Source organism: Qipengyuania citrea (assembly GCF_009828015.1).
Taxonomy (GTDB): domain Bacteria; phylum Pseudomonadota; class Alphaproteobacteria; order Sphingomonadales; family Sphingomonadaceae; genus Qipengyuania; species Qipengyuania citrea.
Genome location: NZ_WTYG01000001.1, coordinates 903,601 through 1,014,222 on the forward strand (window position 1 = coordinate 903,601; position 110,622 = coordinate 1,014,222).

A 110,622-nucleotide genomic window follows, 5' to 3' on the forward strand; every position below is an offset into this window, starting at 1 on the left:
GTTCCGTGGGGCGGACACGCGGCGACCTGGGCGGTGCCGCAGCTCTACGAACAGATCCGCGCCAACCGCACGACGCTGATCTTCACCAACACGCGGTTCCTCGCCGAGTATATTTTTCAGAACCTGTGGGATGTGAACGACGACAACCTGCCGATCGGCGTTCATCACGGCTCGCTGAGCAAGGAGGCGCGCCGCAAGGTGGAAGGCGCGATGGCAAGGGGCGAGTTACGCGCGTTGGTGGCGACCGCCAGTCTCGACCTGGGCGTCGACTGGGGGGATATCGACCTGGTGGTCCAGATGGGGGCCCCCAAGGGCTCCTCGCGGCTGCTGCAGCGCATTGGGCGTGCCAATCACCGTCTCGATCAACCGAGCCGGGCCTTGCTGGTACCAGGCAACCGGTTCGAATTCCTCGAAGCCACCGCTGCGAAGGAGGCGGTCGACGAAGGCAAGCGGGACGGCGAAACCTTCCGTCCGGGCGGGCTCGATGTGCTCGCCCAGCACGTAATGGCCTGCGCCTGTGCCGCGCCGTTCGACGAAGCGGGCCTGCTGGCCGAAATCCGGGCCAGCCTGTCCTATACCTGGGTCGACGAAGCGGTGTGGCAGCGGGTGCTCTCATTCGTTGAAACGGGTGGCTATGCCCTCAAGGCCTATGACAAGTTCAAGCGGATCCAGCGCGACGGGGACGGCATCTGGCGGCTGGCCCATCCGCAGCAGGCACAGCGACACCGCATGAACGCGGGCATCATCATCGATTCCGAAATGCTCGAAGTGCGCATCAGCTCGGGTCGCGGGCGCGGGGGACGTAGCCTTGGCAAGGTCGAGGAACGGTTTGCCGCCTCGCTCAGTCCCGGGGACACCTTCGCCTTTGCGGGGATGAGCCTCGAGGTGGTCAAACTGCAGGATATGGAGGTGTTCGTCCGGGCGGCGAAAGCCAGTGCGATGATACCCAGTTACGGCGGCGCGCGCTTGCCGCTGACGACGCACCTGGCAGACCGGGTGCGCGCCATGCTGGTCGACCGGGCGGGGTGGGCCCGCTTCCCTGATGATGTACGCGAATGGCTCGAGGTGCAGGATTGGCGCTCGCAGATGCCTGGTCCCGGGCAGTTGCTGGTTGAAAGCTTCCCGCATGCGAAGCGGCATTACAGCGTCTACTATACCTTCGAAGGCTGGAACGCGAACCAAAGCCTGGGGATGCTCATCACGCGGCGAATGGAAGATCGCGGGCTAATGCCCGGCGGCTTCGTCGCCAACGACTATTCGCTGGCTGTATGGGGGCTCAAACCGGTCAGTGAGCCGGGGCCGCTGCTGTCACCCGATATACTGCAGGACGAATTCGTCGAATGGGTGCAGAATTCGCATCTCCTGCGCCGCGCGTTTCGCGAGGTTGCGGTTATCGGGGGCCTGGTCGAACGCCAGCATCCGGGCAAGCGAAAGACCGGCAAGCAGGTGACCTTCTCGACCGACCTCATCTACGACGTGCTGCGCAAGTACGAACCCGATCATGTGCTGATCGAAGCCGCCTGGGCCGATGCGCGGACGCGGATGACCGATGTCGGGCGGCTTGGCGATTTGCTCGATCGCTCGGCCGAGCAATTGGTCCACGTTGAACTCGACCGCGTGAGTCCGCTCGCCGTGCCGGTCATGGTGATGATCGGGCGTGAGGCGACGCCGCAAGGGACGGTCGATGACGAATTGTTGCTTGAAGCGGAAAGCCTGGCCGGATCGGCCATGCGCGTCGACGACCCACTTGCGGGGGACTGACGCGCAAAGAAAAAGGGGCGGATCGCTCCGCCCCTTTCCCGGTTTTTCGAGGTCTCGAAATCTCAGCTCTTGCCGAATGTCCGATACTGTTCGTTGCCGACGAAGCCGAACTTGGTGACTCCGCTAGCCTTGATCAGCTGCAGCACCTTGGCCGCGAGATCGTAGCTGGCCTGGGCTTCCGGTTCGAACTGGAGTTCGGGTTCCGGATTGATGTTCTTCGATTCTTCCAGCAGCGTACGCAGCTGGCCCATATCGATCGCATTACCGTTCCACAGGATCTCGTTCTGCGCTGAAAGCACCAGCTTGTTCTTTTCCGGCTCGACGGTGATGTCTTGCGGAACGTTATTGGGTGCGGGCAGGTCGATATCGACCGAGTGCGTCGCGACCGGGATGGTGATGATGAACATGATGAGGAGAACGAGCAGGACGTCGATCAACGGCGTCATGTTCATTTCCATCATCGGCGCGCCATCATCCTTGCCGCCTGACATTGCCATAGTGGGTTACTCCCTAATCTGCTTTGTCGAACCGCGCGATCACGCGTTGGGATCAACCGGGTTCGAAATGAAGCCGACGGTGGGATAACCCGCCGCCTGGACGTTGTAGATCGCGCCGGCCACGCAGGACCACGGAGCGTTCACGTCACCGCGAATGTGTACCTGCGGGATCTTCTCCGGATCGTCCATGATGGCGTCGGGACCACCGGCACGCTGTACGATGGCATCGAGGCGTTCGAATGCCTGGTCATAGAGCTCTTCCGAGGTGACCGGGGTAACATTGCCGAAATAGACGCGGCATTGGCCGTTCCGCGAAGCGCCGGCGAAGCCGGGTTCGCCCGCGCTGACACCGTTCTCGTCGGTCGTGCTGACGGTCAGGAGAAGGTTTTCCACCTTGTCCTTCGATTCAGTCGATTCGAAAACCGGGATTTCCAGCTTTTCGATGGTCTGGATCGCGACCGGAACCGCGATGAGGAAGATGATCAGAAGCACCAGCATCACGTCCACGAGCGGAGTGGTGTTGATGTCCGACATCGGCGTGTCGGCGCCACCTCCTGTCGAAATCGCCATGGTTCAGTTCCTAACGTTCGAAATTCTTGGGTTCGATGCGGTGGGCGGGGGCGGCAGGAGGCCGCCCCCGGTCCGATCGATTACTTCTTGACCGTGGTGGTCGTCGCAGCGGGCTTGGCAGCCGGAGCGGTGCGGGCGGCCTTGCCGGCAGCCTGCGTCGACGTCGCGGTCATGTAGGTCGGCTTGACGCTGCCGGCCGAGTTGATGTTCGCAAGCAGATCGGTCGAGAACGCGTGGAGCAGTTCGGCGATGCGCTTGTTGCGGCTCTGGAGCCAGTTGTAGGCGAACACGGCGGGAACCGCGACGAGCAGGCCGATGGCGGTCATGATCAGCGCTTCACCGACGGGGCCGGCGACCTTGTCGATCGATGCCGAACCGGCGATGCCGATGTTGATCAGGGCGCGGTAGATACCGATAACCGTACCGAGCAGGCCGACGAAGGGAGCGGTTGCACCGACCGTCGCGAGGAACGACAGGCCGCCCGCGAGCTTCGAGTTGATCGTGTCTTCCGAGCGCTGGAGCGAACCGTGCATCCAGTCGTGGGCTTCGAGCTTGTCGGTCATCTTGGCGTGCTGGTCTTCGGCCAGGATGGCGTCGTCGACGAGCTGGCGCCATGCGCTGTTCTTGTCGAGCTTGGTCGCGCCGTCGCGCAGCGAGCCGGTCTTCCAGAACTGCGTGCGGACGGCCTTGTACTGCGCCAGCACCTTGCGCTGTTCGAACAGCTTGGTGAACAGGATGTAGAACGAACCGACCGACATGATCACCATCACGCCGAGAATGAACCAGGCAACGAAACCGCCCTGTTCCATGGCTTCAAGAAAACCGAAGGAGTTCTCCGGTGCCGCATCAGCGGCAGCTGCAAGAAGTTCGAAGGTCATAACGAATGGTCCTTTTGAGAGTGTCTTTTGCGCCGGGTACCCTGACCCTGGGCAGAAACGAGGTTAGTTAAGCCGATAAACGATCGTCGTGGACACGGTGTCCTGGATCGGGTTGCCCGCAGCATTCAGCGCCGGTTCGTAACGCGCATAGCGGGTCATGCCGTCGCAAGCAGCCTGGTCGAGATCGCTCGACCCGCTGGAATTGCTCACGCGGCAGGATGCTACGCGCCCGTCGGTTCCGACCGTGATGGTCACGCCAACGTTACCCTCGATGCCTTCACGTTCGGCACGGCGGGGATAGTTGCTCTGGATGCGACGTGCCCAGCCGGCCTGACCCTTGGGCGATGCGCCACGTGCCTGCGAAGGCGGCGGCGGCGGTGCCGGGGGCGCAGGCGGCGGAATGACGAGCTGCGGCGGAGCCGGCGGCGGGATCGTCGTCTGCGTACGGATCGGAGGCGGTGCCGGCGCGATGTTGATCGGCGGCGGCGGTGCAACCGGCGGCGGAGGCGTGTCGGGCACGTTCTCCGGCGGCGGCGGCGGCTCTTCCTCGGGCGGCGGGGGCTCCTCGATATCGATCGTCGTTACGCGCTCGACCACCTGCTGGACCGCATTATATGCGAGACCGGTGATGAGAGCGTAACCGAGAGCGACATGGATGAGGGCAACAATGATGATCGCGACGATGCGATTGCCGCTCATCTGTTGGTCAGCATAAGCCATTCGGTTGCTTCACTCCATCGGTCACCCCGGAAATCCCGGGGCAATTGAAAACCCCTTTGCGACCCGCCGGATTGGCGCGACTTGGGGAATCGTTAACGCGTTCGCGCCGCTCGAGACCCTGAAGACTCTCGCGACGAAGGCAGACCGAAATTCTCACTAAGAACCCGGACGCCTCTCCCCAAGCAATAAAGTGTCATCCACTCGGGTCCGGTCCGACCCTTTAGCTACGATGCGAAGCGTCCGCAAACCCTTTATCGGTTAACCGCCAATTCAGTAGCTTGGCTGGAGGAACCGACCTTAACGCCGGTGGGTTCAGTGATTCGAAACCGTACCGCAAAATCGAAAGCTGCTCTTATGTCGATCTTACGCACCCCCGGCCCGTTCCTGCTTCTCGGTGCAGCGCTCGCGGCAGTGCCCGTGACGGCCATGGCGCAGGACGGTGCGCGCACGGCGGAACTGACCTATGCCGACATGGTCGATCTGGCTGACGAGGCGCCGCTGGTGGTGCGCGCGCAGATCCGCCGGCAGGCAACCGTCGAACCGGAACGTTCGCCAGGTCTGCAGCCCGGCTTCGTCCGGCTGTATATCGAGGCCCGCACCTCGGCGCTGATTGCGGGCAATGCGCCGCTGGGCGAAGCGCTGCGCTATCTGGTCGATGTGCCGCTCGATGCGAAGGGCAAGCCGCCCAAGCTGAAGAAACAGGAAGTCATCCTGTTCGCAAGGCCCGTCGCCGGCAGCCCGGCGCAGCTCCAGCTGGTCGATCCGCGCGCGCAGTTCGCCTATAGCGAGGCGTTCGAGGCGCGCCTGCGTCCGGTGCTGGCCGAATTGCTGGCGCAGGATGCACCGCCGCGAGTTACCGGGATTCGCGATGCGCTCGCGGTCGAGGGTACGCTGGTCGGCGAATCGGAAACACAGCTGTTCCTCGATACCGAAAACGACGGCCCGGTATCGGTAACGGTCGTGCGCCGGCCGGGGCAGGCGCCGCGCTGGGGGGTCTCGTGGACCGAGATCGTCGACCAGGCGGCGCGTGCGCCGCAACCGGGGACGCTCGAATGGTATCGTCTGGCCTGTTCGCTGCCCGAGACGCTGCCCGAAACCGCGATTCTCTCGCGTGACGCCAACGCCCGCGCACTGGCGGCAGACGATTATGCCTTGGTGCGTGAAGACCTCGGGACCTGCACGCGAACGCGCGAGTGAAGGCGGGGCTTCACCGCGGCCAAGACAAATTGTTTCCAACCCGCCGTATCGCTGCGCTAGGCGGCGGATATGGCAGAACCCCTTCGCATCGCCCTCGCCGGTCTCGGCACCGTCGGTACCGGCGTCATCGAACTACTCGCAGCCAACCGTTCGACCATCGAACGCCGTGCGGGACGCCCGCTCGAAATCGTAGCGGTGAACGCCCGCGACCGGGCGCGTAACCGCGGCGTCGACCTTTCGCCCTATGCCTGGGTCGACGATATGCAGGCGATGGCGCAGCGCGGTGATGTGGACGTCGTGCTCGAACTGGTCGGCGGATCCGATGGTCCTGCGCTCACGCTGGCGCGGGCAGCGCTCGATGCCGGCAAGGCTTTCGTCACCGCCAACAAGGCGATGATCGCGCACCACGGCCTAGCACTCGCCGAACAGGCGGCGCTGCGCGGCGTCCCGCTCAAGTTCGAAGCTGCGGTCGCGGGCGGCATCCCGGTAGTGAAGGGTCTGCGCGAAGGTGCGGCAGCAAACCGCATCGAACGAATCTACGGGATACTCAACGGGACCTGCAATTACATCCTTTCCGAAATGGAGCATACCGGCGCGGATTTCGGCGAGATGCTCAAGGCGGCGCAGGAGAAGGGCTATGCCGAAGCCGACCCCACCTTCGACATCGAAGGCGTCGATGCGGCGCACAAGCTCGCGATACTGGCCGCGATCGGATTCGGCGCGCGGGTCGACTTCGCCAATGTCGAAGCGACCGGTATCGGCGAAGTGCGCGCGGCCGATATCACGCAGGCGGGTGCCCTGGGCTATGTCATCCGGCTGGTCGGTATTGCTTCGCTCGACGAAAGCGCCGACGAGGCGCGATTGCTCCAGCGCGTGCGGCCCTGCCTTGTCGCGCGCGGCCACCCGCTGGCCGCGGTGACTGGGCCGACCAATGCAGTTGTCGCCGAAGGCAATTTTTCAGGCCAGCTGCTGTTCCAGGGAGCCGGGGCCGGTGCAGGGCCGACCGCGAGCGCAGTGGTCGCCGATCTCATCGACATCGCCCGCGGCGACAGCGGCGCGCCGTTCTCGGTCCCGGTCGAACAACTCGAGCAGTTCTCTCCGGCGGATCCCGGCAACCGCATGGGGCGCGACTACATCCGCTTCACTGTGAACGACCGCCCCGGCGTACTGGCGGAAATCACTGCCGCGATGCGCGATGCCGAAGTCTCGATCGAGAGCCTAATCCAGCGCGGGCGCGATCATGCAGGCGGGGAAGTGCTGGTGGCCATGGTCACGCACGAAGGACCCGAACGCTGCGTGACCAAGGCGCTCGATTTGCTCAATGGCTCGCCTAGCCTGACGGCTGCGCCGCTGGTGATGCCGATCCTGGCCGACTGATTTCGTCCTCTTCGCCGGCCCTGTCGGGCGGGGGAGGTAGGCCGAGGTGGGCTTCGCGCGGGGACACTTCCGGCGCAGCGTTTTCGCCGCGCGGTGCAAGACCGCGGGAGACGCGGTCCGCATCCGAACCGGCCGGCGCTTCGGGCAGTGCCTCGATATCGATGATGAGCGCGGGCGGCGGCGGCTGGCCGAAGCCGATGCAGGCGCCCTTTTCAGGGTTCTTCTTGCATGATTCGCCAAAGTCGGGCGCTCGGGGATCGCCCCTGTTCATGGTCTCCGCCGCGTAACGCTGTAGCGCACGCTCTTCGTCATAGCCGAATTCGCGCTGGTCGCGCCGTGTACGGCAAACGATGATTTCACCCGAGATCGAGGCGGCTTCCTGCTCGTCGCTGCAGTCTTCGAGCGGCGCGTCGTAATCCTGCTGCGGGATCAATATGTCGATCCGTTCGGGCGGGGCTGCGGCATCCTGTGCCGATCCGGGAAACGGCAGACCCGCCGCCGCCATTGCCACGCAGGCCGCCCACCAGCGTCTCGACAATGTCAGGCTCCCTGTCTATCCGCCGCACGACCGCAAACCGTGTGGCCAACGTCATGCGCCACACACACGTGAGGGACTGAACCGACTATGAACTCGCCCGCCGAAAATCCGCTCGACCGCGTCCTTGTCCTCGAAATGGTTCGTGTGACCGAAGCTGCGGCAGTGGCCGCATCCAAGCTGATCGGGCGCGGCGACGAGAAGGCTGCCGATGCGGCTGCCGTCGAAGCCATGCGCAAGGCGTTCGATACGCTTGCTATCGATGGCACCGTGGTGATCGGCGAAGGCGAGCGGGACGAGGCGCCCATGCTGTTCATCGGCGAAAAGGTCGGCGGCGCGCCGGGTGAAGGCCCCAAGATCGATATCGCGCTGGACCCGCTCGAGGGAACGACCATCACCGCGAAAGCGGGGCCCAATGCCTTGGCAGTGCTCGCGGCGGCGGCAGAGGGCTGCCTGCTCAACGCTCCCGATGTCTATATGGACAAGCTGGCGGTGGGCCCGGGCTATCCCGATGGCATCATCGACCTGGCCAAGAGCCCGACCGAAAACGTGCAGGCGGTGGCGAAGGCCAAGGGCGTGGCGCCTTCCGACATCATCGTCTGCGTGCTCGACCGCCCACGTCATGCCGAACTGATCGCCGAACTGCGCGGCCTGGGCTGCGGGGTTGTGCTGATCGGCGATGGCGATGTCGCCGGCGTGATCGCGGTGACCGACGAGGACACGACGATCGATATGTACATGGGTCAGGGCGGTGCGCCCGAGGGCGTCCTGGCGGCGGCGGCGCTGCGCTGCGTCGGGGGCCAGTTCAACGGCCGGCTGGTGTTCCGCAACGATGACGAACGCGGCCGCGCGGCGAAATGGGGCATCGATGATCTCGACCGCATCTATACCCGCGACGATCTGGTGAAGGGCGATTGCATCTTCGCCGCGACCGGAGTCACGCCGGGTTCGCTGCTCGACGGGGTAAAGTATCTACGCGGCGGACGCATGACGACCGAAAGCGTGGTCATGCGCTCGAGCAGCGGCACGGTGCGCTGGATCAAGGGCGAACACCGCGAGGGCTAGGCGTGGTCGGGGCGGGGAAACGCGCCCGTCGGTTGTTGCATATCCGTGACGCTCGGCTAGGCGGGGCGCACATCCAGTTTGCCCGGGGATTCTCCGCATGAAAATCATGGCCGCCAACTCGAACCTGCCGCTTGCACGGGCCATTGCAGGTTATCTCGAAATGCCGCTGGTGGATGCGCAGGTGCGCCGCTTTGCCGACGAGGAGATCTTCGTCGAGATCCACGAGAACGTGCGCGGCGAAGACGTGTTCGTCGTCCAGTCGACCAGCTATCCGGCCAACGACAATCTGATGGAACTGCTGATCTGCATCGACGCGCTCAAGCGCGCTTCGGCGCGGCGCATCACAGCAGTCGTGCCCTATTTCGGCTATGCCCGCCAAGACCGCAAACCCGGCCCGCGGACTCCGATTTCGGCCAAGCTGGTAGCCAATCTGATTACCGAGGCAGGGGCCGAGCGCGTGCTCGCGGTCGATCTCCACGCGGGACAGATCCAGGGCTTCTTCGACATCCCGACCGACAATCTGTTCGCCGCCCCGGTGATGGCGGCAGATATCCAGGCGCGCTACGGCGACGAGGACCTGATGGTCGTCAGCCCCGATGTCGGCGGCGTCGTGCGTGCGCGTGCACTGGCCAAGCGGCTCGACAACGCACCGCTGGCGATCGTCGACAAGCGGCGCGATCGCCCCGGCGAAAGCGAAGTGATGAATATCATCGGCGACGTGTCGGGCCGGCACTGCATCCTGATCGACGACATCGTCGATTCGGGCGGGACCCTGTGCAACGCGGCGCAGGCGCTGCTCGATCAGGGTGCGGCTTCGGTCGCGGCCTATATCACGCATGGCGTCCTTTCGGGCGGGGCCGTGGCACGGGTCGACAAATCCGCGCTCAAGGAACTGGTCATCACCGATTCGATCCGGCCGACCGATGCCGCCAAGGATTCCGAACGGATCCGCATTCTGACGATCGCACCGCTGGTCGGCGAAGCGGTCCGCCGCATTGCCGACGAAAGCTCGGTCAGCTCGCTGTTCGATTGAGCATGGCGACCGCTGCCGATCTTGCGCTCGCCAATCGCCTCGCCGAAGCGGCGGGTGAAGCGATCCGTCCGCTGTTCCGCGGCGAATGGTCGCAGGAACAGAAGGCGGACCGCAGCTTCGTGACCGAGGCCGACCGCGTCGCCGAGGCGGCGATGCGCGCGATTCTCGAGAGCGAGCGTACGGATGACGGAATTATCGGGGAGGAATACGGCACACGCAACGAGGGTGCGGGGCGGCAATGGGTGCTCGACCCGATCGACGGCACCACCAGCTTCATCGCCGGTCGCCCCATTTTCGGTACGCTGATCGCGCTGATGCAGGATGGTTGGCCGGTGCTCGGCGTGATCGACCAGCCCATCGCGCGTGAACGGTGGGTCGGACGGATCGGCGAGGGCACCACCTTCAACGGCAGTCCGGTGCGCGCGGTTGCGTGCAAGGAGCTGTCCGACGCGGTTCTCGGCACGACCACGCCGCACCAGTTCTCCGGCGACGACGTCGACGCCTTCATGGGTGTCGCCAAAGCGGTGGCCGAGCGCAAGATCATCTATGGCGGTGATTGCTACAATTACGGGCTCGTCGCCTCCGGCCATGTCGACATCGTCGTCGAAGCCGGTCTCAAGCTTTATGATTTTGCAGCACTGGTGCCCGTGGTCGAAGGCGCGGGCGGGGTCATGAGCGACTGGCAAGGCAATCCGCTCGATGCCGAAAGCGATGGCCGGGTCATCGCGCTGGGCGATGCCGCACGGCTCGAAGACGTGCTCGAGGCGATGGGCGGGCTAGCCCACGACCATGGGCACTGATCGGCGCCAGGCCCGTTAGCCCGGCATGCAAACCATCTTGATAACCGGCGCCGCAAACGGGATCGGGCGCGCAACCGCAATGCATTTTCATGGCCTCGGCTGGCAGGTGATCGGTCTCGACACGGATACCGAAGCGCTGGCCGAATTGCGCGGCGCGCTACCGCGGGAAAGCGCGCTCTTCCTGAGCTGCGATGTCGGCCGCGAGAGCGAGGTAAGGAACGCGTTCGAGGGGATCGGCGAATGGCTGGGGGAGTGCCCGCTCGATTGCCTCGTCAACAACGCCGGTATCGCCGATCCCGTAGCTGGCCCGCTGGAGGAGCTCGAGCTGGCTGAATGGCAGACGTGGATCGATGCCAGCCTGACCGGCGCCTTTCTGGTTACGCGCGCTTCGCTGGCGTTCCTGCGGCGCAGCGCCTGCGCGAGTATCGCGAATATCTCATCCACCCGTGCGGTGATGAGCGAGCCTGATACCTTTGCCTATGCGGCGGCGAAGGGCGGGCTCGATGCACTCACCCATTCGCTCGCGGTCTCGCTTGGGCCCAGGATCCGCGCGAATGCGATACGTCCGGGCTGGATCGAAACCGGGCCGTGGCAGAAAGAGGGCAAACGGAGCCATCCCGAGCATCGACCCAAGGACCGCGAGCAGCATCCGGTCGGGCGCATCGGGCGGCCGGAGGATATTGCCGAGGCAGTCGCCTATCTGCACGCAGCGGGGTTCGTGACCGGGCAGCACCTCAATATCGACGGTGGCATGACGGCGAAGATGATCTACGAGCGCTGACATGACAGTGGAGGGATCGCTTGCCGGGCGCATCGCGCTCGTTACCGGCGCGTCGCGCGGGCTCGGTTTCGAGATCGCCCGGCGCATGGCAGAACAGGGCGCGCGCGTCTGGCTCAACGGGCGTGGGGCCAGCGCAGTCGAAGCCGCCGCCGAACGGATCGGCCCTAACGCCCGGGCCTTGCCCTTCGATATCGGGGATGACCAGGCGAGCGCGGCGGCATTCGCGCGTCTTGCCGAAGATGGCCTCGATATTCTCGTCAACAATGTCGGGCAACGCGACCGGCGGCCGCTGGAGCAATTGCGACGGGCCGATATGGCGGCGATGCTCTCGACCAACCTCGTCGCGCCTTTCGATCTTGCGCGCCGCGCGGCGCCGCTGATGCAGGCGCGCGAATACGGGCGGATCATCAACATCACCTCGATCGCGGCCGATATCGCCCGGGGCGATGTGCTCTACACTGCCAGCAAGGGCGGCCTGGCCGCGCTGACCCGTGCGCTGGCGGCTGAACTGGGCGCCATCGGGATTACGGTCAACGCCATCGCCCCGGGCTATTTCGCAACCGAAGCGAATGGCGAAATGACCGCCGATCCGGAAATCGCACGGCACCTTGCCCGCCGGACCTCGCTGGGCCGTTGGGGCGAACCGGGCGAGATCGCCGGGGCAGTCGCTTTCCTTGCCGCGCCCGAGGCGAGCTATATCACCGGCCATACGCTGGCGGTCGATGGCGGTTATCTGACCCACTTCTGACTTGCTTTACCGCGCACAATCGCTATCAGCGCGCCCTTCACCGACACGTGATTCATCTGCCGGTCTGGCCGTAAGGGCTGCCAGGGCTGGTTGGACGTGTCTCTGTCAAGGAGATGAAAATGCCCAAGCTTAAGACCAAAAGCGGTGTGAAGAAGCGCTTCAAGATCACTGCGACCGGCAAGGTCAAGCATGGTGTCGCCGGCAAGCGCCACCGCCTGATCAGCCACAATGCGAAGTATATTCGCCAGAACCGCGGCACCACTGTCCTGTCGGAAGCCGACAGCAGAACGGTGAAAAAGTGGGCCCCCTACGGCCTCGACTGAGCGCGAATTAAGGAGAATACGAAATGCCTCGCATCAAACGCGGCGTCACCACGCGCCAGAAGCACAAGCGTCTACTGGATCAGGCGAAGGGCTATCGCGGCCGTCGCAAGAACACGATCCGCGTCGCCCGTCAGGCTGTCGAAAAGGCCGGCCAGTACGCCTATCGCGACCGCAAGGTTAAGAAGCGCAGCTTCCGCGCCCTGTGGATCCAGCGCATCAATGCCGCGGTCCGCGCCGAAGGTCTTACCTACTCGCAGTTCATGCACGGCACCAAGCTCGCCGGCATTGAACTCGACCGCAAGGTCATGGCCGACCTGGCGATGAACGAATCGGCCGCCTTCAAGGCGATCATCGATCAGGCGAAGAAGGCGCTGCCCGCCTAAGTCGCGGTCCGTGCCCGGAATTGCGAAGGGCGCTCCGTATGGGGCGCCCTTTTGCGTTGGGCCGCTTGCCGCCGTCCGCCAAGGCGTTATGAGCTTTTGGCAGGGGAAACGGGGGGCGCGTGGCCGAGGGTGATGTGATCGATGTGCGCTTCTTCGCACCGCCGGCCGATCTGGCGCATTGCTTCACGACATTCTACCGGCTGGAAGTGAATGTTCCGCCAGACGAAAAGCTTGAGGACTGGCTACAGCCCGAATGGGGCAACCTTCGCTTCTTCACCGATGATCCTCCGACTGCGCAAGCGCTCAAGGGTCCGCGCGTCGATGGCGCCCGTTTCCAGGCGACCGGTCCCAGTTCCTGCATGACCCACTTCACGCTCGGCCGTACCCGCATGTGGGGCATCGGCCTGCGCCCGCTCGGCTGGGCACGATTCGTCGCCGACGATGCCAGCGCACATGCCAACACGGTGGTCGATGGCGAAGCGGCACCGCCGTTCGCGCGCTTTGCCCCGCTATGCGATGTCCTGTGCACGCGGGCCCGGTCCGATGAAGAGCAGTTCGATGCGCTGGCCAGCTTCTTTCGCCAGCTTGCCGAACCTCCGCGCGACCAGCCGCGGATCCAGCGGGTGCACGAGGTCATGGTCGACCCGCGGCTGCTGCAGGTCGAGGAGTTCGCCCGGCGCAGCGGCTTGTCCAAGCGAACGCTGGAGCGCGTGTGCGCCCGCCATTTCGGGTTCGCACCGCGTCTGCTGCTGCGTCGGCAACGGTTGATGCGCAGTCTTGCGGCATTCATGCTCGAACCGCGCGCCAGCTGGTCCGCAGTGATCGACCGCCATTACCACGACCAGTCGCATTTCGTGCACGAGTTCCACGCTTTCATGGGCTGCACACCGAGCGACTACGCCGCGCAGCCGCATCCCGTCCTGAGTGCGTTCATGGCCGAGCGCAAGCGGATATGGGGATCACCCGTACAGACGCTCGATCCGCCGACATAGCGGTCGATCAACGGATGCTTTTTTGCTAGCCGGGATGCCAAGGGCGTTTTTACGATGATTTCGACGCATCAGGGCCGGTCATATTCTTGCGCGGAGAACCCGCGATGAGCACGGGGGAAGCGCCGGCGGGTGTCGCGCTGCGGTTCTTCCTGCCGCCCCGCCGATTGCGTCCCTTCATCACCACCCTCTACCATATGGAAATCTCAGGTGCCGAGGACGAACCGGTGGTCGACTGGCTCCACCCCGAATGGGCCAATTTGCGCATCATTCCCGAACGCACAGTCGCAGCCGGGATGCGCGGCCAGCCGCTCGAGCGCATGCCACGGGCAGTGATGGCCGGGCCGACCAGTTTCGCCACGCATTTCAGCGCATACACCGGCCGGTCGTGGGGTATCGGCCTGATGCCGCGGGGGTGGGCGCGGCTGACCGATACGCCCGCCAGCGCCTACGCCGATCGGTACAGCGACGTCGAGAAAGACCCGGCGTTCGATCATCTGCGGAGCCTGTGCGCCTGTGTCCCCGCAGCGGACGGAAATCTCCTTGCCGAACGCGACGCCCTGGTGCGCGGACTGGACCGTCTGCTGGCGCAGCCCGTCGCGCGCGAAGAGGACATTCTGCGTCTGGAGGAGGCGCTGAGCGATCCAAGGTTCCACACCGTGGCCGAACTGGCTGAAGCGCTGGGGATGAGCCCGCGGACGATGGAACGGTTCTGCAGCCGGGTATTCGGGTTCTCGCCCCAATTGCTGCTGCGCCGCCAGCGCTTCGTGCGCAGCCTGGCCAAGTTCATGCTCGATCCCTCGCTTAAATGGATCGACACACTCGACGGACATTATCACGATCAGGCGCACTTCGTCCGCGACTTCAAGCGCTTCATGTTGATGTCGCCGAGCGAATACGCCAGCCGGCCCCACCCGGTGCTGGCTGCAGCAGCGCATGCGCGTCTGGCCGTAGCGGGTCAGGCGATGCAGGTCCTGCACGAACCCAGCGCCGATTGAGCACAGCGGATCGTGCGGGCCGATCACCAAACTGGGCTTTAGCATTGGGGCACTTGGCGCTAGGGCCAGCGGGTAGTCCCATCCGACAGTTCCAAGCCAGGCAGAATGACCGACCTCGACCAACTCAAGACCGATGCGCTGACGCGGATCGAAGATGCTCCCGATGCAGCTGCGCTCGAAGCGCTGCGGATCGAATTCCTCGGCAAGCAGGGATCGATTTCGGGCTTGATGAAAACGCTCGGCAAGATGTCGCCCGAAGACCGGCAGGTTCAGGGGCCGCTGCTCAATGGCCTGCGGACCGCGGCCGCCGATGCGATTGCCGCGCGCAAGGAAGTGCTCGAGGATGCGGAGCTCGAAGCGCGTCTCGCGACGGAAGGCCTCGACCTGACGCTGCCGGCGCCGGCCATGCCGAGCGGCTCGGTCCATCCGGTCAGCCAGGTGATGGACGAACTGGCGGAAATCTTCGCCGACCTCGGCTTCTCGGTCGCCACTGGTCCGGAGATCGAGGACGACTGGCACAATTTCACCGCGCTCAACATGGCCGAAACGCATCCTGCGCGGGCGATGCACGACACCTTCTATTTCCCCGACCACGATAGCGACGGGCACCGCATGCTGCTGCGCACGCATACTTCGCCGGTGCAGATCCGCTCGATGGTCGAGGTTGCTTCGAAGGATGCAGGGGGCGCGCCGATCCGGATCATCGCCCCGGGCCGCGTCTATCGCAGCGACAGCGATGCGACGCACACGCCGATGTTCCACCAGGTCGAAGGGCTGGTGATCGATCGCGATATTCACTTGGGCCATCTCAAGTGGACGCTGGAGACCTTTCTCAAGGCCTTCTTCGAACGCGACGACATCGTGCTGCGCCTGCGCCCGTCCTACTTCCCCTTCACCGAGCCGTCGGTCGAGGTCGATGTCGGCTGGCAGGATGTGAAGGGCCGCCGCGTGCTCGGCGGGGACGGTGACGCGCCGGGGCATGGCTGGATGGAACTGCTGGGCAGCGGCATGGTCAACCGCCGCGTGCTCGAGTTCGCCGGGCTCGACGCCGACGAATGGCAGGGCTTCGCCTTCGGCGTGGGCGTCGACCGTCTCGCCATGCTCAAATACGGGATGGACGATTTGCGGGCCTTCTTCGATGGCGACGGACGCTGGCTCGATCATTACGGCTTCAGCCCGTTCGACCAGCCGACCCTTTCCGCAGGCGTAGGAGCGAAGGCATGAAGTTCTCGCTCGAATGGCTCAAACACTTCCTCGACACCGATGCTTCGGTGCCGGAAATCGCAGCCGCGCTCAACCGGATCGGCCATGAGGTCGAAGGCATCGAGGACCCGGCGGAAAGGCTCGCAGGGTTCCGCGTCGCCAAGGTGCTGACCGCCGCCAAGCATCCCGATGCCGACAAGCTGCAGGTGCTGAGCGTCGACACGGGCGAGGGCGATCCACTGCAGGTCGTCTGCGGCGCGCCCAATGCGCGTGCGGGCATGAAGGGGGTGCTGGGCCTGCCCGGCGCGGTGGTTCCGGCCAATGGCATGGAACTGCGCAAGAGCGCGATCCGCGGGGTCGAATCGAACGGCATGATGTGTTCGGTGCGCGAGCTCGAACTGGGCGATGAACACGACGGAATTATCGAACTGCCCGAGGACGCGCCGGTCGGCACCAGCTTTGCCGAATACAGCGATGCGTCGCCGGTGTTCGACGTCGCGATCACGCCCGACCGGCCCGATTGCATGGGCGTGATGGGCATTGCGCGCGATCTGGCTGCCGCGGGGCTGGGGACGTTCAAACCGGTCGACGTGCCTGCCATCACGGGTGACGGCGCGTGCCCGGTTGAAGTGAAGATCGAGGACACGGAAGGCGTCCCGGCCTATTTCGCCCGGGTGATCCGCGGCGTCCGCAACGGCCCGTCGCCCGACTGGATGCAGCGCCGGCTCAAGGCGGCCGGCCAGCGGCCGATCAGCGCGCTGGTCGATTGCACCAACTACCTGATGTTCGCGACCGGGCGCCCGGCGCATGTCTACGACCTCGCCAAGCTGAGCGGGGCGATGGTCGCCCGCCGCGCTGCCGCTGGTGAGAGCGTCGAGGCGTTGAACGAGAAGACCTACACGCTCGACGAGACGATGACCGTGATTGCCGATGATAGCGGCGTCCATGATATCGGCGGGATCATGGGCGGGGCGCATTCGGGCGCGGCCGATGACACTTGCGATGTCCTGCTCGAGATCGCCTATTTCGATCCCGAGCGCATCGGCGTGACCGGGCGCAAGCTGGGTCTTGCCTCCGATGCACGTACGCGCTTCGAGCGCGGCGTCGACCCGGCGTTTCTCGACGACGGTCTGGCGCTGCTGACCGATCTGATCGTCCAGACCTGCGGTGGCCAGCCGACCGAGGTGGTGCGCGTGGGCGAGCCGCCTGCCGAAGCGAAGATCGTGGCATTCGATCCCGCGCTGACTGCGCGTCTGGGCGGTGTCGAAATCGGCGAAGTTGAACAGCGCCGCATTCTCGAAGCGCTCGACTTCACCGTCGGGGCCGACTGGCAGGTCACCTGTCCGCTACGCCGCCATGATATCGAGGGCGCGGCCGACCTGGTCGAGGAAGTGGTCCGCATTTACGGTCTCGATCACGTTGCCAGCACCGCGCTACCCCGCGCCGAAGGCGTGGCTACGCCGACCGCATCGCCGCAGCAGCAGCTCGAACGCAAATTGCGCCGCGCTGCAGCGGCACGCGGACTCAACGAAGCGGTGACCTGGTCCTTCCTCCCCACCGCCGAGGCCGAGCATTTCGCCGACGGGGCACGGCTGTGGGTGCTCGAAAACCCGATCAGCGAAGACATGAAGGCGATGCGGCCTTCATTGATCCCCGGCCTGCTGTCGGCCGCGAAGCGCAATGCCGATCGCGGCAGCGACGGGTCGCGCCTGTTCGAGCTTGGACGCCGCTATTTCCGCGGCAAGGGCGGGGCGAGCGACGAGAAACCGACGTTGGGTGTCGTGCTTGCAGGCGACAAGACGCCGCGCGGTTGGGCGCAGGGTAAGGCCAAGCAATTCGATGCCTTCGACGCCAAGGCCGAAGCCGAAGCGTTGCTGGCTGCTGCCGGTGCACCGGTCGGCAATCTCATGGTGATGGGCGAAGCGGGGAGCCAGTTCCACCCCGGCCAGTCGGCCACTTTGCGCCTCGGCCCGAAGAACGTGCTCGCCCGGTTTGGCGCGCTGCATCCCAAGACGCTGAAGACCTTCGATATCGAGGGACCGGTCATGGCAGTCGAAGTGTTCCTCGATGCCATACCCGCCAAGCGGGGCGGCGGCAGTTTCGCGCGCGCACCCTATGCGCCCCCGGCGCTTCAGCCGGTCACCCGCGACTTTGCTTTCCTCGTTCCTGCCGATCTCGCCGCCGGCGATCTGGTGCGGGCAGTGAGGGGGGCGGACAAGGCCGCCGTGGTTGACGCCCGCGTGTTCGACGTCTTTGCGGGCCAGGGCGTGCCCGAAGGCAAGAAATCGGTCGCGGTCGAAGTGGTGCTGCAGCCGGGCGACAAGAGTTTCACCGATGCCGAGATCAAGGCGATCGCCGACAAGGTCGTTGCTGCGGCAGCCAAACAGGGCGCGGAGCTACGCGGATGACCAGGACAGCTTTCGTCACCGGCGCCACAGCGGGCATTGGCGAGGCCACCGTCCGCACACTGGTGGCAAGCGGCTGGCGCTGTATTGCGACCGGTCGCCGCAAGGAGCGGCTTGAGGCGCTGGCGGAAGAGTTGGGCGCGGACAAGGTCCACGCTGCGGCTTTCGACGTGCGCGATATCGAGGCGATGGAAGCCGTACTCGCAGCCTTGCCCGAACCCTTCGCCGGAATCGACCTGCTGGTGAACAATGCCGGCCTCGCCCGCGGGCTAGCACCCGCGCAGGAAGCCAGCCTGGACGACTGGCAAACCATGATCGACACCAATGTCACGGCAATGGTGGTGCTGACCCGCAAGCTCCTGCCGACGCTGATCGAGCGCAAGGGCGCGATCATTGCGATCGGTTCGGTGGCGGGCAATTATGTCTATCCCGGCGGCAACGTCTATGCAGGCTCCAAGGCCTTCGCGAACCATTTCACGCTCGCGCTGCGCGCCGACCTGCATGGTACCGGCGTACGCGTGACCAGCATCGAACCGGGGATGGTCGAGACCGAATTCACGCTGGTGCGCACTGGCAGCCAGGATGCCAGTGACGATCTCTACCGCGGGGCGAACCCGATGACCGGGCAGGATATCGCCGACATGATCAAATGGGTCGCCGAACTGCCTCCGCATCTCAACATCAACCGGCTCGAACCGATGCCGGTGAACCAGGATTTCGCCGGCTTTCGGGTGGCGAGAGAGCACCACTGACCGTCACCCCCGCGACGGCGGGGGTCCAGCCGACCTTTCCGCCCGTTGATATGTTATCTGGATTTCCGCCTGCGCGGGAATGACGAGGAAAGTTGAAATGTCGAACCGCCGTACCTTCGCGATCATTTCGCACCCCGACGCGGGCAAGACCACGCTGACCGAAAAGCTGCTGCTGACCGGCGGCGCGATCCATCTGGCGGGCGAGGTCAAGGCGCGCGGACAGGCGCGGCGCGCGCGGTCTGACTGGATGAAGATCGAACAGCAGCGCGGCATCTCGGTGACCAGCTCGGTCATGACCTTCGAACGCGAAGGCATCACCTTCAACCTGCTCGACACGCCGGGGCACGAAGACTTCTCCGAAGACACCTACCGCACGCTGACCGCTGTCGACAGCGCGATCATGGTGATCGATGCCGCCAAGGGTATCGAGCCGCAAACGCGCAAGCTGTTCGAGGTCTGCCGCCTGCGCAGCGTGCCGATCATCACCTTCGTCAACAAGGTCGACCGCGAGGGCCGCCCCGTATTCGAACTGCTCGACGAGATCGCGGACATGCTCGCGCTCGATGTCAGCCCGCAGGCCTATCCGGTCGGCATGGGCGGCGAGTTCGAAGGCGTGCTCGATTTCGCCAGCGGCTGCGTCGCGCGGCCCGAGGGACCCAGCAAGGAATTCCTCGGCACGCGCGACTGCGATGCGCAAATACCCGAGCGCTTCGCGGAAAACATCGAACTGGCTCAGATCGGCTATCCCGAATTCGATCTGGAGGCCTATCGCAATGGCGATCTAACCCCGGTCTATTTCGGCTCGGCTTTGAAGAATTTCGGTGTCACCGAACTGATCGAGGCGATTGCGAAATACGCGCCGCCGCCGCGTCCGCAGCCTGCGGGAGATGAGCAGATCCCGCCCACCCGCGACGAGGTCACGGGCTTCATCTTCAAGGTCCAGGCGAACATGGACCCCAACCACCGCGACCGGATCGCCTTTATGCGGCAGGTTTCGGGGACCTTCAAACGCGGCATGAAGCTGACGCCGAGCGGGCTAGGCAAACCGGTGGCGATCCATTCGCCCATCCTGTTCTTCGCGCAGGACCGCGAGGTGGCCGATACGGCTGAACCGGGCGACATCATCGGCATACCCAACCACGGTACACTGCGGGTGGGCGATACGCTGAGCGAGAAGAACGCAATCCGCTTTACCGGGCTGCCGAACTTCGCGCCGGAGATCCTGCGCCGCGTCGCGCTGGTCGATCCGACCAAGACCAAGCAATTGCGCAAAGCGCTCGATGACCTCTCGGAAGAGGGCGTGATCCAGGTGTTCTATCCCGAGCTGGGCGGGCAGTGGATCATCGGCGTCGTCGGTCAGCTCCAGCTCGAAGTGCTGATTAGCCGCCTCTCGGCCGAATATAAGGTCGAAGCCAAACTTGAAGCGTCGCCTTTTGCCACTGCACGCTGGGTCAGGGGGGATGCGAAGGCGCTGGCGGAATTCGAGAAATTCAACCTGTCGACGCTGGCCAAGGATCGCGACGGCGATTTGGTATTCATGGCTAAGAGCCCGTGGGACGTGAACTACCAGCAGGAAAAGAACCCCGACCTCATCTTCTCGGCGACGAAGGAGCGGTAGGCTTGCGGGCACGGCGGTGACGCGGCATGGAAACCGCATGACGCTACATGCCGGACCGACCTCGCAGACCTTCATTTCGCAGCGCCTGCGCCTCCATTATCTCGACTGGGGCAATCGCGGGAAACCGCCGCTGGTGCTGGTGCATGGCGGACGCGACCATGCGCGCAGCTGGGACTGGGTGGCCGAGCAATTGCGCGAGGACTGGCATGTGGTCGCGCTCGATCACCGAGGCCACGGTGACAGCGACTGGGTCAGCGATGGCAATTATTCGGCTAACGACATGGTCTACGACCTTGCGCAGTTGATCCACCAATTGGGTGTCGGACCGGTCACCATCGTCAGCCACTCGATGGGCGGCAATGTTTCGCTGCGCTATGCCGGGACCTTTCCCGACATGGTCAAGAAGATCGTGGCGATCGAAGGGTTGGGCCCCAGCCCCAAACGGCAGGCCGAAATGCGCGCCGTTCCTTATCCCCAGCGCCTCAACGAATGGATCGGCAAGAAACGCGCCGCGTCGGGCCGCAGTCCGCGCAAATACGACAGCATCGAAGCGGCGTTCGCGCGCATGATCGAAGAGAACAGCTACCTCACCGAGGAGCAGGCGCGTCACCTGACGGTCCACGGGGTCAACCGCAACGAAGACGGAACCTACAGCTGGAAGTTCGACCCGCATCTCAACGTCTGGGCGGTCGAAGACATCGCCGATGAATTCCTCTACCAGACCTGGGCGGCGATCAGCGCGCCGACACTGCTGCTGTATGGCGCCGACAGTTGGGCCTCCAACCCCGAAGGCGACGGCCGGCTCGACCACTTTGCTAATGCCGAAGTGATCGAGTTCGAGAACGCGGGTCACTGGCTGCACCACGATCAGTTCGACCGCTTCATGGCGACGCTGAGGGACTTTCTTTAGTGGCCGAATTCTTCGATCGGCTGGATGACAAGCACATGGCCATGATCGGCAGGCAGCCGGTCTTTTTCGTCGCCACTGCCGCCGACGATGCGCGCATCAATCTCAGCCCCAAGGGCTATGACGCGTTTCGCGTACTATCGCCGACCCGCGTCGCCTATCTCGATCTTGGCGGGTCGGGCAACGAGACGCACGCCCATCTCGCGGCCGACGGGCGCATCACGGTGATGTTCTGCAATTTCGACCGGCTCGCGCTGATCCTGCGGATCTATGGCCGCGGCCGGCCGGTCCTTCCGCAGGATGCGGACTGGGACGCATTGGCCGGTCAATTCGATCTGCTGCCCGGCACGCGGCAGATATTCGACATCGCGGTCGAGAGTGTGCAGACCAGCTGCGGCTGGGGTGTGCCCTTCATGGATTATCGTGAGGAGCGGCACACGCTCAAGAAAGCGCATGGCCAGGCCGATCCCGATGAGTGGGTTGCCAAGACGCAGGGGCGCACCATCAGTATCGATGGTCTTCCGACCAGGCCGACCGACCGCTATTTCAAGGGTGAGTAGCCCCGCGTGCAGCTTACCTTCGCCAGCTACAACATCCACAAGGCCGTCGGGCTCGATCGCAAGCGCGATCCCGAGCGCATCCTGTCGGTGCTGCACGAGATCGATGCCGATATCGTCGCGTTGCAGGAAGCCGACCGGCGGATTGGCGAGCGCGCCAGCGTGCTCCCGCGCGCGGAGATCGACGACACCCACTGGCGCGTGATCGAGGTGGCCAAGCGTCCGCGGAGCATCGGCTGGCACGGCAATGCGCTGCTTGTGCGACGCGACCTCGAGATACTCTCGGGCGAAGCGCTCGACCTGCCGACGCTCGAACCGCGCGGTGCCGCATGCGGTGAAATCGTCGTCGAAGGCCGGCCCCTGCGGGTGATCGGCACGCATCTCGACCTGTCCGGACTGCGCCGCCGCGACCAGATCCGCTCGCTGCTGGCTTTCGTGGGCGCTTGCAACCGCGATCTGCCGACCGTGATCATGGGCGATTTCAACCAGTGGGGGCGCACCACCGGGGCCATGCGCGAGTTCTCTTCCGACTGGCAGATCGTCACGCCCGGGCGCAGCTATCCCAGTCGGCAGCCGGTTGCCACGCTCGACCGGATCGTGGCCAGCAAGCATTGGCGGCTGGTCGAAACCGAGGTCCATCATACCGGCCTCGCCGCCGTGGCATCGGATCATCTGCCGGTCATTGCCAAGCTGGAATTGCTTAAATAACAGGCAGTCGCCCAATCATTGGGCAATCAACTGCGCTCATCCGCTCCTCCTGCGTTCGATTTGTACCGAAATCGCGTTTGGCACGCACATTGCTGACTGTGATCCCGCCGGTGCTTGGCCGGTGGATCACACAGGGGGTGAAGGCGTGAAATTCATCATCGCAGTCATCAAGCCATTCAAGCTCGACGAAGTGCGCGAAGCGCTCGGCGGCATTGGAGTGGCGGGAATGACCGTTACCGAAGTCAAGGGTTTCGGCCGCCAGAAGGGCCAGACCGAAATCTACCGCGGCGCCGAATATTCGACCAACATGCTGCCCAAGGTGAAGCTCGAAATCGCGGCCAGCGACGATCTCGCCGCGCAGGTGGTCGAGACGATCCAGCAGACCGCCAGCACCGAAGCCATCGGCGATGGCAAGATCTTCGTCTTCGACCTGGCCAGCGCCACGCGCATCCGCACCGGCGAAACCGGCGACACCGCGCTTTGAGGGGGCATCCGCACATGACCAGAAAACATCTCTACACTGCACCCCTGGCGCTCGCCGGGTTGCTCGTTTCCGCCCCTGCCTTTGCGCAGGAAGCGGTCCTTCCCGAAGCCGCGGAAGCGGTCTCGGGCGGCACCGCCTATATCCTCAACACCCTGCTGTTCCTGATCGGCGGTTTCCTCGTCATGTGGATGGCCGCTGGCTTTGCCATGCTCGAAGCCGGGCTGGTGCGTTCGAAGAACGTCTCGGTCCAGTGTCTCAAGAACATCGGGCTCTACTCGATTGCGGGCCTGATGTTCTGGGTGATCGGCTACTCGATCGCCTATCCGGGCTTCGAAGGCGGGTTCATCGGCGTCGCCGATTTCCCCTATGCCATGCAGGGCGTGGGTGAAGCCGATACCGGCACCGGCTATTCGGTCGCCTCCGACTGGTTCTTCCAGATGGTGTTCTGCGCGACCACCGCATCGATCGTTTCGGGCACCGTGGCCGAACGCATCAAGATCGTGCCCTTCTTCATCTTCGTCACGCTGCTGACCGGCTTCATCTATCCGGTTATCGTCAGCTGGGAATGGGGCGCCGGCTGGCTCGACGCCATGGGCTTCTCCGACTTCGCGGGTTCGACGCTGGTGCACTCGACCGGTGGCTGGGCCGCGCTGATGGGCGCGCTGATCATCGGCCCCCGTCTGGGTCGCTACACTGCCAAGGGCATGACCGTATTCCCCGGGTCGAGCATCCCGCTCGCAACGCTGGGTACGTTCATCCTGTGGCTCGGCTGGTTCGGCTTCAATGGCGCCTCGCAGCTTGCGATGGGCACCGTGTCCGACGTGTCCGACGTGTCGAAGATCTTCGTCAACACCAACATGGCGGCAGCTGCCGGCGTGGTCGTGGCGATCATCCTGACCCAGCTGCGCTATGGCAAGGCCGACACTACCATGGCCCTCAACGGCGCACTGGCCGGTCTTGTCGCCATCACCGCCGAACCGCTGACCCCCAATGTGGGTATGGCGATCGTGATCGGCGGCATCGGCGGTGCACTGCCCGTGATCTTCGTGCCGCTGCTCGACAAGCTCAAGATCGACGACGTCGTCGGTGCGATCCCGGTTCACCTCGTGGCCGGCATCTGGGGTACGCTCGCCGTGCCGCTGACCAACACCGAAGTGCCGTTCATCGCGCAGCTTACCGGCGTGGTGGCAACCGGTGCCTTCGTCTGCATCACCTCGGCCATCGTCTGGTTCGCTCTCAAGGCCACCATCGGCGTACGTCCGAGTGAAGAAGAAGAATTGGCCGGTCTCGACGTCGGTGAAACCGGCATCGAAGCCTACCCGGAATTCTCCCGGGCCAATTGATTACCAGTTCGGCGGGGCGCCTTCTCTCTCTCCTCTCTCTCTCCCGGCGCCCCGCCTACCCATGTTCCTCCTGCGAACACCGACTTAATTGGGCCGGAGATCAACTCTCCGGCCCCTTTTTTGTGCGGGTTGCACAGCGGGGCTGCGGTGATTGGTGGTCACGCTCGCACATACGAAAACGGGCCGGAGGAAACCTCCGGCCCGTTCGTCTTTCGGGCCATGTGAGCGGGTTCAGGCTGCAAGGGCGTCCTTGACGAAATCGGCGCAGCGTTCGCCGATCATGATGCTCGGTGCATTGGTGTTGCCTGAAACCAGCCGCGGCATCACGCTCGCATCCGCGACATACAGGCCCTCGATCCCCCGCGCCTTGAGCGTGTGATCGACCACCGCATCGCTATCGCCGCCCATCCGGCAGGTGCCCACCGGGTGATAGACCGTATCTGCGCGGTTGCGGATCATGGCGTCGAGCGCGGCGTCGTCTTCCAGATCGATCGGATAGCGATCCTGCGGGTCGTATTTCGCCAGGCTGGGCGAGGATACGATGCGATGCGACAGCCGCACGCCTGCGCGCAGCGTTGCCATGTCGCGCTCATCATTGAGGAAATTGGGATCGATCCGGGGCGCCATTCGCGCGTCGGCGCCGTTCAGCCGCACCGTCCCCCGGCTTTCGGGCCGCAGGACGCAGGCATGCAGCGAGAAGCCGTGACCTTTCACCTTCGTGCGTCCGTGATCCTCGAGCATGGCGGGAACGAAGTGCCACTGGATGTCGGGCGCCGGGGCATCGGGCATGACCTTCCAGAACCCGCCCGCTTCGGCATAGGGCGTGGTCATGATGCCGGTGCGCTTGCGGCGGTGCTCGATGATGGCCTTTGCCATGCGGACCGTACCCGCCAGGCTGTCGCCGATCAAATCCTTGTTCTCGGTCTGCCAGCTCGACACATAATCGATATGGTCCTGCAGGTCCGCGCCGACCGCCGGCTTGTCGAGCACGACGTCGATACCATGCTCCTTGATATGGGCGCCCGGTCCGATGCCCGACAGCATTAGTAGCTGCGGCGTGTTGAAGGCGCCGGCGGACAGCACCACCGCGCCCCGGGCGGTGACCGTACGTTCCTTGTCGCCGACCGAATAGGTCACGCCGGTGACGCGGCCGTCCTTGATCACCAGACGCTGGACGCTGACCCCGATGCGGACGTCGAGATTTTTCGAACCGCGCTTCGGTTCGACATAGGCGCGCGCGGCCGACCAGCGTTCGCCGTTCTTCTGGGTAACCTGATAAAGCCCGAAACCGGCCTGTTCCTCGCCGTTGAAATCGGTGTTGCGTGGGAGCTGCAACTGCGCGGCCGCCTCGACAAAGGCCACGCTGCCCGGATTGGGCCATTTCTGGTCCGAAACCCACAGCGGCCCCGAAGCTCCGTGATAGGCGTCGCCGCCGCGCACGTTATGCTCTGCCCGCTTGAAATAGGGCAGCACGTCCTCGTAGCTCCAGCCGGTGCAGCCGAGCTCGGCCCAATTGTCGTAGTCCCAGCGATTGCCGCGGATATAGATCATCGCGTTGATCGCCGAAGACCCGCCCAGTCCGCGCCCGCGCGGCTGGTAACCGACGCGGCCGTTGAGCCCTTTCTGGGGCACCGTTTCGTAGCGGTAGTTCGACCCTTCGCGCAGAAACGGCATCAGGCCTGGCGTCTTGACCAGAATGGTGTCGTTGCGCGGTCCGGCCTCCAGCAGGCATACGCTTTTCCCGGCCTCGGCCAGTCGACCGGAAACCGCGCTGCCCGCGCTGCCGCCACCGATCACGATGACATCGAATTCGTCCATGGTATCTCCTCTCGATTCGAGAGGTTAGGCAGCCTCGGCGTCGCCCGCAATCAGGTTTTCAGATGAAACGGACTTTTCCGTCGACCCGGTCCGTTCGAGCCAGTCGCTGCGGATCTGGTCGGATGTCTGGCGGCTGCCATCGTGCGTCCAGCCCGGTTCGCGCAGCAGGTAGGACAGCTTGTGCTTCCACGGCGCGCGCCACATGTCCTGCGCAATCCCGATCCATTCGTGAAATACCGCCCATAGCAGGTTGAAACTGCCCAGTTGCTTGACGATGCCGTAGCGGATTTTTTCGCCCCGCACTTCGGGTTCGAAGGTGCCGAACAGCTTGTCCCAGACAATGAAGACCCCGGCATAGTTGCGGTCGAGATAGCGCGGGTTGGTTGCATGGTGCACGCGGTGATGGCTGGGCGTGTTCATTACCGCTTCGAACCAGCGCGGCATCCGGTCGATTGCCTCGGTATGGATCCAGAACTGGTAGATCAGGTTGAACCCGCCGCAGATCGCGATCATCGCCGGGTGGAAACCCAGCAGCACCAGCGGGAGGGCGAAGACGAAACCCAGTGTGAGAAAGCCGGTCCAGGTCTGACGCAGTGCGGTGGACAGGTTGTAATGCTGGCTCGAATGGTGGTTCACATGGCTGGCCCAGAACCAGCGAACGCGGTGACCGAACCGGTGGACCCAGTAATATTTCAGGTCGTCGAGCACGAAGCACAGCGCGAAGGCCCACCAGGTCCACGGCACGTCGAACAGGCGGAATTGCCACAACCCCATGTACAGCGCGACGAACACGCCGCCGAACAGCAAAGCGGAAACGGTGCTGCCCAGTCCAAAGGCGAGGCTGGTGAGCGTATCCCGCGGTTCGTAGGCATCGCGCCGTGCGCGGCGGGCCCACAGCATCTCGATCAGCACCAGCGCAACGAAGCCGGGCACGGCATATTCTGTCGGCGAGAAATCGGGCATGGTGGCTATTCCTGTATCGCTTCTACCGCGCGAACCCAAGCGCGCGGGTCGTCGAGCACAAGGCGCGCAGCGCCGAAGCGCTTTTCCGCGGTGTCGATTACCAGCGCTTCCCCGTCGCTGCTGGCCCGTGCCTGCGGGGTCAGTATCCGGCCCGCGAAATGGCCGCCATGCGGGCGCAACAGCATGACCCTGCCGCCGGCATCGCGCAATATCGCGCCGCGTCCGTCGCGATCGAGCCCGATGGCCACGGGCGCAAAACCGCTGACCGCTTCGTCGGCGGCTGTCCGCGCATCCTCTTCGTCGGCCAACTGCGGCGGCGGACCGAGCTTGAGCCAATAGGCCAGGCCCGCCAGTGCGAGAATGGCGATCAGCGATCCGGCGAACTGGAGCGTGGCGGCTGAAAAATCCATGTGGCAGGCGATTGGCATGCGGCGCGCTTTCCGGCAAGCAGGACCCAACAGGGAGACGCCAATGAAATCGCTCGCCATTCTTGCTGCCGGGGCAGCACTGATTGCTTCACCGCTCGCCGCCCAGCAAGCCGATCCGATCGCGCAGGTCGAAGCGCAGCAGGAGCGCACCCAGCGGGTGGCCCAGCAGATCTGGGACTTCGCCGAGCTCGGATATCTCGAGACCCGCTCGAGCGGCCTGCTGATCGACGAGCTGGAAGGTGCCGGCTTTTCGATACGCCCCGGCGTGGCGGGCATCCCCACTGCGTTCGTGGCCGAATGGGGAGACAGCGGGCCGGTTATCGGCCTGCTGGCGGAATTCGACGCGCTGCCGGGGATCACCCAGTCCGCGCAGCCGACGCGGGATCCGGTGGCCGACAAGCATGCCGGCCATGCCTGCGGGCACAATCTGTTCGGTGCCGGTTCGCTGAGCGCGGCCATCGCGATCCGCAACTGGCTCGAAGCCACGGGCACACCGGGCCGGGTCCGCCTATATGGCACACCGGCGGAAGAGGGCGGATCGGGCAAGGTCTACATGGCGCGCGCTGGCCTGTTCGACGATGCCGATTTCGTGATCGACTGGCACCCGGCAGACCGCAATTCGGCGGCCTCGCGCAAAAGCCTCGCCAACCGCTCGGGCAAGTTCCGTTTCCGCGGTGTTTCAGCCCACGCGGCGGGCGCGCCCGAACGCGGGCGCTCGGCGCTCGACGGGGTCGAGGCGATGAACATGATGGTCAACATGATGCGCGAACACACCAGCATGGATACGCGCATCCATTACGTGATCACCAGCGGCGGGGCAGCGCCCAATGTCGTGCCCGACTTCGCCGAAGTCTTCTATTACGTCCGCCATTCGGATGCGGACGAGGTGCGGGCGCTGTGGCCCCGGCTCGAGGCCGCGGCGCAGGGTGCGGCGATGGGAACGGGGACCGATGTCGATTGGGAGATCATCCACGGCAATAATCCCACGCTGCCGCTCGAATCGCTGCAGACGATGATGGATACGAAGCTGCGCCAGCTCGAGCCGATTGCCTATACTGCTGAAGAGCTGGCCTGGGCCGGGACGATCCGCGACAGCCTGGGCGAGGATGCCCCGGCCCTGGCGCAAGCGCAGGAAGTCGAGGACTATGCCGTGCTGACCGGATATGGCTCGACCGACGTCGGCGATGTAAGCCGCGCGGTGCCGACCGTGAGCGTGCGCACGGCGACCTGGGTTCCCGGAACGGCGGCGCACAGCTGGCAGGCGGTCGCCGCCAGCGGCCACAGCTACGGGGCGAAGGGAACGCAGCAGGCTGCCAAGGCCATGATCCTCGCTGCCGTCGAACTGTACACCAACCCGCAGCTACGCGAGCAGGCCAAGGCCGAATTCATCGCCGAGCGGGGCGAGGATTACGTCTACGAATCGCTGCTTGGCGACCGCGAGCCGCCGCTCGATTATCGCCAGTGATCACTCAGCCGCACGGGCGGCGAACATATCCATCGCGGGGCGCACGGGGCTGACATCGTAGCCGACCGATGCGGCGGCCTCGGCAATCGCGTCGGGGTCGCCGCCGCCGCGCGCCTGGGCGAGCGACCACAGCAGGGTCGAACGCGTGCCCGAACGGCAGAAGCCGAGGACCGGGCCCTGCGCCGAGGCAAGCGCATCCTGCAGCCGTTCCACCTGCGGTTCGCTGAACCCTGCGCTGCCGATCGGGATCGCCAGATAGTCCATCCCCGCAGCACGCGTCGCTGCTTCGATGGCGGCGCCCTCGGGCTGATCTGCCGCTTCCCCGTCGGGACGGTTGTTCACCACCAGCGCCATGCCCATCGCTGCCGCTTCGGAAATGTCCTGCGGGCTCACCTGCGGGCTGGCATAGAAAGTGTCCGAAAGTTTGCGGAATTCGCCCATTATACGTTCCCTCCAGCAGCCGCCTGTCGCGACACACGGCGATTGCGTTGCATGATATTGAGCAGTTCGACACCGATCGAAAAGCCCATCGCGGCATAGATATAGCCCTTGGGCACGTGGAATCCGAAACCGTCGGCGATCAGCACCAGGCCGATCATCACGAGGAAGGCAAGCGCAAGCATCACCAGTGTCGGGTTCTTTTCGATGAACCTGGCCAGCGGATCGGCTGCCACCATCATGATCCCCACTGTGATCACGACTGCCATGACCATGATCGGGATTTCGTCGGTCATGCCCACCGCAGTCAGGATCGAATCGACGGAAAAGACGATGTCGATCGCCACGATCTGCGCGATTACCGCACCGAAGGTCGCCTTGGCGGCATCGGCGACCCCGGGGGTCTTGTCGAGCAGGTCACCCGAATCATCCTCCGGCTCCATCGAGTGGTGGATTTCCTTGGTCGCCTTCCACAGCAGGAAGAGTCCCCCGGCCAGCAGGATCAGGTCGCGTCCCGAGAACGCGGTTTCGAAGCTGGGCTTGCCATATTCGTTCGGGGCCCCGACGAGGCCGAGGTCGAACAGCGGGGCCTGCAATGTCACCAGCCAGCCGATCAGCATGAGCAGGCCGATCCGCATGATCAGGGCAAGCGCCAGCCCGATCCGCCGGGCCCGCTGTTGCTGGTGTTCGGGCAGCTTGTTCGACAGGATCGCGATGAAGATCAGATTGTCGACGCCGAGCACGACTTCGAGCGCGATAAGCGTGAGCAGCGCCAGCCAGGCGGCGGGATCGCTGAATAGGGCGAGTAAATCCATGCCTGCCCTGTGCCGAACCAAGTGGCTGCGTTCAAGCGATCATTCGCTCGCAAAGCCTATGCGAAAATGTCACATTTCTGCGCTTTGCTGGTACTTGCAGCTAAATCATTCGCGCGTGGACATCTTTCGCGCTATAAAGGTTGCGTGAGGGTGGGTTTCGTGCCTGTCCGCGTCGGTGTGAACAGCAGTTCTTCGCTCTGGCGGGTTTGGATACTGGACTGCACGACAAGGTATTGTTCGAGTTATGGGTTACGACAGAGGGCGCCGCCGCGGTAAGGACAAGCGCGACGGTTTCGGCGAAGACGGTTACGACAATTTCGGCGGGCCCCCGTCCGATTTTGCTCCCCACGAGGCATTCCAGGGCGATCGTTTCGGCGGCGGTGACCGCGGTGGCGATCGTGGCGGCGGTTTCGGCGGCGGCAATCGCGGTGGCGGTTTCGGCGGCGGCAATCGTGGCGGCGGCGGTGATCGCGGCGGCGGTGGCGGAGGCGGCGGCTTCAACCGCATGCCCGCGCAGGTCGTCGGCACCGGCAAGGGCACGGTGAAATTCTTCAACAGCCAGAAGGGTTTCGGTTTCATCCAGCAGGAAGGCGGCGGTGAGGACGTGTTCGTCCACATCAGCGCGGTCGAACGCGCGGGCCTCGAAGGCCTCGCCGAAGGGCAGGAACTGGAATTCAACCTCGTTGATCGTGGCGGCAAGGTGTCGGCGCAGGACCTCCAGGTCGTCGGCGATGTGATTGCCGTCGAATCGCGCGGTGACGCAGGCGGCGCACCTCGCCGCGAGCTGACGGGTGAGAAGGCGACCGGCACGGTCAAGTTCTTCAACTCGATGAAGGGCTTCGGCTTCCTGACTCGCGACGACGGACAGCCCGACGCTTTCGTTCACATCAGTGCGGTCGAGCGCTCGGGCCTCGCCGGGATCAACGAAGGCGAACGGTACGAATTCGATCTCGAAGTCGACCGACGCGGCAAGCATTCGGCGGTCAACCTCGTCCCTGCCCAGGGCTGAGGCCATGCCTCCCGCGATCCGGTTTGACCGGAACCGCGAGACGCAATAGATCGCTGGCAAACACGCAGATGGCGGTTCCTTCAGGGGCCGCCATTTGTCTTTCACCCCGAGAATGCACTGCCCAACCGGTGCCGCTGGAGGACCCATGTCGATTTCACCGCTGATGCCCGTCTACCCGCGCTGCGGCGTGCGCCCCGTGAAGGGCGAGCACTGTCATCTGATCGACGAGGATGGCACGCGCTATCTCGATTTCGCCAGCGGGATTGCCGTCAACCTGCTCGGCCACAGCCATTCGGGGCTTATCGGGGCGATCCAGCGCCAGGCCGAGACCTTGATGCATGTCTCCAACCTCTATGGCAGCCCGCAGGGTGAGGAACTGGCGCAGATGCTGGTCGACAAGACCTTCGCCGATACGGTGTTCTTCACCAATTCGGGTGCCGAAGCGGTCGAGGCGGCGATCAAGACGGCGCGGGCGTACCACCAGCATGAGGACGGTGATGCGCAGCGTACCGAACTGATCACCTTCACCAACGCATTCCACGGGCGGACGATGGCGACGATCAGCGCCTCGAACCAGGAGAAGATGCACAAAGGCTTCATGCCGTTGCTTCCCGGGTTCCAATATGCGGAATTCGACAATCTCGACCACGCCAAATCGCTGATGAGCGACAAGACTGCCGGCTTCCTCGTCGAGCCGATCCAGGGCGAGGGCGGCATCCGTCCCGGTTCGGACGAGTTCATCCACGGCCTGCGCAAGCTAGCCGATGACAACGATCTGATGCTGGTGTTCGACGAAGTACAATGCGGTGTCGCTCGGACCGGCAAGCTCTACGCTTACGAACATTACGGGATCGAGCCTGATATCATGGCGACCGCCAAGGGTATCGGGGGCGGCTTCCCGCTGGGTGCGTGCCTTGCCACCGAAAAGGCCGCCCGCGGGATGGGCTTCGGCACACACGGCTCGACCTATGGCGGCAATCCGCTCGCCATGGCAGCCGGGAAGGCGGTCATGGAAGCCGTAGCGAACGACACGTTCCTGAACGAGGTGGCCGGGAAGGGCGAACGGCTGCGCAGCCGTCTCGAGCAGTTCATCGGCAATTACCCCGAAATGTTCGAGCTCGTCCGCGGCAAGGGCCTGATGCTCGGCCTCAAGATGAAAGTCGAAAGCCGGCCGTTCTTCGTCCACCTGCGCGACAACCACCAGCTGCTGACCGTGGCCGCGGGCGACAACACGCTGCGTATCCTGCCGCCGCTGGTGGCGGGCGACGCCGAATTCGACGAGTTCTTCGACAAGCTTTCGGCGGGCGCCGCAAGCTATGACGCAGCCGGCTAAGCGGAGCGACACGATGCGGCATTTCCTCGATCTTTCCGATGCAGGCGGGGACGCGATCGCCGCCATGATCAACGACGCGCAAGACCGCAAGGCAGCGCGCCAGGCCTGGCCGAAGGGCCGCGCCGATGCCGATGCGCCGCTGGCGGGCCATGTGCTGGGCATGATCTTCGAAAAGAATTCCACGCGCACCCGGGTCAGCTTCGATATCGCGATGCGGCAGCTGGGCGGTTCGGCGCTGATTCTCGATTCGGGCACCAGCCAGCTGGGTCGCGGGGAAAGCGTGGCCGATACCGCACGCGTGCTCAGCCGGATGGTCGACGCGATCATGCTGCGCACCGACGATCACGATAAAGCGCTGGAAATGGCGCGGCATGCGACCGTACCGGTCATCAACGGGCTCACCGACCGTTCGCATCCCTGCCAGATCGTTGCCGACCTGCTGACGGTGGTCGAACATGGCAAGGCGCTGCCGGGTCTCGAACTTGCCTGGCTCGGCGATGGCAACAACGTGCTGCATTCGATCCTCGAGGCTGCCGCGCTGATGAAGTTCAATGTCCGGGTCGGTACTCCGAAAGGCTATGAACCCGAGGCCGAATTCATCGACATGGCGCGTGCGGCCGGGTGCAAAGTCACGCTGACCAACGATGCGCGGGAAGCCGTTGCCGACGCCGATATCGTCGTCACCGATACCTGGGTCTCGATGGGTCAGGAGCATGTCCATAACAAGCTGGCCGCGATGGCACCCTTCCAGGTTTCGGATGCGCTGATGGCATCGGCCAAGCGCGAAGCGAAATTCCTGCACTGTCTGCCCGCGCATGTCGGCGACGAAGTGACCGAGGAAGTCTTCGAAGGTGACCAGTCGGTCGTCTTCGACGAGGCGGAAAATCGCATCCACGCCCAGAAGTCGGTGCTGTTGTGGTGTTTCGACAAAATCTGATGGCGTTTCGCGCGCTCTAACATTTTGCCGAACGCGCCCCATATGGCGGCGATGGACGCTATTCCCGCTACGACCGACGAAACATATTCGGATCGCCTGCTCGCCTTCACCATTCCCGCACGGCATGCGCGGGGACGGCTCGTGCGGCTCGACGACACGCTCGATGTCATTCTTGCCGCGCATGATTATCCGCCGCCGATCACGCATCTGCTGGCCGAAGCGCTGGTTCTTGCAGTGCTGATGGGCGGCCTGGTCAAGGATGACGGCTCACAGGTCACCATGCAGGCACAGACGGAGGCCGGTGCAGTCAACCTGCTGGTTTGCGACTACAAGGGCGGAGAATTGCGCGGCCATGTCGATTTCGACCCGGCCAAGCTGGCTGAACTCGGCGCCAACCCTTCGCTGTTCGCGCTGTTCGGCAAGGGCTATCTGGCGATCACCTTCGATCTCGCCGGTGGACAGGGGCGGTATCAGGGAATCGTCCCGCTCGAGGGCGACACGCTGGCCGAAGCGTGCGAGCGCTACTTCTATCAGTCGGAACAGGTCCCCACGCTGCTCCGCTGCGCGGTCCGATCCGATGACGACGGCGTGCGCGCTGCGGGCCTGCTGGTCCAGCATCTGCCCGAAGGCGAGGAAGGCCGCGAGCGCCTCCATGCCAAGCTCGATCATCCCGAATGGGAACATGTCGCGATCCTCGCCGGTTCGCTGCGCCATGACGAACTGCTCGACGGCGAGCTTTCGCTCGAGGCGATCGCCTGGCGGCTGTTCCACGAGGAAACCGAAGTGCGCGTCCAGCCAGGGGCTGCCATTGCGCGCGGCTGCCGCTGCTCGGTCGAACACTACCGCTCGGTTCTCGAACGGTTTCCCGAAGACCAGCGGGTCGAAATGCGCGACCCTGACGGGATCGTCCGGGTCGATTGCGCATTCTGCTCGAAACAGTTCGAGATAACTGTCTGACGAGACGTGTCGTTGTTTTACAACGGTTCAGAGTGATTGTGATGTAATGCAGGCGAATCACGGGCGCGTCTGGTTTCACGGACGAAAGGTCAATTCCGATATGGCTCGCAAACGGGCATTCATTCTCGCGGCGCTTGGTGCGCCGTTCGCACTTCTGGCGGTTCCGGGCGTTGCGCAGGCATCGCTCGACATGCTCGATACGCTCGACCGGGGCGAATGGGAGCTGCGCTTCCGCGATGGTGGCAATGTGCGCAAGATCTGCCTGCGCACGGGACGTGAATTCCTCCAGCTTCGCCATCCCGGGACGAACTGCAACCGGTTCGTCGTCGAGAACAGCGCCAGCGACGTCACGGTGCAATACACTTGCCGCGGCAATGGATATGGACGGACCCATATCCGCAAGGAATCGACCGGACTGGTCCAGATCGATGGCCAGGGGATCGCCGGGGGCAAGCCCTTCCAGTTCACCGCCGAAGCGCGCCAGACGGGCCGCTGCAACTGATCGCCCGGCTTGCAGCCCGCTGCATTCGCGCATAGCGGGCGGGCATGACCCAGTCCGACACTCCCGGCCCCGCCGTCATCCTGCTTTCGGGCGGGCTCGACTCCATGGTAACTGCTGCGATCGCGCGCGAACGTGGGCATTCGCTTCATGCGCTGACGATCGATTATGGCCAGCGGCATATCCGCGAGCTGCAATCGGCGCGGGCAATCGCCGAGAAACTGGAAGTTGAGCGGCATGTCGAGCTGCCCCTCGATCTGCGCCAGTTCGGCGGTTCGGCGCTGACCGACGAGATCGATGTTCCCAAAGACGGTGTCGGCGACACGATCCCCGTTACCTATGTGCCTGCGCGCAATCTGGTGTTCCTGGCACTGACCACGGCTTTCGCTGAAACTGCGGCGTCGCGCGATATCTTTATCGGGGTGAACGCACTCGATTACTCCGGTTATCCCGATTGTCGCCCAGAGTTCATCGCGAGCTTCGCGGAAACCGCGCGGCTGGGCACCAAGCAAGGTGTCGAGGGTCGGCCGTTCGCGATCCATGCTCCGCTGCAGCACATGTCCAAGGCCGATATCGCGCGCGAATGCGACCGGCTGGGGCTCGACCCGGCGTGGAGCTGGTCGTGCTACGATCCGACGGCGGAGGGTCAGGCCTGCGGGACATGCGATTCATGCCGCCTGCGCCGAAAAGGCTTTGCCGACGCGGGGCTTGTCGATACCACCCCCTACTCAGAGGATATAACGCAATAGCGGAGTGGGGATGTGACCGAAGCGAAGGGCGCCGCAGTGCCACAGGAACCGGCGGTAGGCAGCGGTACGGACAAGGTCCCGGCCTATAGCTGGTACGCCCTCAGCGTCCTGGTCCTGATCTATGTCCTGAACTTCATCGACCGGCAGATCCTCTCGATCCTCGCCAACGACATCAAGGCCGATCTTGGCGTCGAGGACGATTACCTCGGCTTTCTTTACGGCACCGCCTTTGCTGTCTTCTACGCGCTGTTCGGCATCCCGCTGGGCAAGCTGGCCGACAGCTGGAAACGCGTTCGCCTGATGGCCCTCGGCCTCGCGCTGTGGTCGACGATGACTGCACTATCGGGCTTCGCCAAGAACGCGACCGTCCTTACCGCGGCTAGGATCGGGGTCGGGGTCGGCGAAGCGACCGCCAGTCCGTCCGCCTATTCGCTCATTTCCGACTGGTTTCCCGCGCGCCTGCGGGCGACGGCCCTGGCGATCTATTCATCGGGCCTGTACATCGGCGGCGGCATCTCGCTGCTCATCGGCGGCTTGATCGTCGAAAACTGGAACGCCGCCTATCCCGGTGGCGGTCCGCTGGGCCTGGTCGGCTGGCAGGCGGCCTTCCTCGCTGTGGGCATACCCGGGCTGCTGCTGGCGCTGTGGGTACTGACGCTGCGCGAACCGGTTCGCGGCGCGATCGACGGTTTGCCGACGCCGGAAGATCCCGCACCGTTCCGCGGTTTCCTGCAGGAGCTTTTCCAAGTCATTCCACCCTTTACCGTCTTCGGTGCGGCCGCTCGCGGCAAGAAGGCGCTGATGGGCAATCTTCTCGGCGCAGCCCTTTTCGCCGCGCTTGCATGGGTGCTCTGGCTTCTCACCGGTGTGGTCGAGCAATGGGTATTCCTCGGCGTGGGGTATTATGCCGTGTTTAGCTGGACCATGGGGCTGCGCGCACGCGATCTGCCCACGTTCAAGCTGACCTGGGGCTCGCCTGCCTTCCTGTGTGTCATTCTGGGGTACGGCACGGTCGCCTTCACCGCCTATGCCGCTTCCTACTGGGGCGCGCCCTATGCCGAACGCGCGCTGGGCGTGAACAAGACCGATCTCGGCTGGTTCCTGGGCGCCCCTGCCGCGGTGGCCGGCTTCCTCGGCGTCATCCTCGGCGGGCGCATGGCTGACTTCCTGCTCGAGCGGCGACCCGACGGGCGCGTGTGGGTCATCCTGTTCGGCTTGATCATGCCCGTTCCCGCAATGTGGCTTGCCTATACCACCGATGATGTCGTGCTTTTCTACATCGGCGCATTCCTCGCCCAGATGCTCAGCGCGGCCGCGCTCGGCGCAGCAGCTGCCTCGAGCCAGGCGCTGGTGCTTCCGCGCATGCGCGGCATGGCCACGGCAACGTTCTTCCTGTCGACCACGCTGATCGGTCTGGGCCTCGGCCCGTTCATGGCGGGCTATGTCTCGGCAACCAATGGTGACGACCTGTCGCTCGGCGTGCTCTCGACCCTGGTGGCGGCTCCATTCGGTCTGGTGCTGCTTATCGCAGCGTTGAAGCTGGTTCCTGAAGCTGCCGCCAGCGTCGTCGAGCGTGCCCGCGCCGCGGGTGAGACTATCTAGACGCTGGAGAGCACGCCGCAGGCGATCCGCGAACCGGCATCGCCGGCTGGATCGGTGCGATAATCGTCCGCCCCTGCGTGAACCACGACCGCTGTGCCGTCTTCGTCGAAGATTTCGTCGAGCACGACCCGGGCGTCACCGGTTAGCTCGACCTGTGCCGAACCGGTCCGGTTCTCCCCGATCGTCAGATTGGGCATATCACCGAGGTGCTTGCCCCCTGGGGACAGTGCGCCGTGGGTTTGCCCGCCGGGATTGAGATGACCGCCGGCGCTGGTGAAGTCGGGGGCAGTGCACTTGCCCGTGGTATGCAGGTGAAAGCCATGTTCGCCTTGCGACATGCCGGTAGCCGCGACCGCCAGGGTCACCGTTTGCCCATTGCTGAGCAATTGCACCGTGCCAGCGGGCAGGCCGTTGGCGAAGCGCAGCGTCGTCTGCCCGACGCGGTTGTCGGCCAGATCGTCTACGGTGGCGCATCCTGCCAGTGCGAGTGCACCCGCGGCGGGTATCAGGCGAAGGTAGTTCATGGCGATCCTTTCGGTTGCAGACAGTCCGTCATCCCATAACGAAAAAGGGGCCGGATTGCTCCGGCCCCTCTTCATTTTGGCGTATCGCCGTTCGCTTACATGCCCGAACCCGGACCGTAAGTGATTTCGACACGGCGGTTCTGCAGTTCGCGGACACCGTCGGCGGTGGGTACGCGCGGCTGCGATTCGCCGAAGGCTTCGCTGGTGATCCGGCCGTCCGGAATACCACGCGAGCTGAGATAGCCGCGGACCGATGCGTTGCGGCGCTCGGCGAGGCCCATGTTGTAGGCTACCGAACCCGAACGGTCGGTGTGACCGGCGAGCATGACTGCAGCCGTACCGCAGTTGGCATAGGCCGACACGGCGTTGTCGAGGATCGTCGCTGCTTCCGGAGTGATGTCCGACTTGTCCCAGTTGAAGAAGACAATGTACGGACCCGTCTCGCAGACCGGCGCCGGCGGCGGCGGGGGCGGAGGCGGCGGGGGCGGAGGCGGCGGCGGCGGGGGAGGCGGCGGCGGTGCTGCCGGCTCACCGAAGTTGAACTCAAGCGTACCCATCAGCGAGTGGCTGGTGAAGTCGTCTTCGAGAGTATTGCCGCCGAGATCGACCAGTTCGACTTCCGTAGCGCGGAAGAAACGATAACGCAGGCCGACATCGATGCTGTCGGTCAGCGGAGCGCGGATACCGGCCAGGGCCTGGTATGCGAGGCCGCTGTCCGAATCGTCGACCGTCGACGAGAAGTTGGCAAAGGGCGTCACTTCGTAACTGGTACGCGCGACACCGATACCGCCGCCGACATAGCCCTGAAGGCCATCATCGTCGCCGAAGTCGAGCAGGCCGTTGAGCATGAAGGACAGGGCGCTGGCGTCACCGCCAACAGTGTAGATACCAGCCGGTGCGACCACGCCGCCGCCAACGGGAAGGCCAGTCGGACCAGCTTCGACCGAGTCGAGATCTGCCTGACGATAGCTGACTTCGGCTTCGAGGCGGAAGCCACCGAAGTCATAGCCAACGTAGCCGCCGCCGTCGAAACCATAGTCATGGTTTACTTCGTGCGTCGAAGCGCCGTCATTGACGTCGAATTCACTGTCTTCGACCAGCATCGAACCGAATTCGGCACCGATATACCAGCTGTCGTCCTTTGCCAGGGCAGGCGATGCAAGGGCCGTAGAGGCCATCGCCATTCCTATGACGAATTTCCGCATTATAGTTTCCCCTTTTTGCGATTTGGAGCCACCGAGTGGACCGTATCTAACTTTCAACCCATAAGGTGGCAAGAAAACAATCGGCAGGACCTGTGGCAAGAATGCCGCTTTTCCTGCGCGATGAGAATGGGTTCCACAACCGGGATCCCTTCCCGTGACAGCCGAACGATACCAGCCGCCTGCGGTTCCCGTCATTCGTTGCGAATAATCGACAGTGTTGCAATTGCATCGATAATCGCTCCGATTGCCGCTCGCGCTTCGACGTCGATCGTCGAACCCCCGGTGGGGGTCTGCGGGCGCGTAGCGCGCCGCCAGCCAGACCGGAAAAGGATCCACTGACCTTCTGCACGGTCGAACATCTGCATGCCGTCGGCGGGAGCGCAGAAGCTCCACTGGACGCCGTCCCAGAATGCCAGCGCGTCGGCCTGCCCCTCCCACGCGCCCAAGGGGGCGGGCCCAACCAGCCAGCATTCGCCCGCGGCAGGAACGGCGGGAGGCGTGTTGGCGACCGTTTCGAAGGCGGGATGGAGCAGCGCGTCGATCCGCGCGAGGGCCTCGTTGACGAAGAACTCTTTCTGCGCCTGTCCGGCAACTAGCATCGGAAATCCATGGCGCGCGGTGGCGGTATCCAAGTCGACGGGTAGTGACATGGCGATCTCCTGTCATGGGATGAACGGTAGGGTGAAGAGGCGCAGCGGTGCAGAGGCCGCGAAGCTCCCTTGCTGGCGGACCCATAGCGATCCGCCCGGAAAATCTGCGACGAGTGCGCCCATCTTGGGCGGAGTCAGCAGGAACCGCGCCTCGGTGGTTGTCCATACCCTGATAGGGGCTGCGGGGTCGCCCAGACCGATTTCATACTGCTCGCTTTGTTCAACCAATGGTTGCTCGACTTCGTCGAGCCAGTTCCATCCGCCTCGTGCGCGCCGCGTCCATTGCAGGACAAGCCCGCCATTGGCATCCCTGCTCTGTCGCGGATGGACCGGGAAGAGGGGGCGGCGTGACCGGCCGGGGTTTTCGAGCTGTGCCACCACCGGCTGGTCGTCCCCGGCACCGATCGCTGCGAACCGATCGCCCTGACCGGGCGCCAAATCGGCGGGGAGTTCCACCAGGCGATTATCGAGCAGTGTGACACGGGCGCCGTTTGCGTGCCCCGACAGCGCTTCGTGTTCGGTGCCGCCGCGGCCGCGCAACAGTCCGGACAGCCGCCAGACGCCGCTTCCCTCGGGATCGCTCCGCGCGAACTGGAGGATTTCATCCCCGACCAGCAGGCGATTGGCCCCGCGCGCGATCGCATTCGCAGTCGCGGGTTCGAGCACGGCCTCTTCATCATCGAGTGCGATACGCAGCGCCGCGCGGGGCTCGAAACGCAGCCCTGGACTGGACCCGAGGGGAGCGGTCAGCGTGCCGCCGATGGCGCGCACCGGCCCGCTGTGCGACAGAGGGACGAGCGTTTCGCCCTCTACACGGTACAGGGCCGCTCCCGCCCACCGGCCCGCTGGCGCACTGACCGCCGCGAAGCGATGGATGGTTTCGCTGGCGCCGTGGCCGTCCCACGGAAGTTCGAAGACACGCAGACGGGTTTCGGCGGCGAGGCGGTCGGCCGGCGACCAGGCGACCCCGCCATCGGCGCTCGTGTCGGTGGAGGCCCGGGCGACGAACCGTGCAAGGACGAGCTCGATCCCGCCTTCGCGCCATTCCCAGCTGGTGATCTGCCACAGTCCCGCATGACCCGGTACGCGCACGATCACACCGGGCCCGATGGCTGGATCGAGTTGGGCCATCCGCCAGGCGATAGTTTCGCCGGCCTGCCGTGTGCGTGCTGCAGCCTCTGCAAGCAGGGCTTTCGCATTGCCAGCCGACAGCACACCGGGAAACTCCAGGACGCGGCGCCGTGCGGAAGCTGTAACCCCTTCTACGCGCTGGAGCCCGGGCTGGTAGCCGCGCGAGGGATCGTAATAGCGCAGCGCGCCCACCCCATCACCGGCAGGCTTGCGCGCAAGCGCAGCGCCGCTCGCCGGGGCGAACTCGCCGGCCTGCCAGGCGGTCGCAGGAGGAAGCGTCGGGACGGTTTCAGGGAGCCGGTCGGCGCCGGTGACGACCGGCTGCCCGGATGCCGTCCGAACCGCCAGCGGCCGCAGCCGTGCGACCAGCTCGAGCAGCGCCGCAGCGCTACCGCCATCATGCAGGAAGCCTTCGAGCTCGGCGAACTCCGTTCCGCGCTGTTCGAAACCGCTTTGCCCGGCGATGGCGCTCACCAGGCCCGCTGCAGAACCGGCGAACACCTCGAAGCTGAGCGCGGGGATCCGATTGCCGAAGTCCTCGAGAGCCAGATCCTCGAACACGGCATAGGCACAGCCGCGATGCGCGGAACACTGTGCGCCAATGGCGGCAGCCATCAACGGGTCGGGGCGCTGGTCGCGGTGGCCGGTATGGACGCGCAGGCTCCCGCCGGTCTTGAGATCGCCGGCTGCGCCGCGCAGCAGGTTGCCGTCCGCCCAGATCCGGCCGACGCGGTCGATCGGGCGGCTGGAGAGTGCCACTGCCAGTGAGACGGTGTAGCTGTACGCCGTGGTCTTCGGCCGGCCCTTGCCGCCGCCGCTGGTCTCGCGCTGTTCATTCAGGTCGGTCGCCCAGATTACCGTCCCGGGCGTGCGGACGCGTCCGTAAAGCGCGGCGAGTGGCTGCCCGTAGCTAGACGTGCTGACCGCAAGATCGTTCAGCCGCGGACCTTCGCGCGCCGGGGAGCCGATGATGGCCGCGTCGAGCCCGCGGCCGAGGACCGATCCGATTGCACCGCCCAGCGGTCCGCCGACCAGCGTGCCGATGGTACCGAGGACTAGCGTTGCCATAAATGCTCCTGCTCGAGGGCGAGGCGCCACTGCGCCAGCGGCGGCTCGCAATGGGGTTGCGGCTGGATGACCACGCGGCCGAGCCCGGCATGGGCGTGAACGAACCGGTCGGCGCCCAGCGCGACCAGCAGATGGTGCTGCGCCGGGCCCGGCTGCGTCAGCAGGACATCGCCGCGGCGAATGGGGCCCGTCGCCGGCTGCAGGCCATTGGCGGGGGCGAGGTCACACCACCCGGTGATCGCGGCGTTGCGCAGGCGATAGCCCGCGGGAAACTGCACCGGCACGCCGATATCGGCGAGCGCGAGGCCGACGAGCCCGACACAGTCCAGCCCGGTGCTGCGGTCGCGGCCGTGCAACCGGAAGCGCGCACCGGCGAGCGCCTCCGCTGCGCGGGCGAAATCCTCGGGAGCCGGCATCACCGGGGCACCGGATATTGCGCCAGCATGTCGTTGCCGGGGAGGAAGGGTTCACCCTGGAAATTGAGCGCATTGCCGAAGCGCGCGCTGCAGGTGGCGATGGTCTTGTCGCAGCCTTCGCGCAGCCGGACGCGCATGCCCGGCGCAGTGCCTTGGGCGACCGGTTCGGACAGTATCAGCGCGTTCCCGTCAACACCGATGATCCGCGCAGTGAGGCCGGTCGCAGGCCCGCCGAGCCAGCGCAGTTCGCCATGCAGGTAAAGCGCGCTGGGCGCGTCTGCGATCGTCACCGTGCGGCTGTCGGGATCGGCCGACACGAGCCGCACCCGCCGTTCGTAGAACTGCGGGTTGAGAGCGCAACCGGGCCCGCAGAAACGCGCGCGGCACGACGGGCTGGTCAGCGGCACGGTGTCCGCCGCCAGCCGCGCCTTGTCCGACACCAGTTCGCCGCGAAATTCCCCCGCCTCGCGCGTGACGGCGGCGATCGAGCCGGCATAGAGCGTCATGGTCTCGCCCGTCTGCCAGTCGACCACGCCGGTTTCGATCCGGGCCGCGTCGTAGCGGCCGCTGGCCAAATCCTCCTCGCGGACCGCGTCATGGCTGAGCGCGCCTGCGATGTCGCTCGGGTCGTCCTCGAAACCGGCGGTGAGGCGGATGGCGGATGGCACCATGCCGGGCGCTGCGCGGTGGCGGATCCCGCCGAACCACAGGTCGCGATCATGGGTGGTGAAGCCCAGCGTGATCCCGTCGCTGCGGAACACCCGCCACCAATGCGCCGCGGTGTCGAGCGCGCCCGAGAAGAAGGTCCTGCTCATGCCGCCTCGCGGATTTCGACCAGCGGCACCGAAGGCGCTTCGCCCGCGGCAAAGGACAGGCCCGTGATATCCAGGCGGTCTTCGGCGAAACGGACGGGCACATCGAACAGGAAGCCCGCGGTCACGGTAGCCCCGGGGGGCGGCGCGGCGTGGAACACGATCCACCCGCCTGCGGCAAGCTGCCACGCGGACACGGGATTGCCCGAGACGGCGACGCGGACCGTGCCAGCATCCGGCCGCGTGATGATCCGCTGCTGATCGCCGTAAGCCTTGACCAGGCGAAAGCGGCTGGTCGTGCCATCGCCCGTGCCGAGCAGCTGGTCGCTCGCCTCGGGCGCATCGGTCATGCCGTGCGAGCTGAAATCGAACGGGTCGCGCAGGCGAAAGCCGCGTGCAGGGCCATAGCGGGCGCGGAAGAAGGCGAGCAGCGTGCCAAGCTCTTCTTCCGAACGGATGCCCGGCCCGACATCGTAGCGCATGCGGGCATCGGACCACAGCGCATTGCGATGTTCGTAGCCCGAGGCGGTCACGGCCACGCCGGTCGAGAATTCGGGGCTGGCCGCCGCATCGCGGCCGAGGGCCAGCGGATAGGCGACATCGTCGAAGGGGGTCATGGGGTCGTCTCCGGGTGGCAGGCGGGTGTATCCGTCACGCACGATCTGCGGCAGCGCCCAGACGAAGCGCTGGGTCACGCCGCGCTGTCGCGCCTCGTCGAGCGCGGCATCGATCCGCGGCCAGAAGGTCTCGTCGTCTTCGGGCGCGAGCACGAAGCCGGCGAGGTAATCGGTCGCGCTGGCGGGATAGCCGAGATGGCGATCGACGAAGGCATAGGCCTGCGTCCGTGCGGCTTCGGCCCCGGCGGTGAGCCAGTCGTAATCTTCCAGTTGCAGGCGGTCGAAGGCAGGCGCGCGCCACCCCACCGGCATGTTGGCGCGCCACGCCTCGGGCGTCGCGGGATCGAGGACGGTCGGGGTGAAGGTCAGCAGCAGGATTTCGGCACTGCCCTGCGCGGCATCGCGCACCGCATCGGCCAGCGCACGGGTCGATGCGGCCAGCACCTGCCCCGCCGCGTCGAGCAGCGCGCGCTGCGCCGCGTCGAGCGGTGCGCGCAGCGTGGGAATGGCGACCGGGTCGCCCCCCAGCATCGCCCTGGCGCTGGCGTCGTAAAGGCATGGTGCCCCGGTCTCGGGCACGGTCCACCACCACGGTTCGCCGATCTGGAACAGCACGGCCATCCCGGCATCGCGCGCGATCGCGACGAAGGCGCGGGCCACCTGCTGCAGATAGCCCATCGCCCCGGCATGCGCGGGCGACAGCAGCGTGGAGGGCGGAACCCAACCGGTCAGCGCTGGCGAACCGTCGGGCGCGCGCTGCTTCCAGTCGTTCCAGCAATGCGCGTCGAACAATTCGTAGGACAGCGACCAGATGAGGTCGAAACCGTGGTCACGCGCGGCTGCGGCATAGGCGCGGTGCCATGCTTCGCACGGGCCGTTGAGCACTCCCCCGGCGAGGCTGATGTAATGGCTGTTTCCCAGCGGTTCGAGCCGGAAATAATGGCTCATCCCGACATAGTGGACGATCCGCCCGCGGTAGCCGAGCCCCTCGATATTGCGCAGCAGCCGTGCGGGCGTCTGGTTGAAGCTGTCGTCATAGGCAGTGGCCATCTGCTCGCCATGCGCCGGGATAAGTATGTCGCCGATTTCCAGCGCCGCATGTTCGCCCTCGCAGGCGATCGCGCTCATTTCCGCCCAGCCATCGACCCGCTCGGGCAGCCTTTCGGCGCTCCCTTCCACATAGCCTTGCGGCACGAGGCTGATGAACATGCGGTCGATATCGCCGGGATGGATCGGTTCGCCGGGCAGGCCGTATCCCGATTGCAACGCCGAAAAGGGCAGTTCGATCAGCGCGTCAGTGGGGGAACCCTGCGCATAGTTCCACAGCCGCACATACCAGGCCCGTGCCTCGCCTGCGGCGTCGCGTCCCTCGATCGTCAGCGTCGGCCCGTGCGGGACGTCGAGCGCCAGCACTCCGCCGCTGCGCCAGCGGAAGCGCAGCACCGCATGCGCATAATCGCGCTGCGTGGCATAGGCGAGCAGCGGATGGTCCAGCCGGTCCTCGCTGTCCCAGATCAGCCCGGCGAGTTCGCCTGCGTGATAGAAACTGCAGTCGACGCGCAGCGCGTCGGGCGCGGTGGTGACGACGCTGGCCATCATCGGGCGGGGGAAGTTGACGGTCCAGAACCGCGGGTCGAACCGCTGGATGTGGTCGCCCTGTTGCCCGCGCCGTTCGCGGGCGAGCCAGAAGCTCATGGCGTTTCTCCTTCGTGCCATTGTGGCAGGGTTACCGGGCGAGGGCGCGGCGCACCGCGCTGGCGACTTGCCGCGACGAGCGCTGCAGCGCGACGGGGCCATCGGTGCCCCGCGGCGTCGCCAGCGTGATGGCCACGCGGACGTCGGAGCGGGGCGCGCCCGGTCCGGATCCGGGCTCGACCCGGCCCGCGCTCGTGGGGACGAAGACCTCCGGGCCGCGCTCGCCCACCAGATAGGGGCGCTCGGGCGCGACGAGGCCGCCGGTCGCGCGGCCGGGGAGGCCCAGCAGCGCGCCGACCGCCCCGCCGAGCGCATGGCCGATCCCGGACCCGGCTGGCGCGGCGAAGAGGTTCTCCAGACCGAGCTGGAGCGCCTGCGCGGCAATCTGGTCGAGCGCGGCATTCGCCATGCGCTGCAGGTCCTCGAACCCCAGGCTGCCCTTGCGGATCGCGGCGAGCAGGCCGCGCTCGAGCACGCGGCCGGCCTGCTCGAAGCCATCGACCAGAGTGGTGTCGAAAGTGCCGCGCATGGTGCGCATATCGGCGGCGAATGCCTGCGTATCCGCGCGCACCGCCACGATCAGTTCATCGAGTTCGTCATCCATGGGCATCCCTTTCGACAAGCGCGGCGATTTCCGCAGGCGTGGGCGGGGTGGGGGCACACTCTGCGACCGGCAGGCAGGCCCGCAGTTCGGACGGGGTGGCGGTCCAGAAGATGCCCGGCGTCCAGCCCAGCCGGCCTGCCGCCAGGGCGGCCCAGCGCAGCGCGGCCGGGGCGAAGCGGTCGCTCATCCCGATCCTTTCAGGACCTCGGTCAGCAACGCGCGCAGCGGTCCGGCGGTCTGGGCCAGACCCTGTTCCAGCACCGCCTGCCCCACCTGTTCGCGCGTGAGGCCAGCCGGGTCGGCGAGGCAGTACCAGAACAGCCCGGCGATCTCGGCCAGCCGCAATTGTCCCTCCCCGGCGCGTTCGACCAGCGCCAGCAACGGACCCAGTTCCTCTTCCGCGCGGACCAGCGCATCGAAACTGGGACGCAGCAGGCGAGGCTGGCCGGCGATCGTGACCACGGTTTCGCCGCGGGCCGGATTGGCGCCGCGGGGCGCGGTTTCGCCGCTCATGCGGGCAGCACCGCGCCCGAGCTTTCGAGCTGCAGCGCATAGGTGCGCTCGCCGTTGAAATCGCCCGCGTAATCGAGTCGCTGGACCAGGAAGCGGCCACGTATTTTCGCACCGTCCTCGAAACTCAGCTCATATTCGTCGAGTGTGCCCGCGAACGCATGCGCGCGGATCGCCTCCTCCGCCTCGGAGCCGAGGAATATCCCCGCAGCGGATACCGAGACCGAACGCGTGCCCGCGCCCGACAGCAATTCGCGCCAGCCGCCGCTTTCCTTGTGCGTGACGACGACCGTGTCGCCATTGATGGTCATCTGCGTGGTCCGCAGTCCGGCTACGGTCTCGTAAGTCGGCGGCGATCCGCCATCGCCGGTCTTGAGGAGGAAGGCGGCACCTTTCTGGGCTGTCATGTCGGGTTACTCCGTTTCGATGAGCGTGAAGCGATATTCGAGCAGCACCGCGCGCAGGCCGCGGCGGCGGCGTTCGACGCGGCTGCGCAGGAACTGGGTGACGACGATCCGATACCCCGCCTGCTGCGGGGCCAGCGTGGCGATGCGCTGTTCCACCCGCTGCGCGAGGACGGCGGTCTGCGCGGGATCGTCGCCGCGCCCCGCGAGCTCTAGCGCGAGGCGGATTTCGCGGCCCCGCGCGGTCTTGGTCGACCAGTCGGTGCCGGCGCTGGCGACCAGCGCGAGATGGGGCGGGCTGGCGGCGACGGGGCCGTCCTCCTCGATTGAATTGAGCATGTCGGCAAGGATCGGATCGGCGCGGAGCCAGGCCATGAGCGCGGCGCGAAAGGGGATTTCCATCTAGCGCTCCCCCCCTCCGAACAGCGGCCAGAGCAGCCGGGCGCGGTGCCATTGACCGCCAATACCGCGGCGGGAATGGAGACGCGCTTCGGCGCGCGCGGCCGCAAGCAGGGAGGCGCGTTCGGTCAGGCGCTGCGCCAGCGCGGCAAAGCTCACAGCCGCACCATGCGATAGGGGCGCCACAGCGCGGCGATCGCGCTCGGCAACCGCTCGGCCGGGCCTTCGTCCCGCTCGCGATACTGATGCGCGGCGAAGCGCACGATGCCATGGCGCAGCGCGGGGTCGAGCTCGGCCCATTCCGCCGCCTCGCTGCCGGTGAACTGCAGGCACACTTGCCACGCGCTTTCGAGCAGGCGGAGCAGCAGCGCATCCTCGCCCGCGGTGCTGATTGCCAGCCACTGCTTGAGCTCGGCCAGCGGCTGGCCGGACGGGTCTGTCGGCATGGGGGGTCCTTCTCTGGCGTCGGGTGGAAGCCTTGCGGGAAAACGAAAGGCAGGCGGGGCCAGGGGAAAGCCCCGCCTGCCAGCTGCTAGTCTTCGATCTTCAGCAGCTTGATCGCATTGCCATCGAGCACCTGGCCGCCGACGCGCTTGGTGGCGTAGAAGTGGACGAAGGGCTTGTTGGTGAAGGGATCGCGCAGGACCTGCGTCGCGCTGCGTTCGGCGATCAGATAGCCGTGGCGGAAATTGCCGAAGGCGATCGGGAAAGTGCCCGCGCCGATATCGGGCATGTCTTCGGCCTCGACCACCGGATAGCCGAGCAGGCGGTCGGGCTGGCCCTCGACCAGCCCCGGCTGCCAGACGAAGGCGCCGTCGGAGGTCTTGAGCTTGCGCACCTCGGCCAGCGTCGCCGAATTCATCACGAAGCTCGCCCCCTGCCGGTGGCCCGCCTTGAGCGTGTGGACCAGATCGATCAGCCGCGTATCTGCTGCGCTGCCCAGCCCGTCGGCCGCGCCCGAGCCCAGATATTGCAGCGTTCCGAAGGCGCGCGCGTCATCCGCCGTGGTCGCGGTGGGGGCGGCGAGGAAGCCCCGGGGCTGGTTGGTGCCCGAACCGCCAACGAAAGCGGCCCCCTCGGCGCGGGCGAATTCCAGCGCGATCTCGCTGGCGAGCCAGTTCTCCAGATCGAAGCCGGCATCGTCGAGCATCGCCTGGCTGGCCGCCGGGTTGGCATAGAGTTCGCCCGTGGGCGGCGCGATCTCGGCAAATTCGGGCGTGTCGGTCTCGGGCCGTGCGGCGGTTTCGCTGACCCAGCCGCTGGCGGTGCCGCCGGTGGTCACCAGCTTGCGATAGCCCGCGCTGCCCGTCTGCACGACCTGCGCGATTGCGCGGATCGGGCTGATCGCAGTCAGTTCGCGGGCGATCGCCGCATCGATCTGCCGCGGCACCGCATAGCCGCCATCGGCGGGGACGGTGCCGCTGATCGACTTGAGTTCTTGCACTGCGCCGCGGCGCAGATAGCCGTCGACGAACCCCTTCACCTCGGGGGCAGCGGCTGCGGGGGTGCCGAGCGCCGGGCGCGCGGCGGCACGGCCGATCTTGTCGACCCGCGCCTTCACTTCGTCGACATCGCTGCGCAGTGCGGCAATGTCGGCTTCGGCCTGGTCCTGGCGGGCGACGATATCGAAGCTGGCTTCGGCGGGGTCGGTGGCGGAGGCGGGGGCAGGGGTGGTGGTGTCCATGGAAAATCCTCTTTCTTCGGGGCACAAAAAAGCCGCCCGGAGGCGGCGAGTGGGTGTTCGGTTGCGGAGCCTGTCAGGCGGTGAAATGGATGCGGGCGGCGTGCTGCAGCGGATGGGTGACCACGCTGACCTCGAACAGGTCGATCTCGGCCAGCTCGCGGCCGCCCGGCGTCTGGCGAAAGCGCCGCGCGCGGTAGCCGAAGCTGAGCCCGCTGACCGCGCGCGTTCGCAGCAGCGTGGCGGCGCGGCCCTGCGGCTGGTCGATCTGCGCGACGATCCGCAGTCCGCGCGCATCCTCGCCTGCGGTTTCGACCCAGCCGATGCGCCGGTCGCTGCGGTGCTGCCAGTAGAGCGGGTAGGGGTCATGGCGCTCGTGGAGGGTGCGTGTGAAAGCACCGCGGCGGATCGTGTCGCGTGCGCCATCGGGTAGGTCGAACAAGGCGGCATAGCCCGCGATCCGCAGGCTCACGAGAGCATGTCCGCGGCGCCCAGCCGCACCGCGATGCCGACCAGCAGCAGTGCGAGCACCCCGCGCACCAGCCACTCGATGGCCGCCTTCCATGCGCTCGCCTTGGCATCGCGCCAGGCCGAGAGCAGTTCGCGCAGTTCGTCCAGGTCGTCCTGCGCGCCAGGGTCGGCGAGGCCGAGCCGGTCGAGCACGCGGCTCGCGCCCAGTTCGCTCGCTTCCTCGACCACCGCGCGCAAGGTGATCAGCTCGCCCCCCTCGGTGCGCGCTTGCGCGATCAGCCGCGCGAGCATGTCTTCCCTGGTCATGCGGACATCTCCATTGGGGACAGGCCGAGCATTGCGCGCTTCTCCGCGTCGCTCAGGAAATCGGCGCCGCTGACCTGCGCCCACAGCTTCTCGCGATCCTCGGCCAGCGCGGGGACGCGGTCGACATCGATCTGCGGTGCCTCGGCGAACCAGTCGGCCAGCCCGGCGTGCAGCCCGGCGAGGATCTTGCCCGCCAGCGGCAGCAGCGTAAGGCGCCACAGCGCGCGGTTGGCCTCGCGGTAATTGGCATAGGTGTTGTCGCCCGGCACGCCGAGCAGCATCGGCGGCACGCCGAAGGCCAGCGCGATGTCGCGCGCGGCCGCGGCCTTGAGCGCAGCGAAATCCATATCGGCGGGGCTGAGGCTCATCGCCTTCCAGTCGAGCCCGCCCTCGAGCAGCATCGGCCGCCCCGCATTGCCATGCCCCTGGAAGGCGTTTTGCAATTCGCTCTTCAGCCGCTCGAACTGTTCGGCGCTCAGCGCGCCGCCGTCTTCACCGTCATAGACCAGCGCGCCGCTGGGCCGCGCCGCATTGGCGAGCAGCGCTCGGTTCCATTCGCTCGCCGCATTGTGCACCGCCACGGCGGGCGCGGCAGCGGCGAGGCAGCCCGCGCCGTAATGGTCGTCGGTCGGGTGGAAGCCGCGCAGGTGGATGATGTTGGGCCAGCCGTGCTCGTCCTCCAGCGCGATCGTCAGCGTGCGATCGGCGAGCACATAGCGATAGGCGGTCGGCCAGCCATCCTCGCCCGCCACCACCTGCACGCGTTCGGGGCGCAGCGGATACAGCTCGACCGGCACGCCCGCGCCGTCCTTGATCAGCTGGACATAGGCATTGCCATGCAGCGCCAGCTGCGCGGCGAGCACTTCGAGCAGCGGCTGCGAACCGCAGGATTTGGCGAGCAGTTTCGCCAGCCGCGCATCATCGCAGGCGACCGGTGCGCTGCCGACCCCTTCGGCGACGATCCGCACGCTGCGCTGCGCGACCGGATTGGCGAGATAGGCCTCGGCCACCTCACGGGAGTAATCGAAGGGACTGCGCCCCAGCGGCCCGCCATCGAAAGCGGTCGCCCAGGGGCTGATGAAGCCGCGCGCAACCGGCACGCGCGATCCGCCCCCGCCCTTGAAGGCGGAGACGAGACTGGTGAGGAAGGACATGGATTTCTCCAGCTGAAATGTCGGTGGGAAGCACGGGCCCGGACCGGGGGCCGGGGTAACGGGAATTCAGGAACCTGTTCTTCTATTCGTCGGCCCGGGCTTGACCCGGGCCGGTGCTGCCTTCTTGAATGGCTACATGGATCGCGAACCACTCGGCGGCTGGGTCTACATCATGGCTGATCGCTATCGCGGCGCGCTTTACGTCGGCGTGACGAGTTCACTCGCCGCGCGCGTCACCCAGCACCGTGAAGGAACAGGTTCCGATTATTGCTCGCGGCGCGGTCTGACGCGTCTGGTCTGGGCCGAACGCGGCGATGCAATCGATGACTGCATCGCGCATGAAAAGCGCTTGAAGCGTTGGCGGCGCGAGTGGAAATTCGCGCTGATCGAGAAAGCCAACCCGGATTGGCAAGATCTTTACGACCAGATTCATTGAGCAAGAAAAGCACCAGTCCCGGATCAAGTCCGGGACGACGGTAAGAAGAGCATACCCCAAACCTCGTCGGCCCGGACTTGATCCGGGCCAGTGCTGATTCTCATATCTGCCACACCCGCGGCTCCTGACGCCGACCCAGCATCAACTCGCTCAGTGCCCAAACCAGCGCGTCGGCGCGGTCGGGGCTGGTGCCGGGACCTTCATAACCGCCGCCCGTCATCAATCCGCACAGCTGGTCCTCGAGCTGCGCGAACATTCCCGCATGCCGCACCCGGCCCGCTTCGTAGAGCGCGGCGACGGGTTCGGCGCGGGCCGCCTTGCCTCTGGAGGCGTGCACCAGCTTGAGCGGCAGCGCGATATCGGCGGCGCGCAGCACGCTGGCGACCATCTGCCCGCCCTGGTTGGCCTCGGCCACCACGCGGTCGGCATTCCAGCCGCGCGCAGCCTCGGCCACCGCGCGCGCCCAGCGTTCGGGGCTGGCCTTCGCGACCGAGCAATCCGCCAGCACCTGCGCGATGCCGCTTGTACCCAGCGCGCAGACCACGATCCCGCATTCGTCGCCGCGGTCGCTGGCGGGCGGATCGACCCCGACCACCACGCGCAGCGCGGGATCGGCCGAACCGTCCGCGCGGCAGGCCTCGATCAGCGCGCGGGTCCATAGCGCGCCGGCAATATCCTCGAGCAATTCGCCATGCAGCTCCTGCCGGGCCAACTGGCTATGGCCGAATTCGCGTTCCATTGCGGTCAGGAAGCTGTCGGGCAGATTGCCCCGGTTGTCGTGCGTGGCGCCGCGCGTGACGGCCAGCCCCTCGCTGGCGAGCAGGCGGCGTACCAGCGGAACCGCACGCGGTGTCGTGGTGGCAAGCACTTGCTGGTTCGGACCCAGCCTGAGCCCGAGCTGCAGATTGTCCCACGCCGAAATCGCGCGGCGGCGGGCGTTGCTCCACTTTGCCAGCTCGTCGCACCACGCATGGCTGTGCTGCGGACCGCGCAGGCTTTCGGGTTCGGCGGCGGAAAACAGCGTCGCCTGCGCGCCATTGGCCCAGCGCAGCCGGCGCAGCGAGGGTTCGTAGGCAGGGCGCCGGTCGGGCGGCGAACAGGCGAGGATCCCGCTGTCGCCCTCGACCATTACCGCGCGCGCCTCCCCCAGCGATGCAGCGACCAGTGCGACCCGTGCATCGCGGTTCGTCTCGGCGATATCGCGAACCCATTCGGCACCCGCACGCGTCTTGCCGAAGCCGCGACCGGCCATCATCAGCCAGATCCGCCAGTCGCACTCGGGCGGCAATTGCCCGTCATGCGCCGTGTTGCGGAAGTCATAGGGCCATTCATTGCGTTCGGCCTGGTCGAGCCCGGCCACGAAGGCGTCGCGTGCTGCGCTGCGGGCCCGCGCGAACAAGCCCGGGCGGGTGGGTTCAGTGTTCATCAGCGTCAGGCTCGCGGCGGTTGGCGATCTGGCGGCGGAAAATCTCCACCTTGCGTTCGATCGAGGCGCGCACCTCGGCCGCGCTGACATTGGCGCGCGTGGCGCGCTCGCCGGCGATCGTGTCCTTGTGCGCGGCAAGCAGCCGCAGCGCGGAGGCCACATCCATCCGGTGCTTCGGGGCCGGGTCGCGCAGATAGCCGAGCACTTCCATCTCCAGATTGGCGTAGCCTTCGAACAGCGCGGCGCGCCATGCGTCAGCGAAATCGCTGTCGCAGCGGCGCAGGCGATAGGCCTCGCGCGGCGGAACATGCGCCCGCTTGGCCGAAGCCGACACATTCGATGTCTCGGACAGCGCTTCGAGAAAGGTGCGCTGCCACTGGCGCGGGGCGGGCTTGTCCGCGCGGTTGCGCAGCTTGGCCGGCCGGCGGGCGCGGTAATCGGCCAGCGTCTGGTCCCAGCGCTGGCGGAATGCCGCGCTGCGCTTGCGCCGGGCATAGGGTGTGCTGTCACTGACCCCGGCCGCCTGCGCCGCGCGGCTGGCCATGCCATATGCGCGCAAGCCCGCGATGAACGCGTCTTCCCAGGCGTGCCGGTCCGCAGGCGGCGAACGTTTCATGCGATCCTCCCGATGATGCGCAGCGTGAAACGACGAAGGGCGGCCCCGGTGAGAAGGCCGCCCGCTACGGCCCGTGGGCCGGTGAATCACACTATCGCGATGTTCGCTTTATGTACCCAAAGAGCGTGACGATGTCAATCAAAAAGAACCAAATAGGTTCTATGGTCGTGCTTGCCTACACTCGGCGGCTCGCCTAATCCCGGCGCACCACGGGATGCGAGGGAATTTCCCAGATCATGATCATGAAACCGCTGCGCGGGCTGTACGACTGGACGATGGACAAGGCTTCGCACCCGCATGCGGTGGGCTGGCTGGCGTTCTTCTGCTTCGTCGAATCCAGCTTCTTCCCGATCCCGCCGCATCCGCTGCTCGGGCTGATGTGCCTGGCCGAACCGAAGAAGGCGGTGAAGTTCGCGCTGGTCGCCACGCTGGCATCCGTCGCGGGCGCGCTGCTCGGCTATGCGATCGGCTGGGGGCTCTACGACACGGTCGGCGTCTGGCTGATCGGCGCGCTGGGCCTGACCGAAGCGTTCCCGGTCGCGGCCTGCCATTTGCGCGAATATGATTTCGAAGCGATCCTGATTGCCGGCGCCACGCCGGTGCCCTTCAAGCTGCTGACGATCACTGCCGGCTTCGTCGGCATGAACCTCGTCACTTTCGTGCTGTCCAGCCTGTTCGCCCGCGCGCTGATCTTCATGACCGTGGGCATCCTGTTCCGCGTCTTCGGCGCGCCGATCAAGCGGGTGATCGACAAATATCTCGGCACGGTGACCACGGTCTTCGTGGTGCTGGTGGTCGGCGGCGTGCTGGTGCTGACCCAGCTCGGCGGCGGCGAGGATGATGCGGGCGGGCCGTGCGCCAACCCCGCGCCGCTCGAAGACCGCGCGCCGCGGGGCTGATTGCCGCAGCGGCCAAGCGCGGGCAGCGCCTGGCCGCCCGCGCCGCTATCGCTGTCGCTCAGTTCGCGAAGCTGGTTTCCAGCGTGATCTCGGCGTCGAGCAGTTTCGAGATCGGGCAATTGGCCTTGGCGTCAGCGGCCAGTTCCTCGAACTTCGCCTGGTCCAGCCCGGGCACCTTGCCGCGCGTCGACAGCGCCGAGCGGGTGACGACGAAGCCGTCATCCACTTTTTCCAGCGTCACCTCGGCGTCGGTTTCGACCGATCCGTCGCTGTGGCCGGCCTCGGCCAGCTTGAACGACAGCGCCATGGTGAAGCAGCTGGCATGCGCCGCAGCGATCAGCTCTTCGGGATTGGTGCCCGCGCCATCCTCGAACCGGGTCTGGAAGCCATAGGGCTGGTCCTTCAGCGCGCCGGATTGCGTGCTGACATGGCCCTTGCCGTCCTTGCCCAGCCCGTCATAGCGGGCGCTGCCTGAATTGGTCGTCTTCATGGTGGAATCTCCTTTTCCACCATGGGACGCCCCATCCCGGCACTTCGTTCCGGATCAGATGATCCCGACCTGCTTGCCCGCGGCCTCGAAGATCGACAGGATCTGCGCCACTTCGCTCTCGCTGTGCTCGGCGCAGAGCGAACAGCGCAGCAGCGTCATGTTGGCCGGGGTTGCGGGCGGGCGGGCGAGATTGACGTAGAGGCCGCCCTTGATCAGCGCCTCCCACATTGCCGCGCCCTGTTCCAGATCGGGCATGATCACCGCGATGATCGCGCTCTGCGGTTCGTCGGTGCCGAGCGCGAAGCCGAGATCCTTGAGCCCCTTGTGCAGCGTCTTCGAATTTTCCCACAGATGCGCGCGCTTGTTCGACCCGTGCATCAGCTTGCGGATGCTGGTCGCCGCGGTCGCCACCACGCTCGGCGGCAGGCTGGCAGTGAAGACATAGGGGCGGCAGACCAGCCGCATGATCTCGAACTTGGGGTGGTTGGAGACGCAGAACCCGCCCACCGTCCCGACGCTCTTCGAAAAGGTGCCGATGATGAAATCGACATCGTCCATCACGCCGGCCTGTTCGACCACGCCGCGGCCGTTCTCGCCGATGAAGCCCATCGAATGCGCTTCGTCGACCAGCACCATCGCGCCGTGCCGCTTCGCGATCGCGACCATTTCCTTGAGCGGGGCGACATCGCCCAGCATCGAATAGACGCCTTCAAGGATGACCAGCTTGCCCGCGCCTTCGGGAATGCGCTTGAGCCGCTTTTCCATCGCCTCGATGTCGTTGTGCTTGAACGGCACGACCTCGGCATTGCCCATCGCGCAGCCGTCCCAGATGCTGGCGTGGCTGTCGATGTCGAGGATGATGTAGTCACCCTTGCCCGCGATGGTCGAGATGATCCCGAGATTGGCCTGGTAGCCGGTCGAGAAGACCATGGCGTGATCCATGCCGTAGAATTCGCGCAGCGCGTCTTCGCACTCCTTGTGACCCTGGTAGGTCCCGTTGAGCACGCGGCTGCCGGTGGTCCCGCTGCCGAAGTCGGTCAGCGCCTGCTTGCCCGCCTCGATCACGTCGGGATCGAAGGTCATGCCCATGTAATTGTAGGTGCCGAGCAGGATCGTCTCGCGGCCGTTGCAGATCGCGCGGGTCGGCGAGAGGACCTTTTCCATCACCAGGCTGAAGGGGTCTTCCTGCCCGCTCGCGAGCAGGCCCTCGCGCAGCGCGATGATGTCGTCGAACTTCGAGAACAGGTCGGTGCCGTCGCCGCTGCGCTCGATCGGCTGGTCGGATTGCGAGATGCCGCGGCTCATCAGGCGGCCTGCAGCTTGGTGACCGCATCGACGAGCTGGCCGTAGGTCTCGATCTCGGCTTGCTGGTTCATCGAGATAATGATGTCGAATTCGTCCTCGATCTCGGCAACGAAGTCCATCACCGTCAGACTGTCGAATTCCAGATCGTTGGCGAAAGTGGTGCCCTCGGTGATCTCGACGCCCTTCTTGTTGAAAGGCTCGGCCAGTTCGCGGATTTTGGCGTCGACGGCGGTGCGGTCCATATCGGGTCCAGTTCTCTATCGCGTTGCGGCCCGCACGGGTGCGGGCGGGGGGTGGCAGCCGGCAAAGCGGTTATGACGGCCGCTTGTCAAGCATGGCTAGTCGGGCAGCAGCGCTTTCACCGCCGCCATGAACGGCCCGATCGACACCGGCTTGGCGAGATAGTCCGCCGCGCCCGCATCGCGGATCCGCTCCTCGTCGCCCTTGCCGGCATAAGCGGTCACCGCCAGCACCGGCACGCCGGCCAGCGCGGGATCGGCTTTGAGCTGCCCGATCAGGTCGATCCCGCTGACATGCGGCAGCTGGATGTCCATGATCACCAGATCGGGAACGAAGCGCTGCGCGGTCGCCACCACGTTGCGGCCATCGGCCACGGGCACGACTTCATGTCCGTTCGCCTTCAGGACGTCACAGAACAGCTTACGATTGAGGTCGTTGTCCTCGACAACGAGGATTCTCTTTGCCACTTGGCGCGGACTCCATGCGAATGCGCATGGACCTTATGCAAAAGCGGGAGCGCTGACAATTATTCGCGAACCGACGAATGGCGAAATGCGGCCGCCCGAGGTGCTGGCGCTCGAAGCGCTCGGCTGGGCGCTGGCCGACGACAAGCGGGCCGAGCGCCTGCTGTCGCTGACCGGCCTCACGCCCGAGCGATTGCGGAACGGGCTGACCGATCGCGGCGTTCAGGCTGCAGTGCTCGAATTTCTAGCCAATCACGAACCCGATCTCGTCCTTGCCGCCGACGCGCTGGACACCACCCCCGAAACGCTGGTCGCTGCGGCCAGGGAGCTGTCCAGATGACCCGCCCACTGATCATATCCGACTGCGATGAAGTGCTGCTCTACATGGTCGCGCCCTTCCGCGACTGGCTGGCCGAAACGCAGGGCGTCGAATTCCGTATGGAAGGCAACGATTTCGCCCAGGCGCTGCGCTGGCAGGACAGCGGCGAGATCCTCGCGCCCGAGGAAATCTGGCGCAAGCTGGGCGGCTTCTTCGATACCGAAATGCATCGCCAGACGCCGATCCCCGGCGCGATCGAAGGGATCGCCGCGCTGCGCGAACACGCCGATGTCGTGATCCTCACCAATCTCGTCGACAAGCGCCAGGAAATGCGCCGGGCGCAGCTGATCGACCACGGGCTCGACGCTCGCGTGTTCACCAACCAGGGCCCCAAGGGTCCCGCGCTGCAGGCGATCCTCGATGAATACCGGCCGAGCAAGGCAGTTTTCATCGACGATCTGGCGCAGCATCACCGCTCGGCCCGCGAAACGCTTGGCCCGGCGGGTGCGAACATCACCACGCTCCATCTGTGCGGCGAACCGCTGCTCGCCCCGCATATCGATTGCGCGCATACCGCCGGCCACGCCGACGCCCGCATCGATAGCTGGGACGAAGCGCTGCCGTGGCTGATGGGCGAAATCGAGAAGGAACCCGCATGAGCATCCACGACCGTCTCCGCGCGAGAGGCATCGCGCTTCCGCATGCCGCTGCCCCCGTCGCCAGCTACCAGCCGGTGGTGGTCGATGGCCATACTGCCTTTGTTTCGGGCCAGCTGCCCTTCGTCGATGGCGAACTGGTCACCGGCAAGTTGGGCGAGGGCGTCACGCTAGAGCAGGGCCAGCAAGCCGCGCGGGCCTGCGGATTGATGATCTTGGCGCAGCTCGAGGCCGCCGGGCTGATCGAGCGGGTGGCGCATTTCGTCAAGCTCGGCGGCTTCGTCGCCTGCACGCCCGACTTCTACGACCAGCCCAAGGTCATCAACGGCGCGTCCGACCTGATGTACGAAGTGTTCGGTGATCCGGGCAAACATGCGCGCAGCGCGGTGGGCGTGCCTGCGCTCCCGCTGAATGCCGCGGTAGAGGTCGATGCGATCGTTGCTCTCAAGGCTTGATCGTCATCTGGCGCCTTCACCCGATCCGGCACGGGTCGGGTGGCTGCGCGACTGGAGCTACGCCCACCGCGGGCTCCACAGCGACGGCGTGCCGGAGAACTCGCTCGCCGCCTTTGCCGGAGCGATGGAGCGGGGAATGGGTATCGAATGCGATATCCAGCGCAGCCAGGACCATGCGGCAATCCTGATGCACGACTGGGAACTCGACCGGCTGACCGGGGTCAGCGGTCCGACGGCGGGATATTCGGCCGAAGAGCTGGCGCAGCTGGCCTTCCTCGATACCGAACACAAGCTTGCCCGGCTCGACGATCTGCTCGCGCTGGTCGATGGTCAGGTGCCGCTGCTGATCGAGATCAAGTCGCGCCGGCGCTACGATGTGGCGCAAAGCTGCGAAGCCGTGCGCGATGCGCTCGCGGGCTATTCGGGGCCGCATGCGGTGATGAGCTTCGACCCACGGGTTTCGCGCTGGTTCCGCCGGCATGCGCCGCAGACGGTGCAGGGCCTCGTCATGCGCGAGGACGAGAAGGGGCAGACGCAAAAGGGCTGGCAGCGGCGGCTCGTGGTGCGGGCGGCGCGGCCCGAATTCATCGCCTACCATGTCGCGGCTCTGCCCAGTCCGATGGTCGCCGCGTTGCGCGATGCCGGCCTGCCGGTGCTGACCTGGACGGTCGATACACCCACGCTACGCGAAATCGCGGCGTTGCATGCCGATGCGCCGATCGCCGAGGGCGAGGGGGTGGCATGAGCGAGGCTGGCACGCCTGGCGACCTGGCCGCCCGCGTCAGTGGTTCGGTCGGCGCTTTCGAGCGCGCCGAATGGAACGCCCTGGCGGGAGCGGACAACCCCTTCGTTAGCCATGAATTCCTCACTGCGCTGGAAGATTCGGGTAGCGTCGGTCCCGGCACCGGCTGGCAGCCCGCACCGCTGGTTATCAGTACGCAGGACGGCCCGCTGCTGGCCGCCATGCCCGCCTATCTGAAGGGGCACAGCCAAGGCGAATACGTCTTCGATCATAGCTGGGCCGATGCCTATGAAAGGGCAGGGGGCAGCTATTATCCAAAGCTACAGATCGCCGCCCCGTTCACGCCTGCTACCGGCCCGCGGCTGCTCCTCTCGGATGAGGCGCTCGCTGCGCCGCTGCTGGCTGCTGCCGGACAATTGTGCCTCCAGAACGGTTTTTCTTCGGCGCATGCGACCTTCATCGAACCATCGCAGCATCCGCTGTTCGAAGAGGCCGGATGGATGCTGCGCAGCGATATCCAGTTCCACTGGCACAACCGCGGGTTCGCCCGGTTCGACGATTTCCTCGCCACGCTCGCCTCACGCAAGCGCAAGGACCTGCGCAAGGAGCGCGCCGCCGCGCAGGCAGAGGTCGACATCATCCACCTGCGCGGCGGCGATATCCGGCCCCAACACTGGGATGCGTTCTGGGCGTTCTACCAGGACACCGGCGCGCGAAAATGGGGAACGCCCTATCTGACCCGCGCGGCCTTCGATCTGCTGGGCGAACGGATGGGGGAGAAGATCCTGCTGGTGCTGGCACTGCAGGACGGCGAGCCGGTGGCGGGTGCGCTCAATTTCATCGGCGGTGATGCGCTGTACGGCCGTTACTGGGGCTGCACGCGCGACATCCGCTTCCTGCATTTCGAATTGTGCTATTATCAGGCGATCGAGGCAGCGATCGAACTGGGACTGGCGCGGGTCGAAGCCGGCGCGCAGGGTGGGCACAAGCTGGCCCGCGGGTATGAACCGGTGGAAACGGTTTCCGCGCACTGGTTCGCCGATGCCGGTTTCCGCAGCGCGGTAGAGGATTTCCTCGAACGCGAGCGCGCGGGTGTTGCAGCCGATCGCAACTATCTGGCGACGCGGACCCCGTTCAGGAAGGATTAGCGCTCAGGCGGCTTTGCGGCTGCTGTCGGCCAGCCATTCGCGCGCGCGGCGCTGGGCTTCGGCAATCTCGCGCGCGGTCATTTCCTCGGCGATATCGGCACGGCACCAGCTGGCTTCCTCATGCCCTTTGGATGCCGCGATGTTGAACCACTTGTGCGCCTCGATCAGATCGCATTCCACGCCGCTGCTGCCGGCCGAGAATGCCACCCCAAGGCTGTAGAGCGCACCGATCGCGCCGCCTTCGTACTCGGTCAGATATTCGGCGATCAGCGCCGCACCGTCTTCACTCTGGATGATCTCGCCACCGCCGCCTTCGATACTGGTCAGCTGCATGGTCATTCCCCCAACAAGACCGGCTCAGGTGCCGGACGCGATAGAATTGGCCAAATTATGGTCAAGAAATGGTTAATTCGCGATTCTTTCCCGGGCGGCGCGGGTGCTGGCAGCGTGTTTTCGGTCCTGTGGGACCCATTTCGGTGATGTGCGGGATTGGCGCTTGTGTGCCCGCAGGCGCTTGCCTATAGGCACGCGCCGAGCGGGTCATTCGGAGCGCCGGAAAAATCCGGGCCGACAGGGCGGCATGTTCCGATGTCTAAATCGACCAGGTAAGAGGGTCCTCAATGGCCTCTGTGGCAAATGAGAACGGGAAGCTGGCCAAGGCACGCGCTGCGGTGGGTGACGACTACGTTCCCGACGATACCGAAGAATACATGAACGAGCGGCAGCAGCAGTACTTTCGCGTATTGTTGCTGGAGTGGAAGAAATCGATCCACGATGCGGCCGGGCAGACGTTGCAGTCGCTCCAGGACGGTCCGATCCGCGAACCCGACCTCAACGACCGTGCCTCGTCCGAGACCGACTGGGGCATCGAACTGCGCACGCGCGACCGCCAGCGCAAGCTCATCTCCAAGATCGATTCCGCGCTCCGGCGCATCGACGAAGGCGAATATGGCTGGTGCGAAGTCACCGGTGATCCGATCGGCCTCAAGCGGCTGATCGCGCGTCCGGTGGCGACCATGACGGTCGAAGCACAGGAAGCGCACGAACGGCGCGAGAAGATCTCACGCGACGATTGAGCGCACGCTAACCGATTCTTTAGGTCTCCAGCCTAGCGTGCAGACCGTTCCGGGACTATCGTGGATGTTCCGGGAAATGCATCTAGGGATACGACGCAAGCAATGTCCTCGGTCGATACGCGCAATGTTGGTCGCGACAGCCTGTTTCTGTTCGCGCAGCTGACCCTCGACGGTCAGGCCGAACCGGTGCGCGTCAAGGTGCGCAATCTGTCGGCTGGCGGGATGATGGCCGAAGCCGGCGGCATGGCGATTTCCCGCGGCGACCGGGTCGGCATCGAATTGCGCAATGTCGGCACGATCAAGGGCAATGTCGCCTGGGCGCAGGACGACCGGTTCGGAGTCGCCTTCGAAACCGAGATCGACCCCAAGATCGTGCGTGCCCCGGTGGGCACCAAGACCGATACGCCCGCCTATCTGCGGTCGACCTCCGCCGCATCTCCGCTTTCCGAAGAAGAGCGCCGCCTGCGCAAACTGTAATTGTCTGGCTGACGCCGCAAGCGCAGCCTGCTAACCGGCGATGATGCGCGTTTGGCTTTTCGCACTCCTGTTCGCAGCGCTCGGCGCTTGTAGCGCCGGCGGCGACGACGGCGTGGTGGATGTCGCCTTCATTGCCGATCCTGCCGAACTCGAAGCGCAGGGCGTGCGGCTGGGCTATGCGGGCCAGCATGTCCGCGGCGCGCTGTCGACCGGGTTGGTGCGGCTCGATCCGCGGGGCGAAGTCGTGCCGGGCGTGGCCGAACGTTGGATCGTCACCGATGGCGGCGCAAGTTACATTTTCCGGATCAACGAATTCGACCTCGCGGGCGGCGATCGGCTGACGGCGCAGGCGGTGCGCGATGCGCTCCAGCGACGTGTGCGACAATTGCAGGGCACCACGCTCGGGCTCGATCTCGCCAAGATCCGCGATATCCGCGCGATGACCGGGCGGGTGATCGAAATCCGGCTGACCAGTCCGATGCCCGATTTCCTACAATTGCTTGCCCAGCCGGAACTGGGCATTGAATTCGGCGATCAACCCGTCGGTCTCATGCGCGGTGACATGCAGGACGGCTCGCGCCTGTTGGCGCCGTTGCCGCCCGAATTGCGCGGCCTGCCCGAGCAGCCCGGATGGGAAGACACCATTCGCGTGTTGCGGGTCCATGCGACCGATGCCGAGGACGCGACCGAAGGCTTCGCGCAGGCCCGCTTCGACTTGGTGCTCGGCGGAAGGCTGGCTTCGCTGCCGCTCGCCAACAGCGGGCCGTTGTCGCGCGGCAATGTGCGGCTCGATGCGGCAATCGGGCTGTTCGGTCTCGAGATCCGGCGCCCCGAGGGGTTCCTGGGAAGCGCGGCCAACCGTGAAGCGCTGGCCATGGCGATCGATCGCGAGGCGCTGATGCAGCCGTTCAATATCGGCGGCTGGTCGGCATCGACGCGGATCGTCCCGGTCGCGCTGTCGACGATTGCGCAGCCACCCGCCGAACGCTGGGAAGCGATGACGCTGGAACAGCGGCGGACCGAGGCCCGCCAGCGCGTCGCCCGGTGGCGCGCCGACAGCGGCGAAGGGCCCCAGCTGCGTATCCATCTGCCGCGCGGGCCGGGCTCCGACCTGCTGTTTGACGGGCTGAGCGAAAACTTGGCCGCCATCGGCGTGTCGACCCAGCGCGCGGCGGAACCCGACGCCGCCGATATCGTGCTGCGCGACCGCGTGGCGCGCTACGCCTCGCCGCGCTGGTTCCTCAACCAGTTCAACTGCGCGGTAAGCCGGGGCGCCTGTAGCGAGGATGCCGATTATCTCGTATCGCTGGCGCTGGACGCGCGCGACGGGGTCGAGGCGGCGTCCTATCTCTACGAGGCCGAAACCGCCTTGCTGGCCATCAATCGCTACATCCCGCTCGGCGCGCCGATCCGCTGGTCGCTGGTACGCGCCGATATCGAAGCGTTCGCCGAAAACCCGTGGAACATCCATCCCTTGTTCCCGCTCTCGCGGGCCCCCATCTAACCTGCCATGGACAATCGCGACCGCCCGCGTCCCCTGGGGATGGAACTGCCGACCGGCACCGATCCGGTGTCGATCCGCAAGCGTATCGAGGCGATGGAGCACCTGCTCGAACGCAGCCTTGTCGTACCGGGGACCAAATATCCGATCGGGCTCGATACGATCATCGGCTTTGTCCCCGTCATCGGCGATATCGTGACGGCAGCGCTCGCGGGCTACATCGTCTGGGAAGCCAAGAACCTCGGCCTGCCGCGGTGGAAGCTGTGGCGCATGATCGGCAATATCGGCATCGACAGCGCGGTCGGCGCCGTGCCGATCATCGGTGATGCATTCGACGTGGTCTATCGCTCGAACACCAAGAACCTGCGCATCGTCAAACGCCACCTCGACAAGCATCATCCGCACACGCAGGTGATCGAGGGGTAGTTTCATCGGTGACCGATGCGCGCTAGGGCAGCGGGCATGGCATCCGATGTTACCTATTCCAGCTACCTCGATCTCGAGCGCATTCTCGCGGCGCAGCATCCCGCGTCCGAAGCGCATGACGAGATGCTGTTCATCATCGTCCACCAGGCGAGCGAGCTGTGGCTCAAGCTGTGCCTGCACGAGCTGACCAAGGCGCGCGCATGCATCCGGGCCGACGACCTGCGGCCCTCCTTCAAGATGCTCGCGCGCGTGGCGCGTGCGCAGGGACAGCTGATCCAGAGCTGGGATGTGCTCAGCACGATGACCCCGCATGATTATTCGACCATCCGGCCACACCTGGGCGGATCGAGCGGGTTCCAGAGCGCGCAGTACCGGATGATGGAATTCCTGCTGGGCGGACGCAATCCGGACATGGTCACCATGCACGAGGCGACGCCCGACGTGGCCGAGGGGCTGAAAGCGGAACTCACCCGCAAATCCATCTACGCCGAAGCGATCGCGCTGCTGGCGCGGCGCGGCTTCGCCATTCCCGACAGCGTGCTCGAGCGCGACCGGGCCAGGGCGTGGGAGCATGCGCCCGCGGTCGAGGCGGCATGGGCCGAGATCTACCGCGATCCGCAAGCCTATTGGGACCTCTACGAACTGGCCGAAAAGCTCGTCGATCTGGAGTATCATTTCCAGCGCTGGCGCTTCGGCCATCTCAAGACGGTGGAACGGATCATCGGCTTCAAGAAAGGCACGGGCGGCACCCCCGGCGTGCCCTATCTGGCGGGCGTGCTGAAAGCCGCCTTCTTTCCCGAACTCCTGAGCGTGCGGACCGCTTTATGAGCAGCTGGAAAAGCCCCCGACGTATCTGGGACATCTCGCAGACGCTGCGCCCCGGGATGCCCGTCTGGCCGGACGACACCGCTTTCGCATTCGATCGCACATGGAAGATGGAGGATGGATCGCCCGTCAATGTCGGGCGGATGACCATGAGCACGCATTCGGGCACGCATGGCGATGCACCGCTGCATTATTCCGCTTCCGCTCCCGATATCGCCAGCGTTGCGCTCGATCCCTACATCGGGGAATGCCTGGTGGTGGATGCGACGCGGGTCACCGGTGGCAGGGTTTCGGTCGGCGATCTGCCGCATATCGAAAGCGCCGACCGCGTGTTGTTCCGCACGTTCGAAACCTTCCCGCACGAGCAATGGGACGCCAGTTTCACCGCGATCGATGCCGAAGCGATCGAATGGCTCGCATTGCAGGGTGTCAAGCTGGTCGGGACCGATGCGCCCAGTGTCGATCCGCAGGACAGCAAGACGATGGATGCCCACCGGGCGGTGCTGGAGCATGACATGCGCATTCTCGAAGGGCTGGTGCTCGATGGGGTTCCGGAAGGGCGTTACGAACTGATCGCGCTGCCGCTGAAGATAGCGGGCGGCGATGCCGGCCTGACCCGCGCCATTCTGCGCGAGCCAGCCGATGCATGAACCGATGAATTCGCGCGCGCGTATCCTCGACGCTGGCGACCCGCTGGCGGGCTTCCGCGATCGGTTCATCGTGCCCGAAGGCGTCATCTACCTCGATGGCAATTCGCTGGGCTGCCTGCCGAAAGCTACGCCCGCTCGCATGGAACAGGTAGTGCGCGAGGAGTGGGGCGAGGGCCTTATCCGCAGCTGGAACACCGCCGACTGGATCGATTGGCCGCTCCGGATCGGCGGCAAGATCGCGCCGCTGATCGGGGCATCACCGCATGAGGTCATTGCCTGCGATTCCACCAGTGTGAACCTGTTCAAGCTGATTGCCGCGGCGCTTGAAATGCGCCCGGGCCGCAAGACCGTTCTGAGCGAGCCGGGCAATTTCCCGACCGATCTCTACATGATCGAGGGGCTGGAAAAGCAGGGCCTTGCCAAGCGGCGACTGGCCCCGCGCGAACAGCTCGCCTGCGCGCTGGACGAGGACGTCGCGCTGCTGCTGCTGACCCACGCGCATTACAAGACTGGCGAGGTGTTCGACATGGCCGCCATGACCCGGGCGGCGCACGAAGCGGGAGCACTGGTGCTGTGGGATCTGTCGCATTCGGGCGGCGCCCTGCCGGTCGATCTCGGCGGGTGCGGAGCCGATTTCGCGGTTGGCTGCGGTTACAAATACTTCAATGGCGGGCCGGGCGCACCGGCCTATGCCTTTGTCGCCGAACGGCACCTGCAAAGTGCGCGGCAGCCGCTCACCGGCTGGTTCGGGCACGCCGCCCCCTTCGCCTTCAGCGACGATTACGAACCCGCGCCGGGGATCGACAGGCTCCAGTGCGGAACGCCGCCGATCCTCGGCCTTGCGGCGCTCGAAGTGGGCGTCGATCTGATCGGGGAAATCGGGGTCGAGAGGCTCCACGCCAAATCGCAGGCGCTCTCCGAATTCTTGCGCCAGTGCCTTGCCGAACGTGGTGTCACGCTCGATCTCGTCAGTCCTGCCGATCCTGCCCAGCGTGGCAGCCAGCTGTCGTTCCGCCATGCAGAGGCTTACGCGATCTGCCAGGCGCTGATCGCGCGCGGCGTCATCGGCGATTTTCGTGACCCAGATATCCTGCGTTTCGGGTTTGCGCCCGCCTATCTGCGCTTCGAGGACATGGCCGAAGCCGCGCGGCACCTTGCCGAAGTGCTCGAAAGCGGCGAATGGCAGCGCGACGAGTTCCGCGAGCGAGCTGCGGTGACCTGATCCGCATGCTCTGGGAGCCTGGCGAGATCGGCCAAGCTGACCGCTTCTTCACGCCTCCAGTTCGATATCCCAGTAGAGCCAGTCGCGCCATGTTTCGTGGAGATAGTTGGGCGGGAACATCTTGCCGTGCTGCTGCAGCTGCCAATGGGTTGGGCGGATCGGTTCGCTGGCAAGCTGCATGCCCGCCTGCCTCGGTGTGCGGCCACCCTTCTTCATGTTGCACGGTGCGCAGGCGGTGGCGATGTTCTCCCAGGTGGTCTTGCCGCCCAGCCGGCGCGGGATGACGTGGTCGAAGGTGAGATTGTTCATCGCCCCGCAGAACTGGCAACTGAAGCGATCGCGCAGGAACAGGTTGAAGCGCGTGAACGCGGGAAACTCGCTGGGCTTCACATACTGCTTGAGCGCGATCACGCTGGGGATCTTCATGTCGAGCGAGGGCGAATGGACCTCGCGCTCGTAGGTGGCGATCACATCCACCCGGTCGAGAAAGATCGCCTTGATCGCGGTCTGCCACGGCCACAGGCTGAGCGGGTAATAGGATAGCGGCGTGAAGTCGGCATTGAGGACGAGCGAAGGGCACGACTGCAGATTGCGCGTCGGATCATCTTCGCTACTGCGGAACCTAGCGGCCCGTTCAAGCAGTTCGGCCCTGAACACTCGTGCGTTCCTCCCCGATGACTTAGAAAATGCACTTGCAAGGAAAAGCGTCAAGCCTGTTACAGACAGGCTATCCACAAACTTGTCCGCAACCCGCGCCGTTTCGAGCTGACCTCGCCAGGACCGCATGACCGTAACCCGCTTCGCCCCCAGTCCGAATGGCCCGTTGCATCTGGGCCACGCCTACTCGGCAGTGGTCGCGCATGATCTTGCGAAACGGGCCGGCGGACGTTTCCTGCTGCGGATCGAAGACATCGACGGTCCGCGCTCGCGCCCCGAATTGGCGGAAGCGTTTCGCCGCGATCTCGCGTGGCTCGGGCTCGAATGGGAAGAAGTGCCCGCGCAATCGACCCGGCTCGCGACCTATGCCGCTGCCGCGCAGGAGCTGCTTGCGCGCGGATACCTCTATCGCTGCACCTGCACCCGAGCCGAGATCGTGTCTCTGGGGCCGCGGATTGGCTCGCAAGGCGCGGTCTATCCCGGAACCTGCAAGACCCGCCCGCCCGAGCCGGACAAGCCAGCCGCGCTGCGGCTCGATATGGCCCGCGCTCTTGCCGATGTCGGTCCGCTCGAATGGGAGGATGCGGTGGCCGGTGTACAGCGGGCCGACCCGCTTGAGGCAGGCGACGTGGTGATTGTACGCAAGGACTCGCCGGCCAGTTATCATCTGGCCGCCACGCTGGACGATGCCGCCGACAGTGTGACGCTGGTAACGCGCGGAGAGGACCTGTTTGCAGCGACGCCGATCCACCGCGTGCTGCAGGCGCTGCTGGATCTGCCCGTACCGCGCTGGCACCATCACCGGCTGCTGGTGGATGCGAGCGGGCAGAAACTCGCCAAGCGGCGCGGCTCGCCCTCGCTGGCCGATCGGCGGGAGGCGGGTGAGGATGGTCTGTTGCTTGCAGAGCAACTGCGCTTGCACCGTTTTCCGGGTGGCATTTCGCTCGCGAGTGCCTAAGTCTGTGTGGCTATGAACACATTCCTCATCATTCTCCTCGTCATCCTCATGGTTCTTGTGGTGGCCTCGCTCATCCGCGGGATCGTCGCCTTCATGAAGAGCACCAAGATCGACCTGGAGAGCGGTGAGCAGACCGACGCGACCGACATGCAACTGACGCAGAACAAGATGATGTTCGCGCGGATCAAGTACCAGGCGCTGGCCGTGGTGGTGGTGGCCGTCCTGCTCGCCATCGCGAACTGATCCGGCGCAGCGCTGCGTGGTCAAGCTCAACAAGATCTACACGCGTACCGGCGACGACGGGACCACGGGTCTTGTCGATGGTTCGCGCCTGCCCAAGCACGATACCCGGATGGAAGCGATCGGGGCTGTGGACGAAGCCAATTCGGCGCTCGGCCTCGCCGCAGTTACCTTGGCGGACACTCCGTTCGCGGACCCGTTGTACCGGATTCAGAACGATCTCTTCGACCTCGGCGCCGATATTGCGACGCCGGCGGGTGACGATGACGATTTCGCCCCTTCGGAAATGGTGCTGCGGATAGTTGCAGGTCAGACCGCGTGGCTCGAACAGGCGATCGACGAGGCCAATACGCGGCTCGAACCACTGACGAGTTTCGTGCTCCCCGGCGGGAGCGAAGGGGCCGCACGGCTGCATGTCGCCCGCGCTGCAGCCCGGCGCGCCGAACGCGCGATGACGGCGATGGCGGCGCAGCATCTGACCAACCGCCACGCGCTGGCCTATATCAACCGCCTGTCGGACTATCTGTTCGTACTCGCGCGCGTTGCCAATGACGATGGCCGCGCCGACGTGAAGTGGGTGCCTGGCGCCAACCGCTGAGGCGCTAGCCAGCGCCCTGCGCCTTCGCTAGTGCAGCGCCGTTGCTGCAGACGCGAAGGAAATTTCGATGAACAATACGGTTGCCATCATCGGTGCGGGCCAGATGGGTTCGGGAATAGCGCAGACCGTGGCCTCGAACGGCATAGATGTGCTGCTGGCCGATGTCAGCCTGGAGGTCGCCGAGCAGGCACACGCCGGGATCGACAAGGCGCTGGGCAAGCTGGTCGGCAAGGGCAAGATCGAGATCGCCGATGCCGAGGCGACGCTGAAGCGCATCACGCCGGTCGCCGATTACGCGCCGATGCAGGACGCGAGCCTGATCATCGAGGCAGCGACCGAGAAGGAAGCGATCAAGCAGGCGATCTTCGAGAAGGCTGGCCAGTACCTCGCCGCCGATGCCATCATGGCCTCGAACACCAGCTCGATCCCGATCACGCGGATGGCGAATTATGCGCCCGATCCGGCGCGGTTTATCGGGCTCCACTTCTTCAATCCGGTGCCGGTGATGAAGCTGATCGAGGTCATCCCCGGCCTCGCGACCGCGCAGAAGACCACCGACCGCACCACCGCCTTTGCCGAGAGCCTGGGGAAGGAAGTGGTCCTGTCGCAGGACGAGCCCGGCTTCGTCGTCAACCGTATCCTGCTGCCGATGATCAACGAGGCGGTGTTCGTGCTGGGCCAGTCGACCGCCGCGATCGAAGATATCGACAAGGGTTGCCGGCTGGGTCTCAACCACCCGATGGGCCCGCTGCAGCTGGCCGATTTCGTCGGGCTGGATACCTGTCTCGACATCATCATGGTGCTCTACAAGACCACCCGTGATGCCAAGTACCGTCCCGCACCGCTGCTGGTGAAATATGTCGAAGCCGGCTGGCTCGGCCGCAAGACGGGCCGCGGGTTCTACGACTACTCGGGCGAGGAGCCGGTTCCGACGAGATAGTTTGTGGGTGCGGTCAGGACATCCGTCCTGACTTCTCGGCACCAGCCCACGCCCCCTCCCGGCCACCCACGGCACGGTATTCTATGGGTGGCCGGGCGGGGGTGTGGGCTGGTGCAGCAGCAAGATAGCGGCGGATGCCGCTAGCGCACGCAAAGAGAATCCGGACGGGACACGGGCAGGCTGCTCCCCACCATCGGACCTCCATAGGAACCGCGCGGCCCCGCCCACCGTTGGTCAGGCAAAGGAGACTACGCATGACCGACAAGAAGGTAAGCAGCCAGGAACAGCGCCAGGCCGGCCTCGCGCCCGAAACCCACAATGACGAGCAGGACGATCACCGCATGCAGGCGCAGGAAGTGGCCGAGCAAGCCCGCGGGGTCACCACCGAGACATCATCGCCGACCGAGAGCACGAAGGGCGACAACAAGAGCGGCCTGATGGGCGATTCGACGCAGGACACGATCGACCACATGCGCGACATGGAAAGCTCGGGCCGGATCGACATGTCGGCCTATCGCGGCGAGGACAACCACGACGACAATGAGGACAAATACGGCAAATCGGCCAAGGTCGACCCCGATTTGCCATCCGACGGCAGCTGATTCCGGCGGCCTCGCTATCCGGAGATGGCACCGTCGTTCAGCACCCAAAGCCCCGCGGTAAGCACGAGCGATCCGGCGGCGATGGCATAGGCAAGCGCACGAAAGTTCGGGGTCGAGATGGCCTCGAACTTGTGCGTCTGCAACTTGTCGAGCGTGTGGCAAGCGCGGCGTTCGGCAGTAATCGCCAGCCACCCCCCGGCCAGGATGAACATCGTGGCGATCGCCTTGGCCAGCCACGGCGGATCGAACGCCCCGAAAACCGCCTTGAAGCCCAGCCCGATACCGATCGCGGCAAAAGAAGTGCGCATCCAGCCGGCGAAAGTCCGTTCCATCGCCATGATGTTGCGATCCTCGGCAAGGTCGGTGCGGACCTCGGCCCACTCGGTCGACTTGTCGGGATCTTCGGGGGGATCATCCTGAGCCATGAGATATCAATCGCGGATCGCGGGGGCGGTTCCTATCCTATTTCACGATCTCGACCGGCTTGACGTCTCGCGCGGGCGGGCCGGGGAGCGGGCTGGGCCGCGCGCCGACCAGGGGCTCGACGTCTTCTATCAGATAGCTGTCATCGAACGGTTCGGGGACGAAGGGTTCGGGTGTTGCAGGCCCCGTCGGTGCATCTTCGGCATACCATGCGGACAGGGCCGCATCGTCTTGCGAGGACCGCTGCTCCCGCCGCGCGGGCACATCCGTATCGATCAAGGGCTCGGGCGCACGATCCGCAAATTCGCCCTGCCCGGGCGGCGCGTCGCTGAGACGCGCGATCACGCCGGGATCGTTCTCCCCGCCGACGAGGATCACAACACCGATCAGAAACAGGACGACGAGCGCCAGTTTCTTGAGCAATCCGGGGTGCAGTCCGTCATCCATCTCCCCGGTATAGGGCAGCGCGGTTAAGCGTCCGTTTCCCGGGCCGTGGTCTGCAAGGCGTAGAGCGTATCGAGTGCTTCGCGCGGCGAGAGGGCATCTACGTCGATCCGCTCGATCGCCTCGCGCAGCGGGTCGGGCCGAGCTTCTTCTGCCTGCGCGGTGACTGCGAAAAGCGGCAGGTCGCCAAGGCCGGCGCCGAGCCCGCCGGTCTGTTCGCGGCCCTTCTCGAGCTTGTCGAGCACTGCCTTGGCCCGCTTGATGACCGGTGCGGGCACACCGGCCAGCTTGGCGACCGACAGGCCGTAGCTGCGATCGGCAGCGCCCGTCGCCAATTCATGCAGCAGGACGAGATCGCCCTTCCATTCGCGCGCCCGCACATGATGCAGGCTCAACGCGTCGCAGGTCTCGGCCAGTCGGCTGAGCTCGTGATAATGCGTGGCGAAGAGGCAGCGGCATTGCAGCTGTTCATGCACCGCTTCGACCACCGCCCAGGCCAGCGCCATGCCGTCATAGGTGCTGGTGCCGCGCCCGACCTCGTCGAGGATCACGAAACTGCGTTCGGTCGCCTGGCTGAGGATTGCCGCGGTTTCGACCATCTCGACCATGAACGTGGACCGTCCGCGCGCCAGATTGTCGCTTGCCCCGACGCGGCTGAACAATCGGTCGGCCAAACCGACCCGGGCCGAATTTGCAGGGACATAGCTGCCTGCCTGGGCCAGCATCAGGATCAGCGCGTTCTGGCGCAGGAAGGTTGACTTGCCGCCCATGTTGGGGCCGCCGATCAGCCACAGGCGGTTTGCCTGCGCCAGGGTGCAATCATTGGCAACGAAACGTTCGCCGCTCCTCGCCAGCGCGGCTTCGACCACCGGGTGCCGGCCGCCGACGATTTCGAGGCAGGGCTCGTCGCGCATCTCGGGGCGCGCCCAGTCTCCTTCTACCGCGCGTTCGGCAAGCGCGGCCGCCACGTCGATCCGCGCAAGTGCGGCGGCGGTGGCGGCGATCGCTTCGCGGGCTTCGATCACTTCACCGACCAGTGTTTCGAAATGCGCTTCTTCGGCGGCCACCGCATGCGCGCCCGCTTCGGCGATCCGTGTCGCTTCCTCGTGCAGGCCGATCGAATTGAACCGCACGGCGCCGGCCATGGTCTGGCGGTGCGTGAAACCGCTGTCCGCTGCCATCAGCTTGTCGCCATGCTTGGCAGGCACTTCGATGAAATAACCGAGCACCTTGTTGTGCTTGATCTTGAGCGACGGCGTACCGGTCCCATCGCGGTACCTGGCTTCGAGCGCGGCGATGGCCTTGCGGGCGTTGCCGCTGGTTTCGCGCAGGCTGTCGAGCGCATGATCGTAATCCGCAGCGATAAAACCGCCCTGGCTGCGTTCGGTCGGCGGCGAGGGGACCAGCGCGCGCGCCAGATGGTCGACCAGTGCCGCATGGCCCCCCAATGCCTCGCACATGTCCGCCAGCAGTGCGGGAAGGTCCGGGCGGGCGCCGAGCATGTCGCGCACCCGCCGTGCTTCGGCAAGGCCGTCGCGGATCTGGCTCAGATCGCGCGGGCTGCCGCGCCCGGCGACCAGCCGTCCGAGTGCGCGGCCGATATCGGGGGCCTGGCGCAGGACGCCGCGCACGTCCGCGCGGAGTAGCGGGTCACCGTGGAAATGCTGGACGCTGGCGAGACGGGCTTCGATGGCGCCGCGATCGGCAAGCGGGGCGGACAGATCTTCGGCTAGCTGCCGCGCGCCTGCGCCCGTGGCGCAGCGATCGATACAGGCGATCAGGCTGCCGGCCCGCCCCCCACCCTGCGCTTCGAGAATCTCGAGACTGGCGCGAGTCGCTGCATCCATCGCGAGGTGGGCTCCGCTGCCGCGTGCGACCGGGGGCAGGAGGAAGGGCAGCGTGCCGCGTCCTGCATGCTCGAGATAGGCGATCAGCCCGGCCGCTGCAGCAAGCATGGGACGCGAGAAGTCGCCCAGTCCATCGAGCGTGGCGATCTGGTGGATCGTCTTGAGCCGGGCTTCGCCGTCTTCGCTGCGGAAATCACTGCGCGGCCGGGCGATGATGTCGGCTGGGGCATCCGGCCAGTCATCGGGGGCGAGCAACTCGCTTGCGCCCAGTCGCGCCAGCGCTGCATCGAGCGCGGCGATCGGGCATTCCTCCAGTTCCATGCGTCCGGTCGAGATATCGCATGCCGCCAGCCCGACGCTGTCGCGCAGCGGAACCACCGCCACCAGCAGATTCGCGCGGCGCGGTTCGAGCAGCGCTTCCTCGGTCAGCGTCCCCGCAGTGACGAACCGCACGATATCGCGCGCGACGAGGCTTTTGGAGACGGGGGTGCCCTCGCGCCGTGCGCGTTCCTTGGCCTCGTCGGGCGTTTCTGTCTGTTCGGCGATCGCGACCCGGCAGCCGCCCTTGATTAGCCGTGCGAGATAGCCCTCGGCGGCATGCACGGGCACCCCGCACATCGGCACGGGTTCGCCGTCATGTTCGCCGCGCGTGGTCAGCGCGATGTCGAGCACGCCGGCGGCGACCCGGGCGTCCTCGAAGAACAGTTCGAAGAAATCGCCCATGCGGTAGAACAGCAGCGCGTCGCCTGCCTCGCGCTTGAGCGCGAGATATTGCTGCATCATCGGAGTGGGCTTGCCGGACATGAAGCGGGCCTAGCGGGGCCGCCGCCGATTCGGGAGTCGCCCGGGGCACCCTTTCCCCTATGACTTCGCCGCGTGAGCGGTTAGGGGCGAGCTGCAGCGACACGAGGATACACATGGCCGACGAGAAATCCGCATTCACCACGCGTGAGGCGCTGTTCTACCACGAGACGATCCGCCCCGGTAAGATCGAGATCATCGCCTCGAAACCGATGGGCAGCCAGCGTGACCTCAGCCTGGCCTATTCGCCCGGCGTCGCTGCTCCGGTGGAAGCGATTGCGGCCAATCCTGCGGATGCGGCGCGCTATACCGCGCGGTCCAATCTCGTGGCTGTCATTTCCAACGGCACCGCCATCCTCGGTCTCGGCAATCTCGGCGCGCTGGCGTCGAAGCCGGTGATGGAAGGCAAGGCGGTGCTCTTCAAGCGCTTCGCCGACGTCGATTCGATCGATCTCGAACTCGATACCGAAGACCCGGACAAGTTCATCGAGGCGGTGGCGCTGATGGAGCCCACCTTCGGCGGAATCAATCTGGAAGACATCGCGGCGCCCGAATGCTTCATCATCGAGCAGGCACTGCGCGAGCGGATGAACATCCCCGTGATGCATGACGACCAGCACGGCACCGCGATCATCGCGGCGGCCGGCCTGATCAATGCATGCCATCTCACCGGGCGCGACCTCAAGGATGTGAAAATGGTGGTCAACGGCGCGGGGGCGAGCGCGCTCGCCTGCACCGCGCTGATCAAGGCCATGGGTGTGCGGCACGAAAACGTGATCGTGTGCGACCGGTCGGGCCCGATCACTCCGGGACGCGACAATGTGGACCAGTGGAAGAGCGCGCATGCTGTCGAGACCGCAGCCACCAGCCTCGAAGAAGCGCTCAATGGTGCGGATATCTTCCTCGGGCTCTCGGCGGCGGGTGCGCTCAAGCCCGAATGGGTTGAGCACATGGCGGACAAGCCGATCATCTTCGCCATGGCCAACCCGGTGCCCGAGATCATGCCCGAGGAAGCCAAGGCGGTGCGCCCCGATGCGATCATCGCCACCGGGCGCAGCGACTACCCCAACCAGGTCAACAACGTGCTCGGGTTTCCGTTCATTTTCCGCGGTGCGCTCGACGTGCAGGCAACCGCGATCAACGAGGAAATGAAGATTGCCGCAGCGCGGGCCATTGCCGAACTCGCGCGTGAACGCGTGCCCGAGGAAGTGGCGGCCGCCTACGGCGTGACGCACCAGTTCGGCGAGAATTACATCATTCCCGCCCCGTTCGACCCGCGGCTGATGGAAGTCGTTTCCAGCGCGGTGGCCAAGGCGGCGATGGACAGCGGCGTGGCGCAGGCGCCGATCGCCGATTTCGACGAATATCGCCACAAGCTCAAGGCGCGGCTCAACCCGACGACCGCGGCGCTGACCAATATCTACGACCTCGCCCGCGCCAACCCCAAGCCGATGGTCTTTGCCGAGGCGGAAGAAGACGTCGCGCTGCGCGCCGCCATCCAGTACCGCGAATTCGGTTACGGCGAGCCGATCCTGGTCGGTCGGACCGAAAAGGTCCTCGAGAAGCTGCGCGAACTGGCAGTCGACGATCCCGATGACTGGATCATCGAGAATTCGAACGTGTCGGACAAGGTCCCGGCGATGGTCGACTATCTGTACAAGCGCTTGCAGCGGCGCGGGTATACCGAGCGCGACGTCGCCCGCATGGTCAACCAGGAACGCAACGTTTTCGCAGCACTGCTGGTCGCGCTGGGGCACGGCGAGGGCATGATCACCGGCCTGACCCGTACCTTCAGCCAGACTGCGCGCGAGGTGGGTCGCGTGCTCGATGCGAAGCCGGGTGCGACGCCCTTCGGAATCCATATGATGGTGGGCAAGAACCACACCAGTTTCCTCGCCGACACGACGATGAACGAGCGTCCCTCGGCGGGCGAACTCGCATACATCGCGCGCGAGACCGCGGCGGTGGCGCGGCGCATGGGGCACGAACCGCGCGTTGCCTTCCTGTCCTATTCGACCTTCGGCAATCCGTCGGGCCAGTGGCTGGGCAATATCCGCGATGCGGTGGCGCTGCTCGATGCCGACGATTCGGTGAATTTCGAATATGAAGGCGAAATGGCCCCCGACGCGGCGCTCAATCCCAAGGTCATGGCGCTCTATCCCTTCAGCCGCCTGTCGGGTCCGGCCAATGTGCTGATCATGCCGGGCCTGCAGTCGGCCAACCTGTCGGCCAAGCTGCTGCGCGAACTGGGCGGCGAAACGACTATCGGGCCACTGATGATCGGCTCGGAAAAGCCGGTCCAGATCGCGCCGATGACCGCCATTGCGCCCGATGTGCTGACGCTGGCGGTGCTCGCCAGCGCCGGGGTGGTCGGATAGGCTAGAACGCCAGTTCGTCGCCCTTGTAGTCGACGAAGTGGAAGCTGGCGCCGCTCGCGCCCTCGAGGACGTCTGCGAGGCCGTTGACGCTCTCGTCGATGGTCAGCTTGGCCTGCGGCCCGCCCATGTCGGTCTGGACCCAGCCCGGGTGCAGCGCCAGCACGGCGATGCCGCGTGCGGCGGCGTGTTGTTCGGCCACGCCCTTGGCGAGCATGTTCAGCGCGACCTTGCTGGTGCGGTACAGGTCGTACCCGCCCGAGCTGTCGGAGATCGATCCCATCAGCGACGACATGACCGCCAGTGTCCCGCCGTCCCTGAGCGCGGGCAGCAGCGTCCGCGCCGCGCGCGCGGGGCCGAAGGCATTCGTCACCATCACGTCCGCCACCTCGTCGGCAGTCGCCTGCATCGCATCCTGGTGGCGCGCGCCGGTAACGCCTGCGTTGATCACCAGCGCATCGAACTGCCCATCCTCGAAGCCGAGATCGGCGTAGCTGTCGGGACGGGTGACGTCGCAGCTCACGATGCGCAGCGCCTCGCTTTCCAGCGCGTGCAACGCGTCGCTGCGCGAACGCTCGCTCGCGACGACCTGCCATCCGCGCGCAAGGAACTCCTTCACCAGGCCCAGCCCGATACCGCGCGATGCCCCGAGAATGAAAATCGTCCTGTCTGCCATCGCCATATCCTCCATCGGCTCTCTCTTCTTCGGGTCCCGGCTAGCCTGCCATTGGTGGGATTGGCAAAACCGCTGGTCGAATAAGTGCCCGCACCATCGCTGGCACGCCCCGGGCCGCCGATTGGTTCAGCGGGGCGCAAGCGCGGCTTCGCCAACCGCCGCCGACGTGCATTCAAGCGCACGCGAAAGGATAACAAGATGAAAAAGACAATCGCAACGGTCGCAATCGCCGCGGGCATGCTCGCCACCCCCGCAATGGCACAGGCACAGAACGTGGCCCCGGGCGGCTTCTATGTCGGCGCGCTTGCCGGTTACGAAGGGCTCGACGTCGAATCGGGCGATGCCAGCGTGAGCGCCGATGCCGATTCGGCAGTCTATGGCATTACCGCCGGCTACGACCTCTCGCTCGGCAGCGCTTTCATTGGCGTCGAAGGCGAACTGTCGACCAGCGGCGGCTCGACGGAGTTCCCCGACAGCTTCGGCGGGGCCCGTGACGGTCTCGATGCCGACGGCCAGTATTACATCGGGGCCCGCGCCGGCTTCGCGGTGACGCCGGGCATCGCCGCCTATGGCAAGGTCGGCTATACCGCGCTCGACACCAAGTCCTTTACCAGCGCCGGTTCGCTCGACGATCTTGACAACAATGCCAACGGGCTGCGCTTCGGCGGGGGCTTGCAGGTCCAGCTGCCCGGTCCGCTCGAAGGCCGGCTCGAATACCGCCGGTCGCAATATGACGACATCGGCGGCGATGTCGGCGACGCGACGACCGACCAGGTCGTAGCCGGGCTCGGCCTGCGTTTCTGACGCAAAGATTCTGACCCGCGAGGCCGTCCGGGTGACCGGGCGGCCTCGTGCTATTTCCGGCGGAAGCGAAAGTACCAGACTTCGTGGTCGTAGACTGTGCGGGCCTTGTGCTCGTAGCGCGTCTCGGGCCAGCCGGAGGGGCGGTTCTGCCAGCTCGCAGGGCCTTCGGCGACCCATTCGAATTCATCGGTGAAGCGCCGCATCACCATCAGCGCATGGCGCAGATAGACCGCGTGATCGGTACCGAAGCGAAATTCGCCACCGGGCTTCAGCTTGTCGGCGATCATCCGCACCGGGCCATCGTTCATCATCCGCCGCTTGGCGTGCTTGTTCTTAGGCCAGGGATCGGGGTGGAGCAGATAGACCATCGTCAGCGCGCCATCGGGCACGCGGCGCAGCACTTCCAATGCATCGCCATGCTGGATCCGGACATTGGCCAGCGTCCGGTCGCGCACATGCGTCAGCGCCTGCGCCACGCCGTTGACGAACGGTTCGGCGCCGATGAAGCCATGGTCGGGCAGCAAATCGGCGCGCTCGGCCATGTGCTCGCCGCCGCCGAAGCCGATTTCGAAATGCAGCGGGCGATCGAACCCGAACAGGCGTTCGGCTGTCACCGTGCCTTCCGCGGGTACCGCGATCTGCGGCAGCAATTTGTCGACCAGTTCCTGCTGCGACGCGCGCAGCGGCTTGCCCTGGCTGCGGCCATACAGCCGGTTGAGGGTGGTGGGGTCGCCTTCTTTAAACGCGCTCATGGCGCGGCCGCCTACAAGCCTACCCCCACGCCGTCCAGATGCCGTAGGCGCTGGTCACGCTCAGCGCGATGCCGACAAGGACCAGCATCAGCTTGGGGCTGAAATGCTTGGCTGCCATAGCGCCGAAGGGTGCCGCCGCGATCCCGCCGATGATCAGGCCCAGCGTCGCCCCGGCGATATGTGAGATGCCCAGATGATAGATGAAGCTGGCCGAAATGGTCAGCGTGAGGAAAAACTCGACCGAATTGACCGTGCCTACGACCTTGCGCGGTTCGGCCCCCTGGACCAGCAGGTTCGAGGTCACCACTGGTCCCCAGCCGCCGCCGCCTGCCGCATCGAGGAAGCCGCCGACCAGTCCCAGCGGAGCGACATGCCTGGCCTGCCGCACACGCGGGGGATATAGCAGGCCGCGGATCAGCAGCCACACGCCGATCCCGGCGAGATAGATCAGCACGAAGGGCTTGATCGTATCGCCATCGATCGAGGTGATCAGATAGGTGCCCAGCAGGCCCCCGATCACGCCGGGGACCAGCAGGCGGAAGAACAGCCCTTTGTCGATATTGCCGTGCAGCAGATGGCTGATGCCCGACGTCGCGGTGGTGAAACATTCGACTAGGTGCACGCGCTGCGAAGCCAGCGCCGGCGGCACCCCGAGCAGACCGACCATCAGCGTGTTGGTGATGACCCCGAAGGCCATGCCCAATGCGCCGTCGACCATCTGTGCTGCGAAACCGATGAGAATGAAGGGGATTATGGGCCCCAGATCGAAACCGAACACCTCCATCATGGGGGTGGGCCTTTCAATGTTGATGCCGCCTGCAGCTACTGCGTCCGCTTCCCGGCGACGAGATAGAAAATCTGCCTCGACGCGCGGGGCTTGAACCCGGCGGGGGCAGCGGGGTAGTTGCCCGGGCGATGCAGGCACTCTTCGATGACTATTCCGCGCTGGCGCTATGGCTCCAGTCCCTGATCGCGCTGCTGGGGCTGGCCGCGCTGGCATTCGCAGTGAACTGGTTGCTCAAACGCGTGCTGCTGCGCTTTGCGGCGCCCTATCTCGACAACCGGACCGATACGGCCGACCGCGGCGCGGCCTGGCTCGCCACGGTGATCCCGCTGCTGATCGTCTCGCGCGGGATCCTGCTGGTGCCCCATTTGCCCGAAACGGTGGTGACGGTGACGGTCAATGTGGCGCGGGCGCTGATCGTGTTGTCGATCGCCATGGCGATCGGCTGGGCGCTCAATTACGCGAACGAGCTGTACTCGCGCCGGCCAGAGGCGCGCAGCCGGCCGATCAAGGGCTATGTTCAAGTGGTCAAGATCGCCGTTTTCTGCGGCGCGGCCATCCTGATGATCGCTGTGCTGATCGAACAATCGCCGCTGCTATTGCTTTCGGGTCTGGGCGCGATGGCCGCGGTGCTGCTGCTGGTGTTCAAGGACACCATCCTCAGCCTCGTGGCCAGCGTGCAACTGACCAGCAACGACATGCTGCGGGTAGGCGACTGGATCGAGATGCCGAGCATGGATGCAGATGGCGATGTGGTGGATATCGCGTTGCACACCGTGAAGGTCCAGAATTTCGACAAGACCATCACCACCATTCCGACGCACCGGCTGATCGCCGACAGTTTCCGCAACTGGCGGGGGATGACCGACAGCGGCGGGCGGCGGATCAAGCGGTCGCTGGTGATCGATCAGAACTCGGTACGGTTCCTCGGCGAAGAAGAAGTCGCCGGGCTCAAGCGCTTCCGCCTGCTCGACGACTACCTCGCGCGCAAGGAGAAGGAGATCGCCCAGTGGAACCGCCATGAACTGGCGGGCGACGACGATGCGGTCAATGCGCGGCGGATCACCAATATCGGCACGCTGCGGGCCTATGTGATTGCCTATCTGCGCAGCCACCCCAGTATTGCGAGCACCAATTTCACGCTGATGGTGCGGCAATTGGCGCCGGGGCCGGAGGGTCTCCCGCTCGAAATCTATTGCTTCGCCGATACGGTCGAGTGGCCGATCTACGAAGCGATTCAGGCGGATATCTTCGACCATCTTCTGGCTATCCTGCCCGAATTCGGCCTGCGGATATTCCAGCAGCCGAGCGGGCTCGATCTCGCCCGGCTGGCCAATCCCGCATAGCAAAACGCCCGGTAGCCGAGGCTCCGGGCGTTTCTCGCTATTCCGTCCGGGGAAAGCCGGTGATCAGGCCGCCTCGGCCTCTTCGTTCGGATCGCGCAGCACATAGCCGCGACCCCATACGGTCTCGATGTAATTCTCGCCGCCACAGGCATGGCTGAGCTTCTTGCGCAGCTTGCAGATGAAGACGTCGATGATCTTGAGTTCGGGTTCGTCCATGCCGCCGTAAAGGTGGTTGAGGAACATTTCCTTCGTCAGCGTGGTGCCCTTGCGCAAGCTGAGCAGCTCGAGCATCGCGTATTCCTTGCCCGTCAGGTGGACGCGGGCGCCATCGACTTCGACCGTCTTGGCGTCGAGGTTCACCGCCAGCTTGCCGGTGCGGATGACCGACTGGCTGTGGCCCTTCGAGCGGCGCACGACGGCATGGATGCGGGCGACCAGTTCTTCGCGGTGGAACGGCTTGGTGACGTAATCGTCGGCGCCGAAACCGAAGCTGCGGATCTTGCTGTCCATTTCGGCGATGCCCGAAAGGATCAGGACCGGGGTCTGGACCTTGGCGACGCGCAGCTTCTTGAGCACGTCGTAGCCATGCATGTCGGGCAGGTTCAGATCGAGCAGGATGATATCGTAATCATACAGCTTGCCCAGATCGAGCCCTTCCTCGCCGAGGTCGGTCGAGTAGACATTGAAGCCTTCGGTCGTGAGCATGAGCTCGATGGCCTTGGCGGTAGTCGGCTCGTCTTCGATCAGCAGTACACGCATGGGAAATCCCCTGTATGGCCCCTAAGTACGGCGGTAACCTCCGGTAAAGAGGTATTGCCCTGTATTAACCACACAACATCTGAACGGGAAAGGTTAACGCGCGGTAAAGGGCGTTAACTTTTTTGCGCGTGGCACGCTTGCGTCACAGCGCCGCGAGCTTCTTCTGCCGCCGCCGCTGCGCGCTGGAACCGATGCCGATCGCCTCGCGATATTTGGCGACGGTGCGCCGCGCGAGATCGAAGCCCTCTTCGTTGAGCAGGTCGGCGAGCTTCTGGTCGGACAGCACCTTCTTGGGGTCTTCTGCCTCGCACAGTGCCCTGATGCGCGCCTTGATGGCTTCGGAAGAGGCGCCTTCACCGTCGGCCGCGGACACCCCGCTGGAGAAGAAATACTTCAGTTCGAACGTGCCGCGCGGGCACGCGAGATACTTGTTGCTGGTCACGCGGCTGACGGTGCTTTCGTGCATCTCGATCTGTTCGGCCACTTCGCGCAAGGTCAGCGGGCGCATCGCGGTGACCCCGTGCCGGAAGAAGCCTTCCTGCTTTTTCACGATTTCGGCCGCGGTCTTGAGGATGGTCTTCTGCCGCTGGTCGAGCGCGCGGATCAGCCAGTCGGCCTCGCCCAGTTGTTCGTTGAGCCAGCTGTGCGCGGCCTTGTCGCGGGCACCGGTCTTCAGTTCGAGGAAATAGTCGCGATTGACGACCAGCCGCGGGAGGCTGGCTTCGTTGAGCCGGATGTCCCAGCCATCGGCGCTCGGCGCGATCAGCACGTCGGGGACGATTGCGGCCTGCGCGGTGCCGCCATAGGCAAGACCCGGCTTGGGATCGTAGCCGCGCAGTTCGGCCAGCATATCGGCGAAATCCTCGTCATCGACCTCGCACATGCGTTTGAGCCTGGCGATTTCGCCCGCAGCGACCAGATCGAGATTGTCGATCAGCCGGGCCATGCAGGGATCGTAGCGGTCCGCTTCCTTGGCCTGCAACGCCAGGCATTCGCTCAGTGATCGCGCGCCGACCCCGGTGGGATCGAGCGACTGGACCGTGGCCAGAGCCTGCTCGACCGCCACGAGCGGGGCGCCGAGCTCATCGGCGATGACCAGCAGGTCGGTGGGCAGATAGCCCGCTTCGTCGAGTTCGCCGGCGATGCGCAGCGCGATCAGGGCTTCCCGCGGATCGCGCGCCACCGCGCCGATCTGGTCGGAAAGATGTTCCGCCAGCGTCGGTCCGGCGGACGAACGGTTTTCCAGATCGGGCAATTCCGCGCTGCCCGCGCCGCCGATATCGCCGCGGCTCCAATCGCCCATGTCGCCCGGAGCAGCCTCGGGGTCGATTGCATGGTCCGCAATATCCAGCGCATTGTCGCCGTCCAGGTCGGGGGCGCTGTCATGTTCCTGCGGTTCGGCGCTCGTATCGCTGGCGGTCTCGCGGCTTACTTCGCCCATTTCCAGCAAGGGGTTGGATTCGAGCGCATCGGCGACGAAAGTCTCAATTTCGAGATTGGACAGCGCCAGCAGCTTGATCGCCTGCTGCAACTGCGGCGTCATCACCAGCGACTGGGTCTGCCGCAGATCGAGACGCGGGGCCAGCGCCATGGATCAGCTCCGGGCGGCTTCGGGCATCACAGAGTGAAACTTTCGCCCAGATAGAGCCGCCGCACATTTTCATCGGCCACCAGCGCTTCGGGCGTGCCGGCGAACAACACCTGTCCGCCATAGATGATGCAGGCGCGGTCGACGATCTCGAGCGTTTCGCGCACGTTGTGATCGGTGATCAGTACCCCGATCCCACGTGTCTTGAGGTCCTTCACGAGGTCGCGGATATCGCTGATCGAAAGCGGGTCGATCCCGGCAAAGGGTTCGTCGAGCAGCATGATCGACGGCTTGGCCGCCAGGGCGCGGGCAATCTCGCAGCGCCGGCGCTCGCCACCCGAAAGCGCCATCGCGGGGCTGGCGCGCAGGCGGGTAAGGCCGAATTCGTCGAGCAGGCGTTCGAGCTCCGCGGCGCGCGTTTCCGCGTCGGGTTCGACCATCTCGAGCACGCTGTTGATGTTCTGCTCGACCGTCATCCCGCGAAAGATGCTGGTTTCTTGCGGCAGATAGCCAAGCCCCAGGATCGCGCGGCGGTACATCGGGAGGTTGGTCACATCTTCGCCATCCATCAGGATGCGCCCGGCATCGGGGCGCACGAGACCCATGATCGAATAGAAGCAGGTCGTCTTGCCCGCGCCATTGGGGCCCAGCAGGCCGAGCACTTCGCCCTTGCCCACGCTGAGCGAGATGTCGGTCAGCACTGCCCGCTTGTCGTAGCTCTTGGCGATCGACACCACTTCGAGCCCGCCCTGCGGGATCGGCGGGGCGGCGTCGTGCACCGCATCGTTTTCGTGGCTAGTTGCAATATCGGCCATGGCCCGTGCCATAGCACGCGTCAGCCATGTGAAAACCCCCGCCACGCGGCCTGATCGACGAACTGGCAAGGTTCCTGCATGGGCGCTGGGCAGATGGCGCCCGCAGCTGCCGGGCCGTGCAGACAGCCTTTCGCGCACGATTGCTTGCCAGCGGGCAACAATTTTGAAACAATGCGATTCGGGTCAGAGGAAACAGGAGAGGCGCAATGAACAAGGCGCTCCGCAACGCCGACATCGCAACCGGGCATACCGGGGGGCGAGCGCGAGACTGGCGCAAGGCCATGAGCGACAATGTCGCGCTGGCGCTGCTGGTCTATACCGGCATGCAGATTTTCATGACCGTCGGCGCGATGAAGCAGGGCGTGTCCTCTATCGTCCCCTATCTTGCGCTCATCGTCCTGGTGGCCGGGATCATTCCTGCCTGCCGCTGGTTCGAGCGGCGCTGGTCGGACCTGTCCGACGACCAGGCAGCCGACGGAGCGTTGAAACCGGCCTTTCGCCGCGACCAGATACTGCTGTGGGCAATGGCCATCGGCCTGCCCGCCGCGCTTACCACTTTCTTCACGCTGATTTTTTCCTGACCCTGCCGGCGGTTGCCAGCCAGCCGCCCCGGGCCTAATTCGCGAGGCATGACTTCGCATCTCCGGCAGGCCCGATGATCGGCCCCGATGCAGCGCTTGCCCGCTGCCATGACCTCGTCGAACTGGCTCGCGCAGCGGGCGCGGATGCCGCCGATGCCGTTGCCAGCGCGTCGTCTTCGGAAAGCGTCAGCGTCAGGCTGGGGGCGCTGGAAGAGGTCGAACGCTCCGAAAGCGAAGAAATCGGCCTGAGGGTGTTCGTCGGCCGTCGTTCGGCATCGATCGCGACGAGCGATTTTGGCGGTGAGGGGCTGCGCATGCTGGCGCAGCGCGCTGTCGAGATGGCGCGTCTCGCCCCGGAGGATCCTTATGGCGGGCTCGCCCCGGCCGACGCACTGTTCCAAGGCGACGGCGTCGAACTCGAGCTGAGCGATGGCGCCGAACCGCGCCCCGAAGACTTGCGCGGCGCCGCGCTTGCCACCGAAGATGCCGCGCGCGCAGTCGCGGGGGTGACCAATTCGAACGGCGGCAGCGCCTCGGCCTCGCAATCGGTGTTCGCCCTGGTCACTTCCACCGGATTCGCGCGGGCGCGTGCGGCCGGATCGCACTCATTGTCGGCCAGCGTGGTCGCGGGGGAGGGCGGCGACAAGCAGACCGACTATGCCTATCGCACGCAGCGGCACCGCAGCGACCTGCCCGATCCGGCGGGCATCGGACGCGAGGCCGGCGAACGCGCGGTCCGCAAGGTCGCTCCCGGATTGCTTCCTTCGGGCAGGATGCCCGTGGTGTTCGATCCGCGCGTGGGCGGCGGGATCGTCGGCCATTTGCTCGGCGCCATGACCGGGCCCGCTATCGCCCGCAAGGCAAGCTTCCTGATCGACCGCGAGAACGAACAGCTGTTCGATAACGGTATCCGGATCGTCGAGGATCCGCTGCGCCCCCGCGGCCTGCGATCGCGCAATTACGACGGCGAGGGCATCGCCAGCGTTCCGCGCGCGCTGGTCGAAGGCGGGCGGGTTACCCGCTGGCTGACCAATGTCGCCAGCGCCGCCCAGCTCGATCTGCCACTGACCGGCCATGCGAGCCGGGGCAGCGGCGGGGCGCCCGGCGTGGCCCCGGCCAATGTCTATATGGAACCGGGCACGGCCAGCGCGGCGGACCTCATCGCCGATATCGAGGATGGCGTCTATATCACCGACCTGTTCGGCCACGGGGTCAGCCTCGTCACGGGCGATTACAGCCGCGGCGCCAGCGGGCTGCGCATCCGCAATGGCGAACTGGCGGGGCCGGTGGCGGAAATCACCATCGCCGGGACGCTGCCCGAAATGTTCCGCGCGCTGGTGGCGGCCGATGATCTCGAATTCCTGCGCGGAATCGATGTTCCGACGCTGCGCATCGACGGCATGTCGGTGGCCGGCCAATGATCCGGTTGCTTGCCCTGGCGGCCCTGTTGTGGGCGGTGCCGCTGGCGGCCCAGCTCGAGGTGCCCGCCGAACCGACCGAAACGCCGACCCCCGTCCAGACGATCGCGGCGACGCAGGAAGCGGGCGACGACCGGCGTATTGCCGAACGTATCGCAGGGATCTTTGCCGAGCTGCCCGCCTTCGGAGCGGTCGAGGTCGAGGTCAATGAAGGCGTGGTTTCGCTGTCGGGCACGGTGCCCAAGCCGGACGACATTGCGCGCGCCGAAGCCATCGTCAATCGCGTCGCCGGCGTCGTCACGGTCGAAAACGGGCTCGAACGGGACCTGTCGCTCTCGGCGGGCAGCGCGGGGATACTGACGCTCGCCGACCGCTGGAATTCGCTGGTCCGCATGCTCCCGCTGATCGGGATGGCCCTCGGCGTATGGCTGGCGATCGCCTTTCTCGGCTATCTGATCGCCGGGCTCGGGCGGCTGTGGCACCGGATCGCGCCGAACAGCTTCCTGGCCGAACTGATCGCCAGCGCGATCCGGTTCGGCTTCACGATCGTCGGCCTGGTGATTGCGCTCGACATGATCGGGGCGACAGCGCTGCTGGGCGCGGTGCTTGGCGGCGCGGGCGTCATCGGTATCGCACTGGGTTTCGCCATGCGCGACACGATCGAGAATTACGTCGCCTCGCTGCTGCTGTCGCTGCGGCAGCCGTTTCGCGCCAACGACTGGGTGCAGATCGATACCTATGAAGGCCGGGTTATCCGCCTGACCAGCCGTGCCACCGTGCTGATGACGCTCGATGGCAACCACCTGCGCATTCCCAATGGCCAGGTGTTCAAGGCAGTGATCGTCAATTTCACGCGCAATCCGCAGCGCCGCTTCCATTTCGACCTCGGCGTGGACGCCGACGACGATGCCCGCGCCGCGAGGCAGCTGGGCCGCGACACGCTGGCGGGACTCGCATTCGTGCTATCGGATCCGCCACCCGAAGCGCGGATCATCGAGGTTGGCGATTCGAACGTGGTGATCCGCTTCCTCGGCTGGGTCGACCAGCGCGATACCGATTGGTGGAAGGCGCAGAGCCAGGCGATCCCGGCAGTGAAGGGCGCCTTGGAAGATGCCGGCTTCGGCCTGCCGGAGCCGATCTACCGGCTGCGCTTCGATCCGCGCTCTGCCACGGTGCCCTTCGCGGCCGAAGCGGCCACCGCAACGGTCACCCCGAGCGCGGACGAACCGCCGCAGGCCAAGCGCGCGGTTCGCGATGTCGCGGCCAGCCCGGCCGACGAGGACGTGCGCCCGGCGGACGAGATCGCCGCTATGGTCGAGGAAGAGCGCAACCGGCCGGGAGAAGAGCAGAACAAGGACCTGCTCGATCACTCCCGCCCGGTCGAATAGGCGTTACTTCGCGGCGTTGCAGCGCTCGATGCTTTCGAGCACGATCTGGCGCGCCTCGGCGGCATCGCCCCAATTGCCGATCCGCACCCACTTCTCGCTTTCGAGATCCTTGTAGTGGGTGAAGAAATGCTCGATCTGCTGGAAGATGATGCTCGGCAGGTCCTTCGTTTCGGCGATATCCGAATAATAGGGGAAGGTCGTGTCGACGGGCACGCAGATCAGCTTCTCGTCGCCGCCATGCTCATCTTCCAGATTGAGCACGCCGATCGGGCGGGCGCGCACGACGCAGCCGGGAATGAAGGGCGAGCGGGCGATGACCAGCGCGTCGAGCGGATCGCCGTCGGGGCTGAGCGTGTGCGGGACGAAGCCGTAATTCGCTGGATAGCGCATCGGCGTGTGCAGGATGCGGTCGACGAACAGCGCGCCGCTGGCCTTGTCGAATTCGTATTTCACCGGTTCGCCGCCGGTCGGCACCTCGATGATGACATTGAGGCTCTCGGGCGGATTGTCTCCGGTCGGGATGTTTTCGATGCGCATGGACTGTCTTCTTTGATTGGCGGGCGATTTCTCGCGCCGGAAAGGCTTGCGCGCGCCGATAGCGTCCCCGTCATATTGCGGCAACCGCCTTCCTCGCCTAAGCGCGCGCCATGGCAAAGACACCCCAGGCAATTCGCGGCACGCAAGACATCTTCGGCGCCGACGCCGAGGCATTCGCATTCGTCGTCGAGGCATTCGAGCGCGTGCGCAAGCTCTATCGCTTCCGCCGCGTCGAAATGCCCGTGTTCGAAAAGACCGAAGTGTTCAGCCGCGCGATCGGCGAGACGACCGACGTGGTCAGCAAGGAAATGTATTCCTTCGGCGATCGCGGCGGCGAAAGCCTGACGCTGCGCCCCGAATTCACCGCGGGGATCGCGCGCGCCTTCCTGTCGAACGGATGGCAGCAGCACGCGCCGGTCAAGCTGGCGACGCATGGCCCGCTGTTTCGTTACGAGCGCCCGCAGAAAGGGCGCTATCGCCAGTTCCACCAGATCGACGCGGAAATCATCGGCGCTGGTGAACCGCAGGCCGATGTAGAACTGCTCGCCATGGCCGACCAGCTGCTCAAGGAACTCGGCATCACCGGCGTGACGCTGCATCTCAACACGCTGGGCGACGGCGACAGCCGCGAGGCGTGGCGCGCCGCGCTGGTCGAGTATTTCCTTGGCGTGAAGGACGAATTGTCGGAGGATTCGCAGGAGCGGCTGGAGAAGAACCCGCTGCGCATTCTCGACAGCAAGGATCGCCGCGACCGCGCCTTCGTCGCCGATGCACCCAAGATCGACCAGTTCCTGTCGGACGATGCGCGCGCCTTCTTCGGCGCGGTCACCAGCGGGCTGGATGCGGCAGGGGTCAAGTGGCAGCGCGCCGAAAGCCTCGTGCGCGGGCTCGACTATTATCGCCACACCGCCTTCGAATTCATTCCCGACGAGGGCAGCGAGGCCGCGGGCAAGCTCGGCAGCCAGAGCACGATCCTGGGCGGCGGGCGCTATGACGGGCTGATGGAAAGCCTCGGCGGCGCGCCCACCCCGGCGGTCGGCTGGGCCGCGGGGATCGAGCGGCTGGCCATGCTGGTGGGGGACAGGGCCGAACCCAATGCGGACGCCATAGTCGTGGTCGAAAACGACGGCGCGATGGACGCCGCGATCGCTGCGCTCGGCACGCTCCGCCGCGGCGGCCTCACTGCCGAACTGTTCGCATCCGGCAGCCCGCGCAAGCGGTTCGACAAGGCGGTCAAGGCGGGGGCCGAGGCGATCGTCGCCTTCGACCTGCGCGACGGTGCGCCCGCACGGCGGATCAAGGCCGACGAGGCCGCCACTGCGCGCCTCGAGGCGCTGCTCGGCCGCTCATGAGCATCCCCGCCGAACGCCTCGACCAGATCGCTCACCGCTTCGCCGAGCTCGAGGCGCGGATGGCGTCGGGCCAGCTGGAAGGGGACGCCTTCGTCCAGGCCAGCCGCGACTATGCCGAGCTCGAGCCGGTGGCGAAGGTCGCCGCCGAAGTGCGGGCGGCGCGCGAGGAGATCGCCAGCCTCGAGGAGATGCTCGCCGATCCGGAAATGAAGGCGATGGCCGAGGAGGAGCTGACCGAGCTGCGCCAGCGCCTGCCCGAGGCCGAGCGCCAATTGGCCATCGCCATGCTTCCCCGGGACAGCGCCGATGCCAAGCCTGCCATGCTCGAAATCCGCGCCGGCACCGGCGGCGACGAGGCGGCGCTGTTCGCGGGCGATCTCTACCGCATGTACGAACGCTTCGCCGCCGAGCAGGGCTGGAAGGTCGAGCCGGTCAGCATGAGCGCGTCCGAGGTCGGCGGGTTCAAGGAAGTGGTCGCCAATGTCACCGGCAATGGGGTCTTCGCCAAGCTCAAGTTCGAAAGCGGCGTCCACCGCGTGCAGCGCGTGCCCGAAACCGAAAGCGGCGGGCGGATCCATACCTCCGCCGCGACCGTGGCCGTGCTGCCCGAACCCGACGAGGTCGACGTGCAGATCGACGCGGGCGACCTCAAGATCGATACCTACCGCGCCAGCGGGGCGGGCGGACAGCACGTCAACACCACCGACAGCGCAATCCGCATCACGCACTTGCCGACCAATACGGTGGTCACCTGCCAGGACGGCCGCAGCCAGCACAAGAACCGCGAGAAGGCGATGCAGGTGCTGCGCGCGCGGTTGTTCGAACAGCAGCGCGAGGCGACCGAGGGCGCCGAGGCCGAGGCGCGCAAGGCGATGGTCGGCTCGGGCGACCGGTCCGAACGCATCCGCACCTACAATTTCCCGCAAGGCCGCGTGACCGACCACCGGATCGGGCTGACGCTGCACAAGCTGCCCGAAATCATCGCCGGACCGGGTCTTGGCGAACTGGTCGATGCGCTCATCGCCGAGGACGAGGCCAAGCGGCTCGCCACGCTGAGTGACTGAGCCCGGACCGGCCAGTGTGGCCGCTGCGATCCGCGCTGCGGCGGAGCGGCTGGGCGCGACCAGCGATACCGCGCGGCTCGACGCCGAACTGCTGATGGCGCATGTTCTGGAGACGTCGCGTTCGCAGATGCTGCTGACCCGGATGCGCGACGATGCCGCCCCGCATGCCGCCGCATTCGCGCGGCTGGTCAATCGGCGCGCCGCGCACGAACCGGTGGCGCACTTGCTGGGCGAGCAGGAGTTTTACGGGCTCCCTTTCGCAGTATCGCCTGCCACGCTGATCCCGCGCGGCGACAGCGAAACAATCGTCGAGGCGGCGCTCGAACACGCGGCCGCCGACGCGCGCGTGCTTGACATGGGAACGGGATCGGGGGCGCTGCTGCTGGCCTTCCTGCACGAGCGCCCGTCGGCAACGGGGATCGGCATCGATGCCTCGGCGCAGGCGCTGGCCGTGGCGCAGCGGAACAGCGCTGCGCTGGGCCTGGCGGAGCGCGCGCAGTTCAGGGAAGCGAGCTGGCTGGACAGCGGCTGGGCCGATGCGCTCGGCCGGTTCGACCTCGTGCTGTGCAACCCGCCCTATGTCGAAACCGGCGCCCCGCTCGATCCGGATGTGCGCGATTACGAGCCGGCTTCCGCGCTGTTCGCCGGACCCGAGGGGCTTGACGACTATCGCGCGATCATCCCGCAGCTTGGCAAGCTGCTTGCGCCAGGCGGTGTCGCAGTGCTCGAAATCGGGGCGGCACAATGGCAGGCGGTGCGTGCGCTGGCGAGCGAATCGGGCTATACGGTGGCGCTGCGCCGCGATATCGGCGGACGCGACCGGGCGCTGATTCTCACTTAGGGCTTGGCAAAGCCGATTCGACCCTTTACCTCTGGCCACAGGCCAGTGGTGCGCGGGTAACGCTTCCCACCGGTTCCAGCTCCGACATTGCAGTTACGGTACGAGGCTTCGGCCCCGTATACCTTGCACAAAATGGAGCACGCGAGCTGCGACAAGCGCAGTCGCGCAAGGGGTCACGCGGCCATATGCGCACCGGTTGTAAGGTGCGCGCCGCGCATTGAATAAGGACCAGCTACCCTTGAACAATAATCGCAATAACCGTCGTCGTGGACGCGGTAACCGCAATCAGGGCGGGGCCAATTCGGCCAATCGGATCGATAGTCGTGCCCGGGGCAATGCTCCGCAGTTGCTCGAAAAGTACAAGAAGCTTGCCCAGGACGCCCAGCACAATGGCGACCGGGTCCAAGCCGAATACTATCTCCAGTTCGCCGACCATTATTTCCGCGTCCTCGCCGACAACAAGGCCCGCCAGGAAGAATCCAAGGGCAAGCGGCCGGACGATCGCGGCCAGAACCAGTCGGATGACGACGGGGACGAAGACGATGGCGACGATCGCCGCGGCAATCGCCGGCAGCCGCGCAATCGCCGCGACGATGCCGAAGATGGCAATCGCAAGCCGCGCGCGCGCCGGCCGAAGAACGACGACCAGAACGACGACAGCGAGTTCGAATCGTCGGACAATCCCTTCACGCGCCGCGACGACGAGGACGAAGCGCCCAAGAAGCGCCGTGCCCCGCGCAAGGTGAAGAAGGCCGACGACGCCAATCCCGCCGGCGGCGAGATCGACGCGGCGGTGCTGCCGCCTTCGATCGGCGCAAGCGAATCCGCGGGCGACGACAAGCCGGCCCCGCGTCGCCGCAAGCGCAAGCAGGACGATGAGAGCGAAGTGGGCGCGGTCGGCTGATCGCGCTTGCACCTCTGCTTTGACTGACTAAGGGGCAAGCCGATGGAGAAACTCCCCGGCTTGGCCCGTTCTCACCCGCAAATCGCCGCCCTCGCGCTGGGCGGCCTGTCGGCCCTGGGCTTCCAGCCGTTCCACCTCTGGCCTGTGGGGCTTGCGGCGGTCGGCGCGTTCGGCTGGCTGGCGTGGCGCGCCACCGGATGGCGCTCGGCGCTGCTTGCCGGTTGGCTGTTCGGCCTCGCCCATTTCACCATCACCAACAACTGGATCGCCACCGCCTTTACCTATCAGGCGGAAATGCCTGCCATTCTCGGCTGGGCCGCGGCGCCGCTGCTGTCGCTCTACCTCGCCATATGGCCCGCGCTCGCGACTTGTGTCGCGTGGTGCGCCGCGCGCCGGCGCGGGCTGCTCACCTTCGCGCTGGTATTCGGCGCGATGTGGATCGGCGCGGAATGGCTGCGCAGCTGGGTCTTCAGCGGCTATGCCTGGGGTCCGCTGTCGATGATGGTGCTGGGCCCGTGGGACCGCCCCGGACTGGCGGCGGCGCTGCCCTTTACCGGCAGCTACGCGCTGTCTGGGCTGATGGCCTGCGCCGCGGTGCTGCTTGCCGACCTGCTGCGCACCCGGCGATGGCTTGCCTTGGCAGGTGCTGCAGCTGCCCTTGCCATACTGGTTTATCTGCCGGCCGGTGAGCCGCGCGAAGGAACGGTGCCGCTCACGCTGGTCCAGCCCAATCTGGGGCAGGACGAGATCAATGACGCCGCGCGCTTCGAAGAGCAGTTCCAGCGCATCGCCGCGCTCAGCGTGCCGCGGGAAGCGCGTCCCAACCGGCTCGTCCTGTGGCCCGAAAGCGGTGTTCCGGACTATCTGCGCGATGGTTATCCGCAGCGCTATTACACCCAGATGACCGCCGGGGGCGACCCGGCCTTCGCGCGCGCCAGGATCGGGCGCGTGATCGGCGCCGACAGCCTGCTGCTGACCGGGATGGTCGATCTCGAGATCGACATGGTCGAGGGCCGTGAACGCGCTGTGGCCGCGTACAATTCGATCGCATCGATCGATCCGGCCGGACGGCTGGGCGAACGCTATGCCAAGGCGCATCTGGTCCCCTATGGCGAATACCTGCCGATGCGCGACTGGCTCGAACCGCTCGGCCTCTCGCGGCTCGTCGCGGGGACGCTCGATTTCATTCCCGGTCCCGGTCCGCTGAGCCAGGATCTCGGCCCCTTCGGCAGGGCGGGGATGCAGATCTGCTACGAGATCGTCTTCTCGGGCGAAGTGGTCGACCGCACGGACCGACCCGATTACATCTTCAACCCATCCAACGATGGCTGGTTCGGGGACTGGGGCCCGCCGCAGCATCTGGCGCAGGCGCGGATGCGCGCGGCGGAGGAAGGGCTGCCGGTACTACGTTCGACGACCACCGGGATCAGCGCCGTGATCGACGCACGCGGGGTGGTGCGCGACCATATCGGGCGCAATGTGGCCGGGCGGATCGATACAGTGGTGCCGCCACCGGCGCCGCCCACATGGTTCGCGCAGGCGGGGCACTGGTTGACGCTCGTCTGGGCTATCGCACTGCTGGCACTATCGCTGGTTGCCATGCGCCGCGCGGAAGGCTACCCCGCACAGAACACATAAAGATTTCTTTATATCGGGATTTGCTCGTTCATGCGCACCAGTTTTCTCTTCACCTCCGAGAGCGTCTCCGAGGGCCATCCCGACAAGGTGTCCGACCAGATTTCGGATGCGATCGTCGATTTGATGTTGGCCAAGGATCCCGAAGCCCGCGTGGCCTGTGAAACCATGACGACGACCCAGCGGGTGATCCTCTCGGGCGAGATCCGCTGCGCGCCGATGTACAACGCCAACAATCCCGACTGGGCCGAAAACGGGGGCTGGGCCCCCGGCGCGAAGGAAGAAATCGAGAAAGCGGTGCGCCGCACGGTGCGCGAAATCGGCTATGAGCAGGACGGGTTCCACTGGCAGACGCTGACCTTCGAAAACCACCTGCACGGCCAGTCTTCCGAAATCGCGCAGGGCGTCGATGCGGCGGGCAACAAGGACGAAGGCGCCGGTGACCAGGGCATCATGTTCGGCTTCGCCTGCGATGAAACGCCCGACTACATGCCTGCGCCGCTCGACTACAGCCACAAGATCCTCGAACGGCTCGCGGCGGATCGCAAGAGCGGCGCTGCGCCGTTCCTCGAACCCGATGCGAAGAGCCAGGTCACGCTGCGCTACGAGAACGGCAAGCCGGTGGCCTGCACTGCCGTCGTCGTGTCGACCCAGCATGCCAAGGGTTACCACGAAGGCGCCAGGGAGGCCGAGCTCAAGGCCTATGTCAAAGGCGTGATCGGCGACATCCTGCCCGGCGGATGGATCACCGACGAGACCGAGTGGCATATCAACCCCACCGGCGCGTTCGAGATCGGCGGGCCCGACGGCGATGCCGGGCTGACCGGGCGCAAGATCATCGTGGACACCTATGGCGGCGCGGCCCCGCATGGCGGCGGTGCGTTCAGCGGTAAGGATCCGACCAAGGTCGATCGCTCGGCCGCCTATATCACGCGCTACCTGGCGAAGAACATCGTCGCGGCGGGGCTTGCGCGGCGCTGCACCATCCAGCTGTCCTACGCCATCGGCGTGTCCAAGCCGCTCTCGCTCTATGTCGATACGCATGGCACCAGCGCCGCCGGGGTGACCGACGAAGCGCTCGAGGATGCGATCCGCAGCATCGACAAGCTGGGCGGGCTGACCCCGCGCGGGATCCGCACGCACCTCGGCCTCAACAAGCCGATATACCGCCAGAGCGCCGCCTATGGCCACTTCGGGCGGCAGGCCGATGGCGAGCATTTCCCCTGGGAACGCCTCGATCTGGGCAAGGATCTGAAGGCCGCGCTGGCAGGCTAGCCGCGCTCCCGGCCGGACGCGGCGGGCGCGCTAGCCGTGTTCGCCCTTGCGCGGGCTGGGGTGGTCGAGCGCAAGTTCGGCGCCGGAGAAAGTGAACGGGCTGCGTACGCCGGCGATGCCGTCCAGCTCGATCCGCATGCCCCGCTCGCGCACTTGCGGATCGGCGAACACCGCGTCGATCGGGTTGATCGGTCCGGCGGGGATGCCCGCCTCGCCGCATGCGCCAAGCAGTTCCGCCAATTGCCACTTGCCGGTCTCCGCAGCGATCATGGCGTCGAGCTCCGCGCGGTTGGCGAGGCGGCTTTCATTGGTGGCGAAGCGTTCGTCGCCCAGCAGGTCGCCGCGCCCGAGCAGCGCGAGCAGCCGCCGGAACAGCCCGTCATTCGCAGGCGCCAGCACCACCTTGCCATCGGCGACCGGGAAGACGCCATAGGCGCTCACCTGGGCATGCTCATTGCCCATCCGCGGCGGATTCTCGCCAGTGGTGAAGAAATGCGTTGCCTGGCTGGCGAGCAGGCCGACCGAACAATCGAGCAGCGCCATGTCGACATGCTGTCCGCGACCGGTGCGTTCGCGCATGGCGAGCGCGGCCTGGATGCCGATCACCGAATACAGCCCGCAGGTGAGGTCGGAAATGGAGATGCCCATCTTCATCGGCTGGCCCGCCGGTTCGCCGGTCAGCGCCATGAACCCGCTCATCGCCTGCACGACGAAATCGTATCCCGCCTCGTGCGCGCGCGGCCCGGTCTGGCCGAAACCGGTGATCGAGCAATAGACGAGCCCTTGGTTGGCCGCGGACAGCGCGGCGTAGTCGAGCCCGAACTTGGCCAGCGTGCCGGTCTTGAAATTCTCCAGCACGACATCCGCCGAAGCGGCCAGTTCGGCGACGCGCCCAAGATCGCCCGCGTCCCTGAAATCTGCCACGATGCTGCGCTTTCCGCGATTGGCGGCATGGTAATAGGCCGCCTCGCGGTCGCCGTTCTCGCGCTCGATCCACGGCGGGCCCCACAGCCGCGTGCCGTCGCCTTCGGGGCTTTCGACCTTGATGACGTCGGCCCCGAGATCGGCGAGGATCTGCCCCGCCCAGGGGCCGGCGAGCACCCGCGCCAGTTCGAGGACCTTGAGCCCGGCGAGGGGGGCATTCGGATTGCGCGGAGCGTCGAGCCACATGCCGCGCGGCTTGGGCGGGCAGCGCGCGGGGGTCAAGTCACTCGATGCCCGCAGCTGCCGCCAGGCCGCTTGCCGCCTCGAGGAATTCCTCGCGGAAGTCCTGCACCACCTGGCGGCTCGAGCGTACCTGTTCGACCAGCCCGACGCCCTGGCCGACGAAATAGCTGACCAGTTCGCGCGCAGTGTCATTGCCCGCCGCGGCCTCGCGTTCGATCCGCGCGAAGGCGGGTTCGGAGACCATGCCCATCAGCGGCATGGGCAGCGTTCCCGGGCCCTGCGGATCTTCCCAGGCCGCATGCCACGGCGTTTTCAGCTGGCGTGCAGGCTTGCCCGTGCGGCTGCGCGAGCGGACGGTATCGCGGCTGCGCGCGGCGACCATCTTGTCGCGGAACGCTTCGCTGGTCTCGGCCTCGGGCGTCGCCAGCCAGACCGATCCGGTCCACGCGCCCTGCGCGCCCGCTGCCATCATTCCCGCCATCTGTCCGCCGGTCATGATCCCGCCCGCGGCAAGCACCGGGATATCGTGCCCGCGCCGCGCCAGTTCCCGCACGACTTCGGGGATCAGCACAAGGGTCGACACTTCGCCGCAATGCCCGCCGGCCTCGGTGCCCTGCGCGACGATGATGTCGACGCCCGCCTCGGCCTGCCGGATGGCGTGTTCCTTCGCCCCGACCAGCGCCGCCACGGGGACGCCGCGCCGCTTGCCTTCGGCAATCATGGCAGCAGGCGCGATACCCAGCGCATTGGCGATCAGCCTGATCGGATGGCGAAAGGCGACCTCCATCAAGGCGAGGCCGTTTTCGGGCGTGATGCCCATGCGTTCGGGCAGGATCTTGAGCCCGGGCTCGGGGGCGATGCCGTAATCGCCCAGCACCGAATTGACGAAACCCTGAAAGGCCGGATCGATGGCCTGCGCGCGGCTCCGGTTGTCCGCGAGCGTGCGGACTGCCGGATCGACCACCTCGGGCACCAGCACATCGACGCCATAGGGCGCGCCATCGACATGGGCATCGATCCAGTCGAGCTCCTCCTCGAGCTGTTCGGGGGTAAAGCGGGTGGCGCCGAGGACGCCGAAGCCGCCCGCCTTGCTGACCGCGGCGACGACATCGCGGCAGTGGCTGAAGGCGAACAGCGGGAATTCGGCGCCGGTCAGGGCGCAAACGCGGTTCATGGTCATGGGTGTCTCCTCTTCCGCGGCCACCCTATGCCCAAGCCGGTGCGGTGCAAGCGATGTCTAGCGCGGTGCCCTCATTGCGCGATGTCGCTTGCCGCAGGCTGCCAGCGCGCGTCGGGGGGGAACACCTCGTCCAGCGTACCTTCCTGCCATGCGCCATAGACCGGGTTGGGCATCAGGAACCAGCCATTGCCCCACAGCTGCGCATAGGTGCCCCGCGCCACCATTGCCCGGCGCGCTGCGATGGCGCTTTCGTCCGCGTTGAAGACATCGGCGAAGTCTCCGAGATTGTCGCCTGCCATCGCAATGACGCAATAGCTCTGCGCGATCCGCGCGCGGCGGCCGTCCTTGCGCCCGCCCATGGCATCGTCGCCGCGCAGGAACAGCGTTTCGAGATGCACGGCCGGCCCCGCGCCGGCGGCTTCCAGCGCCGCCACCGTGCCTGCCGCATTCTGCGTATTGCGATTGGTGTTGAAGATCACCGTGATGCCCGCGTCGCGCAGGCGGCGCAAGCCAGTGACCGCGCCGGGAACGGGCTGTGCGATTCCCGCGCCCTGTTCCGACCATTGTGCCCATTCGGCGGGATCGAACGGCTTGCCGCTCAGCGCCTGCCAGTATTCGTAGCCGGTGTTGAGCAGGACGGTCTCGTCGACATCGAACACGGCGGCAAGCGGCTTGATGCCGCCGTCATCCGTCTCGCATGACGGCGTGCCTATGCCGCCCGCCGCGTCCGGCAGGCCCTGCGGAACCGATTGCGGAATCCCGGGCCGGCGCGCGACTGCGATGGCGTGATCGGCGATCTGTCGCCAAGTCTGGATCGAGGCTGCGGCCGCTTCGCCCGAGCCGTAAAGCCAGCGCATGGTATCGGGTGCGGGCCGGTCTTCGCCAGCATTCACCGGTGCGCTGGCCGCCGAAGGGCGGGGGCCGGCAGCGGAACAGCCGCCCAGTGCCAGCGCCCCGGCGGCGAGCAGGAGGAAACGGGTCATGAGGCAATCTCCAGAGCGGCGGCTGATGGTGCGGACGCGGCTCTCTGCCATAGCGGGCGTCGGCAATCCATCCGGCTCGCACGATTAGAGCGTGCAGCGCCGCCATTCCAGCGGAGACCCGGTCATGCCCCGATTTCGCCGCTGCCGACTACGCCAGAAAACCGCCGAATTTTGTGCAGCGCAATATCGGCCGCTCTCATCAGCCGAGGATGCCGGACATAAAATCAAGAGGTTGCAGTTCCTTGCATCGGCTGTTTGCGGATTTTGCAACAAAACTTGTTCTTTTCGCACTTGCACAAAAGTGGGCGGCCACGCATATCTGCTCGTGCCTTTCAGGCATCCTCTCCCAAGACTTCCAAGCCCGGTTGGTTCGCCAGCCGGGCTTTTTTCTTGCCTGCGGGACCTTCTGTCCGCACCCGCTCATTGCATCGGTACGAACCGGCCCCACCTTGGGCTGTACGACCAACAGGAACGGGAGCCCAGCTCACATGGCCGATGCTGACGCTGCAACGACGGAAGACACGACGAAGGTAAGGCTGCAAGTGGCAGCGGCACGGCAGGAGGAAAGCGGGCAGGGTATCGCCCGCATGCCGCGATCGGCCTTCCAGGCGCTGGGCATCACCGAAGGCGATGTGGTGGAAATCACCGGCAAGCGCACGACCGCGGCGGTCGCGATGGCGGCCTATGACGAAGACCAGACCATCGACGTCGTCCGGCTCGACGGGCTTCAGCGCGGCAATGCGGAAGCCGGCTCGGGCGAACATGTGAATGTCTCGGTTGCCGAATCGCGCCCGGCCACGCGTGTCGTATTCGCGCCCGCGCAGCGCGAGATGCGCCTGCAGGGTCCGGCGCAGGCGCTCAAGCGCAATTTCTTCCGCAAGCCGCTCGTCGCGGGCGATCTCGTCGCCACGACCGGGCAGCAGCCCGTCCAGGACATGCCCCCCGAAGTGCGCCGGATGTTCAATGCCCCGGCCTATGCGCTCACCCAGATCCGGCTCAGCGTGGTGTCCACCAGCCCCAAGGGCATCGTCCATATCGACGAAAACACCGAAGTCGAGCTGCGCGCCGAGTTCGAAGCGCCCCGCGATGCCCGCGCGGTGGTCAATTACGACGATGTCGGGGGGATGGAAGACACCATCCAGCAATTGCGCGAGATGGTCGAATTGCCGCTGCGCTATCCCGAATTGTTCACCCGTCTCGGCGTCGATCCGCCCAAGGGCGTGCTGCTGCACGGTCCTCCGGGAACGGGCAAGACGCGGCTGGCGCAGGCGGTCGCCAATGAAAGCGATGCCAATTTCTTCACCATCAATGGCCCCGAGATCATGGGATCGGGCTATGGCGAGAGCGAGAAGGCGCTGCGCGAAGTGTTCGAGCAGGCGACCAAGGACGCGCCTGCCATCGTTTTCATCGACGAGATCGATTCGATTGCGCCCAAGCGCGACCGCGTCCCCGGCGAGGCGGAGAAGCGCCTCGTCGCGCAGCTGCTGACTCTGATGGACGGGCTCGAGGCGCGTTCGAACCTCGTCGTGATTGCCGCAACCAATCGCCCCGACGCGATCGACGAGGCGCTGCGCCGGCCGGGCCGCTTCGACCGCGAAATCGTGATCGGCGTGCCCGACGAACAGGGGCGGCGCGAAATCCTCGGCATCCACACCCGCGGCATGCCCCTGGGCGACAAGGTCGACCTGGCCGAGCTGGCGCGCGCCACTTACGGCTTCGTCGGTGCGGATATCGCCGCGCTTGCGCGCGAGGCCGCGATCGATGCCGTGCGCCGGATCATGCCCAAGATCGATCTCGACGAGCGGACGATTCCGCCCGAAGTGCTCGACGAGCTTTATGTCGGACGCGAAGACTTCCTCTCGGCGCTGAAGCGCATCCAGCCTTCCGCCATGCGCGAAGTCATGGTGCAGGTGCCCCGGGTCGGCTGGTCCGATATCGGCGGCGTGGGCGACGCGATCGAAAAGCTCAAGGAAGGCATCGAGCTGCCGATGAAGAACCCCGAGGCGTTCCATCGTCTCGGGATCCGGCCCGCGAAGGGCTTCCTGCTCTATGGTCCGCCGGGCACCGGCAAGACGCTGCTGGCCAAGGCCGTCGCCAAGGAAGCCAAGGCGAACTTCATCTCGATGAAAAGCTCGGACCTGCTGTCCAAATGGTATGGCGAAAGCGAACAGCAGATCGCACGCATGTTCAAGCGGGCCCGCGCAGTCGCGCCCTGCGTCGTCTTCATCGACGAGATCGACAGCCTGGTGCCCGCACGTGGCAGCGGGCAGGGCGAACCGCAGGTCACCGGCCGCGTGGTCAACACCATCCTGGCCGAAATGGACGGGCTCGAGGAATTGCAGTCGGTCGTCGTCATCGGCGCGACCAACCGCCCCACGCTGGTCGATCCCGCGCTGCTGCGCCCGGGCCGGTTCGACGAACTGGTCTATGTCGGAACGCCCGACCAGCCGGGACGCGAACAGATCCTCAAGATCCATGCCAAGGACATGCCGATGGCCGGCGATGTCGATCTCGCGGCAGTCGCCGCCAAGACCGTGCGGTTCACGGGCGCGGACCTCGAAGATGTCGTCCGCCGCGCCGGCCTCAACGCCCTGCGCCGCGTCGGCGGCGATGTAGAGGAGGTCGCCGCGCTCGATTTCGCCGAAGCGCTGAAGGATAGCCGCGCGACGGTTACCCCGAAGATGGAAACCGAATACAAGAAAATGCGCGGCGAGCTGAAGAAGCGCGCTGCCGAAGTGCGACCGATCGGGTTCCTCTACGAAGGCATGGTCGAAAGCACGCGCGACGAAAAGCACGGGCCGGACACCACCGGCTGATCGCTACCGGCCGGTCGCAGCTGCCTGCAGCGACCTGCCGGTGAGCGCGGCTTACGGTGTGTTCGGCTCGGCGGCCTTGAGATGCCCGCCGGGCACTTCGAGCCGGTGGCGGATCAGCGCATCGGGCTGGTTCTGCTTGATCCAGGCCTGCATGTGTTCGCGCACGCCGCAGCGCAGGGCCCACAAGTCGCCGATCGTCTCGGCGCTCATCGACAGGCGCAGTTCGATGCTCTCGGGATAGGCGTCGGTCATCAGCAATTGCAAATTGCGCCCGTCCCACAGCTCATGCGCCGAGACATAGCGTTCGAATTCGCTGCGGATCGGTTCGACATCGGTGATCGGGTCGAGATGCAGCATTACCGGCCCGGTCAGCTTCTCGTCGACGCGCGACCAGTTCTCGAAGCTTTCGTCGAGGAACCGGCTGGTGGGCACGACCAGCACGCGCTCGTCCCAGGTGCGGACGGTGACGAAGCTCATGCGGATTTCCTCCACCCGCCCGGCCTGGTCGTCGACCTTGACCAGATCGCCGATCCGCAGCGGCTGGGTCAGCGCCATTTGCAGCCCCGCGATCAGCGATTTGAGCGCGGGCTGTGCGGCGGCGCCCACTGCCAGCGCGGCGAGACCCGCCGAGGCCAGCATGGTCGTGCCGACATCGCGGACACCGGGGATATTGAGCATGATCAGCGAAACGGTGACGATGATGATCCCCACCTTCACCGTCCGCGACAGGATCGCGATCCGCGTCAGGCGGCCGCGCTGCGCCACCGGATCGCTCGCCGCGCCGACCTGTGCTTCGTAGCCCCGCGCGAGGCCGCGGACCATGGCATAGGCCACCCACCCGATCACCGCGGGCACCAGGAAGCGGGCCAGAAGGTCCCAGCCGCGCCCGACCAGCGCATCGTTTTCGGCCGCCGCAGCGATGGCGAAGGCGATCGCCGCCCAGCGCAGCGGCTTGCGCACCGCTTCGACCACCACATCGTCGAGCGCGCTTTCGGAACTGCGCGTCACGCGCCGGAGCAGGGCGAAGACGATCCAGTGCGCTAGCAGGGCCAGCGCGACCGCGCTGCCGAGCACGATCAGCGTGTGGATCACGCCGTCGTAGGAGATCGGCCAATTGCGGGGATCGTAGCGCTCTAGCATCGGCTCAGGCGGTATGGGCGCGGGTCGCCGATGGCAAGATCAGTCACCGGCGGGAAGCTCGATCGTGACGATCAGCCCGTCGGGGGTGAACTTGCGCTCGAACGTGCCACCGAACTGACGCGCGGCGCTGGTCATCAGCAGGCTGCCGAAGCCGGTGTGCTCGGGTGCATCGCCCAATTGCGCGCCGGTTTCGCGCCACTCCAGCGTGACCGTCCCGTCCTGTTCGCTCCAGCTGACGTGGACCGTGCCTTCTTCCTTCCAGGCGCCGTATTTGACGGCATTGGTGGTCAGCTCGTGCAGCACCAGGCCGAGGGGGGTCACGCGCTTGGCGGGCAGCATGATTTCGGGCCCGTCGATTTCGGCCGGGTGGTTGCTCGACCGGTAGGGCGCCAGCGAGGTCTCGACCAGCGCGCGCAGCGAGGCCACCGGGCGTTCGAGCTCGCCCTGGCTGACTTCATGCGCGGTGAGCAGCGCGCGGATCCGCTGCGCGATGCTGTTGGTCACCTCCTTCGCCTCGGGCTTGTCACGGGCGCTCATCTGGACGATCGCCAGCACCACCGCGAAAAGGTTCTTCACCCGGTGGTTGAGTTCGCGCGCCAGCAGATCGGCGCGGTCGCGCGCCTCGCTGACCACCGCGGCCTGCGCCGCTTCGGCTTCGGCGCGTGCCGCGCGCCCGACCAGCCGCGCGCCGGCGAACATGGCGATGATGAGGAACACCAGCAGCGCGCCCAGCAGCGGGAGAACGCGGGCATTGGTACGCGCGGCGTCGGCGCTGTAGGCGGCCAGCGTCTCGTTCTCGATATCCTCCAGTTCGGCGATGGCGCGGTCGAGCCGTTCCATCGTCTCGACTCCCTCGTCGGTGAGAATTGCGCGCCGTGCATCGAGCAGCCGTCCGTTCTCGAGCAATTCGACCCCGGTCGCCATTTCGTCGAACTTGGCGCGGGCCAGCGCATCGATCTTGTCGATCAGTTCGGTCTGCCGCGCGGTCGCGTCCTCGCCGATCAGTTCGCGGATGCGATCAAGCGTCGGGTCGATCTGTTCGCGTCCCGCCTGGTAGGGCGCCAGATACCGCCGGTCGAGCGTGATGAGATAGCCGCGCTGGCCGGTTTCGCCGCTGATCGCGGAACGGCTGACCTGGCGCAGTTCCTCGAGCACCTCGACCGTCCGGCGCACCTGCTCGCGCTGTTCGCGCTCGGCTTCCACGGTCTGGTAGACCAGGAACAGCGTGGCGAACATCGCGGCGGCAATCACCCCGAGCAGGACGACATTCATCCACCGCGGGTCGCGCGTGCGCGCGACGAATTCCTCGATCTCGGTCAGTGTGCTGCTCCCCAGCTGGTCCCGGTGCCGATATCGACCCCCAGAGGAATGTCCAGTTTCACCGCGGGTTCGGCGGCGCCCGCCATGACCCGTTCGATCACCGCCGACGCGGCATCGACATCGCCCTCGGGCAGTTCGAAGACCAGTTCGTCGTGCACCTGCAGCAGCATGCGGACATGCCCCAGCCCGGCAGCCTCGAGCGCGGGCATCATGCGGACCATGGCGCGCTTGATGATATCCGCGCTGGTGCCCTGGATGGGCGCGTTGATTGCCGCCCGCTCGCTCCCCTGGCGCTCCGCCTGATTCTTCGACGCGATCCGCGGGAACCATGTCTTGCGCGCGAAGAGCGTTTCCGAATAGCCGCGCTCGCGCACCTGCTCCAGCGTACGCACGATGTATTTCTGGATCCCGGGGAAGCGCTGGAAATAGGTGTCGATCATCGCCTGCGCCTCGTCCGCCTCGACGCCGAGCCGGCCCGCCAGCCCCCAGCGCGAAATACCGTAGAGGATCGCGAAATTGATCGTCTTGGCGCGCCCGCGCGTATCGCGATTGACCTCGCCGAACATCTCGATCGCCGTGCGCGAGTGGATGTCCTCGCCCTGCGCGAAGGCTTCCTTCAGCGTCGGGACATCGGCCATATGCGCGGCCAGCCGCAGTTCGATCTGCGAATAGTCGGCGGCCAGCAGCACATTGCCTTCATCGGCGACGAAAGCCTCGCGGATCTGGCGGCCGATCTCGGTGCGAATGGGAATGTTCTGCAGGTTCGGTTCGGTCGACGATAGCCGCCCGGTCTGCGCCCCGACCAGGCTGTAGCTGGTGTGCACACGCCCGGTTTCGGGATTGATCGCCTGCTGCAGCGCATCGGTATAGGTATTCTTGAGCTTGGCGAGCTGGCGCCATTCGAGCACCTTTCCGGCGATCTCCGCGCCTTCGCCTGACAGCCTTTCGAGCACGCTCTGGTCGGTGGAATACTGGCCGCTCTTGCCCTTCTTGCCGCCCTTGTAGCCGAGCGTGTCGAACAGGATTTCGCCCAGCTGCTTGGGGCTGCCGACGGTGAATTCGGTGCCCGCGATGCGGTGGATTTCCTTCTCCAGCCGGGCGATTTCGCCGGCGAATTCTTCCGACAGTTTGGCCAGCCGGGTCCGGTCGACCTTGATGCCGTGGCGTTCCATCTGCGCCACCACCGGGACCAGTGGCCGGTCGACCCGTTCGTAGATGCGCGTACCGCCCTCGGTCGCCAGCCGCGGCTTGAGCGTCTTGTACAGCCGCCAGGTGACGTCCGCGTCTTCCGCGGCATATTCGGTGGCCTTGTCGAGCGGGACCTCGCCGAAGGGAATCGCCTTCTTGCCCGTGCCGCAGATCTCCTTGAAGGTCAGGCAGGTGTGGCCGAGATGGCGGCTCGCCAGCTCGTCCATCCCGTGGCCGCCACCGATCCCGTCGAGCTGGCGCCCGGCGTCGAGATCGAAGCTCATGATCATCGTGTCCTCGACAGGCGTGACGGCAATGCCGTTGCGCGCGAGCACGTTGAGATCGTATTTGCCATTGTGGAACACCTTGACCACGGCATCGCTGGCGAGCAGCGGCGCGAGCGCGGCGAGCGCAGCGGCCTTGTCCACCTGCGCCGGGCGTTCGGCAAACATGTCGCTGCCGCCATGGCCCAGCGGGATATAGCAGGCATCGTTGGGCCCGAGCGCCAGGCTCACCCCGACAAGATCGCACAGCATGCAGTCGAGCGAACTGGTCTCCGTATCGACCGCGACCAGCCGCGCCGCCATCGCCCGCGCGATCCACTCTTCGAGCCGGCCGAGCGTCTGTACGCATTCATAGGCGCTGCGATCCACTGCGGGAAATTCGGGCAGCGGCTGGCGGTTACCCGCACTGCTGGCCGGCGCGCCGGCGGTTTCGGGCTTGGCCGGATTGAGATCGGTCGCGCGCGAAGGGCTGCCATTGCCGGCCTCGAGCCGCTTGAGCAGGCTGGTGAAGCCATGCTTGCCAAGGAAAGCGGCGAGCGGTTCGGGCGGAACCTCGTCAAGCTTCATGTCCTCAAGCGTGACGGGCAGGCTGCAATCCTCGCGCAGCGTTACCAGCACGCGGCTGAGTTCGGCATCGGCGCGGTGTTCGATCAGCCGCTCCTTGAGCTTGCTCTTCTTCATGCCCTCGGCCGCATCGAGCGCAGCGGTAAGCCCGCCGTGTTCGGCAATCAGCTTGCTAGCGGTCTTGGGGCCGACGCCGAAAATGCCGGGAATATTGTCGACCGAATCGCCCATCAGCGCGAGCACGTCGCCGACCTTGTCGGGCCCGACGCCGAATTTTTCCTCAACCTCGTCGATATAGATCCGGGCATTCTTCATCGTGTCGAGCATGTCGATCCGCGCGCCGTCGCGTTCGCCGACCAGCTGCATCAGGTCCTTGTCCGAAGACACGATTGTGACATGCCACCCCTGGCGCTGGGCTTCGCGTGCATAGGAGGCGATGATGTCGTCCGCCTCGACATCGGGTTCCTCGATGCAGGGCAGGCTGAAAGCGCGGGTGGCATCGCGGATCAGCGGGAATTGGGGCACCAGATCCTCGGGCGGGGGCGGGCGGTTGGCCTTGTACTGATCGTAGATCTCGTTGCGGAAGCTCTGGCTCGACTTGTCGAGGATGACGGCCAGATGGGTCGGGCCGTCGGCCTTGTGCAGGTCGTCGGCCAGCTTCCACAGCATGGTGGTGTAGCCATAGACCGCGCCGACAGGCGTCCCTTCGGGATCGGTCAGCGGCGGGAGGCGATGGTAGGCGCGGAAGATATAGGCCGAGCCGTCGACGAGATAGAGATGCGGTGTTTCAGCCATGGTCTGGCGGCTTAGCGAAGGCTCGGCGCAATGGGGAGCGCCTTTTTCCTGCCTGCCCATGGCTATGCACTGCTGCGTGCCACCGGGGGAAATATGACCGAAAAATGGCACCTGCGGCTTTATTCGCTTGCCGTGCCCTATTTCCGCCACTATTTAGACACTGTGAGGCCCCAATTGGGGGTTCGCGCGGGAGGGGGGTAAACCTTCCGAACGCATTCATATTCGCTGTTCAAGGATTTAGAACTATGCGCAAGATCGCTCTTTTCGCTGCTGCTTCGGCCGCTGCCCTGACCCTCGCCGCTTGCTCGGAAGCAACCGAAGATTCGGCTGAAGCAACCGCAGACGAAGCAGTTGCAGACGCTGAAACCAACATGGAAGCTATCGAAGCAGAAACCGACGAAGCCATCGCCGACGTCACTGCTGAAGCCGACGAAGCTGCTGCCGAAGTCGAAGCTGCTGCTGAAAACGAAACCACTGCCGAAGCTGCTGCCGACTAATCGCGCACGCTTCGCGGACGGTTATCGTTCACGAACAGAAAGGGCGGTGCCACGCGGCGCCGCCCTTTTTCGTGCCTGACGTTACGTGAAGCTTATTCGCCGCCGTAATCGGCGGTGGCCCAGTTGCGGCCGTCGTTCATGCTTTGCCCGAACCCGGTGTAGAGCGCCTGCGTAATGCTGGAAATCCGCGCATCACGATTGGCCCGTGCCTCGAGCTTGCGGCTACGGCTGCCGTTTTCCACCGCCATCGAGGGGCTTTGCCCGGTAACGTAGATGGCGGCCGCGATCGCGCGGCCATCGGGCGTATGGAATATGCCAATATCGCTGGCGGTGCGGGCCAGCGTTCCGGTCTTGTGCGCCAGATTGGCGCTCACCGGGAGGGCCGAGGGCATCCGCCGCTTGCCCGTGGTGGTTTCCTCCATCGCGTCGAGCAGGACCCGGCGTGAATAGTCGCTCAGCCATTTGCCCTGATAGATCCCGGCAAGCAGCTGCCCCATCGCGCGCGGCGTGGCGCTGTCCTTGATATCGACGCTCCACGCGGGGTCGATCCGGCCGTCCTCGCGGATCAGCGTGGCGATGTCGCGCGACAGGCTGAAGCCTTCGATCCCGGCATCCTTCATCCACTTGTTGACAGCGCTCGGGCCGCCGACCGCTGCGAGCAGCGCGTCGGTGCAGTCGTTGCAGCTCTTGCTGATCATCAGGCTGAGGTGGCGGTAGGCCGGCAGATAGGCACCGCCGGGCCGCGGCAGGCGGTACTCGCTCGTCAGGCTCCACCGATTCGCATCGACGCCCGCAAGGAACGTCGCGGCGATCGCGACCTTGCTGGTGCTCGCCATCGGGAAGCGCTGGTCCGCCAGCACGCCCACTTCGCGCCCCGTCGACAGATCGATCGCATAGACGCCGATGCGTCCGTCCGATCCATCGGCCAGCTGGGCGATCTGCTGTTCGAGCGGAGTCGCGTAGACGGCGTCGTAGCTTTGCGGGGTGCGGACATCGGTGCCCAGGACAGTGTCGAACTGGGCTTCGAACCCGGTACCTTGCGCAGCTGCGGGAGCGGCCAGGGCCATTGCCCCGATCGCCAGAAGTCTTCCGAGTAGGTTTGTTCGCATGCTGATCGTTTACACCCTGCTTGGTTAGGCGAAGCTTAACGGATATCCCCGGTAGCGATACAAGCGCGGCGCGACGAAAAGTGTTTCGATCACGACAGTTTCGCCCCGCACGGTGTCATATTCGTGCGGGGCGATGAAGGTCATGCGTTGGCAATCGCCTGTTCGATCCGGTCGGTGGGTTCGCCGGTCATGGTCTTGTCGATTTCCCCGACCAGCCGTTTCTTGAGCTCGCCATGATAGTGGCGGCGCATCTCGCCCAGCGTCTTGGGGTCGGCAATGACCAGGATGTCGCTGATATCGCCAGCGATCGCCTTGGCATTGAGCCATTCGGTTGCCGCTGCGCCATGCGCGAGCTCTTCCAGGTCGGTGCGTCCCAGCTGCTGTCCCGCATTGTCCTGATGCTTCACCCCGGCGCTGTAATTGGTTGCCGACAGATCGGGTTTCTCGGCCGAGCCGAGCTTGGGTTCGAGCGGCTGGCCGGTATTGCGCATGACAGTGAAATTCTCGCCGTCGACGATCGCGACATGGGCATTGCTGGGAAGGCGCATCGAATGGTCTCCTCTTATTGGTGATTGGTGCACGGACAACGTTCGAACGCCGCAGGAGGTCCGGGCTTGAGCCACGCGGCGTTTGTCTGCACAGATGTGTCCATGGGAGAGATCGAAAGCGCGGGGGCGCTCGAGCAGGGATTGGCCAAGGCGCTGGCGCGTGCCGGCATGGCGGCGCCCGAAGGGGTGCAGCGGCTGACCGGTGGGGCAACCATGGAAAGCTGGCGGTTCAGCAGCGGCGGAGAGGATTTCGTCCTCCGCCGCGCGCCGAGCCTCGCTTTCATGGAGGGCCGCCCCTTTGGTCATGACAGCGAAGCGGCGATTATCGGTGCGGCGCATGCCGCGGGCGTAACCGCGCCCGAGGTGCTGGTCGGCCTGCAGCCGGGCGACGGGATCGGCAGCGGCTTCGTGATGCGCGCACTGCCCGGCACACCCGATCCGCGGGCGATCCTCGCGATGGACGATCCGGGCCAGTTGCTGCGCGACGTGGCACGCGATCTGGCGAGGATCCACGCGCTTCCGCGCGCCGGTCTGCCGGGAGACGTGCCCGAACTGGACTACGCCGAGGGTATCGAAGGCCTGGCCGAACAGTTCGAGGAAGCGGGCGGCGACCGGCCGATCATCGCGCTGGGCCTGCGCTGGCTGCGCGAGAATATGCCCGACCGGGTGGAGCCGGTGCTCAACCATGGCGATTACCGGCTGGGCAATCTGCTGGCGCAGGATTCGCAGCTGACCGGCGTGCTCGACTGGGAACTGGCGCATTTCGGCGACCGGCACGAGGACCTGGCATTCGGCTGCATGGCGGTGTGGCGCTTTGCCCGGGTCGACCGCCCGGCATTGGGGCTGGGATCGCTGCAGGACTATGTCGCGGCCTATGAGGCGGAGAGCGGGGCCAGGGTCGATGCCGGGCGGTTCCGCTTCTGGCTGGTCTATCGCACGGTGTGGTGGGCGCTTGGATGTCTGCGGATGGCGAGCTTTTGGCGCAGCGGCGATGACCGCATGCTCGAACGCGTAGTCATCTCGCGCCGGACCAGCGAACAGGAACTCGACCTGCTGCTGCTGCTCGAAGAAGATGCGCCGGAGGCCGAACAGGCCCGCGCCATGCCGCCGCGCGATGCGCTTCCCGAACCGCTCGGCGAAGCCAGCGCGGGCGAGCTCGCCACCGCCGTGGCCGAATGGCTCGGCAGCGTGAAGGACCGGATGGAAGGCCATGACCGCTTCCAGCTCGCCGTTGCGCGCAATGCGCTGGGGATGATCGCCCGCAATGATGCGGCGGCTACGCAGGTGGAAGACGACATGCTCGCGCAGGATGTGCTCGACGGGCGCGCCTCGCTGGCGACGCCGGGACTGCTGGCGATGCTCCGCCGCGCCGCGCTCGACAAGCTGGGGGCCGATGTCCCGAAATACCCGATGCTGGCGCTGGCACGGAAAAAATGGACGGGAGAGGATTGATGGATTTCGCGATACCGCAGGAGCTCGAGCACTATTACGCCGAGCTCGAAGCCTTCATCGAAAACACGATCGACCCGATGGTCGCCCGCGATGACAACATCCGTTTCTTCGACCACCGCCGCGAAGACGCGCGCACCGACTGGGAACGCGGCGGGCTGCCCAGCCATGACTGGGAAGAGCTGCTGCGCGAATGCCGCAAGGCGGCCGACGAGGCTGGCCACTGGCGCTTCTCCGCCCCGAAGAAATACGGCGGCAAGGACGGTTCGAACCTGTGGATGGCAGTGATCCGCGACCGGTTTGCGCAGCGCGGGCTGGGCCTGCACAACGATCTGCAGAACGAACATTCGATCGTCGGCAATTTTCCCTTCGTCGCCATGTTCGAGACTTTCGGGACTGAAGAGCAGAAGCAGGAATTCATCAATGGCGGGTTCGAAGGCACGCGCCGAGTCGCCTTCGGACTGACCGAACCCGATCACGGATCGGACGCGACCTGGATGGAAACGCGGGCGG

The 110,622-nt window shown here is 65.7% G+C and carries 117 protein-coding genes (2 of these 117 cut by a window edge); 64 read left to right on the forward strand and 53 right to left on the reverse strand.

The genetic code is table 11. From position 1 onward, the window contains the following. Positions 1-1,761 carry the 3' portion of a ligase-associated DNA damage response DEXH box helicase gene (locus GRI55_RS04265; RefSeq protein ID WP_160766288.1) on the forward strand. It extends 705 nt beyond the left edge of the window, so the window shows 1,761 of its 2,466 coding nt (coding positions 706-2,466); its start codon lies beyond the left edge, outside the window; it ends in the stop codon at positions 1,759-1,761. A gap of 62 nt (positions 1,762-1,823) precedes the next feature. Here GRI55_RS04265 and GRI55_RS04270 read toward each other — a convergent pair whose 3' ends face one another. From GRI55_RS04270 to GRI55_RS04285, 4 genes are all read right to left on the reverse strand, one after another. Beyond that, a complete protein-coding gene (locus GRI55_RS04270) occupies positions 1,824-2,258 on the reverse strand; it encodes an ExbD/TolR family protein (RefSeq protein WP_050601392.1) in 435 nt (144 codons plus the stop codon). 39 nt (positions 2,259-2,297) lie between these two features. Continuing rightward, a complete protein-coding gene (locus tag GRI55_RS04275; RefSeq protein ID WP_197458156.1) occupies positions 2,298-2,828 on the reverse strand; it encodes an ExbD/TolR family protein in 531 nt (176 codons plus the stop codon). A gap of 80 nt (positions 2,829-2,908) precedes the next feature. Next, positions 2,909-3,706: a MotA/TolQ/ExbB proton channel family protein gene (locus GRI55_RS04280; RefSeq protein ID WP_050601390.1), complete on the reverse strand. Its 798-nt coding sequence runs from the start codon at positions 3,704-3,706 to the stop codon at positions 2,909-2,911. Positions 3,707-3,769: 63 nt separating this feature from the next. Next, positions 3,770-4,426: an energy transducer TonB gene (locus GRI55_RS04285; protein ID WP_050601389.1), complete on the reverse strand. Its 657-nt coding sequence runs from the start codon at positions 4,424-4,426 to the stop codon at positions 3,770-3,772. Positions 4,427-4,780: 354 nt separating this feature from the next. Here GRI55_RS04285 and GRI55_RS04290 point away from each other — a divergent pair, with 354 nt between their 5' ends. Both GRI55_RS04290 and GRI55_RS04295 read left to right on the forward strand, forming a co-directional pair. Beyond that, a complete protein-coding gene (locus tag GRI55_RS04290; RefSeq protein WP_160766289.1) occupies positions 4,781-5,623 on the forward strand; it encodes a hypothetical protein in 843 nt (280 codons plus the stop codon). A gap of 69 nt (positions 5,624-5,692) precedes the next feature. Further along, positions 5,693-7,000 carry a homoserine dehydrogenase gene (locus tag GRI55_RS04295; protein WP_160766290.1) on the forward strand — a complete coding sequence of 436 codons (1,308 nt, stop codon included), beginning with the start codon at positions 5,693-5,695 and terminating at the stop codon, positions 6,998-7,000. On the opposite strand, the gene GRI55_RS14850 is transcribed toward GRI55_RS04295, so the two are convergent. After that, complete coding sequence (locus GRI55_RS14850) at positions 6,954-7,538, reverse strand: hypothetical protein (RefSeq protein WP_202392386.1); 585 nt, start codon at positions 7,536-7,538, stop codon at positions 6,954-6,956. The genes GRI55_RS04295 and GRI55_RS14850 overlap by 47 nt on opposite strands. A gap of 87 nt (positions 7,539-7,625) precedes the next feature. Here GRI55_RS14850 and glpX point away from each other — a divergent pair, with 87 nt between their 5' ends. From glpX to GRI55_RS04385, 18 genes are all read left to right on the forward strand, one after another. After that, entirely contained in the window at positions 7,626-8,600 is a 975-nt protein-coding gene (gene glpX, locus GRI55_RS04300) for a class II fructose-bisphosphatase (protein WP_050601385.1), read from the forward strand. A 97-nt stretch (positions 8,601-8,697) separates the two neighbouring features. Then, positions 8,698-9,633: a ribose-phosphate pyrophosphokinase gene (locus GRI55_RS04305; RefSeq protein ID WP_050601384.1), complete on the forward strand. Its 936-nt coding sequence runs from the start codon at positions 8,698-8,700 to the stop codon at positions 9,631-9,633. A gap of 2 nt (positions 9,634-9,635) precedes the next feature. Then, positions 9,636-10,433: a histidinol-phosphatase gene (gene hisN / locus GRI55_RS04310; protein ID WP_160766291.1), complete on the forward strand. Its 798-nt coding sequence runs from the start codon at positions 9,636-9,638 to the stop codon at positions 10,431-10,433. Positions 10,434-10,458: 25 nt separating this feature from the next. Next, a complete protein-coding gene (locus tag GRI55_RS04315; protein WP_160766292.1) occupies positions 10,459-11,214 on the forward strand; it encodes an SDR family NAD(P)-dependent oxidoreductase in 756 nt (251 codons plus the stop codon). A gap of 1 nt (position 11,215) precedes the next feature. Continuing rightward, the gene (locus tag GRI55_RS04320; protein ID WP_063510532.1) at positions 11,216-11,962 is read left to right on the forward strand and encodes an SDR family oxidoreductase; all 747 of its coding nucleotides are present in this window, start codon (positions 11,216-11,218) and stop codon (positions 11,960-11,962) included. 119 nt (positions 11,963-12,081) lie between these two features. Further along, positions 12,082-12,285: a 50S ribosomal protein L35 gene (gene rpmI / locus GRI55_RS04325; protein ID WP_050601380.1), complete on the forward strand. Its 204-nt coding sequence runs from the start codon at positions 12,082-12,084 to the stop codon at positions 12,283-12,285. A gap of 23 nt (positions 12,286-12,308) precedes the next feature. Then, positions 12,309-12,668: a 50S ribosomal protein L20 gene (rplT, locus tag GRI55_RS04330; RefSeq protein WP_050601379.1), complete on the forward strand. Its 360-nt coding sequence runs from the start codon at positions 12,309-12,311 to the stop codon at positions 12,666-12,668. Between the two features lie 119 nt (positions 12,669-12,787). After that, positions 12,788-13,660 carry a helix-turn-helix domain-containing protein gene (locus GRI55_RS04335; RefSeq protein WP_234000575.1) on the forward strand — a complete coding sequence of 291 codons (873 nt, stop codon included), beginning with the start codon at positions 12,788-12,790 and terminating at the stop codon, positions 13,658-13,660. A 104-nt stretch (positions 13,661-13,764) separates the two neighbouring features. Then, positions 13,765-14,655, forward strand: a complete 891-nt coding sequence (locus GRI55_RS04340) for a helix-turn-helix domain-containing protein (protein ID WP_160766293.1) — start codon at positions 13,765-13,767, stop codon at positions 14,653-14,655. Between the two features lie 105 nt (positions 14,656-14,760). Next, positions 14,761-15,879, forward strand: coding sequence for a phenylalanine--tRNA ligase subunit alpha (pheS, locus tag GRI55_RS04345; protein WP_160766294.1), 1,119 nt, complete (start codon positions 14,761-14,763; stop codon positions 15,877-15,879). After that, positions 15,876-18,266 carry a phenylalanine--tRNA ligase subunit beta gene (gene pheT, locus GRI55_RS04350; RefSeq protein WP_160766295.1) on the forward strand — a complete coding sequence of 797 codons (2,391 nt, stop codon included), beginning with the start codon at positions 15,876-15,878 and terminating at the stop codon, positions 18,264-18,266. Before pheS ends, pheT begins: the two co-directional genes overlap by 4 nt. Next, the gene (locus tag GRI55_RS04355) at positions 18,263-19,015 is read left to right on the forward strand and encodes an SDR family NAD(P)-dependent oxidoreductase (RefSeq protein WP_160766296.1); all 753 of its coding nucleotides are present in this window, start codon (positions 18,263-18,265) and stop codon (positions 19,013-19,015) included. The genes pheT and GRI55_RS04355 overlap by 4 nt, the downstream gene beginning before the upstream one ends. Before the next feature lie 97 nt (positions 19,016-19,112). Beyond that, positions 19,113-20,633, forward strand: a complete 1,521-nt coding sequence (locus GRI55_RS04360) for a peptide chain release factor 3 (protein WP_160766297.1) — start codon at positions 19,113-19,115, stop codon at positions 20,631-20,633. Between the two features lie 37 nt (positions 20,634-20,670). Beyond that, positions 20,671-21,543, forward strand: a complete 873-nt coding sequence (locus GRI55_RS04365; RefSeq protein WP_160766298.1) for an alpha/beta fold hydrolase — start codon at positions 20,671-20,673, stop codon at positions 21,541-21,543. Beyond that, positions 21,543-22,100 carry a pyridoxamine 5'-phosphate oxidase family protein gene (locus tag GRI55_RS04370; RefSeq protein ID WP_160766299.1) on the forward strand — a complete coding sequence of 186 codons (558 nt, stop codon included), beginning with the start codon at positions 21,543-21,545 and terminating at the stop codon, positions 22,098-22,100. Before GRI55_RS04365 ends, GRI55_RS04370 begins: the two co-directional genes overlap by 1 nt. Positions 22,101-22,106: 6 nt before the next feature. Then, complete coding sequence (locus tag GRI55_RS04375) at positions 22,107-22,805, forward strand: endonuclease/exonuclease/phosphatase family protein (protein WP_160766300.1); 699 nt, start codon at positions 22,107-22,109, stop codon at positions 22,803-22,805. A gap of 145 nt (positions 22,806-22,950) precedes the next feature. Beyond that, positions 22,951-23,289: a P-II family nitrogen regulator gene (locus tag GRI55_RS04380; RefSeq protein ID WP_050601371.1), complete on the forward strand. Its 339-nt coding sequence runs from the start codon at positions 22,951-22,953 to the stop codon at positions 23,287-23,289. Between the two features lie 14 nt (positions 23,290-23,303). Then, positions 23,304-24,632 (forward strand): ammonium transporter family protein, encoded by a 1,329-nt coding sequence (locus GRI55_RS04385; RefSeq protein ID WP_050601370.1) that lies wholly within the window; start codon positions 23,304-23,306, stop codon positions 24,630-24,632. A 231-nt stretch (positions 24,633-24,863) separates the two neighbouring features. On the opposite strand, the gene GRI55_RS04390 is transcribed toward GRI55_RS04385, so the two are convergent. Genes GRI55_RS04390 through GRI55_RS04400 form a run of 3 tightly spaced genes read right to left on the reverse strand, consistent with a single transcriptional unit; the run spans position 24,864 to position 27,823 of the window. Further along, positions 24,864-26,450 (reverse strand): GMC family oxidoreductase, encoded by a 1,587-nt coding sequence (locus GRI55_RS04390; RefSeq protein ID WP_160766301.1) that lies wholly within the window; start codon positions 26,448-26,450, stop codon positions 24,864-24,866. A gap of 24 nt (positions 26,451-26,474) precedes the next feature. Beyond that, a complete protein-coding gene (locus tag GRI55_RS04395; protein ID WP_063506839.1) occupies positions 26,475-27,413 on the reverse strand; it encodes a sterol desaturase family protein in 939 nt (312 codons plus the stop codon). Between the two features lie 5 nt (positions 27,414-27,418). After that, on the reverse strand, positions 27,419-27,823 hold the full coding sequence (locus GRI55_RS04400; RefSeq protein WP_160766302.1) for a hypothetical protein: 405 nt from the start codon (positions 27,821-27,823) through the stop codon (positions 27,419-27,421). 61 nt (positions 27,824-27,884) lie between these two features. Here GRI55_RS04400 and GRI55_RS04405 point away from each other — a divergent pair, with 61 nt between their 5' ends. Further along, positions 27,885-29,306, forward strand: a complete 1,422-nt coding sequence (locus GRI55_RS04405) for an amidohydrolase (protein WP_160766303.1) — start codon at positions 27,885-27,887, stop codon at positions 29,304-29,306. On the opposite strand, the gene GRI55_RS04410 is transcribed toward GRI55_RS04405, so the two are convergent. Beyond that, on the reverse strand, positions 29,307-29,747 hold the full coding sequence (locus tag GRI55_RS04410; RefSeq protein WP_160766304.1) for a protein tyrosine phosphatase family protein: 441 nt from the start codon (positions 29,745-29,747) through the stop codon (positions 29,307-29,309). Further along, positions 29,747-30,559 carry a TerC family protein gene (locus GRI55_RS04415; protein ID WP_050601364.1) on the reverse strand — a complete coding sequence of 271 codons (813 nt, stop codon included), beginning with the start codon at positions 30,557-30,559 and terminating at the stop codon, positions 29,747-29,749. The genes GRI55_RS04410 and GRI55_RS04415 overlap by 1 nt, the downstream gene beginning before the upstream one ends. A gap of 244 nt (positions 30,560-30,803) precedes the next feature. On the opposite strand from GRI55_RS04415, the gene GRI55_RS15145 reads away from it, so the two are divergent. The 7 genes from GRI55_RS15145 (at position 30,804) to GRI55_RS04450 (ending at position 37,645) form a co-directional block, all read left to right on the forward strand. Next, entirely contained in the window at positions 30,804-31,568 is a 765-nt protein-coding gene (locus GRI55_RS15145; protein ID WP_050601363.1) for a cold-shock protein, read from the forward strand. A 145-nt stretch (positions 31,569-31,713) separates the two neighbouring features. Continuing rightward, positions 31,714-32,901 carry an aspartate aminotransferase family protein gene (locus GRI55_RS04425; RefSeq protein ID WP_160766305.1) on the forward strand — a complete coding sequence of 396 codons (1,188 nt, stop codon included), beginning with the start codon at positions 31,714-31,716 and terminating at the stop codon, positions 32,899-32,901. Between the two features lie 13 nt (positions 32,902-32,914). After that, complete coding sequence (argF, locus tag GRI55_RS04430; RefSeq protein ID WP_063505376.1) at positions 32,915-33,838, forward strand: ornithine carbamoyltransferase; 924 nt, start codon at positions 32,915-32,917, stop codon at positions 33,836-33,838. Between the two features lie 42 nt (positions 33,839-33,880). Next, positions 33,881-34,795, forward strand: coding sequence for an Hsp33 family molecular chaperone HslO (gene hslO, locus GRI55_RS04435; RefSeq protein WP_237452392.1), 915 nt, complete (start codon positions 33,881-33,883; stop codon positions 34,793-34,795). A gap of 100 nt (positions 34,796-34,895) precedes the next feature. Further along, positions 34,896-35,297, forward strand: coding sequence for a DUF3617 domain-containing protein (locus GRI55_RS04440; protein WP_063505981.1), 402 nt, complete (start codon positions 34,896-34,898; stop codon positions 35,295-35,297). A 44-nt stretch (positions 35,298-35,341) separates the two neighbouring features. Next, positions 35,342-36,043 (forward strand): 7-cyano-7-deazaguanine synthase QueC, encoded by a 702-nt coding sequence (gene queC, locus GRI55_RS04445; protein WP_063512168.1) that lies wholly within the window; start codon positions 35,342-35,344, stop codon positions 36,041-36,043. A 12-nt stretch (positions 36,044-36,055) separates the two neighbouring features. Beyond that, on the forward strand, positions 36,056-37,645 hold the full coding sequence (locus tag GRI55_RS04450) for an MFS transporter (RefSeq protein WP_370873277.1): 1,590 nt from the start codon (positions 36,056-36,058) through the stop codon (positions 37,643-37,645). On the opposite strand, the gene GRI55_RS04455 is transcribed toward GRI55_RS04450, so the two are convergent. From GRI55_RS04455 to GRI55_RS04535, 17 genes are all read right to left on the reverse strand, one after another. Next, complete coding sequence (locus GRI55_RS04455) at positions 37,642-38,169, reverse strand: superoxide dismutase family protein (protein ID WP_063505980.1); 528 nt, start codon at positions 38,167-38,169, stop codon at positions 37,642-37,644. The genes GRI55_RS04450 and GRI55_RS04455 overlap by 4 nt on opposite strands. Before the next feature lie 95 nt (positions 38,170-38,264). Beyond that, complete coding sequence (locus GRI55_RS04460) at positions 38,265-39,374, reverse strand: OmpA family protein (protein WP_160766306.1); 1,110 nt, start codon at positions 39,372-39,374, stop codon at positions 38,265-38,267. Positions 39,375-39,565: 191 nt separating this feature from the next. Beyond that, the gene (locus GRI55_RS04465; protein ID WP_160766307.1) at positions 39,566-40,024 is read right to left on the reverse strand and encodes a DUF2793 domain-containing protein; all 459 of its coding nucleotides are present in this window, start codon (positions 40,022-40,024) and stop codon (positions 39,566-39,568) included. Positions 40,025-40,036: 12 nt separating this feature from the next. After that, positions 40,037-42,223, reverse strand: a complete 2,187-nt coding sequence (locus GRI55_RS04470) for a GTA baseplate fiber-binding domain-containing protein (protein ID WP_160766308.1) — start codon at positions 42,221-42,223, stop codon at positions 40,037-40,039. Then, the gene (locus GRI55_RS04475; protein WP_160766309.1) at positions 42,211-42,639 is read right to left on the reverse strand and encodes an NlpC/P60 family protein; all 429 of its coding nucleotides are present in this window, start codon (positions 42,637-42,639) and stop codon (positions 42,211-42,213) included. Before GRI55_RS04475 ends, GRI55_RS04470 begins: the two co-directional genes overlap by 13 nt. Next, a complete protein-coding gene (locus GRI55_RS04480; RefSeq protein ID WP_160766310.1) occupies positions 42,639-43,454 on the reverse strand; it encodes a DUF2163 domain-containing protein in 816 nt (271 codons plus the stop codon). The genes GRI55_RS04475 and GRI55_RS04480 overlap by 1 nt, the downstream gene beginning before the upstream one ends. Then, positions 43,451-45,763 (reverse strand): DUF2460 domain-containing protein, encoded by a 2,313-nt coding sequence (locus GRI55_RS04485; RefSeq protein ID WP_160766311.1) that lies wholly within the window; start codon positions 45,761-45,763, stop codon positions 43,451-43,453. Before GRI55_RS04485 ends, GRI55_RS04480 begins: the two co-directional genes overlap by 4 nt. Before the next feature lie 31 nt (positions 45,764-45,794). Next, complete coding sequence (locus GRI55_RS04490) at positions 45,795-46,373, reverse strand: tail tape measure protein (RefSeq protein WP_331251263.1); 579 nt, start codon at positions 46,371-46,373, stop codon at positions 45,795-45,797. Continuing rightward, complete coding sequence (locus tag GRI55_RS04495) at positions 46,360-46,554, reverse strand: phage tail assembly chaperone (RefSeq protein WP_160766312.1); 195 nt, start codon at positions 46,552-46,554, stop codon at positions 46,360-46,362. Before GRI55_RS04495 ends, GRI55_RS04490 begins: the two co-directional genes overlap by 14 nt. Further along, positions 46,551-46,880 carry a gene transfer agent family protein gene (locus GRI55_RS04500; protein WP_160766313.1) on the reverse strand — a complete coding sequence of 110 codons (330 nt, stop codon included), beginning with the start codon at positions 46,878-46,880 and terminating at the stop codon, positions 46,551-46,553. Before GRI55_RS04500 ends, GRI55_RS04495 begins: the two co-directional genes overlap by 4 nt. After that, a complete protein-coding gene (locus GRI55_RS04505) occupies positions 46,877-47,284 on the reverse strand; it encodes a phage major tail protein, TP901-1 family (RefSeq protein ID WP_160766314.1) in 408 nt (135 codons plus the stop codon). Before GRI55_RS04505 ends, GRI55_RS04500 begins: the two co-directional genes overlap by 4 nt. A 6-nt stretch (positions 47,285-47,290) precedes the next feature. Next, the gene (gene gp17, locus GRI55_RS04510) at positions 47,291-47,683 is read right to left on the reverse strand and encodes a tail completion protein gp17 (protein WP_160766315.1); all 393 of its coding nucleotides are present in this window, start codon (positions 47,681-47,683) and stop codon (positions 47,291-47,293) included. 152 nt (positions 47,684-47,835) lie between these two features. Next, a complete protein-coding gene (locus GRI55_RS04515) occupies positions 47,836-48,126 on the reverse strand; it encodes a head-tail connector protein (RefSeq protein ID WP_160766316.1) in 291 nt (96 codons plus the stop codon). Between the two features lie 86 nt (positions 48,127-48,212). Continuing rightward, on the reverse strand, positions 48,213-49,364 hold the full coding sequence (locus GRI55_RS04520; RefSeq protein ID WP_160766317.1) for a phage major capsid protein: 1,152 nt from the start codon (positions 49,362-49,364) through the stop codon (positions 48,213-48,215). A 73-nt stretch (positions 49,365-49,437) separates the two neighbouring features. After that, entirely contained in the window at positions 49,438-49,827 is a 390-nt protein-coding gene (locus tag GRI55_RS04525) for an HK97 family phage prohead protease (RefSeq protein WP_237452430.1), read from the reverse strand. Between the two features lie 2 nt (positions 49,828-49,829). Continuing rightward, a complete protein-coding gene (locus GRI55_RS04530; protein WP_160766319.1) occupies positions 49,830-50,138 on the reverse strand; it encodes a DUF6127 family protein in 309 nt (102 codons plus the stop codon). Further along, on the reverse strand, positions 50,135-51,292 hold the full coding sequence (locus GRI55_RS04535) for a phage portal protein (protein WP_160766320.1): 1,158 nt from the start codon (positions 51,290-51,292) through the stop codon (positions 50,135-50,137). The genes GRI55_RS04530 and GRI55_RS04535 overlap by 4 nt, the downstream gene beginning before the upstream one ends. 136 nt (positions 51,293-51,428) lie before the next feature. On the opposite strand from GRI55_RS04535, the gene GRI55_RS04540 reads away from it, so the two are divergent. After that, the gene (locus GRI55_RS04540; RefSeq protein WP_160766485.1) at positions 51,429-51,728 is read left to right on the forward strand and encodes a GIY-YIG nuclease family protein; all 300 of its coding nucleotides are present in this window, start codon (positions 51,429-51,431) and stop codon (positions 51,726-51,728) included. A gap of 100 nt (positions 51,729-51,828) precedes the next feature. Here the strand turns inward: GRI55_RS04540 and GRI55_RS04545 are convergent, their stop codons facing one another. Next, on the reverse strand, positions 51,829-53,154 hold the full coding sequence (locus tag GRI55_RS04545; protein ID WP_160766321.1) for a DNA-packaging protein: 1,326 nt from the start codon (positions 53,152-53,154) through the stop codon (positions 51,829-51,831). After that, positions 53,144-53,770, reverse strand: coding sequence for a hypothetical protein (locus GRI55_RS04550; RefSeq protein ID WP_237452393.1), 627 nt, complete (start codon positions 53,768-53,770; stop codon positions 53,144-53,146). Before GRI55_RS04550 ends, GRI55_RS04545 begins: the two co-directional genes overlap by 11 nt. Positions 53,771-54,006: 236 nt before the next feature. Between GRI55_RS04550 and GRI55_RS04555 the strand changes: the two genes are divergently transcribed. After that, positions 54,007-54,669 carry a YqaA family protein gene (locus tag GRI55_RS04555; protein ID WP_063505721.1) on the forward strand — a complete coding sequence of 221 codons (663 nt, stop codon included), beginning with the start codon at positions 54,007-54,009 and terminating at the stop codon, positions 54,667-54,669. Between the two features lie 58 nt (positions 54,670-54,727). On the opposite strand, the gene GRI55_RS04560 is transcribed toward GRI55_RS04555, so the two are convergent. From GRI55_RS04560 to GRI55_RS04575, 4 genes are all read right to left on the reverse strand, one after another. Then, positions 54,728-55,159 carry an OsmC family protein gene (locus GRI55_RS04560; protein ID WP_160766322.1) on the reverse strand — a complete coding sequence of 144 codons (432 nt, stop codon included), beginning with the start codon at positions 55,157-55,159 and terminating at the stop codon, positions 54,728-54,730. Between the two features lie 54 nt (positions 55,160-55,213). Continuing rightward, complete coding sequence (gene spt / locus GRI55_RS04565) at positions 55,214-56,464, reverse strand: serine palmitoyltransferase (RefSeq protein WP_050600488.1); 1,251 nt, start codon at positions 56,462-56,464, stop codon at positions 55,214-55,216. Next, a complete protein-coding gene (locus GRI55_RS04570) occupies positions 56,464-56,706 on the reverse strand; it encodes an acyl carrier protein (protein WP_050600487.1) in 243 nt (80 codons plus the stop codon). Before GRI55_RS04570 ends, spt begins: the two co-directional genes overlap by 1 nt. A gap of 96 nt (positions 56,707-56,802) precedes the next feature. Beyond that, positions 56,803-57,171 (reverse strand): response regulator, encoded by a 369-nt coding sequence (locus GRI55_RS04575; protein ID WP_160766323.1) that lies wholly within the window; start codon positions 57,169-57,171, stop codon positions 56,803-56,805. 85 nt (positions 57,172-57,256) lie between these two features. Here GRI55_RS04575 and GRI55_RS04580 point away from each other — a divergent pair, with 85 nt between their 5' ends. Genes GRI55_RS04580 through GRI55_RS04600 form a run of 5 tightly spaced genes read left to right on the forward strand, consistent with a single transcriptional unit; the run spans position 57,257 to position 60,488 of the window. Continuing rightward, positions 57,257-57,508 (forward strand): DUF3572 family protein, encoded by a 252-nt coding sequence (locus GRI55_RS04580; RefSeq protein ID WP_063506332.1) that lies wholly within the window; start codon positions 57,257-57,259, stop codon positions 57,506-57,508. Beyond that, on the forward strand, positions 57,505-58,146 hold the full coding sequence (locus GRI55_RS04585; RefSeq protein ID WP_063505014.1) for an HAD family hydrolase: 642 nt from the start codon (positions 57,505-57,507) through the stop codon (positions 58,144-58,146). Before GRI55_RS04580 ends, GRI55_RS04585 begins: the two co-directional genes overlap by 4 nt. After that, a complete protein-coding gene (locus GRI55_RS04590; protein WP_063505015.1) occupies positions 58,143-58,598 on the forward strand; it encodes a RidA family protein in 456 nt (151 codons plus the stop codon). The genes GRI55_RS04585 and GRI55_RS04590 overlap by 4 nt, the downstream gene beginning before the upstream one ends. Next, positions 58,573-59,343: a glycerophosphodiester phosphodiesterase family protein gene (locus GRI55_RS04595; RefSeq protein WP_160766324.1), complete on the forward strand. Its 771-nt coding sequence runs from the start codon at positions 58,573-58,575 to the stop codon at positions 59,341-59,343. Before GRI55_RS04590 ends, GRI55_RS04595 begins: the two co-directional genes overlap by 26 nt. Further along, positions 59,340-60,488, forward strand: a complete 1,149-nt coding sequence (locus GRI55_RS04600) for a GNAT family N-acetyltransferase (protein ID WP_160766325.1) — start codon at positions 59,340-59,342, stop codon at positions 60,486-60,488. Before GRI55_RS04595 ends, GRI55_RS04600 begins: the two co-directional genes overlap by 4 nt. A gap of 3 nt (positions 60,489-60,491) precedes the next feature. Here the strand turns inward: GRI55_RS04600 and GRI55_RS04605 are convergent, their stop codons facing one another. Next, a complete protein-coding gene (locus GRI55_RS04605; RefSeq protein WP_050600506.1) occupies positions 60,492-60,821 on the reverse strand; it encodes an SEL1-like repeat protein in 330 nt (109 codons plus the stop codon). Between the two features lie 287 nt (positions 60,822-61,108). Between GRI55_RS04605 and dksA the strand changes: the two genes are divergently transcribed. The 7 genes from dksA (at position 61,109) to kynU (ending at position 66,665) form a co-directional block, all read left to right on the forward strand. Further along, positions 61,109-61,564, forward strand: coding sequence for an RNA polymerase-binding protein DksA (gene dksA, locus GRI55_RS04610; protein WP_050600480.1), 456 nt, complete (start codon positions 61,109-61,111; stop codon positions 61,562-61,564). A gap of 102 nt (positions 61,565-61,666) precedes the next feature. Then, positions 61,667-62,041 carry a PilZ domain-containing protein gene (locus GRI55_RS04615; protein ID WP_160766326.1) on the forward strand — a complete coding sequence of 125 codons (375 nt, stop codon included), beginning with the start codon at positions 61,667-61,669 and terminating at the stop codon, positions 62,039-62,041. Positions 62,042-62,084: 43 nt separating this feature from the next. Next, entirely contained in the window at positions 62,085-63,545 is a 1,461-nt protein-coding gene (locus tag GRI55_RS04620) for an ABC transporter substrate-binding protein (RefSeq protein WP_063505019.1), read from the forward strand. A gap of 6 nt (positions 63,546-63,551) precedes the next feature. Next, the gene (locus tag GRI55_RS04625) at positions 63,552-63,968 is read left to right on the forward strand and encodes a DUF4112 domain-containing protein (RefSeq protein ID WP_050600478.1); all 417 of its coding nucleotides are present in this window, start codon (positions 63,552-63,554) and stop codon (positions 63,966-63,968) included. 36 nt (positions 63,969-64,004) lie between these two features. Then, positions 64,005-64,796: a tryptophan 2,3-dioxygenase gene (locus GRI55_RS04630; protein WP_050600477.1), complete on the forward strand. Its 792-nt coding sequence runs from the start codon at positions 64,005-64,007 to the stop codon at positions 64,794-64,796. After that, a complete protein-coding gene (gene kynB, locus GRI55_RS04635) occupies positions 64,793-65,443 on the forward strand; it encodes an arylformamidase (protein ID WP_160766327.1) in 651 nt (216 codons plus the stop codon). Before GRI55_RS04630 ends, kynB begins: the two co-directional genes overlap by 4 nt. Before the next feature lie 4 nt (positions 65,444-65,447). Further along, on the forward strand, positions 65,448-66,665 hold the full coding sequence (gene kynU / locus GRI55_RS04640; RefSeq protein WP_160766487.1) for a kynureninase: 1,218 nt from the start codon (positions 65,448-65,450) through the stop codon (positions 66,663-66,665). 48 nt (positions 66,666-66,713) lie between these two features. Here the strand turns inward: kynU and GRI55_RS04645 are convergent, their stop codons facing one another. Beyond that, positions 66,714-67,322 (reverse strand): HNH endonuclease, encoded by a 609-nt coding sequence (locus GRI55_RS04645; protein ID WP_050600475.1) that lies wholly within the window; start codon positions 67,320-67,322, stop codon positions 66,714-66,716. A gap of 127 nt (positions 67,323-67,449) precedes the next feature. Here GRI55_RS04645 and gluQRS point away from each other — a divergent pair, with 127 nt between their 5' ends. The 5 genes from gluQRS to GRI55_RS04670 all read left to right on the forward strand — a co-directional run bounded on the left by gluQRS (position 67,450) and on the right by GRI55_RS04670 (position 70,660). Continuing rightward, entirely contained in the window at positions 67,450-68,280 is an 831-nt protein-coding gene (gluQRS, locus tag GRI55_RS04650; RefSeq protein ID WP_160766328.1) for a tRNA glutamyl-Q(34) synthetase GluQRS, read from the forward strand. Positions 68,281-68,292: 12 nt separating this feature from the next. Beyond that, positions 68,293-68,523: an HIG1 domain-containing protein gene (locus GRI55_RS04655; protein WP_050600473.1), complete on the forward strand. Its 231-nt coding sequence runs from the start codon at positions 68,293-68,295 to the stop codon at positions 68,521-68,523. Positions 68,524-68,539: 16 nt separating this feature from the next. After that, on the forward strand, positions 68,540-69,118 hold the full coding sequence (locus GRI55_RS04660) for a cob(I)yrinic acid a,c-diamide adenosyltransferase (RefSeq protein ID WP_063511028.1): 579 nt from the start codon (positions 68,540-68,542) through the stop codon (positions 69,116-69,118). 67 nt (positions 69,119-69,185) lie between these two features. Beyond that, positions 69,186-70,058: a 3-hydroxyacyl-CoA dehydrogenase NAD-binding domain-containing protein gene (locus GRI55_RS04665; RefSeq protein ID WP_160766329.1), complete on the forward strand. Its 873-nt coding sequence runs from the start codon at positions 69,186-69,188 to the stop codon at positions 70,056-70,058. A 254-nt stretch (positions 70,059-70,312) separates the two neighbouring features. Beyond that, a complete protein-coding gene (locus GRI55_RS04670; protein WP_050600470.1) occupies positions 70,313-70,660 on the forward strand; it encodes a hypothetical protein in 348 nt (115 codons plus the stop codon). A 14-nt stretch (positions 70,661-70,674) separates the two neighbouring features. Here the strand turns inward: GRI55_RS04670 and GRI55_RS04675 are convergent, their stop codons facing one another. From GRI55_RS04675 to mutS, 3 genes are read right to left on the reverse strand one after another with little or no spacing between them, the layout of a single operon-like run. Then, the gene (locus GRI55_RS04675) at positions 70,675-71,085 is read right to left on the reverse strand and encodes a YidH family protein (protein ID WP_050600469.1); all 411 of its coding nucleotides are present in this window, start codon (positions 71,083-71,085) and stop codon (positions 70,675-70,677) included. Between the two features lie 37 nt (positions 71,086-71,122). Continuing rightward, complete coding sequence (locus GRI55_RS04680) at positions 71,123-71,530, reverse strand: hypothetical protein (protein ID WP_160766330.1); 408 nt, start codon at positions 71,528-71,530, stop codon at positions 71,123-71,125. 23 nt (positions 71,531-71,553) lie between these two features. Then, complete coding sequence (gene mutS, locus GRI55_RS04685) at positions 71,554-74,178, reverse strand: DNA mismatch repair protein MutS (RefSeq protein WP_160766331.1); 2,625 nt, start codon at positions 74,176-74,178, stop codon at positions 71,554-71,556. Positions 74,179-74,291: 113 nt separating this feature from the next. On the opposite strand from mutS, the gene GRI55_RS04690 reads away from it, so the two are divergent. After that, entirely contained in the window at positions 74,292-76,553 is a 2,262-nt protein-coding gene (locus tag GRI55_RS04690) for an NADP-dependent malic enzyme (protein WP_050600466.1), read from the forward strand. Position 76,554: 1 nt separating this feature from the next. Here GRI55_RS04690 and GRI55_RS04695 read toward each other — a convergent pair whose 3' ends face one another. Beyond that, positions 76,555-77,226 (reverse strand): SDR family NAD(P)-dependent oxidoreductase, encoded by a 672-nt coding sequence (locus GRI55_RS04695; protein ID WP_160766332.1) that lies wholly within the window; start codon positions 77,224-77,226, stop codon positions 76,555-76,557. A gap of 198 nt (positions 77,227-77,424) precedes the next feature. On the opposite strand from GRI55_RS04695, the gene GRI55_RS04700 reads away from it, so the two are divergent. After that, complete coding sequence (locus GRI55_RS04700; protein WP_050600465.1) at positions 77,425-78,030, forward strand: outer membrane protein; 606 nt, start codon at positions 77,425-77,427, stop codon at positions 78,028-78,030. Positions 78,031-78,080: 50 nt separating this feature from the next. On the opposite strand, the gene trmB is transcribed toward GRI55_RS04700, so the two are convergent. Continuing rightward, positions 78,081-78,782, reverse strand: coding sequence for a tRNA (guanine(46)-N(7))-methyltransferase TrmB (trmB, locus tag GRI55_RS04705; RefSeq protein ID WP_160766333.1), 702 nt, complete (start codon positions 78,780-78,782; stop codon positions 78,081-78,083). A 19-nt stretch (positions 78,783-78,801) separates the two neighbouring features. Beyond that, complete coding sequence (locus tag GRI55_RS04710) at positions 78,802-79,569, reverse strand: sulfite exporter TauE/SafE family protein (protein WP_063512310.1); 768 nt, start codon at positions 79,567-79,569, stop codon at positions 78,802-78,804. A 128-nt stretch (positions 79,570-79,697) separates the two neighbouring features. Between GRI55_RS04710 and GRI55_RS04715 the strand changes: the two genes are divergently transcribed. After that, positions 79,698-80,912, forward strand: coding sequence for a mechanosensitive ion channel family protein (locus tag GRI55_RS04715; RefSeq protein WP_160766334.1), 1,215 nt, complete (start codon positions 79,698-79,700; stop codon positions 80,910-80,912). A gap of 63 nt (positions 80,913-80,975) precedes the next feature. On the opposite strand, the gene ctrA is transcribed toward GRI55_RS04715, so the two are convergent. The 3 genes from ctrA to lptB all read right to left on the reverse strand — a co-directional run bounded on the left by ctrA (position 80,976) and on the right by lptB (position 84,074). Beyond that, positions 80,976-81,671, reverse strand: a complete 696-nt coding sequence (ctrA, locus tag GRI55_RS04720; protein WP_050601718.1) for a response regulator transcription factor CtrA — start codon at positions 81,669-81,671, stop codon at positions 80,976-80,978. A 142-nt stretch (positions 81,672-81,813) separates the two neighbouring features. Then, positions 81,814-83,262, reverse strand: coding sequence for an RNA polymerase factor sigma-54 (gene rpoN / locus GRI55_RS04725; RefSeq protein ID WP_160766335.1), 1,449 nt, complete (start codon positions 83,260-83,262; stop codon positions 81,814-81,816). A gap of 26 nt (positions 83,263-83,288) precedes the next feature. Then, positions 83,289-84,074, reverse strand: coding sequence for an LPS export ABC transporter ATP-binding protein (lptB, locus tag GRI55_RS04730; RefSeq protein ID WP_230833907.1), 786 nt, complete (start codon positions 84,072-84,074; stop codon positions 83,289-83,291). A gap of 206 nt (positions 84,075-84,280) precedes the next feature. Between lptB and GRI55_RS04735 the strand changes: the two genes are divergently transcribed. The 3 genes from GRI55_RS04735 (at position 84,281) to GRI55_RS04745 (ending at position 87,461) form a co-directional block, all read left to right on the forward strand. Continuing rightward, positions 84,281-84,655 (forward strand): hypothetical protein, encoded by a 375-nt coding sequence (locus GRI55_RS04735; RefSeq protein WP_160766336.1) that lies wholly within the window; start codon positions 84,281-84,283, stop codon positions 84,653-84,655. 74 nt (positions 84,656-84,729) lie between these two features. Continuing rightward, entirely contained in the window at positions 84,730-86,076 is a 1,347-nt protein-coding gene (locus tag GRI55_RS04740) for a TldD/PmbA family protein (protein ID WP_160766337.1), read from the forward strand. Then, positions 86,073-87,461 (forward strand): mechanosensitive ion channel family protein, encoded by a 1,389-nt coding sequence (locus tag GRI55_RS04745; RefSeq protein WP_160766338.1) that lies wholly within the window; start codon positions 86,073-86,075, stop codon positions 87,459-87,461. The genes GRI55_RS04740 and GRI55_RS04745 overlap by 4 nt, the downstream gene beginning before the upstream one ends. Before the next feature lie 3 nt (positions 87,462-87,464). On the opposite strand, the gene ppa is transcribed toward GRI55_RS04745, so the two are convergent. Continuing rightward, positions 87,465-87,998, reverse strand: a complete 534-nt coding sequence (gene ppa, locus GRI55_RS04750) for an inorganic diphosphatase (protein WP_050601724.1) — start codon at positions 87,996-87,998, stop codon at positions 87,465-87,467. 110 nt (positions 87,999-88,108) lie between these two features. On the opposite strand from ppa, the gene hisS reads away from it, so the two are divergent. From hisS to metK, 6 genes are all read left to right on the forward strand, one after another. Beyond that, on the forward strand, positions 88,109-89,350 hold the full coding sequence (hisS, locus tag GRI55_RS04755) for a histidine--tRNA ligase (protein WP_160766339.1): 1,242 nt from the start codon (positions 88,109-88,111) through the stop codon (positions 89,348-89,350). Continuing rightward, positions 89,347-90,414: a peptide chain release factor 1 gene (gene prfA / locus GRI55_RS04760; RefSeq protein WP_160766340.1), complete on the forward strand. Its 1,068-nt coding sequence runs from the start codon at positions 89,347-89,349 to the stop codon at positions 90,412-90,414. The genes hisS and prfA overlap by 4 nt, the downstream gene beginning before the upstream one ends. Next, complete coding sequence (gene prmC / locus GRI55_RS04765; protein ID WP_160766341.1) at positions 90,407-91,255, forward strand: peptide chain release factor N(5)-glutamine methyltransferase; 849 nt, start codon at positions 90,407-90,409, stop codon at positions 91,253-91,255. Before prfA ends, prmC begins: the two co-directional genes overlap by 8 nt. 238 nt (positions 91,256-91,493) lie before the next feature. After that, on the forward strand, positions 91,494-92,159 hold the full coding sequence (locus GRI55_RS04770) for a DUF4167 domain-containing protein (RefSeq protein WP_082847443.1): 666 nt from the start codon (positions 91,494-91,496) through the stop codon (positions 92,157-92,159). 42 nt (positions 92,160-92,201) lie between these two features. Further along, positions 92,202-93,797: an apolipoprotein N-acyltransferase gene (lnt, locus tag GRI55_RS04775; RefSeq protein ID WP_160766342.1), complete on the forward strand. Its 1,596-nt coding sequence runs from the start codon at positions 92,202-92,204 to the stop codon at positions 93,795-93,797. Positions 93,798-93,827: 30 nt separating this feature from the next. Next, on the forward strand, positions 93,828-95,069 hold the full coding sequence (gene metK / locus GRI55_RS04780; protein ID WP_160766343.1) for a methionine adenosyltransferase: 1,242 nt from the start codon (positions 93,828-93,830) through the stop codon (positions 95,067-95,069). Between the two features lie 30 nt (positions 95,070-95,099). Here the strand turns inward: metK and GRI55_RS04785 are convergent, their stop codons facing one another. From GRI55_RS04785 to GRI55_RS04795, 3 genes are all read right to left on the reverse strand, one after another. After that, positions 95,100-96,239: a CaiB/BaiF CoA transferase family protein gene (locus GRI55_RS04785; protein ID WP_160766488.1), complete on the reverse strand. Its 1,140-nt coding sequence runs from the start codon at positions 96,237-96,239 to the stop codon at positions 95,100-95,102. 37 nt (positions 96,240-96,276) lie between these two features. Beyond that, positions 96,277-97,416 (reverse strand): NAD(P)H-dependent flavin oxidoreductase, encoded by a 1,140-nt coding sequence (locus GRI55_RS04790; protein WP_160766344.1) that lies wholly within the window; start codon positions 97,414-97,416, stop codon positions 96,277-96,279. A gap of 71 nt (positions 97,417-97,487) precedes the next feature. Further along, positions 97,488-98,399, reverse strand: a complete 912-nt coding sequence (locus GRI55_RS04795; RefSeq protein ID WP_237452394.1) for a 5'-nucleotidase, lipoprotein e(P4) family — start codon at positions 98,397-98,399, stop codon at positions 97,488-97,490. 488 nt (positions 98,400-98,887) lie between these two features. Here GRI55_RS04795 and GRI55_RS04800 point away from each other — a divergent pair, with 488 nt between their 5' ends. Next, positions 98,888-101,215 (forward strand): CDC48 family AAA ATPase, encoded by a 2,328-nt coding sequence (locus tag GRI55_RS04800; RefSeq protein ID WP_050601731.1) that lies wholly within the window; start codon positions 98,888-98,890, stop codon positions 101,213-101,215. A 51-nt stretch (positions 101,216-101,266) separates the two neighbouring features. On the opposite strand, the gene GRI55_RS04805 is transcribed toward GRI55_RS04800, so the two are convergent. From GRI55_RS04805 to polA, 3 genes are read right to left on the reverse strand one after another with little or no spacing between them, the layout of a single operon-like run. Then, entirely contained in the window at positions 101,267-102,355 is a 1,089-nt protein-coding gene (locus tag GRI55_RS04805; protein ID WP_160766346.1) for a mechanosensitive ion channel family protein, read from the reverse strand. A 39-nt stretch (positions 102,356-102,394) separates the two neighbouring features. Further along, positions 102,395-103,627 (reverse strand): sensor histidine kinase, encoded by a 1,233-nt coding sequence (locus GRI55_RS04810; protein ID WP_160766347.1) that lies wholly within the window; start codon positions 103,625-103,627, stop codon positions 102,395-102,397. Positions 103,628-103,671: 44 nt separating this feature from the next. Continuing rightward, entirely contained in the window at positions 103,672-106,506 is a 2,835-nt protein-coding gene (gene polA / locus GRI55_RS04815) for a DNA polymerase I (RefSeq protein ID WP_160766348.1), read from the reverse strand. A gap of 245 nt (positions 106,507-106,751) precedes the next feature. Between polA and GRI55_RS04820 the strand changes: the two genes are divergently transcribed. Then, a complete protein-coding gene (locus GRI55_RS04820; RefSeq protein WP_050601735.1) occupies positions 106,752-107,003 on the forward strand; it encodes a hypothetical protein in 252 nt (83 codons plus the stop codon). A 92-nt stretch (positions 107,004-107,095) separates the two neighbouring features. On the opposite strand, the gene GRI55_RS04825 is transcribed toward GRI55_RS04820, so the two are convergent. Next, positions 107,096-108,070: a serine hydrolase gene (locus GRI55_RS04825; protein WP_307020024.1), complete on the reverse strand. Its 975-nt coding sequence runs from the start codon at positions 108,068-108,070 to the stop codon at positions 107,096-107,098. A 182-nt stretch (positions 108,071-108,252) separates the two neighbouring features. Then, positions 108,253-108,660, reverse strand: coding sequence for a baeRF12 domain-containing protein (locus GRI55_RS04830; protein ID WP_050601737.1), 408 nt, complete (start codon positions 108,658-108,660; stop codon positions 108,253-108,255). A 102-nt stretch (positions 108,661-108,762) separates the two neighbouring features. Here GRI55_RS04830 and GRI55_RS04835 point away from each other — a divergent pair, with 102 nt between their 5' ends. Continuing rightward, entirely contained in the window at positions 108,763-110,112 is a 1,350-nt protein-coding gene (locus tag GRI55_RS04835; RefSeq protein ID WP_160766349.1) for a phosphotransferase, read from the forward strand. After that, a protein-coding gene (locus GRI55_RS04840) for an acyl-CoA dehydrogenase family protein (RefSeq protein WP_160766350.1) crosses the window boundary here: on the forward strand, positions 110,112-110,622 show its 5' portion. Its footprint extends 782 nt past the window's final position; the window shows 511 of its 1,293 coding nt (coding positions 1-511); its start codon is at positions 110,112-110,114; its stop codon lies beyond the right edge, outside the window. The genes GRI55_RS04835 and GRI55_RS04840 overlap by 1 nt, the downstream gene beginning before the upstream one ends.

Bases quoted from the DNA above. Each gene is read 5' to 3' on its own strand.
- metK (WP_160766343.1), top strand. From the start codon at position 93,828: ATGCGCACCAGTTTTCTCTTCACCTCCGAGAGCGTCTCCGAGGGCCAT.
- GRI55_RS04700 (WP_050600465.1), top strand. From the start codon at position 77,425: ATGAAAAAGACAATCGCAACGGTCGCAATCGCCGCGGGCATGCTCGCC.
- GRI55_RS04665 (WP_160766329.1), top strand. From the start codon at position 69,186: ATGAACAATACGGTTGCCATCATCGGTGCGGGCCAGATGGGTTCGGGA.
- GRI55_RS04740 (WP_160766337.1), top strand. From the start codon at position 84,730: ATGATCGGCCCCGATGCAGCGCTTGCCCGCTGCCATGACCTCGTCGAA.
- GRI55_RS04540 (WP_160766485.1), top strand. From the start codon at position 51,429: ATGGATCGCGAACCACTCGGCGGCTGGGTCTACATCATGGCTGATCGC.
- GRI55_RS04600 (WP_160766325.1), top strand. From the start codon at position 59,340: ATGAGCGAGGCTGGCACGCCTGGCGACCTGGCCGCCCGCGTCAGTGGT.
- ppa (WP_050601724.1), bottom strand. From the start codon at position 87,998: ATGCGCATCGAAAACATCCCGACCGGAGACAATCCGCCCGAGAGCCTC.
- GRI55_RS04670 (WP_050600470.1), top strand. From the start codon at position 70,313: ATGACCGACAAGAAGGTAAGCAGCCAGGAACAGCGCCAGGCCGGCCTC.
- GRI55_RS04425 (WP_160766305.1), top strand. From the start codon at position 31,714: ATGTCGATTTCACCGCTGATGCCCGTCTACCCGCGCTGCGGCGTGCGC.
- GRI55_RS04790 (WP_160766344.1), bottom strand. From the start codon at position 97,416: ATGACCATGAACCGCGTTTGCGCCCTGACCGGCGCCGAATTCCCGCTG.
- GRI55_RS04620 (WP_063505019.1), top strand. From the start codon at position 62,085: ATGCGCGTTTGGCTTTTCGCACTCCTGTTCGCAGCGCTCGGCGCTTGT.
- GRI55_RS04360 (WP_160766297.1), top strand. From the start codon at position 19,113: ATGTCGAACCGCCGTACCTTCGCGATCATTTCGCACCCCGACGCGGGC.
- GRI55_RS04605 (WP_050600506.1), bottom strand. From the start codon at position 60,821: ATGCAGCTGACCAGTATCGAAGGCGGCGGTGGCGAGATCATCCAGAGT.
- GRI55_RS04400 (WP_160766302.1), bottom strand. From the start codon at position 27,823: ATGGATTTTTCAGCCGCCACGCTCCAGTTCGCCGGATCGCTGATCGCC.
- ctrA (WP_050601718.1), bottom strand. From the start codon at position 81,671: ATGCGTGTACTGCTGATCGAAGACGAGCCGACTACCGCCAAGGCCATC.
- GRI55_RS04385 (WP_050601370.1), top strand. From the start codon at position 23,304: ATGACCAGAAAACATCTCTACACTGCACCCCTGGCGCTCGCCGGGTTG.
- rpmI (WP_050601380.1), top strand. From the start codon at position 12,082: ATGCCCAAGCTTAAGACCAAAAGCGGTGTGAAGAAGCGCTTCAAGATC.
- GRI55_RS04275 (WP_197458156.1), bottom strand. From the start codon at position 2,828: ATGGCGATTTCGACAGGAGGTGGCGCCGACACGCCGATGTCGGACATC.
- prfA (WP_160766340.1), top strand. From the start codon at position 89,347: ATGAGCATCCCCGCCGAACGCCTCGACCAGATCGCTCACCGCTTCGCC.
- GRI55_RS04355 (WP_160766296.1), top strand. From the start codon at position 18,263: ATGACCAGGACAGCTTTCGTCACCGGCGCCACAGCGGGCATTGGCGAG.
- hisN (WP_160766291.1), top strand. From the start codon at position 9,636: ATGGCGACCGCTGCCGATCTTGCGCTCGCCAATCGCCTCGCCGAAGCG.
- pheS (WP_160766294.1), top strand. From the start codon at position 14,761: ATGACCGACCTCGACCAACTCAAGACCGATGCGCTGACGCGGATCGAA.
- GRI55_RS04655 (WP_050600473.1), top strand. From the start codon at position 68,293: ATGAACACATTCCTCATCATTCTCCTCGTCATCCTCATGGTTCTTGTG.
- GRI55_RS04555 (WP_063505721.1), top strand. From the start codon at position 54,007: ATGATCATGAAACCGCTGCGCGGGCTGTACGACTGGACGATGGACAAG.
- GRI55_RS04695 (WP_160766332.1), bottom strand. From the start codon at position 77,226: ATGGCAGACAGGACGATTTTCATTCTCGGGGCATCGCGCGGTATCGGG.
- GRI55_RS04550 (WP_237452393.1), bottom strand. From the start codon at position 53,770: ATGAAACGTTCGCCGCCTGCGGACCGGCACGCCTGGGAAGACGCGTTC.
- GRI55_RS04710 (WP_063512310.1), bottom strand. From the start codon at position 79,569: ATGATGGAGGTGTTCGGTTTCGATCTGGGGCCCATAATCCCCTTCATT.
- GRI55_RS04690 (WP_050600466.1), top strand. From the start codon at position 74,292: ATGGCCGACGAGAAATCCGCATTCACCACGCGTGAGGCGCTGTTCTAC.
- GRI55_RS04820 (WP_050601735.1), top strand. From the start codon at position 106,752: ATGCGCAAGATCGCTCTTTTCGCTGCTGCTTCGGCCGCTGCCCTGACC.
- GRI55_RS04535 (WP_160766320.1), bottom strand. From the start codon at position 51,292: ATGTCCTTCCTCACCAGTCTCGTCTCCGCCTTCAAGGGCGGGGGCGGA.
- hslO (WP_237452392.1), top strand. From the start codon at position 33,881: ATGGCGGCGATGGACGCTATTCCCGCTACGACCGACGAAACATATTCG.
- GRI55_RS04315 (WP_160766292.1), top strand. From the start codon at position 10,459: ATGCAAACCATCTTGATAACCGGCGCCGCAAACGGGATCGGGCGCGCA.
- GRI55_RS04485 (WP_160766311.1), bottom strand. From the start codon at position 45,763: ATGAGCTTCTGGCTCGCCCGCGAACGGCGCGGGCAACAGGGCGACCAC.
- GRI55_RS04715 (WP_160766334.1), top strand. From the start codon at position 79,698: ATGCAGGCACTCTTCGATGACTATTCCGCGCTGGCGCTATGGCTCCAG.
- lptB (WP_230833907.1), bottom strand. From the start codon at position 84,074: ATGGCCGATATTGCAACTAGCCACGAAAACGATGCGGTGCACGACGCC.
- GRI55_RS04305 (WP_050601384.1), top strand. From the start codon at position 8,698: ATGAAAATCATGGCCGCCAACTCGAACCTGCCGCTTGCACGGGCCATT.
- GRI55_RS04295 (WP_160766290.1), top strand. From the start codon at position 5,693: ATGGCAGAACCCCTTCGCATCGCCCTCGCCGGTCTCGGCACCGTCGGT.
- GRI55_RS04475 (WP_160766309.1), bottom strand. From the start codon at position 42,639: ATGCCGGCTCCCGAGGATTTCGCCCGCGCAGCGGAGGCGCTCGCCGGT.
- pheT (WP_160766295.1), top strand. From the start codon at position 15,876: ATGAAGTTCTCGCTCGAATGGCTCAAACACTTCCTCGACACCGATGCT.
- GRI55_RS04585 (WP_063505014.1), top strand. From the start codon at position 57,505: ATGACCCGCCCACTGATCATATCCGACTGCGATGAAGTGCTGCTCTAC.
- GRI55_RS04415 (WP_050601364.1), bottom strand. From the start codon at position 30,559: ATGGATTTACTCGCCCTATTCAGCGATCCCGCCGCCTGGCTGGCGCTG.
- GRI55_RS04505 (WP_160766314.1), bottom strand. From the start codon at position 47,284: ATGACAGCCCAGAAAGGTGCCGCCTTCCTCCTCAAGACCGGCGATGGC.
- GRI55_RS04515 (WP_160766316.1), bottom strand. From the start codon at position 48,126: ATGCCGACAGACCCGTCCGGCCAGCCGCTGGCCGAGCTCAAGCAGTGG.
- GRI55_RS04595 (WP_160766324.1), top strand. From the start codon at position 58,573: ATGCGATCGTTGCTCTCAAGGCTTGATCGTCATCTGGCGCCTTCACCC.
- gp17 (WP_160766315.1), bottom strand. From the start codon at position 47,683: ATGGAAATCCCCTTTCGCGCCGCGCTCATGGCCTGGCTCCGCGCCGAT.
- GRI55_RS04800 (WP_050601731.1), top strand. From the start codon at position 98,888: ATGGCCGATGCTGACGCTGCAACGACGGAAGACACGACGAAGGTAAGG.
- glpX (WP_050601385.1), top strand. From the start codon at position 7,626: ATGAACTCGCCCGCCGAAAATCCGCTCGACCGCGTCCTTGTCCTCGAA.
- GRI55_RS04675 (WP_050600469.1), bottom strand. From the start codon at position 71,085: ATGGCTCAGGATGATCCCCCCGAAGATCCCGACAAGTCGACCGAGTGG.
- GRI55_RS04615 (WP_160766326.1), top strand. From the start codon at position 61,667: ATGTCCTCGGTCGATACGCGCAATGTTGGTCGCGACAGCCTGTTTCTG.
- lnt (WP_160766342.1), top strand. From the start codon at position 92,202: ATGGAGAAACTCCCCGGCTTGGCCCGTTCTCACCCGCAAATCGCCGCC.
- GRI55_RS04545 (WP_160766321.1), bottom strand. From the start codon at position 53,154: ATGAACACTGAACCCACCCGCCCGGGCTTGTTCGCGCGGGCCCGCAGC.
- GRI55_RS04795 (WP_237452394.1), bottom strand. From the start codon at position 98,399: ATGACCCGTTTCCTCCTGCTCGCCGCCGGGGCGCTGGCACTGGGCGGC.
- argF (WP_063505376.1), top strand. From the start codon at position 32,915: ATGCGGCATTTCCTCGATCTTTCCGATGCAGGCGGGGACGCGATCGCC.
- GRI55_RS04830 (WP_050601737.1), bottom strand. From the start codon at position 108,660: ATGCGCCTTCCCAGCAATGCCCATGTCGCGATCGTCGACGGCGAGAAT.
- gluQRS (WP_160766328.1), top strand. From the start codon at position 67,450: ATGACCGTAACCCGCTTCGCCCCCAGTCCGAATGGCCCGTTGCATCTG.
- GRI55_RS04285 (WP_050601389.1), bottom strand. From the start codon at position 4,426: ATGGCTTATGCTGACCAACAGATGAGCGGCAATCGCATCGTCGCGATC.
- GRI55_RS04280 (WP_050601390.1), bottom strand. From the start codon at position 3,706: ATGACCTTCGAACTTCTTGCAGCTGCCGCTGATGCGGCACCGGAGAAC.
- GRI55_RS04560 (WP_160766322.1), bottom strand. From the start codon at position 55,159: ATGAAGACGACCAATTCAGGCAGCGCCCGCTATGACGGGCTGGGCAAG.
- GRI55_RS04810 (WP_160766347.1), bottom strand. From the start codon at position 103,627: ATGAATGTCGTCCTGCTCGGGGTGATTGCCGCCGCGATGTTCGCCACG.
- spt (WP_050600488.1), bottom strand. From the start codon at position 56,464: ATGAGCCGCGGCATCTCGCAATCCGACCAGCCGATCGAGCGCAGCGGC.
- GRI55_RS04490 (WP_331251263.1), bottom strand. From the start codon at position 46,373: ATGCCCATGGATGACGAACTCGATGAACTGATCGTGGCGGTGCGCGCG.
- GRI55_RS04735 (WP_160766336.1), top strand. From the start codon at position 84,281: ATGAACAAGGCGCTCCGCAACGCCGACATCGCAACCGGGCATACCGGG.
- GRI55_RS04390 (WP_160766301.1), bottom strand. From the start codon at position 26,450: ATGGACGAATTCGATGTCATCGTGATCGGTGGCGGCAGCGCGGGCAGC.
- GRI55_RS04570 (WP_050600487.1), bottom strand. From the start codon at position 56,706: ATGGACCGCACCGCCGTCGACGCCAAAATCCGCGAACTGGCCGAGCCT.
- polA (WP_160766348.1), bottom strand. From the start codon at position 106,506: ATGGCTGAAACACCGCATCTCTATCTCGTCGACGGCTCGGCCTATATC.
- GRI55_RS04440 (WP_063505981.1), top strand. From the start codon at position 34,896: ATGGCTCGCAAACGGGCATTCATTCTCGCGGCGCTTGGTGCGCCGTTC.
- GRI55_RS04580 (WP_063506332.1), top strand. From the start codon at position 57,257: ATGCGGCCGCCCGAGGTGCTGGCGCTCGAAGCGCTCGGCTGGGCGCTG.
- trmB (WP_160766333.1), bottom strand. From the start codon at position 78,782: ATGAGCGCGTTTAAAGAAGGCGACCCCACCACCCTCAACCGGCTGTAT.
- kynB (WP_160766327.1), top strand. From the start codon at position 64,793: ATGAGCAGCTGGAAAAGCCCCCGACGTATCTGGGACATCTCGCAGACG.
- GRI55_RS04835 (WP_160766349.1), top strand. From the start codon at position 108,763: ATGGGAGAGATCGAAAGCGCGGGGGCGCTCGAGCAGGGATTGGCCAAG.
- GRI55_RS04520 (WP_160766317.1), bottom strand. From the start codon at position 49,364: ATGGACACCACCACCCCTGCCCCCGCCTCCGCCACCGACCCCGCCGAA.
- GRI55_RS04410 (WP_160766304.1), bottom strand. From the start codon at position 29,747: ATGGGCGAATTCCGCAAACTTTCGGACACTTTCTATGCCAGCCCGCAG.
- GRI55_RS04745 (WP_160766338.1), top strand. From the start codon at position 86,073: ATGATCCGGTTGCTTGCCCTGGCGGCCCTGTTGTGGGCGGTGCCGCTG.
- GRI55_RS04680 (WP_160766330.1), bottom strand. From the start codon at position 71,530: ATGGATGACGGACTGCACCCCGGATTGCTCAAGAAACTGGCGCTCGTC.
- GRI55_RS04470 (WP_160766308.1), bottom strand. From the start codon at position 42,223: ATGGCAACGCTAGTCCTCGGTACCATCGGCACGCTGGTCGGCGGACCG.
- GRI55_RS15145 (WP_050601363.1), top strand. From the start codon at position 30,804: ATGGGTTACGACAGAGGGCGCCGCCGCGGTAAGGACAAGCGCGACGGT.
- GRI55_RS04455 (WP_063505980.1), bottom strand. From the start codon at position 38,169: ATGAACTACCTTCGCCTGATACCCGCCGCGGGTGCACTCGCACTGGCA.
- GRI55_RS04405 (WP_160766303.1), top strand. From the start codon at position 27,885: ATGAAATCGCTCGCCATTCTTGCTGCCGGGGCAGCACTGATTGCTTCA.
- GRI55_RS04465 (WP_160766307.1), bottom strand. From the start codon at position 40,024: ATGTCACTACCCGTCGACTTGGATACCGCCACCGCGCGCCATGGATTT.
- GRI55_RS04365 (WP_160766298.1), top strand. From the start codon at position 20,671: ATGACGCTACATGCCGGACCGACCTCGCAGACCTTCATTTCGCAGCGC.
- GRI55_RS04395 (WP_063506839.1), bottom strand. From the start codon at position 27,413: ATGCCCGATTTCTCGCCGACAGAATATGCCGTGCCCGGCTTCGTTGCG.
- GRI55_RS04590 (WP_063505015.1), top strand. From the start codon at position 58,143: ATGAGCATCCACGACCGTCTCCGCGCGAGAGGCATCGCGCTTCCGCAT.
- GRI55_RS04460 (WP_160766306.1), bottom strand. From the start codon at position 39,374: ATGCGGAAATTCGTCATAGGAATGGCGATGGCCTCTACGGCCCTTGCA.
- GRI55_RS04480 (WP_160766310.1), bottom strand. From the start codon at position 43,454: ATGAGCAGGACCTTCTTCTCGGGCGCGCTCGACACCGCGGCGCATTGG.
- GRI55_RS04495 (WP_160766312.1), bottom strand. From the start codon at position 46,554: ATGAGCGACCGCTTCGCCCCGGCCGCGCTGCGCTGGGCCGCCCTGGCG.
- queC (WP_063512168.1), top strand. From the start codon at position 35,342: ATGACCCAGTCCGACACTCCCGGCCCCGCCGTCATCCTGCTTTCGGGC.
- dksA (WP_050600480.1), top strand. From the start codon at position 61,109: ATGGCCTCTGTGGCAAATGAGAACGGGAAGCTGGCCAAGGCACGCGCT.
- GRI55_RS04625 (WP_050600478.1), top strand. From the start codon at position 63,552: ATGGACAATCGCGACCGCCCGCGTCCCCTGGGGATGGAACTGCCGACC.
- GRI55_RS04825 (WP_307020024.1), bottom strand. From the start codon at position 108,070: ATGGCCCTGGCCGCTCCCGCAGCTGCGCAAGGTACCGGGTTCGAAGCC.
- GRI55_RS04500 (WP_160766313.1), bottom strand. From the start codon at position 46,880: ATGAGCGGCGAAACCGCGCCCCGCGGCGCCAATCCGGCCCGCGGCGAA.
- GRI55_RS04785 (WP_160766488.1), bottom strand. From the start codon at position 96,239: ATGTGGCTCGACGCTCCGCGCAATCCGAATGCCCCCCTCGCCGGGCTC.
- GRI55_RS04340 (WP_160766293.1), top strand. From the start codon at position 13,765: ATGAGCACGGGGGAAGCGCCGGCGGGTGTCGCGCTGCGGTTCTTCCTG.
- GRI55_RS04805 (WP_160766346.1), bottom strand. From the start codon at position 102,355: ATGCTAGAGCGCTACGATCCCCGCAATTGGCCGATCTCCTACGACGGC.
- rplT (WP_050601379.1), top strand. From the start codon at position 12,309: ATGCCTCGCATCAAACGCGGCGTCACCACGCGCCAGAAGCACAAGCGT.
- hisS (WP_160766339.1), top strand. From the start codon at position 88,109: ATGGCAAAGACACCCCAGGCAATTCGCGGCACGCAAGACATCTTCGGC.
- GRI55_RS04270 (WP_050601392.1), bottom strand. From the start codon at position 2,258: ATGGCAATGTCAGGCGGCAAGGATGATGGCGCGCCGATGATGGAAATG.
- rpoN (WP_160766335.1), bottom strand. From the start codon at position 83,262: ATGGCGCTGGCCCCGCGTCTCGATCTGCGGCAGACCCAGTCGCTGGTG.
- kynU (WP_160766487.1), top strand. From the start codon at position 65,448: ATGAATTCGCGCGCGCGTATCCTCGACGCTGGCGACCCGCTGGCGGGC.
- GRI55_RS04290 (WP_160766289.1), top strand. From the start codon at position 4,781: ATGTCGATCTTACGCACCCCCGGCCCGTTCCTGCTTCTCGGTGCAGCG.
- GRI55_RS04630 (WP_050600477.1), top strand. From the start codon at position 64,005: ATGGCATCCGATGTTACCTATTCCAGCTACCTCGATCTCGAGCGCATT.
- GRI55_RS04530 (WP_160766319.1), bottom strand. From the start codon at position 50,138: ATGACCAGGGAAGACATGCTCGCGCGGCTGATCGCGCAAGCGCGCACC.
- GRI55_RS04320 (WP_063510532.1), top strand. From the start codon at position 11,216: ATGACAGTGGAGGGATCGCTTGCCGGGCGCATCGCGCTCGTTACCGGC.
- mutS (WP_160766331.1), bottom strand. From the start codon at position 74,178: ATGTCCGGCAAGCCCACTCCGATGATGCAGCAATATCTCGCGCTCAAG.